Origin of the sequence: Enterococcus canis NBRC 100695, from assembly GCF_001544375.1 — a bacterium.
GTDB classification, from domain to species: domain Bacteria; phylum Bacillota; class Bacilli; order Lactobacillales; family Enterococcaceae; genus Enterococcus_H; species Enterococcus_H canis.
The window spans coordinates 1-115,343 of record NZ_BCQJ01000006.1 but is presented as its reverse complement, the minus strand read 5'-3'; the positions used below and the strand labels follow the sequence as shown (position 1 = coordinate 115,343).

At 42.2% G+C, this 115,343-nt stretch carries 113 protein-coding genes, 1 tRNA gene, 1 pseudogene and 1 riboswitch (1 of these 116 running past the window's edge); of the genes and pseudogenes, 91 read left to right on the top strand and 24 right to left on the bottom strand.

The annotated features are described in order from the left end of the window. The 14 genes from ECA01S_RS09825 to ECA01S_RS09760 form a co-directional block, all read left to right on the top strand. Window positions 1-853, top strand: partial view of a PRD domain-containing protein gene (locus ECA01S_RS09825; protein ID WP_067394707.1) — the 3' portion only. Its footprint begins 29 nt before the window's first position; 853 of the gene's 882 nt are visible here — the last part of the coding sequence; its start codon lies off the left edge, out of view; its stop codon occupies window positions 851-853. Then, entirely contained in the window at window positions 819-2,663 is a 1,845-nt protein-coding gene (locus ECA01S_RS09820) for a beta-glucoside-specific PTS transporter subunit IIABC (protein ID WP_067394704.1), read from the top strand. The genes ECA01S_RS09825 and ECA01S_RS09820 overlap by 35 nt, the downstream gene beginning before the upstream one ends. A gap of 13 nt (window positions 2,664-2,676) precedes the next feature. Then, window positions 2,677-4,110, top strand: coding sequence for a glycoside hydrolase family 1 protein (locus tag ECA01S_RS09815; protein WP_067394701.1), 1,434 nt, complete (start codon window positions 2,677-2,679; stop codon window positions 4,108-4,110). Window positions 4,111-4,121: 11 nt separating this feature from the next. Continuing rightward, window positions 4,122-4,829: a glucosamine-6-phosphate deaminase gene (locus ECA01S_RS09810; protein WP_067394698.1), complete on the top strand. Its 708-nt coding sequence runs from the start codon at window positions 4,122-4,124 to the stop codon at window positions 4,827-4,829. 115 nt (window positions 4,830-4,944) lie between these two features. Then, complete coding sequence (gene rlmN, locus ECA01S_RS09805) at window positions 4,945-6,015, top strand: dual-specificity RNA methyltransferase RlmN (RefSeq protein ID WP_071858955.1); 1,071 nt, start codon at window positions 4,945-4,947, stop codon at window positions 6,013-6,015. 129 nt (window positions 6,016-6,144) lie between these two features. Beyond that, window positions 6,145-6,672, top strand: coding sequence for a GNAT family N-acetyltransferase (locus ECA01S_RS09800; protein WP_067394694.1), 528 nt, complete (start codon window positions 6,145-6,147; stop codon window positions 6,670-6,672). Between the two features lie 47 nt (window positions 6,673-6,719). Continuing rightward, window positions 6,720-6,814: riboswitch (guanidine-I (ykkC/yxkD leader) on the top strand. Between the two features lie 43 nt (window positions 6,815-6,857). Beyond that, window positions 6,858-7,541, top strand: coding sequence for a GAP family protein (locus ECA01S_RS09795; RefSeq protein ID WP_067394691.1), 684 nt, complete (start codon window positions 6,858-6,860; stop codon window positions 7,539-7,541). 146 nt (window positions 7,542-7,687) lie between these two features. Then, on the top strand, window positions 7,688-8,623 hold the full coding sequence (locus tag ECA01S_RS09790; protein WP_143139591.1) for an ABC transporter permease: 936 nt from the start codon (window positions 7,688-7,690) through the stop codon (window positions 8,621-8,623). A 13-nt stretch (window positions 8,624-8,636) separates the two neighbouring features. Then, entirely contained in the window at window positions 8,637-9,560 is a 924-nt protein-coding gene (locus ECA01S_RS09785) for a carbohydrate ABC transporter permease (RefSeq protein WP_067394685.1), read from the top strand. Window positions 9,561-9,580: 20 nt separating this feature from the next. Beyond that, window positions 9,581-11,056, top strand: coding sequence for an ABC transporter substrate-binding protein (locus ECA01S_RS09780; RefSeq protein WP_067394683.1), 1,476 nt, complete (start codon window positions 9,581-9,583; stop codon window positions 11,054-11,056). A gap of 81 nt (window positions 11,057-11,137) precedes the next feature. Beyond that, a complete protein-coding gene (locus tag ECA01S_RS09775) occupies window positions 11,138-11,773 on the top strand; it encodes a YesL family protein (protein WP_067394680.1) in 636 nt (211 codons plus the stop codon). Further along, window positions 11,697-13,472, top strand: a complete 1,776-nt coding sequence (locus tag ECA01S_RS09770) for a sensor histidine kinase (RefSeq protein ID WP_305040956.1) — start codon at window positions 11,697-11,699, stop codon at window positions 13,470-13,472. Before ECA01S_RS09775 ends, ECA01S_RS09770 begins: the two co-directional genes overlap by 77 nt. Continuing rightward, window positions 13,465-14,937 carry a response regulator transcription factor gene (locus ECA01S_RS09765; protein WP_067394677.1) on the top strand — a complete coding sequence of 491 codons (1,473 nt, stop codon included), beginning with the start codon at window positions 13,465-13,467 and terminating at the stop codon, window positions 14,935-14,937. The genes ECA01S_RS09770 and ECA01S_RS09765 overlap by 8 nt, the downstream gene beginning before the upstream one ends. Before the next feature lie 316 nt (window positions 14,938-15,253). Next, window positions 15,254-18,079 carry an endo-beta-N-acetylglucosaminidase gene (locus tag ECA01S_RS09760; RefSeq protein ID WP_067394674.1) on the top strand — a complete coding sequence of 942 codons (2,826 nt, stop codon included), beginning with the start codon at window positions 15,254-15,256 and terminating at the stop codon, window positions 18,077-18,079. Window positions 18,080-18,221: 142 nt separating this feature from the next. On the opposite strand, the gene ECA01S_RS09755 is transcribed toward ECA01S_RS09760, so the two are convergent. Both ECA01S_RS09755 and ECA01S_RS09750 read right to left on the bottom strand, forming a co-directional pair. Further along, window positions 18,222-20,360, bottom strand: coding sequence for a GH92 family glycosyl hydrolase (locus ECA01S_RS09755; protein ID WP_067394672.1), 2,139 nt, complete (start codon window positions 20,358-20,360; stop codon window positions 18,222-18,224). Continuing rightward, window positions 20,360-21,394, bottom strand: coding sequence for a GntR family transcriptional regulator (locus ECA01S_RS09750; protein ID WP_067394670.1), 1,035 nt, complete (start codon window positions 21,392-21,394; stop codon window positions 20,360-20,362). The genes ECA01S_RS09755 and ECA01S_RS09750 overlap by 1 nt, the downstream gene beginning before the upstream one ends. A 164-nt stretch (window positions 21,395-21,558) precedes the next feature. Between ECA01S_RS09750 and ECA01S_RS09745 the strand changes: the two genes are divergently transcribed. From ECA01S_RS09745 to ECA01S_RS09735, 3 genes are read left to right on the top strand one after another with little or no spacing between them, the layout of a single operon-like run. Beyond that, complete coding sequence (locus tag ECA01S_RS09745) at window positions 21,559-22,848, top strand: glycoside hydrolase family 125 protein (protein WP_067394668.1); 1,290 nt, start codon at window positions 21,559-21,561, stop codon at window positions 22,846-22,848. A gap of 13 nt (window positions 22,849-22,861) precedes the next feature. Then, on the top strand, window positions 22,862-25,534 hold the full coding sequence (locus ECA01S_RS09740; RefSeq protein WP_067394667.1) for an alpha-mannosidase: 2,673 nt from the start codon (window positions 22,862-22,864) through the stop codon (window positions 25,532-25,534). 2 nt (window positions 25,535-25,536) lie between these two features. Beyond that, window positions 25,537-26,388: an ROK family protein gene (locus ECA01S_RS09735; protein WP_067394665.1), complete on the top strand. Its 852-nt coding sequence runs from the start codon at window positions 25,537-25,539 to the stop codon at window positions 26,386-26,388. Window positions 26,389-26,509: 121 nt separating this feature from the next. On the opposite strand, the gene ECA01S_RS09730 is transcribed toward ECA01S_RS09735, so the two are convergent. Beyond that, window positions 26,510-26,583: transfer RNA gene (locus ECA01S_RS09730), tRNA-Pro, on the bottom strand. A 136-nt stretch (window positions 26,584-26,719) separates the two neighbouring features. Next, window positions 26,720-27,547: an NUDIX domain-containing protein gene (locus ECA01S_RS09725; RefSeq protein WP_067394663.1), complete on the bottom strand. Its 828-nt coding sequence runs from the start codon at window positions 27,545-27,547 to the stop codon at window positions 26,720-26,722. A gap of 185 nt (window positions 27,548-27,732) precedes the next feature. Here ECA01S_RS09725 and ECA01S_RS09720 point away from each other — a divergent pair, with 185 nt between their 5' ends. The 3 genes from ECA01S_RS09720 (at window position 27,733) to ECA01S_RS09710 (ending at window position 30,408) form a co-directional block, all read left to right on the top strand. Next, entirely contained in the window at window positions 27,733-27,981 is a 249-nt protein-coding gene (locus ECA01S_RS09720; RefSeq protein ID WP_067394660.1) for a GlsB/YeaQ/YmgE family stress response membrane protein, read from the top strand. Window positions 27,982-28,110: 129 nt separating this feature from the next. Then, the gene (locus ECA01S_RS09715) at window positions 28,111-28,386 is read left to right on the top strand and encodes a hypothetical protein (protein ID WP_067394657.1); all 276 of its coding nucleotides are present in this window, start codon (window positions 28,111-28,113) and stop codon (window positions 28,384-28,386) included. Further along, window positions 28,387-30,408, top strand: coding sequence for a cation:proton antiporter (locus ECA01S_RS09710; protein WP_067394654.1), 2,022 nt, complete (start codon window positions 28,387-28,389; stop codon window positions 30,406-30,408). Between the two features lie 62 nt (window positions 30,409-30,470). Here ECA01S_RS09710 and ECA01S_RS09705 read toward each other — a convergent pair whose 3' ends face one another. From ECA01S_RS09705 to ECA01S_RS09690, 4 genes are all read right to left on the bottom strand, one after another. Continuing rightward, a complete protein-coding gene (locus ECA01S_RS09705) occupies window positions 30,471-31,175 on the bottom strand; it encodes a TIGR00266 family protein (RefSeq protein WP_067394651.1) in 705 nt (234 codons plus the stop codon). 71 nt (window positions 31,176-31,246) lie between these two features. Further along, a complete protein-coding gene (locus ECA01S_RS09700) occupies window positions 31,247-31,519 on the bottom strand; it encodes a hypothetical protein (protein ID WP_067394648.1) in 273 nt (90 codons plus the stop codon). Window positions 31,520-31,542: 23 nt separating this feature from the next. After that, window positions 31,543-33,291 carry an ABC transporter ATP-binding protein gene (locus ECA01S_RS09695; protein WP_067394645.1) on the bottom strand — a complete coding sequence of 583 codons (1,749 nt, stop codon included), beginning with the start codon at window positions 33,289-33,291 and terminating at the stop codon, window positions 31,543-31,545. Beyond that, a complete protein-coding gene (locus ECA01S_RS09690) occupies window positions 33,275-35,026 on the bottom strand; it encodes an ABC transporter ATP-binding protein (protein ID WP_067394642.1) in 1,752 nt (583 codons plus the stop codon). Before ECA01S_RS09690 ends, ECA01S_RS09695 begins: the two co-directional genes overlap by 17 nt. A 477-nt stretch (window positions 35,027-35,503) precedes the next feature. Between ECA01S_RS09690 and ECA01S_RS14725 the strand changes: the two genes are divergently transcribed. The 3 genes from ECA01S_RS14725 to ECA01S_RS09680 are packed head-to-tail and all read left to right on the top strand — an operon-like array spanning window position 35,504 to window position 36,494. Then, complete coding sequence (locus tag ECA01S_RS14725; protein WP_281176659.1) at window positions 35,504-35,635, top strand: hypothetical protein; 132 nt, start codon at window positions 35,504-35,506, stop codon at window positions 35,633-35,635. A 2-nt stretch (window positions 35,636-35,637) separates the two neighbouring features. Continuing rightward, on the top strand, window positions 35,638-35,817 hold the full coding sequence (locus ECA01S_RS09685; RefSeq protein ID WP_067394639.1) for a hypothetical protein: 180 nt from the start codon (window positions 35,638-35,640) through the stop codon (window positions 35,815-35,817). A gap of 23 nt (window positions 35,818-35,840) precedes the next feature. Further along, window positions 35,841-36,494, top strand: a complete 654-nt coding sequence (locus ECA01S_RS09680) for an HAD family hydrolase (RefSeq protein WP_067394637.1) — start codon at window positions 35,841-35,843, stop codon at window positions 36,492-36,494. Window positions 36,495-36,798: 304 nt separating this feature from the next. On the opposite strand, the gene ECA01S_RS09670 is transcribed toward ECA01S_RS09680, so the two are convergent. Together ECA01S_RS09670 and ECA01S_RS09665 are read right to left on the bottom strand one after the other, a co-directional pair. After that, window positions 36,799-37,635 (bottom strand): Cof-type HAD-IIB family hydrolase, encoded by an 837-nt coding sequence (locus ECA01S_RS09670; RefSeq protein WP_067394632.1) that lies wholly within the window; start codon window positions 37,633-37,635, stop codon window positions 36,799-36,801. 113 nt (window positions 37,636-37,748) lie between these two features. After that, window positions 37,749-38,597 (bottom strand): MurR/RpiR family transcriptional regulator, encoded by an 849-nt coding sequence (locus ECA01S_RS09665; RefSeq protein WP_067394629.1) that lies wholly within the window; start codon window positions 38,595-38,597, stop codon window positions 37,749-37,751. 127 nt (window positions 38,598-38,724) lie between these two features. Between ECA01S_RS09665 and ECA01S_RS09660 the strand changes: the two genes are divergently transcribed. From ECA01S_RS09660 to ECA01S_RS09630, 7 genes are all read left to right on the top strand, one after another. Continuing rightward, window positions 38,725-39,726 carry a YibE/F family protein gene (locus tag ECA01S_RS09660; RefSeq protein ID WP_067394625.1) on the top strand — a complete coding sequence of 334 codons (1,002 nt, stop codon included), beginning with the start codon at window positions 38,725-38,727 and terminating at the stop codon, window positions 39,724-39,726. Beyond that, window positions 39,723-40,463 (top strand): YibE/F family protein, encoded by a 741-nt coding sequence (locus ECA01S_RS09655; protein ID WP_067394621.1) that lies wholly within the window; start codon window positions 39,723-39,725, stop codon window positions 40,461-40,463. Before ECA01S_RS09660 ends, ECA01S_RS09655 begins: the two co-directional genes overlap by 4 nt. A 122-nt stretch (window positions 40,464-40,585) precedes the next feature. Then, entirely contained in the window at window positions 40,586-41,314 is a 729-nt protein-coding gene (locus ECA01S_RS09650) for a metal ABC transporter ATP-binding protein (protein ID WP_082703288.1), read from the top strand. After that, window positions 41,311-42,162, top strand: a complete 852-nt coding sequence (locus ECA01S_RS09645) for a metal ABC transporter permease (protein WP_067394618.1) — start codon at window positions 41,311-41,313, stop codon at window positions 42,160-42,162. The genes ECA01S_RS09650 and ECA01S_RS09645 overlap by 4 nt, the downstream gene beginning before the upstream one ends. Next, complete coding sequence (gene efaA / locus ECA01S_RS09640; RefSeq protein ID WP_067394614.1) at window positions 42,149-43,057, top strand: Mn/Fe ABC transporter substrate-binding lipoprotein EfaA; 909 nt, start codon at window positions 42,149-42,151, stop codon at window positions 43,055-43,057. Before ECA01S_RS09645 ends, efaA begins: the two co-directional genes overlap by 14 nt. 186 nt (window positions 43,058-43,243) lie before the next feature. Beyond that, the gene (gene licT, locus ECA01S_RS09635; RefSeq protein ID WP_067394611.1) at window positions 43,244-44,098 is read left to right on the top strand and encodes a BglG family transcription antiterminator LicT; all 855 of its coding nucleotides are present in this window, start codon (window positions 43,244-43,246) and stop codon (window positions 44,096-44,098) included. 119 nt (window positions 44,099-44,217) lie between these two features. Beyond that, a complete protein-coding gene (locus tag ECA01S_RS09630) occupies window positions 44,218-46,113 on the top strand; it encodes a beta-glucoside-specific PTS transporter subunit IIABC (RefSeq protein ID WP_067394608.1) in 1,896 nt (631 codons plus the stop codon). Window positions 46,114-46,251: 138 nt separating this feature from the next. Here the strand turns inward: ECA01S_RS09630 and ECA01S_RS09625 are convergent, their stop codons facing one another. Then, a complete protein-coding gene (locus tag ECA01S_RS09625) occupies window positions 46,252-47,163 on the bottom strand; it encodes a MurR/RpiR family transcriptional regulator (protein WP_067394606.1) in 912 nt (303 codons plus the stop codon). Window positions 47,164-47,386: 223 nt separating this feature from the next. Here ECA01S_RS09625 and ECA01S_RS09620 point away from each other — a divergent pair, with 223 nt between their 5' ends. From ECA01S_RS09620 to ECA01S_RS09605, 4 genes are all read left to right on the top strand, one after another. Next, window positions 47,387-48,781 (top strand): 6-phospho-beta-glucosidase, encoded by a 1,395-nt coding sequence (locus tag ECA01S_RS09620; protein ID WP_067394603.1) that lies wholly within the window; start codon window positions 47,387-47,389, stop codon window positions 48,779-48,781. Window positions 48,782-48,800: 19 nt separating this feature from the next. After that, window positions 48,801-50,228 carry a 6-phospho-beta-glucosidase gene (locus ECA01S_RS09615; protein ID WP_067394600.1) on the top strand — a complete coding sequence of 476 codons (1,428 nt, stop codon included), beginning with the start codon at window positions 48,801-48,803 and terminating at the stop codon, window positions 50,226-50,228. Window positions 50,229-50,586: 358 nt separating this feature from the next. Next, complete coding sequence (gene licT, locus ECA01S_RS09610; RefSeq protein WP_067394598.1) at window positions 50,587-51,423, top strand: BglG family transcription antiterminator LicT; 837 nt, start codon at window positions 50,587-50,589, stop codon at window positions 51,421-51,423. Window positions 51,424-51,540: 117 nt separating this feature from the next. Beyond that, the gene (locus ECA01S_RS09605) at window positions 51,541-53,400 is read left to right on the top strand and encodes a beta-glucoside-specific PTS transporter subunit IIABC (protein WP_067394595.1); all 1,860 of its coding nucleotides are present in this window, start codon (window positions 51,541-51,543) and stop codon (window positions 53,398-53,400) included. A gap of 15 nt (window positions 53,401-53,415) precedes the next feature. Here ECA01S_RS09605 and ECA01S_RS09600 read toward each other — a convergent pair whose 3' ends face one another. Further along, window positions 53,416-54,930: a helix-turn-helix domain-containing protein gene (locus tag ECA01S_RS09600; protein ID WP_067394592.1), complete on the bottom strand. Its 1,515-nt coding sequence runs from the start codon at window positions 54,928-54,930 to the stop codon at window positions 53,416-53,418. Between the two features lie 189 nt (window positions 54,931-55,119). Between ECA01S_RS09600 and ECA01S_RS09595 the strand changes: the two genes are divergently transcribed. After that, window positions 55,120-56,190, top strand: a complete 1,071-nt coding sequence (locus tag ECA01S_RS09595; protein ID WP_067394589.1) for an LPXTG cell wall anchor domain-containing protein — start codon at window positions 55,120-55,122, stop codon at window positions 56,188-56,190. Between the two features lie 114 nt (window positions 56,191-56,304). On the opposite strand, the gene ECA01S_RS09590 is transcribed toward ECA01S_RS09595, so the two are convergent. Continuing rightward, a complete protein-coding gene (locus ECA01S_RS09590) occupies window positions 56,305-56,538 on the bottom strand; it encodes a hypothetical protein (RefSeq protein ID WP_067394587.1) in 234 nt (77 codons plus the stop codon). 137 nt (window positions 56,539-56,675) lie between these two features. On the opposite strand from ECA01S_RS09590, the gene ECA01S_RS09585 reads away from it, so the two are divergent. Then, the gene (locus tag ECA01S_RS09585; RefSeq protein ID WP_067394584.1) at window positions 56,676-57,251 is read left to right on the top strand and encodes a DUF1836 domain-containing protein; all 576 of its coding nucleotides are present in this window, start codon (window positions 56,676-56,678) and stop codon (window positions 57,249-57,251) included. Further along, window positions 57,248-58,099 carry a DegV family protein gene (locus ECA01S_RS09580; RefSeq protein WP_067394581.1) on the top strand — a complete coding sequence of 284 codons (852 nt, stop codon included), beginning with the start codon at window positions 57,248-57,250 and terminating at the stop codon, window positions 58,097-58,099. Before ECA01S_RS09585 ends, ECA01S_RS09580 begins: the two co-directional genes overlap by 4 nt. A 164-nt stretch (window positions 58,100-58,263) precedes the next feature. Here the strand turns inward: ECA01S_RS09580 and ECA01S_RS09575 are convergent, their stop codons facing one another. Genes ECA01S_RS09575 through ECA01S_RS09560 form a run of 4 tightly spaced genes read right to left on the bottom strand, consistent with a single transcriptional unit; the run spans window position 58,264 to window position 61,973 of the window. Continuing rightward, entirely contained in the window at window positions 58,264-58,497 is a 234-nt protein-coding gene (locus ECA01S_RS09575; protein ID WP_067394579.1) for a hypothetical protein, read from the bottom strand. An 18-nt stretch (window positions 58,498-58,515) separates the two neighbouring features. Next, on the bottom strand, window positions 58,516-59,142 hold the full coding sequence (locus ECA01S_RS09570; RefSeq protein WP_067394576.1) for a hypothetical protein: 627 nt from the start codon (window positions 59,140-59,142) through the stop codon (window positions 58,516-58,518). A 31-nt stretch (window positions 59,143-59,173) separates the two neighbouring features. Then, entirely contained in the window at window positions 59,174-59,701 is a 528-nt protein-coding gene (locus tag ECA01S_RS09565) for a hypothetical protein (protein ID WP_067394573.1), read from the bottom strand. Continuing rightward, complete coding sequence (locus ECA01S_RS09560; RefSeq protein ID WP_067394570.1) at window positions 59,691-61,973, bottom strand: hypothetical protein; 2,283 nt, start codon at window positions 61,971-61,973, stop codon at window positions 59,691-59,693. Before ECA01S_RS09560 ends, ECA01S_RS09565 begins: the two co-directional genes overlap by 11 nt. Window positions 61,974-62,221: 248 nt before the next feature. Here ECA01S_RS09560 and yycF point away from each other — a divergent pair, with 248 nt between their 5' ends. Genes yycF through ECA01S_RS09540 form a run of 4 tightly spaced genes read left to right on the top strand, consistent with a single transcriptional unit; the run spans window position 62,222 to window position 66,921 of the window. Then, window positions 62,222-62,926, top strand: coding sequence for a response regulator YycF (gene yycF, locus ECA01S_RS09555; RefSeq protein ID WP_067394567.1), 705 nt, complete (start codon window positions 62,222-62,224; stop codon window positions 62,924-62,926). Window positions 62,927-62,932: 6 nt separating this feature from the next. Next, window positions 62,933-64,765: a cell wall metabolism sensor histidine kinase WalK gene (gene walK, locus ECA01S_RS09550; RefSeq protein ID WP_067394564.1), complete on the top strand. Its 1,833-nt coding sequence runs from the start codon at window positions 62,933-62,935 to the stop codon at window positions 64,763-64,765. Continuing rightward, window positions 64,762-66,066 (top strand): YycH family regulatory protein, encoded by a 1,305-nt coding sequence (locus tag ECA01S_RS09545; protein WP_067394561.1) that lies wholly within the window; start codon window positions 64,762-64,764, stop codon window positions 66,064-66,066. Before walK ends, ECA01S_RS09545 begins: the two co-directional genes overlap by 4 nt. Then, window positions 66,067-66,921 (top strand): two-component system regulatory protein YycI, encoded by an 855-nt coding sequence (locus ECA01S_RS09540; RefSeq protein ID WP_067394558.1) that lies wholly within the window; start codon window positions 66,067-66,069, stop codon window positions 66,919-66,921. A 74-nt stretch (window positions 66,922-66,995) separates the two neighbouring features. On the opposite strand, the gene ECA01S_RS14380 is transcribed toward ECA01S_RS09540, so the two are convergent. Continuing rightward, on the bottom strand, window positions 66,996-67,292 hold the full coding sequence (locus ECA01S_RS14380; RefSeq protein WP_071858958.1) for a hypothetical protein: 297 nt from the start codon (window positions 67,290-67,292) through the stop codon (window positions 66,996-66,998). A gap of 183 nt (window positions 67,293-67,475) precedes the next feature. On the opposite strand from ECA01S_RS14380, the gene arr reads away from it, so the two are divergent. The 24 genes and pseudogenes from arr to ECA01S_RS14190 all read left to right on the top strand — a co-directional run bounded on the left by arr (window position 67,476) and on the right by ECA01S_RS14190 (window position 87,673). Next, complete coding sequence (gene arr, locus ECA01S_RS09530) at window positions 67,476-67,886, top strand: NAD(+)--rifampin ADP-ribosyltransferase (protein WP_067394550.1); 411 nt, start codon at window positions 67,476-67,478, stop codon at window positions 67,884-67,886. Between the two features lie 57 nt (window positions 67,887-67,943). Beyond that, window positions 67,944-68,381 carry a universal stress protein gene (locus ECA01S_RS09525; RefSeq protein ID WP_067394548.1) on the top strand — a complete coding sequence of 146 codons (438 nt, stop codon included), beginning with the start codon at window positions 67,944-67,946 and terminating at the stop codon, window positions 68,379-68,381. A 47-nt stretch (window positions 68,382-68,428) separates the two neighbouring features. Next, window positions 68,429-68,593, top strand: a complete 165-nt coding sequence (locus tag ECA01S_RS14195) for a hypothetical protein (protein WP_169792775.1) — start codon at window positions 68,429-68,431, stop codon at window positions 68,591-68,593. A 573-nt stretch (window positions 68,594-69,166) separates the two neighbouring features. Beyond that, a complete protein-coding gene (locus tag ECA01S_RS09520; RefSeq protein WP_067394545.1) occupies window positions 69,167-69,748 on the top strand; it encodes a hypothetical protein in 582 nt (193 codons plus the stop codon). A gap of 31 nt (window positions 69,749-69,779) precedes the next feature. Further along, window positions 69,780-70,427, top strand: a complete 648-nt coding sequence (locus ECA01S_RS09515) for a class D sortase (protein WP_067394542.1) — start codon at window positions 69,780-69,782, stop codon at window positions 70,425-70,427. Window positions 70,428-70,436: 9 nt separating this feature from the next. Continuing rightward, window positions 70,437-71,294 carry a hypothetical protein gene (locus ECA01S_RS09510; RefSeq protein ID WP_067394539.1) on the top strand — a complete coding sequence of 286 codons (858 nt, stop codon included), beginning with the start codon at window positions 70,437-70,439 and terminating at the stop codon, window positions 71,292-71,294. Between the two features lie 21 nt (window positions 71,295-71,315). Beyond that, window positions 71,316-72,134 carry a YveK family protein gene (locus tag ECA01S_RS09505; protein WP_067394536.1) on the top strand — a complete coding sequence of 273 codons (819 nt, stop codon included), beginning with the start codon at window positions 71,316-71,318 and terminating at the stop codon, window positions 72,132-72,134. Between the two features lie 14 nt (window positions 72,135-72,148). Continuing rightward, complete coding sequence (locus ECA01S_RS09500; RefSeq protein WP_067394533.1) at window positions 72,149-72,835, top strand: CpsD/CapB family tyrosine-protein kinase; 687 nt, start codon at window positions 72,149-72,151, stop codon at window positions 72,833-72,835. Between the two features lie 15 nt (window positions 72,836-72,850). Beyond that, window positions 72,851-73,594, top strand: a complete 744-nt coding sequence (locus tag ECA01S_RS09495) for a tyrosine-protein phosphatase (protein WP_067394530.1) — start codon at window positions 72,851-72,853, stop codon at window positions 73,592-73,594. Between the two features lie 25 nt (window positions 73,595-73,619). Further along, window positions 73,620-74,321: a sugar transferase gene (locus tag ECA01S_RS09490; protein WP_067394527.1), complete on the top strand. Its 702-nt coding sequence runs from the start codon at window positions 73,620-73,622 to the stop codon at window positions 74,319-74,321. A gap of 10 nt (window positions 74,322-74,331) precedes the next feature. After that, on the top strand, window positions 74,332-75,528 hold the full coding sequence (locus ECA01S_RS09485; protein ID WP_067394525.1) for a glycosyltransferase family 4 protein: 1,197 nt from the start codon (window positions 74,332-74,334) through the stop codon (window positions 75,526-75,528). Between the two features lie 12 nt (window positions 75,529-75,540). Next, window positions 75,541-76,569 (top strand): polysaccharide biosynthesis protein, encoded by a 1,029-nt coding sequence (locus tag ECA01S_RS09480; protein ID WP_067394970.1) that lies wholly within the window; start codon window positions 75,541-75,543, stop codon window positions 76,567-76,569. Next, window positions 76,566-77,675, top strand: coding sequence for a capsular polysaccharide biosynthesis protein CapF (locus ECA01S_RS09475; RefSeq protein WP_067394523.1), 1,110 nt, complete (start codon window positions 76,566-76,568; stop codon window positions 77,673-77,675). Before ECA01S_RS09480 ends, ECA01S_RS09475 begins: the two co-directional genes overlap by 4 nt. A gap of 1 nt (window position 77,676) precedes the next feature. Continuing rightward, window positions 77,677-78,801 (top strand): non-hydrolyzing UDP-N-acetylglucosamine 2-epimerase, encoded by a 1,125-nt coding sequence (gene wecB, locus ECA01S_RS09470; protein WP_067394520.1) that lies wholly within the window; start codon window positions 77,677-77,679, stop codon window positions 78,799-78,801. Beyond that, entirely contained in the window at window positions 78,798-79,961 is a 1,164-nt protein-coding gene (locus ECA01S_RS09465) for a glycosyltransferase (protein WP_067394516.1), read from the top strand. The genes wecB and ECA01S_RS09465 overlap by 4 nt, the downstream gene beginning before the upstream one ends. 2 nt (window positions 79,962-79,963) lie before the next feature. After that, window positions 79,964-81,307: an O-antigen polymerase gene (locus ECA01S_RS09460; RefSeq protein WP_067394513.1), complete on the top strand. Its 1,344-nt coding sequence runs from the start codon at window positions 79,964-79,966 to the stop codon at window positions 81,305-81,307. Between the two features lie 30 nt (window positions 81,308-81,337). Then, window positions 81,338-82,732: a lipopolysaccharide biosynthesis protein gene (locus ECA01S_RS09455; protein WP_067394509.1), complete on the top strand. Its 1,395-nt coding sequence runs from the start codon at window positions 81,338-81,340 to the stop codon at window positions 82,730-82,732. 93 nt (window positions 82,733-82,825) lie between these two features. Further along, complete coding sequence (locus ECA01S_RS09450; protein ID WP_067394506.1) at window positions 82,826-83,662, top strand: LicD family protein; 837 nt, start codon at window positions 82,826-82,828, stop codon at window positions 83,660-83,662. Continuing rightward, window positions 83,659-84,084: an FAD synthase family protein gene (locus tag ECA01S_RS09445; RefSeq protein ID WP_067394503.1), complete on the top strand. Its 426-nt coding sequence runs from the start codon at window positions 83,659-83,661 to the stop codon at window positions 84,082-84,084. Before ECA01S_RS09450 ends, ECA01S_RS09445 begins: the two co-directional genes overlap by 4 nt. Continuing rightward, window positions 84,077-85,114 (top strand): asparagine synthase-related protein, encoded by a 1,038-nt coding sequence (locus tag ECA01S_RS09440; RefSeq protein ID WP_067394500.1) that lies wholly within the window; start codon window positions 84,077-84,079, stop codon window positions 85,112-85,114. The genes ECA01S_RS09445 and ECA01S_RS09440 overlap by 8 nt, the downstream gene beginning before the upstream one ends. A gap of 115 nt (window positions 85,115-85,229) precedes the next feature. Further along, window positions 85,230-86,102, top strand: a complete 873-nt coding sequence (gene galU, locus ECA01S_RS09435; protein ID WP_067394497.1) for a UTP--glucose-1-phosphate uridylyltransferase GalU — start codon at window positions 85,230-85,232, stop codon at window positions 86,100-86,102. A gap of 132 nt (window positions 86,103-86,234) precedes the next feature. After that, on the top strand, window positions 86,235-86,744 hold the full coding sequence (locus ECA01S_RS09430) for a VanZ family protein (protein ID WP_306304207.1): 510 nt from the start codon (window positions 86,235-86,237) through the stop codon (window positions 86,742-86,744). Window positions 86,745-86,905: 161 nt separating this feature from the next. Then, window positions 86,906-87,289 (top strand): annotated as a pseudogene (locus ECA01S_RS09425) (transketolase C-terminal domain-containing protein); the annotation flags it as partial. Window positions 87,290-87,517: 228 nt separating this feature from the next. Then, on the top strand, window positions 87,518-87,673 hold the full coding sequence (locus ECA01S_RS14190; protein ID WP_143139593.1) for a hypothetical protein: 156 nt from the start codon (window positions 87,518-87,520) through the stop codon (window positions 87,671-87,673). A 103-nt stretch (window positions 87,674-87,776) separates the two neighbouring features. Here ECA01S_RS14190 and ECA01S_RS09420 read toward each other — a convergent pair whose 3' ends face one another. Next, entirely contained in the window at window positions 87,777-88,025 is a 249-nt protein-coding gene (locus ECA01S_RS09420) for a hypothetical protein (protein ID WP_067394491.1), read from the bottom strand. An 88-nt stretch (window positions 88,026-88,113) separates the two neighbouring features. Continuing rightward, window positions 88,114-88,284 carry a hypothetical protein gene (locus ECA01S_RS14185; RefSeq protein ID WP_157490291.1) on the bottom strand — a complete coding sequence of 57 codons (171 nt, stop codon included), beginning with the start codon at window positions 88,282-88,284 and terminating at the stop codon, window positions 88,114-88,116. A gap of 262 nt (window positions 88,285-88,546) precedes the next feature. Here ECA01S_RS14185 and ECA01S_RS14180 point away from each other — a divergent pair, with 262 nt between their 5' ends. The 7 genes from ECA01S_RS14180 to ECA01S_RS09395 all read left to right on the top strand — a co-directional run bounded on the left by ECA01S_RS14180 (window position 88,547) and on the right by ECA01S_RS09395 (window position 93,707). Continuing rightward, window positions 88,547-88,714: a hypothetical protein gene (locus ECA01S_RS14180; RefSeq protein ID WP_169792777.1), complete on the top strand. Its 168-nt coding sequence runs from the start codon at window positions 88,547-88,549 to the stop codon at window positions 88,712-88,714. Between the two features lie 413 nt (window positions 88,715-89,127). Beyond that, window positions 89,128-89,283, top strand: coding sequence for a CAT RNA binding domain-containing protein (locus ECA01S_RS14375; protein WP_169792776.1), 156 nt, complete (start codon window positions 89,128-89,130; stop codon window positions 89,281-89,283). 80 nt (window positions 89,284-89,363) lie between these two features. Then, window positions 89,364-90,236, top strand: coding sequence for an EamA family transporter RarD (gene rarD, locus ECA01S_RS09415; RefSeq protein WP_245631214.1), 873 nt, complete (start codon window positions 89,364-89,366; stop codon window positions 90,234-90,236). After that, window positions 90,233-90,547 carry a PTS sugar transporter subunit IIA gene (locus tag ECA01S_RS09410; RefSeq protein WP_067394488.1) on the top strand — a complete coding sequence of 105 codons (315 nt, stop codon included), beginning with the start codon at window positions 90,233-90,235 and terminating at the stop codon, window positions 90,545-90,547. Before rarD ends, ECA01S_RS09410 begins: the two co-directional genes overlap by 4 nt. Next, a complete protein-coding gene (locus tag ECA01S_RS09405; RefSeq protein WP_067394485.1) occupies window positions 90,540-91,883 on the top strand; it encodes a PTS sugar transporter subunit IIC in 1,344 nt (447 codons plus the stop codon). The genes ECA01S_RS09410 and ECA01S_RS09405 overlap by 8 nt, the downstream gene beginning before the upstream one ends. A 13-nt stretch (window positions 91,884-91,896) precedes the next feature. Then, complete coding sequence (locus tag ECA01S_RS09400; RefSeq protein WP_067394482.1) at window positions 91,897-92,205, top strand: PTS sugar transporter subunit IIB; 309 nt, start codon at window positions 91,897-91,899, stop codon at window positions 92,203-92,205. After that, window positions 92,202-93,707 carry a M81 family metallopeptidase gene (locus ECA01S_RS09395; protein ID WP_071858960.1) on the top strand — a complete coding sequence of 502 codons (1,506 nt, stop codon included), beginning with the start codon at window positions 92,202-92,204 and terminating at the stop codon, window positions 93,705-93,707. Before ECA01S_RS09400 ends, ECA01S_RS09395 begins: the two co-directional genes overlap by 4 nt. Here ECA01S_RS09395 and ECA01S_RS09390 read toward each other — a convergent pair. Continuing rightward, window positions 93,639-94,229: a hypothetical protein gene (locus ECA01S_RS09390; protein WP_067394479.1), complete on the bottom strand. Its 591-nt coding sequence runs from the start codon at window positions 94,227-94,229 to the stop codon at window positions 93,639-93,641. The genes ECA01S_RS09395 and ECA01S_RS09390 overlap by 69 nt on opposite strands. Window positions 94,230-94,678: 449 nt before the next feature. On the opposite strand from ECA01S_RS09390, the gene ECA01S_RS09385 reads away from it, so the two are divergent. The 9 genes from ECA01S_RS09385 (at window position 94,679) to phnX (ending at window position 102,840) form a co-directional block, all read left to right on the top strand. Beyond that, window positions 94,679-95,077 carry a DUF805 domain-containing protein gene (locus ECA01S_RS09385; protein ID WP_067394476.1) on the top strand — a complete coding sequence of 133 codons (399 nt, stop codon included), beginning with the start codon at window positions 94,679-94,681 and terminating at the stop codon, window positions 95,075-95,077. Between the two features lie 198 nt (window positions 95,078-95,275). Then, a complete protein-coding gene (locus ECA01S_RS09380) occupies window positions 95,276-95,521 on the top strand; it encodes a GlsB/YeaQ/YmgE family stress response membrane protein (RefSeq protein ID WP_067394473.1) in 246 nt (81 codons plus the stop codon). A 30-nt stretch (window positions 95,522-95,551) separates the two neighbouring features. Next, a complete protein-coding gene (locus ECA01S_RS09375; RefSeq protein ID WP_067394470.1) occupies window positions 95,552-96,019 on the top strand; it encodes a TspO/MBR family protein in 468 nt (155 codons plus the stop codon). 848 nt (window positions 96,020-96,867) lie between these two features. Beyond that, on the top strand, window positions 96,868-97,260 hold the full coding sequence (locus ECA01S_RS09370) for a hypothetical protein (protein ID WP_067394467.1): 393 nt from the start codon (window positions 96,868-96,870) through the stop codon (window positions 97,258-97,260). Between the two features lie 211 nt (window positions 97,261-97,471). Further along, window positions 97,472-98,245 (top strand): ABC transporter ATP-binding protein, encoded by a 774-nt coding sequence (locus tag ECA01S_RS09365; protein WP_067394464.1) that lies wholly within the window; start codon window positions 97,472-97,474, stop codon window positions 98,243-98,245. Further along, window positions 98,242-99,906 carry an ABC transporter permease subunit gene (locus tag ECA01S_RS09360; protein WP_067394460.1) on the top strand — a complete coding sequence of 555 codons (1,665 nt, stop codon included), beginning with the start codon at window positions 98,242-98,244 and terminating at the stop codon, window positions 99,904-99,906. Before ECA01S_RS09365 ends, ECA01S_RS09360 begins: the two co-directional genes overlap by 4 nt. 60 nt (window positions 99,907-99,966) lie before the next feature. Then, window positions 99,967-100,953 (top strand): extracellular solute-binding protein, encoded by a 987-nt coding sequence (locus ECA01S_RS09355; RefSeq protein WP_067394457.1) that lies wholly within the window; start codon window positions 99,967-99,969, stop codon window positions 100,951-100,953. A gap of 1 nt (window position 100,954) precedes the next feature. After that, a complete protein-coding gene (gene phnW, locus ECA01S_RS09350; RefSeq protein WP_067394454.1) occupies window positions 100,955-102,058 on the top strand; it encodes a 2-aminoethylphosphonate--pyruvate transaminase in 1,104 nt (367 codons plus the stop codon). Next, entirely contained in the window at window positions 102,058-102,840 is a 783-nt protein-coding gene (gene phnX, locus ECA01S_RS09345) for a phosphonoacetaldehyde hydrolase (RefSeq protein ID WP_067394451.1), read from the top strand. Before phnW ends, phnX begins: the two co-directional genes overlap by 1 nt. A gap of 71 nt (window positions 102,841-102,911) precedes the next feature. Here the strand turns inward: phnX and ECA01S_RS09340 are convergent, their stop codons facing one another. Continuing rightward, complete coding sequence (locus ECA01S_RS09340; RefSeq protein WP_067394448.1) at window positions 102,912-103,370, bottom strand: hypothetical protein; 459 nt, start codon at window positions 103,368-103,370, stop codon at window positions 102,912-102,914. Window positions 103,371-103,440: 70 nt separating this feature from the next. Further along, window positions 103,441-104,250, bottom strand: coding sequence for a LysR substrate-binding domain-containing protein (locus ECA01S_RS09335; RefSeq protein ID WP_067394444.1), 810 nt, complete (start codon window positions 104,248-104,250; stop codon window positions 103,441-103,443). Window positions 104,251-104,354: 104 nt separating this feature from the next. Here ECA01S_RS09335 and ECA01S_RS09330 point away from each other — a divergent pair, with 104 nt between their 5' ends. Next, the gene (locus ECA01S_RS09330; RefSeq protein ID WP_067394441.1) at window positions 104,355-105,314 is read left to right on the top strand and encodes a TDT family transporter; all 960 of its coding nucleotides are present in this window, start codon (window positions 104,355-104,357) and stop codon (window positions 105,312-105,314) included. Between the two features lie 327 nt (window positions 105,315-105,641). Further along, complete coding sequence (locus ECA01S_RS09325; RefSeq protein WP_067394438.1) at window positions 105,642-106,286, top strand: DUF4767 domain-containing protein; 645 nt, start codon at window positions 105,642-105,644, stop codon at window positions 106,284-106,286. A 66-nt stretch (window positions 106,287-106,352) separates the two neighbouring features. On the opposite strand, the gene ECA01S_RS09320 is transcribed toward ECA01S_RS09325, so the two are convergent. Beyond that, complete coding sequence (locus ECA01S_RS09320; RefSeq protein ID WP_305040957.1) at window positions 106,353-107,006, bottom strand: SDR family oxidoreductase; 654 nt, start codon at window positions 107,004-107,006, stop codon at window positions 106,353-106,355. A 484-nt stretch (window positions 107,007-107,490) separates the two neighbouring features. On the opposite strand from ECA01S_RS09320, the gene ECA01S_RS09315 reads away from it, so the two are divergent. From ECA01S_RS09315 to ECA01S_RS14895, 8 genes are read left to right on the top strand one after another with little or no spacing between them, the layout of a single operon-like run. After that, on the top strand, window positions 107,491-108,321 hold the full coding sequence (locus ECA01S_RS09315) for a phosphate acyltransferase (protein WP_067394434.1): 831 nt from the start codon (window positions 107,491-107,493) through the stop codon (window positions 108,319-108,321). Continuing rightward, on the top strand, window positions 108,314-109,402 hold the full coding sequence (gene buk / locus ECA01S_RS09310) for a butyrate kinase (protein WP_067394432.1): 1,089 nt from the start codon (window positions 108,314-108,316) through the stop codon (window positions 109,400-109,402). Before ECA01S_RS09315 ends, buk begins: the two co-directional genes overlap by 8 nt. Continuing rightward, the gene (gene lpdA / locus ECA01S_RS09305; protein WP_067394431.1) at window positions 109,396-110,805 is read left to right on the top strand and encodes a dihydrolipoyl dehydrogenase; all 1,410 of its coding nucleotides are present in this window, start codon (window positions 109,396-109,398) and stop codon (window positions 110,803-110,805) included. Before buk ends, lpdA begins: the two co-directional genes overlap by 7 nt. A gap of 16 nt (window positions 110,806-110,821) precedes the next feature. Next, window positions 110,822-111,802: a thiamine pyrophosphate-dependent dehydrogenase E1 component subunit alpha gene (locus tag ECA01S_RS09300; protein ID WP_067394429.1), complete on the top strand. Its 981-nt coding sequence runs from the start codon at window positions 110,822-110,824 to the stop codon at window positions 111,800-111,802. 21 nt (window positions 111,803-111,823) lie between these two features. Further along, the gene (locus ECA01S_RS09295; protein WP_067394425.1) at window positions 111,824-112,810 is read left to right on the top strand and encodes an alpha-ketoacid dehydrogenase subunit beta; all 987 of its coding nucleotides are present in this window, start codon (window positions 111,824-111,826) and stop codon (window positions 112,808-112,810) included. An 11-nt stretch (window positions 112,811-112,821) separates the two neighbouring features. After that, window positions 112,822-114,135: a dihydrolipoamide acetyltransferase family protein gene (locus ECA01S_RS09290; RefSeq protein ID WP_067394423.1), complete on the top strand. Its 1,314-nt coding sequence runs from the start codon at window positions 112,822-112,824 to the stop codon at window positions 114,133-114,135. A 12-nt stretch (window positions 114,136-114,147) separates the two neighbouring features. Further along, complete coding sequence (locus ECA01S_RS09285; protein ID WP_428839248.1) at window positions 114,148-114,999, top strand: PTS sugar transporter subunit IIC; 852 nt, start codon at window positions 114,148-114,150, stop codon at window positions 114,997-114,999. Next, window positions 114,953-115,216 (top strand): PTS sugar transporter subunit IIC, encoded by a 264-nt coding sequence (locus tag ECA01S_RS14895; RefSeq protein ID WP_428839249.1) that lies wholly within the window; start codon window positions 114,953-114,955, stop codon window positions 115,214-115,216. The genes ECA01S_RS09285 and ECA01S_RS14895 overlap by 47 nt, the downstream gene beginning before the upstream one ends. Window positions 115,217-115,343: the final 127 nt, after the last annotated feature.

The window sequence follows — 115,343 nt, the reverse complement described above, 5'->3', positions numbered from 1 at the left end:
TGTTGCTTTGGTCAAAAAAGGCAAAGCAGAAGTGTTTGTCGTATCAAAAGGAATCGGCTTTCGCAAGAAAAAAGGGCAGCCCATAACCGATGTAGAAATCGAAAAAATGTACATTTTAGATTCCTATGATATGTTGGAACACTTTAGTTATCTGTTAGCACATTCAGATCCAAACGATATTTTATTAGTCAATCAGATTATTAGCTATGCCGAAACGAAACTGAATTTCAAAGCGAGTGATTATTTAAGTTTGACCCTATTGGACCACTTGGAATTTTTACTAAAGCGTATCGAGAAACAACAGTTTGTTAAAAGTCCACTAATTTGGGATATTAAGCGTTTTTACCCGGAACACTATGAAGTAGGGGTTGCGGCCTTAAAAATGATATGCGATCAACTACATTGTGTGATTCCAACAGATGAAGCAGTTTCTTTAACGCTGCATTTTATCAATATGGAGGAGCGCAATGGTGACCAAAAGGAATACTTAACCGAGATGCGAGCGATGAGTGATATTATTTCCATCATTCAGCTTCATTATCAGATGTTATTAGACGAAAAATCCACGAATTATATGCGATTTACGACACATTTACAATATTTCATCCGCCGCATTATTCAGGGGGAGACTTTTCCAGATGAAGAGGAATCCTTTGTTTTGTACCAACAAGTCAGTCAGCTGTATCCTCAATCATTTCAGGCGATTCAAAAAATTCGCGTATATGTGGAGCAGGAATTTCAAACGAAATTAACTATTAATGAAGAGACCTATTTGATGTTGCATATTAATCGTGTGACCGAAAGACAGGAGGAAAAAAATGAGTTACGAAAAATTAAACAAACAGATCATTGAATTAGTAGGTGGCCGTGATAATATCCAAGCGGTGGCACATTGTGTGACTCGTCTACGTTTAACTTTGAAAGATCGTGGTATAGCACAAACGAATGAAATCAAAAACATCGATGGTGTTATCGATGTCGTTTCTAATGAGGTAGCTTACCAAATTATCATTGGTACGCATGTAATGGATGTGTATAGTGAATTTATGAATATGTTGGAAATGAAGAATGAAGCAACTTCACAAAAACCGAAGAGTTTAAAAGAAGCAGCGGGTAACATCTTAGTCGTGATTTCTGAAACGATGACTTCTATTGTAGAAGTATTATTAGCAGCTGGGATTTTAGCTGGAATTTTGGCCATCTTTTCGTTGACAGGTCTCGTATCACCAGAGAGTCCAACCTATCAGATTTTTGATACTTTACGAGGAGCTGTGTTCCATTTCCTACCAGTTTTGATTGCGGCTTCAGCAGCGAAACGTTTGAAAGTTAATCAGTATATGGCCATCGTCTTAGCCGTAACCCTTCTTTCTGCCAATATTGACGGGGTGGAAGGTTTGTCGCTTTTCGGTTATCAGTTGCCTACGATTGGTTATGCGAATACCTTTATCCCGATTCTTCTGGGAGTTTGGTTCTTAGGTCTGGTCGTGAAATATTTAAGCAAGATTTTACCAAAAGGATTGCACTATTTCTTAGTACCGGCATTATCCTTAGTTATCACGTTACCAGTGATTCTAGTATTATTTGGACCAATTGGCACCTTGATTGGAGATGGGTTGAATGCTTTCTTTAACCTGTTAATGACGACTATTGGAAACTGGATTGTGGTGGCGTTATACGCAGCGACGCAGCCGTTGTTGATTGTTTTGGGTGCCGCAAACTTTACTTATCCAATCGTTTTGAATTTCTTAGGAACTTTAGGCTATGATCCAATCTTTAATGCTGCTGCAACTATTTCTGACGTGGCGGTTTGTGGTGCGATGGTTGGTTACTTCTTACGTGCCAGTAAAGGCAAAGAAAAGCAAACATTTGGCTCTGTCAGTTTCAGTGCTTTAATGGGGATTACTGAGCCAGCCGTATTTGGTGTTTTTGTGAAGTATCGTCGCCCTTTCCTAGCTGTTATGATTGGTGGCGGTATCGGCGGCACTATCGCTGGCTTAGCAGGCGTTAAAACGATGGGGATGGTTTGGGGGCTAGCTGCCTTACCAACGTATTTAGCTGGGGGTATCAATAACTTTGTTTGGATGTTAATTAGTGTCATCGTATCTTTTAGCGTAGCAACGGCGGCGGCATACGGCATTGGCATTCCAAGTGAAGCAAAAGAACCAGAAACACCACAAGATTTGGAACGAACTATCGTCAGTGAAGCTGGCTTGAAACAGGTAACCATTGGCAAAATCGTTGATGGCGAGGTTTTACCGCTACAACAAGTAAGTGATCAAGCATTCTCCTCGGGAGCGTTAGGGAAAGGCGTTGGAATCGTACCACATGGCGAAACAGCCACAGTATTTTCACCCGTTGCTGGGACGGTGACAGTAGTCTTTCCAACGAAGCACGCTTATGGCTTAAAGACGGCAGAAGGGATTGAGTTGTTGATTCATATTGGTGTGGATACGGTGAACTTAAATGGTGAACACTTTGAAAGCTTGGTAGAACAAGGGCAGAATGTCACAAGCGGAACACCACTGGCTTCTTATGAAGTAAGCAAAGTGCGGGCTGCTGGCTTTGATCCAACAATCATGGCAGTAGTGACGAATACCAATGATTATTTAGATGTTATTTCATTAAATAATGACTCGACTGATCTGTTATCAGTCCTATTATAAGGAGCGAAGACACATGGCAAATGAATTTTTCTGGGGCGGTAGTATCGCCGCTCACCAATGCGAAGGTGCTTATGATGTAGGTGGAAAAGGGTTAGGAATTATGGATTTGGTGACGAAAGGGAGTAAAGATACACCGCGAGAGATTACAAAGACTTTGGAAATCGACAAAGTGTATCCCTCTCACCAAGGAATTGATTTTTATCATCATTATAAGGAAGACATTGCCTTGTTTAAGGAAATGGGCTATACTGCGCTACGAATTTCGATTGATTGGTCGCGCATTTTTCCAAATGGTGATGATTTAAAACCTAATCAAGCTGGCTTGGCCTTTTATCATGAAGTGATTGATACACTGATTGCTTATGACATTGAGCCAATTGTCACCTTGTATCATTTTGAGTTGCCGGTGGCATTAGTAGAAAAATATGGGGCCTGGCTAAACCGCGAAGTCGTAGAGTTATACGTTCGTTATTGTGAGGCAGTCGTAAAGGAGTATCACGAAAAAGTTCGTTATTGGGTAACTTTTAATGAAATGAACCATTTAGATCCCCAATCAGAGCAGTCAGATATTTTCACATACATGATCGCAGGCCTGAAGTACAGCGAACTAGCTAATCAGCCTCGTGATTTGGCCATTATTGGCTATCATATGACGTTAGCAGGCGTTAAAGCGGCTAGAAAAATTCGAGAAATCAAGTCTGGATTGCAAGTCGGCTGTGTCTTTGGTCTAAATCCTATCTACCCACTGAATTGTGATCCACAAAATGCTTTACGGGCTTTCTTGGATAATGAACGGGATTATTACCAAATCGATGCCATGTGTCATGGTCGTTTCCCACGCTATATGCTACGGGAATATGAAGAAATGGGAATCGATTTACCGATTGCTGCCACTGATGCAGATGATTTTCGTTATGGGACTTTAGATTTTATCGGAATCAATTATTATTTTTCAAGTGTAGCAGCGCCCCAAGGTGAATCTGATAGTGAACAGGCAATGTTTGGTGGAATGCAGAATCCCTTTTTAGAACAGTCTAAGTGGGGCTGGGCTATTGATCCGGTGGGAATTCGTTATGTCATGAATTACGTGTACCGAAAATATCAGCTACCTGTAATGATCACGGAAAATGGACTAGGGGCTGTTGATGAAGTGGTATCTGGCGAAATTCACGATGATTATCGTATCGATTATTTAGCTAAGCACATTGAGCAAGTTCAATTAGCGATGACGGAAGATCATGTGGAATGTTTAGGCTATCTAACGTGGGGACCAATCGATTTAGTTAGCGCTAGTACTGGCGAGATGAGCAAACGTTATGGCTTTATCTACGTGGATTTGGATAATGATGGAAATGGTACGCTACAGCGGTTGCGTAAGGATTCGTTTACTTGGTTCCAAGAACAAATTCAAATTGCCACTTCTAAAGATTTAGTCGGTGCAAAATAAGGGAGATGTCTATGAAAAAGATTATTGTGAAGGACTACGAAACTTTAAGCGAAGTTGCTGCTAGTATTGTTATTGAAAAGTGGAGCCTAGATCGTCGGGTCAATTTATCTTTGACCGCCGGGAGTACGCCCAAAGGCATGTACCAAATTTTATTGGCGCGAAAAGAGCAAATGGTGCAGGATTGGTCCACCATTCATTATTACAATTTTGATGAGGTAGCATTGGCTAACGAACGGTATGGTCTGACAATGCAAGCTTTGCGGGAAGAATTTTATTTACCAGCTGCGATTTCTGAGGGGAATGTGCATGAATTGAATGCTGACAATTATCAGACGGCATCGGCAGAAATCCAGCAAGCAGGCGGCTTAGATTTAGTAGTGATGGGTTTAGGTGGCGATGGTCATTTCTGTGGAAATCTGCCAGAATATACAAAATTTGGTGCGGGGATCTATGAAGTGTCTATGACCCCTGAGACAGCCCTGTATCAAATGGTTGAAAAAATGGGAGTAACGCCCGGGGATAAATTAGTCACCTTTGGACCGCAAACTGTACTTTCCGCACAACAGTTGGTGCTGATGGTCAATGGTGAGGCTAAGGCAGAAATTTTGCGACAAGTTTTAGAAGAACCAGTGACGGAAGAGGTCCCCGCCTCAATCTTGCGTTTGCACAATAATTTAACGGTGATTGCAGACGAAGCAGCAGCTAGTCGTTTGAGCTAATCAACTAGAGGATACGGCATTTTGGCGTATCCTTTTTTACACATAACGATGGGTTATTGCATTCTCGCCGGGAATAAGCTATAGTATGTAGCGAATATCAGAGAGGAGCACCCCATTGAAAACAGCGATTTATGGTATGACCAAGACCCAATTGAGCGAATGGCTCGTAGCCCAAGGTGAAAAGAAATTCCGGGCGAATCAGATTTGGGAATGGCTTTATGAAAAACGGGTTGACCGTTTTAGTGAAATGACGAACTTGTCCAAACAAACTATTGCCCTTTTAGAAGAGCATTTTGAATTAGCACCATTAAAAGAAATTATCGTACAAGAAGCGAGCGACGGTACGGTAAAATATCTATTTGAACTCCCAGATAAAAATATGATTGAGACGGTTCTGATGCGTCAAGAATATGGCATGTCCGTCTGTGTTACCACTCAGGTGGGTTGTAATATCGGCTGTACGTTTTGTGCCAGTGGCTTGCTGACGAAAAATCGCGATTTAACTGCTGGTGAAATCGTGGCGCAAGTGATGCAGGTCCAAAAATATTTTGACGCGCGTGGGCTAGACGAACGGGTTAGTCACGTGGTTGTGATGGGGATTGGCGAACCTTTTGATAATTATGACAATGTCATGGACTTCCTATATATTATCAATGATGCCAAAGGGTTAGCGATTGGTGCGCGCCATATCACCGTTTCTACTAGTGGTTTAGCACCGCAAATCAAAGCCTTTGCGGACAACGGTCTGCAGGTAAACCTGGCGATTAGTTTGCACGCCCCTAATAATGAAGTGCGGACGTCAATGATGCGGATCAATCGTCGTTTCCCAATCGAAACATTGATGGAAGCCGTAGATGAATATCTTGAAAAAACCAACCGCCGCATTACCTTTGAATACATTATGCTTGCTGGGGTCAATGACCGTCGCCAGCATGCGCGTGAGTTGGCAGAATTGTTGAAGGATAAGAAAAAATTGGCTTATGTCAATTTGATTCCTTATAATCCCGTCAGCGAACATGATCAATATAGTCGTAGTGAAAAAGAAGATGTATTGGCTTTTTACGATGAATTGAAACGCAACGGTGTCAATTGTGTGATTCGGAAAGAACACGGTACCGATATTGACGCTGCTTGTGGTCAATTACGTAGTAAACAAATGAAAAAGAAAAAAGCTGTGCGAGCTTAATAGCAGCATTAGTAGAGGAGCGTCCGATTCTGGGACGCTCTTTTTGCTTATCCGTGGGTCGTGTGAACAGCTTTTTTTCCTACTTTAGGCTAAAATCGAGGTATTATCAGACGAAAGACGGGTGGCGCGATGTATATCACGGCGTTTGAAAGAGAAAATGTGCAATTTCAGCATGATTTGGCAGAGCTACTGGCTCAAACCTGGCCGCAAAGTTACGGCGAAGATAGCTTGGCAGAGGTGGCACGATTATTAGAACCTGAAAAAATCGCCATCGCCGCCATTGTTGACGAGGAATTAGTGGGCTTTGCTGGCGCGGCACCTATGTATGGCAAGACGGGCTGGGAGCTGCATCCTTTAGTCATTGTCAAACAGCACCAACGTAGCGGTGTTGGCTCACACCTTTTGCATTATTTGGAAAAGGAAGTCAAAAGTCAGGGAGGCATCACTCTTTATTTAGGCACGGATGATGAGCAGGATCAAACCTCCTTAAGCGGCAAGGATCTTTACCCGGATTTACTGACAGAGATTCGTAACATCCAAAACAAGGCGGATCACCCTTATACTTTCTATCAAAAGCAAGGCTACCAAATTGTGGGCGTTTTGCCGGATGTCAACGGCTGGGGCAAGCCGGATATTTGGATGGCGAAGCGGCTCTAATGCTTGACCCGGGAAAATAACTGTGCTATTTTAGAATGAATTCAATAAAAAAAGTTTTCTAGGGTTCCGCAGCTTGGCTGGTCTGGTCCGAGGGAAAACCCACAAGTAATTGTGCACACGGTAGGATAAAAGCCTAGGAGTTTTCGAACTCCTAGGCTTATTTTTTTTGTAAAGGGGAAATGAAAATGTTTAGTTTATTAGTACCAACCATTGTCACCAGCGCAGCCGACAGTTTGAATCCAGTAGCCATTGCGCAACAGTTTGCTTTGCAAGGATTGGTGAAGAAGCCACGGGATATTTGGTATTACATTTTGCCGATTGGCTTGACGAATTTTCTAGGGGGCGTGTTAGCCTATTTTGGTTTAGTTAATATCTTAGGGCGGTTGTTTCAACAGTTATCGCTTCAATATCATGGTGTGCTGTTGGGGGCAGAGGTTCTATTAGGTGGTATCTTTTTGTGGTTAGCGGTGCGTTCATTGCGGAAAAAGCCGGTGACAGTGCCTGCTGAAACCGCTGAGCAACCTAAAAAAATCAAACAGGTGACACCTAAGGCACTGGTTCTGTTAGGGGTAGCGGCAACGATTTCTGAATTAGTGACGGCAGTTCCTTATTTTGCCTTCTTAGCGTTAGTTTTTCAAACGTCATTAAGCACAGCGGAGCTACTAGTCTTGCTGGTAATTTATAATTTCATCTATATCGCACCCTTAATTGGCATGTATTTGGTCTATGTCAAAGCCCAAGCGCGCTTTGACCGCCTCTATCTAGTGATTCAAAGTAAAATCTTGCGGTTTAGCCGGGTGTTGACGCCGTTGATTTTCTTACTGTTAGCAATTGGTCTATGGGGTCATAGCTTGTGGCAAATATTGTAAATGAGGAGAGACTGGTTTTTCAGACGTTTGTTTTGAAAAGCCAGTCTCTTTTTTGAATACCTTTAATTTGTTGCACATTCTCTTTAATTTGTTCCTTAAATTTTGTTTATGAAATCGCTATTATGAAGGAGAAAGGAGATGGAGAAATGAAAAAGAAAGGGTTTTTACACAATGTGTGGCGTTATAAAGCACTTATTTTAATGGCTTTACCAGGATTTATCTGGTTTATCTTTTTCTTTTACATACCAGTATTAGCCAACGTCGTCGCATTTAAAGATTTCCACATTTCACCAAATGGTTTTATCGACAGCTTGCGAATCAGCCCATGGGTGGGCTTTGATAACTTTAAATTCTTGTTTGCTTCACAAGATGCCTGGCTGATCACGAAAAATACTTTGCTTTACAACATCGTCTTTTTAGCGTTTAACTTGTTCTTTGCAATTGCTTTTGCCATCATCATGAGTGAATTGCGAAACCGCAAACTAGTGAAGGTCTATAATACGATGTCACTACTACCGTATTTCCTATCGTGGATGGTCATCAACTATTTTGTTTACGCTTTCTTGAGTCCTGATAAAGGGATCATTAATCAATGGATCACAGGCAATGGCGGTACGGGGATCAACTGGTACGCCGATCCGCGCTGGTGGCCGGTTATCTTTGTTGTCTTGAATGTTTGGAAAGGTCTCGGCTACAACAGTATCATCTACTATGCGTCTGTTATGGGAATTGACCCAACATACTACGAGGCGGCGATGGTGGATGGCGCCAACAAATGGCAGCAGATCAAAAATGTTACGATTCCACAAATCTTACCAATGATGTCTGTCTTACTGATTCTAAACATCGGCGGTATCTTCCGCGCAGACTTTGGTTTGTTCTATATTATCCCGCGTAACTCCGGGGCTTTATATGAAGTAACCAGCGTATTAGACACCTACATCTATAATGGTTTGGTGGCGACTGGCGACATCGGCATGACAGCCGCTGCAGCACTGTACCAATCATTTGTAGGGGCTTGCCTACTCTTATTAGCGAACTTGGTTGTTCGTAAGATCGAACCAGATTCAGCATTATTCTAAGGAGGAAAGGAACATGGCAAAAAAGAAAGTTTCAACTGTAAAGATTCGTTCCTTTAATCCGACGGCGAATCTGATCTTCAATATTTTAATCGCGCTCTTTGCGATTTCCTGTGTGATTCCGTTTTTCTTCGTAATCATCATCTCGGTCACTAGTGAAGGTTCCCTAGCGGCTAATGGCTATCGTTTCTGGCCAGAAGAGTTTTCATTAGATGCTTACCGCTACATTTTCCAAGGAGCCATGAGTGGCCGGATTATCCATGCCTTGGGTGTCAGCGTCTTTATCACAGTGGTAGGGACCATCGTAAATGCTACAATGACCTCACTGTACGCGTATGTGATTTCTCGGTCGAATTTTCCTTTCCGGAAATTCTTCACCGTGTTTGCGTTGATTACCATGTTGTTCTCACCTGGGATGGTAGCAAACTACCTCGTTATGACCAACATGTTGCAGTTAAAAGATACCATCTGGGCATTGATTTTACCTTTAGCCTTAGGGCCCTTCAATATTTTAGTGATGCGAACTTTCTTTAAAAAGACGATCCCAGATAGTATTATCGAATCAGCCCGTATCGACGGTGCCAGCGAAATGAAAATCTTCATTGATATCGTGTTACCGCTGGCAGTACCCGGCATTGCGACCATTAGCTTGTTTGCAGCTTTAGGCTACTGGAACGACTGGTTCAATGCGTTACTTTACATTCAAAAGGACAGCTTGGTGCCTTTGCAGTACTTGTTGATGAAAATCCAGAATAATTTGGAATTCTTATCAAGAAGTACCGATATGGGTGCGGCAGCACAACAGAGTCTAGGTGCTCTACCAAGCGAATCCGCACGAATGGCAATTGTTGTCTTATCCACATTACCGATCGCTTTAACTTACCCCTTCTTCCAACGTTACTTCGTGGGTGGGTTAACAATCGGCGGTGTGAAAGAATAATCTATTAGGAGGAATAGGAAATGAAAAAATGGCAAAAAATGTTGGCGACTGCCGGCGCGGCTGCGTTGACGTTAGGGTTAGCGGCTTGTGGTGGTTCAGGCAGTGGTAACACCGATAGTACGGATTCAGCAGCAGATTCTGGTTCAACGACCCTATTGATGTATCGTGTAGGGGACAAACCGGATAATTACGATAAATTAATCGAAAACGCGAATAAAATTATCGAAAAAGAAATCGGCGCAACGTTGAAAATGGAATTTATCGGCTGGGGCGACTGGGATCAAAAGATGTCCACAATCGTTGCTTCTGGTGAAAGCTATGACATTTCTTTAGCAAATAACTTCGCAACAAATGCGCAAAAGGGTGCCTACGCTGATTTAACTGAATTAGCACCTAAATATGCAAAAGACGCTTACGAACAATTACCAGATAGCTATATCAAAGGAAATACCATCAACGGTAAATTGTATGGCTTCCCAGTTTTAGGGAACGTGTACGGTCAACAAGTCTTGACCTTCAACAAAGAATTTGTGGATAAATATAACATCGACATCAGCAAAGTGGGCGACAGCTATGAAAGTGCTACTGAAGTCTTGAAACAATTCCACGAAAAAGATGCTAATATTCCAGCTTTTGCAATCGGTCAATCTTTCTTCGCAACAGGCAACTATGATTTCCCAATCGGTAACCAATATCCATTTGCGGTACGTTTGGATGAAACAAATGCGCCAAAAATCATCAACCAATATGAAGACAAAGATATGATTGCAAGCTTGAAAGTCTTACATCAATGGTATAAAGATGGTTTGATTCCAACAGATGCAGCAACAAGTACGACACCATATGACTTAGACAAAAACACTTGGTTCATGCGTCAAGAAACACAAGGCCCTATGGATTATGGCGATACTATCTTGACACAAGCTGCTGGTAAACCACTAGAATCTCGTCCATTGACTGTGCCATTGAAAACAACAGCGCAAGCACAAATGGCTAACTATGTTATTTCAAACACTTCTAAGAACAAAGAAAAAGCTATGGAATTACTAGGCTTGTTAAACAGCAATCCTGAATTGTTAAATGGCTTAGTTTACGGTGTTGAAGGCGAACAATATGAAAAAGTCGGTGAAGACCGCGTGAAATTATTGGATGGCTACACACCAACAACACACTTAAGCGCTTGGAACACAGGGAATAACTTGATTATCTGGCCTGAAGAAACAGTAACAGACGATATGATCAAACAACGTGACGACAGTATTGCAAGTGCCAAAGAATCACCAATCTTAGGCTTTACCTTTGTCAATGATTCTGTTAAAACCGAATTGACCAATATCGCCAACGTTATGAACCGTTACGCAGCTAGCTTGAATACCGGAACGGTTGATCCTGACGAAACACTACCTAAATTAGTGGATGATTTGAAGACAGCTGGTTGGGAAAAAGTACAAGCTGAAATGCAAAAACAATTAGACGAATACAACGCAAGTAAATAAGCAAAAGGGGCAAAGGGGTGTACCGCTATGGCACACCCTGCCCTGTTTTTACATAGCACTACCAGAAAGGAAGGAAGACTCATGGAAAGTACCGGAATCCAACGGTTGTTTTACTTATCTTGGACCACAATCAAATTAAACCTCTTTTTTATCCTCTTTAGTTTGGCAGGTGGTATCCTGCTGGGCGTCGGTCCAGCTTGGCAGACCATGAGCGACCTTGTACAGGAATATGGGATGGATTATCAACAAGTGACTTTCCAAAAAGCTTGGCAATTATGGAAGGCTAATTTTAAAAAGAGTAATCTGCACTTTCTAACCTTTTTAGCGACCTTCAGCTTTGTCGCCTATAACTTAGTTTTAGCTACTCAAATGACCGGTTGGTTTTGGTTGTTTGTCGATCTTTTATTAGTTTTTGTCCTAATCCTCTTGCTGACCCTTTATTTCTATATGGTATTATATACAAGCACCTATGAGATCGCAGTGGGGGATTTGATCAAGCTGTCATTTGTCAGCATTTTTCTAAATTTTTGGGTATTTATCAAGATTCTTTTTGGCTTGATTAGTATCTTAATCCTCACTTGGCAATTTAAGGGCCTGTTTTTATTCGCCACTTTTGCCATGATTATGATGTGGGGTGCTTATGTCACGAGAAAAAATCGCAATTTCATTGATGGAAAGTTGGGACGTGATGAAGCGAATCTTCAAAAAGCTTTTTAAGAAAAATTATTTATTAACGCAATTAATGCAAACTTACAGCCTTCTGTTAGCAACGATTATCCTGCTGACAGTGGCTGCTTTGTGCGTTTATGTGACCCATAGCAGTCAGAACACGCTGGACTCTCAAAAAAACAGTGTGCTGTACCAATTGGATACCTATGTCAGCAACAAAAATGACGCCATCACCAATATGGTGGATGAGCTGGCTGGCTCACCTACCAAAATGGAGAATATGCGCAATTACATGAGTCTGCGGCCAGATCAGTACTTTGATTACATTTCCAATATTTGGTCAGAGTATCGCGCCGATATTAATTTCGCTTCCAGCTTGCGGACCTTGTTCAGTACATATCCTGATTTAGAAGCGGTGTATTTGAATTTAGAAGAATTCGATACCTATCTAAAGGCCGACCGTATTAATTTGAATGGCAAACAGCTGGCTAAGCCCTTTCCTGAGGTGAAAGGCTTTCATCTGATGCGGGTCATTTCCGATCAATACACAGGACAAACCTTAGGCGAACTGTATGCGGTCTTTTCAGAAGACGCGGCGTTAGGCAATCAACGGGCGGCTTTAGCAGAGAATGGCCTAAATGCCTTCATCTATGACAATGCAGGGAGTCGTATTTTTACGGCGAATCATCAAGTCACCACAGAGGAAGTACGCACCTTAGATGAACGTTTGCAGCATGATCAGAGTATTCAATTTTTGGATAAACGCTATGAAGTGCAGCAAATTGAAGCCAGCAGTCGGACACCAATCATCATTCTAGCTAGTCGCCAGGTTTTTTGGCGCAAGGTACTGTGGTATTATGCGATCATTCTAACGATTGGCTTGCTATTGATTGGCATTTTATTGGTGATATTGAACCGGACCTTTAAGCGCTATACTAAACAGGTAGACTTGATTGTGGAAGCGACTCAAGTTGTCGGCGATGGGAATCTGAAGGAACGGATTGATACGGAGCTGGTTCAAGCAGAACTACATGATATTGCGACGGCTATCAATTTCATGATCTCCAGCTTGGATCGTTACATCGAAGACATTTATACGCTAGAGATTAAGCAACGTGATGCCCATATGCGGGCGCTTCAATCTCAGATCAATCCTCATTTTCTATATAATACCTTGGAGTATATCCGGATGTATGCCTTGAGCCGTCAGCAAGATGAGTTAGCGGATGTCGTGTACGCCTTCTCGGCCTTATTGCGGAATAACATTGACCAATCGAAGACAACGACGCTAGAAAAAGAGATTTCCTTCTGTGAAAAGTATGTCTTTTTGTATCAAATGCGTTACCCAGATCAGTTTGCGTATAAACTGGATGTGGCACCAGCAATCAGTAAAACGGAGATTCCTAAATTTATCATCCAACCATTGATTGAAAATTATTTTGTTCATGGAATCGATTATAGCCGCCAAGATAATGCCATTAGTGTCAAAGCCTATCAAGAGAATGGCCAAATCGTCATTCAGGTGACCGATAATGGCAAAGGCATGTCACCTGACCGCTTGGCAGAAGTCCAAGCGAAACTGGAAGCGCCCGATGTGGAAATGGTGCAATCGATTGGTTTACGAAATGTTCACGAGCGGTTAAAGAGTTTTTATGGCGATAGTTACCAAATGCTGATTACGTCTACATTAGGAGCAGGTACGCAGATTACTCTGCGCTTTGATCCAAAGGAGGGGTTCGATGTATAGTGTGATGTTGGTAGATGATGAATATATGATTTTAGAGGGCTTGAAGCGCATCATTCCTTGGGAAGAATTGGGCTTTGAAATCATCAAAACAGCCCGTAGTGCCCGCGAAGCATTGGACTATTTAAAAGAGCATCCGATTGATCTATTAATGACGGATATTACCATGCCAGAAATGAGCGGGATCGAGCTGATTGCGACCGCCCAAGCAGAAGGTCGGCATTTTATGAGTTTGATTCTTTCGGGTTATCAGGAATTTGAATACGTCAAGCAAGGTATGGCCCTCCAAGTAAAGGACTATTTGGTTAAGCCAGTCGATAAGGAAGAACTGCTGAAAAACGTCCAACTGATCAAAACCGAACTGGACGCTGAAAAGAAAAATGCCACCCAAGCCCAACTGTATTTAGAAGCGGGCTTGATGCGTTGGCTACATGACGAATTAAATGAATTAGAGTATGAGGATCTAATCAATCAATTCAAAGGCATCCGTTCCGGGGCTTTTACCGCCGTTTTAATGGAAGGGACACCTAGCTCATTACTTGCAGTAAGTGAGTTATTTGCTCGGCAACCGCTCCAAATCAAAAGTCTGATGGATAGTCGGCAACTAACCATAATCTACCGAGGTAGTCGACAACAGTTATTCATTGAACTACACGAGGCAGAACGGATTCTAGCCGGTCAAGGTCGTATTTATGTGGGAGAAACGGTTGCTGAATGGGAAGATCTATATGAAAGCTATGAAAAAGTCCGCCAGCTAAAGGGTTTAGACACTTTCTACAAGGATTTATTGCCGGAGGACCGCCAAGATCAAAACAAAACCTCTTCTACAGAATTGAGCTTTTTATCCTTCAATAAAGCGCTGATGATTGGGGACAGTCAAACAATTTTACGAGAACTGACACAGATTTTTGACCAGCTAGTGCAGCAGCAAGCATCACCAGACTATGTTCGCTATATCGTCTTCTTGTTATTCGCCGATATTTACCGCCAATATCCTGAACTGATTGGCGACGACTACGATCAGCTAGTGGAGAACATCCGCCGAAGTAATCAATTAAGTTCGTTGGCGGAGTTATTGCAAGCTATTTTAGGTGGTTTGAAGAATAAACCTAAAAAGAAACGCTATTCTGACAGCGTCCAACAGGCTGTGGATATCATCGAGACCCGATATCCAGAAGAGCTTAATTTAAAATTAGTCGCAGATGAACTCCATTTGCATGTTGTGTACTTAGGGCAAGTCTTTAAAAAAGAAACCCAGAAGAGTTTTTCGCAATTTCTTAATCAAGTACGAACCAAGCAAGCTCAAAAATTGTTATTGTATACGGATCGAACCATCGCGGAAATCGCGGATGAAGTCGGCTTTAACAATACCAATTACTTTTCAAAAATGTTCAAAAAGCTCAATGGCATTACCCCTAAAGAGTTTCGCGAGCAATATGAAGCCGGCTACGCGCCTGTTGAGGGCTAGCGGGGAATTAGCGGGAACCGAGAAGGTGTAGTATGAATTGGCTGTTCCTGTAGATAAGTAAAATATCTGGCAAAGCAGTTTAGTGAGATACCCATGCTGCCTCATAGAATTTATTTACGTTGGGAGTAGCGAAACGACCTCCCCTTGTTAAGATAACATCTATAATTTATAAAGACTTTACAGCAGATTGCGCCACTTTGAGGGCGTAATCTGCTTTTTCTTTAGTTTGTTGCATAGGACCTTTAATTTGTTCGTTGGAAAACGCTTGCAACATCGGTAAGATTAAGCTGTTATCAAGACATGAGGGAGGAAGAAAATGAACAAAAAGCAAGTGTTAGCAGGGGTCGCGTTATGTGGGTCAATTTTGGTGATTGCAGGGTGTGCTACTAATGCAAGTTCAGCGGGGAATGAAAAAATAACATACTCCGAAACGGCAGAAAGCAAATTGAATCGTCCTATGGAAAATCAGCCACAATCATCGTACTGGTTTCCAGAGGATTTATTGAAGTGGGACTTCAATAAAGATCCAGATGCTAAGTACAATGTCAGCACCGTGCCATTGGCAGAACGGGTGGAGAAAAAATCATTGGCTAAAACCAATGAGACGCAAAATGCGGATATGAAGGTTGTGGCACTGTCTATTATGAATAGCAGTACAAGCGGCAATGCACCACGAGGGATCAATACGTTTGATGCCAATGTCTTTTCTTACTGGCAGTACATTGATCAATTGGTTTATTGGGGTGGCTCTTCTGGTGAGGGAATCATCGTACCGCCAAGTGCTGACGTGATTGATGCCGCCCATAAAAATGGGGTACCTGTTTTGGGCACGATTTTCTTCCCACAAACTGCTCATGGCGGCAAGATAGAATGGCTAGATGAATTCTTGAAAAAGGATGATCAAGGTAATTTCCCAATCGTGGCAAAACTGACTGAAGTGGCGAAGCACTATGGCTTTGATGGTTGGTTTATCAACCAAGAAACGGATACTGCAGTGACTAGTTTTGACGATGCGGCTGAAGGAAAAGAAGCGGACAAGCAAGCAGAGGGTGGCTTGACGAAGAAACATGCAGACTTGATGCAAGAATTGATCAAACAATTGAAAGCTGCCGATCAAGATTTAGATGTCATGTGGTATGATTCCATGACGGTTGACGGTGAGATGGACTGGCAAAATGCTCTGACCGATAAAAATAAAGCCTATCTAGTAGACGCGGATATGCAGCCGGTAGCAGATGATATGTTCTTGAACTTCTGGTGGAACACCGATCAATTAGCAGATAAAAACCTGTTGAAGGCTTCTAAAGAAACGGCTGAAAAAAATGATCTTAATCCTTATGATCTGTATGCAGGGATCGATGTGCAGGCCAATGGCTATGCGACGGCGGTCAAATGGGACCTCTTTACAGATAAAAACCATGTGCCGTACACTTCTTTAGGTCTTTATGTTCCAGACTGGACGTATTACTCAGCAAGTGGTCCTGATGATGCACAGACCCGCGAAAATACTTTCTGGGTTAACGCCATGAGTGATCCAACCCAAAGTAAACCAGTGGCAGAGGGGGCATGGCCCGGCATCTCTACGTATGCTTTGGAACAGACCGCTATTACTGAAATGCCTTTTGTGACCAACTTCAATCTAGGAAATGGCTACAATTACTTTATCGACGGTCAAAAAGTTTCTAGTATGGACTGGAACAACCGCAGTATGCAGGATGTTATGCCAACTTATCGCTGGATTATTGAAAATAAAGGTCAAAATGAGCTGAAAGCTAGCATTGATTATGCGGATGCTTGGAGTGGCGGGAATTCCCTGAAATTACGGGGCAACATGGAAAAAGGCCAAACGAGCCAGATCAAGTTGTATAAAACAGCGTTTGAATTGGCGAAAGATACCGTCTTTACGACAACCGCCAAAGCTTCTGACAAAACGGCGCTTGATTTAGTCTTGACGTTTGCGGATGGCAAAACCGAAACGGTTAAAGGTGAGGTAGGGACTGACTGGACTACGGTAACTTATGATGTCAGCAAATTTGCGGGGCAAGTTGTCGCCGAAATTTCCTATGACCTAACCAGTGAAGCCGCAAATGATGTCTATGAGCTACACTTCGGCCAAATCGCTGTAACACCTAAAGCTGAAAAAACAGAACTGAAGGTTGAGGGTGTAACAATTGAAGACTCCTTATTTGATGAAGAGGAGGGCAACTACGCAGGTGTACGTTTAAGCTGGGATACTGCAGGCGACGCTGCGAAATATTATGAAATTTACCGAATCAATGGTGATGATAGCCGTTCATTCTTAGGAGCGACACCGGCTACGAACCATTACCTTAATGCCTTAGAACGAAATGATGATACCAACAAAACGAATTTTGAGATCGTACCAGTCGATCTGTGGGGCGTTCGCGGTGCCGCATCGAAAGCAGTCACCTTGGAATGGCCAGACAATAGCGTGCCAAAAGCTAACTTCACGGCATCACGGACATTAGTGGCGCCGGGGGAAAAGATCACCTTTACAAATACCTCTTCAGCCAATACAGAAAGTGTCTCATGGGAATTTGAAGGGGCGGATGTTACAACGAGCACTGAAGATGCACCAGTGGTTAGCTACGCAAAAGAAGGTATCTATTCAGTCAAGATGACGGCTAAAAACGAATCCGGCGAAACACCAATCGAAATGAAGGGTCTAATTACCGTAACGAAAGATGCGCAAGGTGATTTGAGCTTATTGTCGAAAGATGCAACGGCAGAGGCTTCTTCCTTTGTGAATGATGGCGAAGCACCGCAATTTGCGCTAGACGGCAAATTGGATACAAAATGGTGTGCGACAGGTAATCCGCCTCATGAAATTACGGTGGATCTAGGGAAGGTTAAAACCGTCAGCGAAGTGCACATGGCTCATGCCGAAGCCGGTGGTGAAAGTCCTGATATGAATACGAAGGCTTATACAATCTTAGTCAGTGAAGATGGTAAAGAATTCACACAAGTGACACGGATCATTAATAATGCGGCTGCCGAAACCACTGATACGTTTGCGGCAATGCCAGTCCGCTATGTGAAAATCATAGTCGACAAACCAACACAAGGATCAGATACTGCTGTTCGTTTATATGAATTGGGTGTCTATGGTTTAGATAAGTAACAGGTGGGGCCTATGACCTTTGTCATGGGTCCTTTTTTCAAATAAGGAGTGAGCCTGCTCTGAAGCTTTTTGCAGTAGGGCAGACAAAAAAAGAGGTCCCGAGGAGCAGTTGGCTTCTGGGGCCTCTTTTATATGCTGGTAATTATTTTGATAGGGAGAAGGGAAGCTGTTCTTTGGTATAGGCTTTGTTGCGGGGAACGATGCCTAAGTGGTAATCAAGGCTGCCGCCCGTCATTAGATCCGCATGGGTGAAATAGAGTGCCTCATGTAGTGTGTCATTTCGCTGGATAGCATGGATAAATTGTTGTTGCGGTTGATTAGGACTAGCAGTGATGCTCAGGGTCTCACCATTGCTCAGGTGCAGCTTGGCGCTAGTAACCAGTGGCATCCCAATCACATATTCACCTGTTCCCGGTGTCACGGGGTAGAAACCAAGGCTATTGAAAATATACCAAGTAGCCATACTGCCATTATCTTCGTCACCGGGATAGCCGGTGGGAGAGGCATCAAAGGTTTGCAACATTAGCTGTTTCAGTAATGGTTGCGCCATCTCTGGTTTGCCAATATAAGAGAATAGGAAAGGATAGTGGAAGCTTGGTTGATTAGAGATAGCTAACTGGCCAAATTCTAGGGCAGCCATTTCGCTCATCTCGTGAATTTCAAAACCATATCCTTCTACAGAAAAGCTTGGAGCTTGGTTACATAGGTCAACGAGGGTCGCTTCAAAGGTCGTCGGTCCACCAGCGGTCTCGATTAGCCCTGCGAAATCTTGGAAGACGGCGAAACTAGATTGCCACGCACTGCCTTCAGCGTAGTCACGGCCCCAACGAATCGGACTGAAGTCGGCTCTAAAGTTCCCGTCGCGGTCTTTGGCACGCATCAGCCCTACTGTTGGATCAAAGAGATTGCGATAATTTTGCGCTTGCTGCCGGTAATAATCGGCTTCGTTGTCTCCCAGAACACTGGCTACTTGACTGATACAAAAGTCGCTGTAGGCATAATCTAAGGTGTGGTTGACAGATTCATGATAATCCAATGGCACATAACCATATTTCAAGTAGTCTAAAGTCCCTTGGCGCCCGTAATTGTTCTTTTCACTTTGGACGGTAGCCCCTTTTTTCATGGCTTCTAAAAATTCTGGCATTAAGTCTGTGCGAAGGCCCTTCACGGCTGCGTCTGCAATCACTGCGTCAATCAGCGTACCAGGCATCAAGCCGCGTTCGTCAGGAGAGAGCCATTTTGGTAAGAAGCCCGTTTCGCGGTAGCTATTTAAGAAACCTTCTAGCATTTCGGCATATTTATCTTGAGCAACCAAAGAGAAGAAAGGATAGACAGTTTTATACGTATCCCAAAAACCGTTATTGGTATATAAAACACCAGGTCGAACCGTGCGGCTAGTCGTATCGTAATGGATCTTGGCTCCTGAATTATCCAGCTCATAAAAGGTTTGCGGGAATAAAAAGGTGCGGTACAGATTATGATAGAAGGTTTTGGTCAACTCTGGGTCTTGATGAGTGACCTCTACCCGGTCAAAATAAGTTTGCCAAGCAGCCTGTGCCGCGGTTTCAAAGTCAGTCACAGATTGCTTTAATTCACGCGTCAATTGTAGCTGTGCCTGCTCTGCCGAAATGAAAGAAGTTCCCCAATGGATCACTTGCTGTTGCGTATCGCCAAAGGAAAGACGCAAAGAGCCATCGGTGCCGCTTTCATTTACAGATTTGCTGAGAGGCACGGCTAAATGTAGTGCAACATAAAAGGTAAAATCAGGATCTTCACTACCAGAAAAATTACATACAGCTAACTGCAGCGTCTGCTCATCAAGCTGTGTCACGCTAAAACGTCCTGGTAAAGTCAGTAAGAGTCCATTATCGGCCTGTTGATAGTCGATAGCCAAGACACCGCCATACATACTAGGAATCAGCGAGCTGGTGATTTGATAACGCAATTGGCGGATTGTTAATTTATGCGGTGCAAAGGTACTCTCTTCTGGTCTAAAGGAACTTTGGGCATGGAACAGACTGTTTTCTGACAAGATCCCGCTGACCGGTGTCAGCACTAACTGACTGAAATCCCCCATCCAAGGACTAGGCTGATGGGTAAAACGGAAACCTTGAAAAATCCGGTCTTCTGGGTGGAACCACCAGCTGCCTTTTTGATCGGTCGTTTGAGCGGCGTAAAAATTCATGCCAAAGGGGACGCCCGTGTAAGGGAGGCAGTTTCCGTGAGAAAAGCTATGTTGATTGGCGGTACCGTGACGTGTGTCGATTGCATCGATTTTCATTACATTAACTCCTTTGTGGATTGTCGAATAATTAAAGAGACAGGGAGGCTAGTGTCGGTAGGCTGTGTACCGGCTAACCACTGCAGCATCGCTTCGCCAGCTTGTTGGCCTAACTGATCAAAATTTTGGGCGATGGTGGTCAACGGCGGTTCAACAAAACGAGCCGCTTGGATATCATCAAAGCCAATGATGGAGATGTCGCCGGGAACTTGGAGACCGTGCTTTTTCAACAAACGGGCTGCCGCAATAGCGGTTAGGTCGTTCTCGCAGACTAGGGCCGTGATGCCGTGCTCTGCTAAATAAGCAGGTAGCTCCTCAGACACCGTCATGCCAGCTTCTAAACGGGAATGAAAGGCGAGACCAGCCTGATCCAATGCTTGTAAATAACCAAGGTAACGTTGTCTTACGGATTGCGGGCGATGGCCTAAATCACCAAAAAGATAAGCGATTTGTTGGTGATGCTGCTGGATTAACAGCTCCGTGGCCAGAAAGCCGCCTTCGCGGTTATCTGAACTAACCGTCGGGAAAGCAACATCATAAATCTTCTTATCTAAAAGAATCACAGGAAACTGTTTCAGCGACAGCTCCAATAAAAGATCTAAGTGGCTTTCCTCATCTGAGACGTAATAGATCATTCCGTCATATTCCGCCATCAATTCATCTGCCCGCTTTGTGGTGAGGCTTTCCGGGGTCGTCATCATCAACTCGAAACCTTGCTCCTGCATCACGGGGAGCAGACCCTTCGTGAAATCGCCTAATGAAAGATCATTCAAAAAAGGCAATAGAAATAAAATACGCTTGGAACGTGGTCCCACAGCAGTCTGTGCTTTGACAAAGCTTCCTTTACCACGTACTCGTTCAATCAAACCGGCCTGTTCCAGTTCGGTCAAGGCCCGCTTGGAGGTAATCCGACTGACTTGATAACGCTCAGACAATTCCTTCTCAGTGGGTAATTGGGCGCCAATCGGCAAGGTGCCATTCAAAATCTCTTCCTTTAAATTAGCTAAAATCACTTGATAAAGAGGTTGATTCATAGGAAAACTCCTTTCTGTTCATAAATGATATATCATATTAGTAGTTTAACATAGTTTATTTGAAAAAGTAATCGAAAAATTTTGTTTGAAAGCGTAGACAAACGACGCTGTTCTCGTTATAATGACGCTATATGATATATCATTTAAGAGAGGGGAACCAAAAAATGGTTTATAAGAATATACCAAGTTCAGTAGAAAAATTTATGCAGGAGATTACCGCAAAATGTGGCGAGGCACATCAAGGATGGGCTGAAAACTTTAATGCGGCCTTTGCCAATACGCTTTTGACGACAGTCAAGCGTCATGAAGATGGCACCACCTTTTTACTAACAGGTGATATCCCAGCAATGTGGCTGAGAGATTCAACCGCGCAAGTGCGTCCCTATATCGTAGTAGCTAAGCAAGATGAGGATTTAGCTGAAATGATTGCCGGCTTGGTTCGGAAACAATTCTTCTATATCAATTTAGATCCATACGCCAATGCTTTTAATGAAGCGGCTAATGGTGCGGGGCATCAAACCGACCACACGGTCATGAACGATTGGATTTGGGAACGAAAATATGAAATCGACTCACTTTGCTATCCAGTGCAATTAGCTTATCTACTATATAAAAATACTGGTAAGACTAGCCAATTTAATGAAGACTTTGTCACGGGGGTTCAAAAAATTCTTGAGGTCTTCCAAACCGAACAAGATCACCGCAACTCGCCGTATCAATTTGAACGGGATACTACACGACTTGAAGATACGTTGCCAAATGACGGAAAAGGCACGGCCATCGCGCCAACTGGTATGACCTGGTCTGGCTTTAGACCAAGTGATGATGCTTGTCGTTATGGTTACTTAGTCCCATCTAATATGTTTGCGGTCGTTGTTTTGGGTTACTTAGAGGAAATCTTCCAAGGACCTTTGACGGACGCGGCTATCGTGAAGGTGGCCGGCGAACTGAAAGCAGCGATCCAAGCTGGAATTGAAGCCCATGGTCGTACGGTGAACCAAGCGGGTGAAGATATTTATGCCTATGAGGTGGACGGACTGGGTAATGCGTCTATCATGGATGATAGCAATGTACCGAATTTGATTTCGGCTCCTTATTTAGGCTATGGCGACAATCAAGAGGCGCGCTACTTGCGGACGCGTCAGACCTTACTAAGTAAAGAAAACCCTTATTTCTATGAAGGCAGCTACGCCCGTGGTATCGGTTCTTCTCATACACCAGAAAATTATGTGTGGCCGATTGCGATGGCAATGGAAGGTATGACTACGCCAGATAAACAGGAAAAAGAACGCATTTTAGATCAGTTAGTTGCAACGGACGCCGGGACACACTTGATGCATGAAGGCTTCAATGTTGATGATCCAAGTCAATATACGCGAGAATGGTTCTCTTGGGCCAATATGATGTTTTGTGAATTAGTCATGGATTATTTTGATATCCGAGTTGAAAAATAAAGGAGCTGCCAAAATGAAAAAAGTTTATATCGTTTCCCACAGTCACTGGGATCGTGAATGGTACATGCCGTACGAACAGCACCACATGCGTTTAGTGGAATTAATGGATGATCTCTTGGATTTGTTTGAAACAGATCCGGCATTTGATAGCTTTCATTTAGACGGTCAAACGATTATTTTAGATGATTATTTACAAGTACGACCTGAGCGCAAAGCAGCTGTCCAAAAGGCGATTACGGCTGGAAAACTACGCATTGGTCCATTTTATATTCTGCAGGATGATTTTTTGATCAGTTCGGAATCTAATACGCGTAATATGCTAGTGGGCAAAGCGGAAACCGAGAAATGGGGGGCGCCTGTCAAATTAGGCTACTTCCCAGATACCTTTGGGAATATGGGGCAAACACCTCAGATGATGTTACAAGCTGGTTTGGATGCGGCGGCTTATGGTCGGGGCGTGAAACCAATTGGCTTTGATAACGAGGTGTTGGCAGATGATCAATACACTTCACAATATTCAGAAATGAATTGGCAAGGTCCGGATGGTAGTGAGATTTTTGGCTTGCTGTTTGCTAACTGGTATTCTAACGGGAACGAGATTCCTACCGACCGAAAAGCCGCGCAAGAATTTTGGACACAAAAATTAGCTGATGTGGAAAAATACGCCTCTACTTCTCATTACTTAATGATGAACGGTGTGGACCACCAACCAGTACAAAAAGATATCACAGAAGCCATTCGCGTAGCCAATGAACTATTCCCAGATTATGAATTCATTCACTCCAATTTCCCTGACTATCTTGCGGCCGTGCGTGCGGATCTACCGGAAGATTTAGGAACGGTGACAGGCGAGCTGACTTCTCAAGAGACGGACGGCTGGTTTACCTTAGCCAATACGGCCTCTGCCCGGGTCTATTTGAAGCAATGGAACACGAAAGCTTCTCGTCAATTAGAAAATATTGCAGAGCCATTAGCGGCCCTAGCGTCTGAGGTGACGGGAGCCTATCCTCACGATCAACTGACTTATGCGTGGAAGACCTTGATGCAAAACCATCCTCACGACAGTATTTGCGGTTGTTCCGTAGATGAAGTCCATCGGGAAATGATGCCGCGCTTTGAAAAAGCGTATGAAGTTGGCAAATATGTGGCAGATGAAGCCTTGGCACAAATCACAGCGGCGATGGATACGACTGCTTTCCCAACGGATAGTCAACCTTTTGTCGTTTTTAATACAGTGGGCACTGCTAAAGCCGGCATCGCGGAAGTCCTAGTTTCCTTAGAACGCAAGGAATTTAAAGAGGGTATACCTAGTAAGTTATACCAAGAGTTGGCGGAAAAACCTCAAGGTAGCTATCATGTCATCGATAAAGATGGTCAAGTGATTCCGGCAACCATCAGCTCAGAACAAGTTCGTTTCCACTATGATTTACCTAAAGAGGCCTTCCGAATTCCTTATATGGAGCGCTACGTCACCATCCGCTTAGAAGTAGCAGAATTAGCAGCTTTTGGTTGGGAAAGCTTTGCTTTAGTTGCTGGTGAAGCACCACAGCAAGCGGAATTGATCGTTTCAGCAGAGGGCCGCCAGTTGGAAAATGAACAGGTTAAAGTGATGATTACCGAAAACGGCAGTCTGGAATTAACCGATAAAAAGTTGGGTAAAACGTTGTCTGATCTCTTAGTTTTTGAAGATGTCGGCGATATCGCCAATGAGTATATCTTTAAACAGCCTGAAGGTGACCAAGCCATCTTATCCACGGCTTTTCCACATACTGTGGAAGTAATCCGTAATACGGCTAGCGAAGGGGAAGTGGTCTTGAGCCAAACCTTGATGTTGCCACGCTCAGCGGATGAATTGTTGGCACAGGAGCAACAAGCAGTAGTGGATTTCCGTTACCGCAAAGCGCAACGTTCAGCTGATTTAGTTCCTTACACAATCAAAACAGTGATTCGCTTAGATCGTTTTTCACCACAAGTTTCCTTTAAAACGACAGTGGATAATCAAATCAAAGACCATCGTCTGCGGGCCTTGTTCCCCACAACGTTAGCAGTAGCGACGCATGAAGCCGACAGTATTTATGAAGTTGTGACACGCCCTAATCAGCCGGCAGCTCATTGGGAAAACCCAACAAATCCGCAGCACCAGCATGCGTTTGTCAATCTGCATGATGAAAACTTTGGCGTTACTGTAAGCAATTTTGGCTTGAATGAATATGAGATTGTGGGTGAAACCATCGCTTTGACTTTATTAAGAGGCGTGGGGGAGTTAGGAGACTGGGGCTACTTCCCAACACCAGAAGCACAATGTTTAGGCGAACATACCTTTGAGTATGGCATCACCTTGCATGGCGCACCGGCAGAGCGCTACGAAACGTATAAACAAGCACAAGCGGCGCAAGTACCCTTTATGACGGCACCAATCGCCAACCACGCTGGTACCTTACCAAGCAGTGGGCAAATGGTCAACATTGATAGTCCGTTATTTGCAGTGACAGCTTACAAGCGCAGTGAAACAGGAGCGGGCTTTGTCTTGCGAGGCTATAATCTGACGGACCAAGAAACAGATTTTGCGGTCACTAAACCAGGTTATGAAGAAACCTTGCTGAATTTACTTGAGGAGGAACAAGGAGACGTGACGACGACCTTGCGACCTTATGAGATTAAAACGATTGGTCTGAAGGAGGCGTAAGCATGTACGGAGCAATTGAAGCGGGCGGCACGAAATTTGTTTGTGCTGTCGCAGACGATACCTTGAAAATCATTGACAGCGTCTCGATTCCCACCCGGACTCCGGCGGAAACCTTGGCAGATGTTTTTCAGTTCTTTGATCAATATGAATTGACGGCGATGGGGATTGGCTCTTTCGGTCCCATCGGCATCGATCCTAAAAAAGATTCTTATGGCTATGTCTTGGCAACCCCGAAGCCAGGCTGGTCTGAGTACGACTTCTTAGGAAATATGAAGGCCCACTATAATATCCCAATTGCATGGACAACAGATGTCAACGCAGCCGCTTATGGTGAATTAAAACAAGGGGCGGCCCAAGGCAAAGACAGTTGTATCTATCTGACTGTTGGCACGGGTATTGGGGGTGGCGTGGTGATTAACGGCGAAATCTTCTCTGGCATTTCCCATCCTGAAATGGGCCATATTCGCGTCAAACGGGCAACAGAGGATACCTATGTAGGGACTTGTCCTTACCATAAGGATTGCTTAGAAGGTTTGGCTGCCGGTCCATCTTTGGAGGCACGTACCGGCATTAAAGGACAGGAATTGCCTCAGGACCATCCAATCTGGGAGTTGCAAGCCTACTATATCGCGCAAGCTTTAATGAACTATACGCTGACTTTGGCGCCAGAGGTCATTGTGTTGGGGGGCGGGGTCATGAATCAAGACCATTTATTACACAAAATTCGTCAGCAATTTGTGGAACAAATGGCCGGCTACATGGAAACACCTGAAGCTAGTGAATATATCGTTCGCTGGGGTCTACCTAATAAAAGCGGTGTGATTGGCTGCTTGTTGTTAGCAAAAGAAGCATAAAAAAAGTGGCTCCAGTTGCTGGAGCCACTTTTGACGTTTTACGAAATAGTTTTATAAGATTAACTCTATTTGTTTGCCTATTGAAAAAAAGACAGACACCTTGACGGATATTTTTTTAAAATCGGGATGACAGGATTTGAACCTGCGACCTCTTACTCCCGAAGCAAGCGCTCTACCAAGCTGAGCCACATCCCGTTGACGATAAATAGCATATACCTTATCCATTTTTTTGGCAAAAATTTGCACTTTACTTCGCAAAAAAAAGTTCCAACCTTCGTTATAGGTCGGAACTTTTTAAGTTTTTTAGTGCGTGTGGCAGTGGGAGCTCTGGTTACATTTCTTCGCCCACGGATTCCTTCAAACGATAGATTTTAGAAGGCCGGCCAATTCCGACTGGTCGCTCGCCGATTTCTTCAAAGTATTGCAGCATCGCTTTTTTGAAATTAGAGTGGTCAATGGAACGATAATCCACACCAGAGAACTTGGCAAAGACTTTGCGGGCTTCAGTGATGGTAAAATCAGCTCCTAAAACTTGCAGGACTTTTGGCTCATGTTCCATTTTATTGGTAACCCGGTTGAAGGCTTTGACGATGATCTCGCTATGGTCAAAAGCCAAGGTATCAGGACCGGTTGATTCGCTAGTGTTGAGATTAAGTTGGATGGTGACCTCATCGTTGGTTAGCTTTAGTTGCTCACCATGACGCTCCATGTTGAACCAACGGACTTCTTTGGCGTCATCACCAGCCCGCAAGGATTCTTCACCAATAAAAGAGAGATAACTGACAGTTACCACCCAGCCGCGGGGATCGCGATTAGGGGTACTGAAGGTATGCAGCTGCTCAATATTGCGACTGGAGATGGTCACGCCCGTCTCCTCTTTGGTTTCACGGATTACGCTTAAGCCAGTGGATTCGTCTGAATGGACAAAACCGCCAGGTAAGGCCCATGAGTTACGGAAAGGGTGGGTCTTTCGTTTGATCAGCAGTGTTTTTAACTGGTCCTCTTCTTTGTTATAGCACATGATGACGATATCCACCGTTAATGAAGGTTTTTCATAGACCGGTAATTCCTGTTGGGCATACCACTCTAAAAACTCCTTTTCGGAGGCTTCGCGTTCATAGTAATGTTTTTCAGCCGTTTTTGAAGCAAATGATGGCATTTGATTCATCCTTTCTCGTTGCTTCATAATAATAATATAAGTAACTTTTACTATATTGTATCACGGTTCATCAGAAGTACAACCAAAATCCCTAGTAGAATCAGGATTGTTTTTGGTCAAAAAATCATATTATTTGTCAGTTTTTTTGTGAGGAGGTACCCTTATAAGTGAGAGGAGGAATGAAGATGCTTAGTTTTATTTGGTCACTGATTGTTGGGGGCGTTTTAGGAGCGATTGCGGGCGCCATTGTGGGACGAAATGTACCTGGCGGAATCGTCGGCAATATTATTGTTGGCTTTCTAGGTAGTTGGGTTGGAACAGCGCTTTTACCAACTATCGGACCCGTCATTGGTGGTTTTGCTATTATTAATTCACTGCTAGGCGCAGTAATCTGTATCGCGGTGTTCTCCTTCTTTGCTGGACGGGGTCGCTAGTTTTAAGACTGTAACGTACGGCGTTACAGTCTTTTTATCATAGAAAACAGCCCGCTAGTTCCGTTATTTGGGTTGCATAATCGCTAGGAAAGGTCTATCATCTGTGGAGATCATCATGGAGGAAGAAAAATGACTGACTTTGAAGAAAAATTAAAGGCGCTACGGGCACGCTATGATCAAATGGATCCAGAGACCCGGCGCCGCTTATTACAAAAGGTTCAACAAGATCGTTGGCTGAGTTTCCGCTCGGAACGTTTAAAACAAGAGCTGTTACGCTTAGAAGCGAAACGAGCTCAATTAAGCTTTGGGGCTGATGAAAAGCAAATGCGTCAGATTGAAGCACGTATTTTACAAAAAAAGGAACAGTTTTTCCAAATGCTGTCTCATATTGATCGGGGGGATTAGATGTCCATCGTCCTGCTGCTTATCTTATTTACCTTAGCGATTACTTTATCAAATGTGTTTAATCGCTTGATGCCAGCAATTCCTTTGCCACTGATTCAAATCCTTTTGGGGGTCTTGATGGGGCTCACCAGTATTGGGGCCCAGATTACCTTTGAACCAGAGATTTTTTTGGTCATGATTATTGCGCCGCTGCTGTTCCGTGAAGGGGAAAAAGCCGATGTTCGCTCGATTTTAAAGCACTTTTCCGTGATTTTATTTTTAGCCTTTATTGGTGTCTTCTTGACGCTATTTGCAGTGGGGAGTGTTTTGCGGTGGCTGCTACCGGGCTTACCGCTGGCAGCTTATTACGCTTTTGGTGCAGCCTTGGGACCCACCGACGCAGTTGCGGTGGGCTCCTTGTCTAGCCGGATTCGTTTACCTAAACACGTGACCCATATTTTAGAGGGAGAAGGGCTGTTAAATGATGCATCAGGTGTCACGGCCTTTCAATTTGCGCTAGCCGCCTTGACTACGGGCGCTTTCTCTTGGTCAAATGCAGCGGGCACACTGGTGATTTCCAGTATTGGTGGCGGCCTAGTGGGCTGGCTCTTGGTACTGGTGAAACGGAAGGTGGTCTCTTGGATTGAAAAAGCCTCAGCTCGAGATGTCACCGGCTATTTATTATTGGAACTATTGCTGCCCTTTATGGCGTATTTATTAGCAGAGCTGTTTCATGTCTCGGGGATCATCGCAGCTGTTCTAGCAGGCGTCATGCAGGCGGCGCAAATCAAGAAAACGACGCTTTTTGACGCCCAACTAGCGACTGTTTCCACGACGACGTGGGATACCGTGACCTTTACCTTGAATGCCCTGGTCTTTTTATTTTTAGGCATCGAAATCTCACAAGTTTTTCAACCAATTTGGGAAAGCACGGAATACTCCAATGGTTGGCTATTGCTGGTGATTTTGATTGTCACCGCCGTTTTATTTGCCGTCCGCTTCCTAGCGGTGATTTTGTATTATTTCTTTAAAAATCATCGCATTGGCAATTTACGTGAGATTTTACTGTTAACCTTCGGGGGTGTTAAAGGAACAGTCAGTTTGGCAACCGTCTTTATTCTGCCTTTGACTTTGCATGGAGAAACCTTTGTGGGTCGTTCCTTGCTGTTGTTTATTACCGCAGGCGTCATTTTAGGGACACTCCTCGTTGGGATCATTGTCTTGCCTTTACTAAGTGAAGCGGAAGAGCCGGAGCCTTTGCAGATAGAAGAAATTCATATTTTAGAGGAAGTGGCCGTCACCTTACAACGGGAGGCTGATGAAACGAATCGCCTTTCGGCAGAGTCGGTGGCTGAGAATTATCGTGACCGGATTCGAGAGGTCTATTCGGAGCGTTTAACCATCTCCGGCCGCAAAGAAGTCCAAGAATTGCAACTGTTGATGGTAGCCATTGAACGCGATGGTCTGGATAAAGCTTACGAAAGCGGGGCGATTTCTGACGTAGGCTATCAAATCTATCAACGAATCATCCAGCGGTTTGAACGGTCCATTACCAAGCAACTCTTATCCATCATCGGCTTTTGGATTGTCTTTGTGCGCCGGCTCTTAGGACTGGTGCTACATCCAAAGCGGATCTTTGAAAAGAAGCGGCCGCAAGTAGATAAGGATTCTACCTATCAAGAGATTGCCACCTTGTTTCATCGCAACACCCAAGTCGTTTTACAAAGTTATGAAAACTTACGGGATGTTTATGATCCCATGATCATCGATTTTCTACTGGAAGACCGGAAAGCGATGGATGAACAAATCAATAATGGCCTGTTTGTGCAAGCTCTGTTTGCCCAACAGGACCAAGATTACACGAAAGAAGTATTGCGAGGCTATTACTTGGAACGGAAGCTGATTGACGAATATGAAGTGGATGCGCGGATCACGCCGCTCCAAGCGAGTCGTTACCGCCAAAATGTCAATCTATTGGAGTCTTACTCCTTAAATACCGTCAATGATGTGCCGTTGGTTTCTCTACGGCGCTTGACGAAATAACGGCTTAAAAGTACCTAAAAAAACAGCGCAAGACCCTTAACGGCGGTCTTGCGCTGTTTGATTTAGTCGGAGCTGCTGCTCTTAGTGATAAAAGGGTCGATCACCCCAGCCAAGGCTTGTACATTCCGAGTCTGAATCCAAACTTTACCATTGCCTGAAAAACGGTTGACTAAACCTTCACCAGTTTTAAAGCCAAAGGTACCAGAGGCAACTTCGATATGATAATCCAAGGAAGTCGACCAAGCCACTACATGCTGGTTGTCAATCACCATTTCTTTGTCACCAACGGTTAATTCTAATAGATCGCCATAGCTATTGACTAAGAGGGTGCCGCTGCCGGTAGTTTGCATCACGAACAGTCCGCCGGTTCCGCCAAAGAAGGCGCCACTAAGTTTTTGGCGTTCCATATTGTAACGAACAGAAGGATCACAAGCGAGAAAAGCGCCTGTGTTGAGTCGCCATTGTTCCGCGCCTACATTTAATTCCTTGATGGCACCAGGCGTACTAGGAGCCAAAGCGATTTTTGCGGTATCTGTCAGGCCTTTTGCGGTGGAGATAAAGAAGCTTTCACCACTGCTCAAGGAACGCCCTAAGGCCCGTAAAGCACCGCCGATGCCGCTTTGACCATTGCTGTTCATGCGTCCTTCCAATTCGACTTCGCCATTATGATAGACCATAGCACCAGGTTCTAACTGGATCTCTTCCCCTTTTTGCAAAGCGACTTCCACTAGGGGAAAGACCGTGTTTTCAGTTAATGTATACTTCATGAATTGCGCCTCCTTATAGTTGTATCTTTATGATACCGAAAATGCTGAAAAAAAGCTGTTTTGACTCTCTGTCATAGCAACAAAAGCAGCAACAGGTTCAAGGGTGTCACCAAAATCAAAAACATATTTTCCCGCAAGTCGTGGTCTATTTTGCCTGCGGGAAATTTTTGTGTAGTGAGCCATTGAAAAAGAGGGGTCAAAAGTAACCCTAGTAATAAAAATAGGACAATTCCCACGACGGCAATATAGAGGTGCCGACCTAAAAAGAGAATGAATAACACAGTAAATAGAAATCCTTCCATAAAAATCAGGGGCTGGCGTAATTGGCGATAATACTCACGCAAAGGGAGGTCCTCCTTCTGAAAGTTTACAGTTGCTCGGACTGCATTTGATACATTTGATGATAGATTCCTTCCATTTGTAAAAGCGAGTGATGATTGCCGCGTTCCACGATGCGTCCTTGATCTAATACGAGAATTTGGTCGGCTTTTTGAATCGTGGAAAGGCGATGGGCAATCATAAAGGTGGTCCGACCTTCTTGCAAGACTTGCATGGCTTTTTGAATGATGGTTTCAGTTTCAGTATCAACATGACTCGTGGCTTCATCCAAAATCAAGATTTTAGGATTGAAGACCAACGCGCGGGCAAAGCTAATGAGCTGCCGTTCACCACTGGAAAATTCACGGCCTTTTTCTACCACCGGATGATGGATTCCTTTAGGATAACGGGTCAGTAGATAGCCCGCTCCCACTTGTTCCAAAGCCGTCACAATCATTTCTTCGGTGATTTGCGGATCGTTCATGCCGACATTACTGGCAATCGTACCAGTAAACAAATAAGGGTCCTGCATGACAATCGCCATTGATTTTCGTAGGCTGCGCCGATCAACGGCTTCAATCACCTGGTCATCAATGATGATTTGTCCTTCTTGTGGGTCATAGTAACGGAAGAGCAGATTCAAAATGCTGGATTTGCCAGAACCAGTATGCCCCACCAAGGCTAAGGTTTCGCCAGCGGGTACTTGAAAGTCAATGTCATGCAAAACTCGCTGCTCCGGTGTATAGCCGAAGGAAATATGCTGAAAGCGGACATTTCCGGCCGCCACGGTTAAAGGCGCACTTTGCTGTGATTCAATCGGTTCATCAGCAAAATCAAAGATTCGCTTACCCGCGGCTAAGGATTGCTGCACGTTGGTAATGGTTTGCACCAGACCGTCAATTGGGTCATAAAGCCGATTGATATAGTCGATAAAGGCATAAAGCAGTCCGGCAGAAATGGCCAGTCGTCCGTCTAAAAAGAACCATGATAAAGTCGTTAATAACAGTAGAATCGTCGAGTTTCGTAAGAGATTACCTAGGCCCCAAGCAATAGCGGAGTCTAATAGTAAATACTTCCGCCCCATCTTAAACCACTTTTTGACAGTCTCGCTGAATTCCTGCAGGAGCTGATCTTCCCGCTGAAAGGCTTGAATGATGGGCATTCCTTGAACAAACTCATTTAGTTGTCCACTGATTTGCGAAATATATTCCCGCATCGCTAAGTTATAGACAGAGGCATACTTGGTGTAAAAATGTTGCCACAGCCCTAAGATTGGAATCAGTAAAAGCATGACCAAGCCTAAGGTCGTGTTTAAGAAAAAGATGGCAATGAAGGCACCGACGATTTGAATCAGGTTGCTTAAGAGATTGCTGATAACACTCACATAAAAATTAGAGCGTAAGACTTCAGTGTCATTGGTGATCCGAGCGACAATCTTGCCAGAAGGCAGACTGTCAAAAAATGAGACAGGTAACATGTGCATATGCTGAAATAGTTGATCCCGCATCTTTTTCACGATGCTGTTGGACATCTTCCGCAGGTTCAATAGGCTGATATAGCGGAAGAGTGAGCCAATCAAGTTTAGTAAGAGGTAAAGGGCTAAGAGCTGGACTAGTAGCAGTGTATTCAGCTCGCCACTACTGACGGCCGGCGTCATGACTCGGTCAATCAGCTGTTTTGCCACCATGGGGGAGTATAGCTCAAACCCTGCGGCTAGAACGAGCAGAACGGCTCCTAGTAGAAAGATTTTTTTATAATAACGTAAATACGTTAATAAACGTTTAATCGTTGAGAACATCAAGGACATCCTCCTTTATCTGTTGATGATGGTATTGTTCTTGGTACCAGCCAGGGACTTGAATTAGCTCCTGATGAGTCCCCCGCTGGATCACCTGACCGTCTTCTAAAACGATGATTTGATCGGCCTCAGTGATGGCGGATAAGCGGTGGGTCACGATCAAGGCGGTGTGTTCGGTCAATTGCTTGAGGTTGGCGATGATTTCCTGCTCGGTTTTGGCGTCCACCGCCGACAGTGCATCGTCTAGCAGCAAGATCTCGCTATTACGCAGAAAAGCTCTGGCTAAGGAAAGACGCTGCTTTTGGCCACCAGAAAGAGAAACACCCTTTTCACCAACGAGGGTTTCCAAGCCAGCTGGCATGCGGCGTACGTCTTCCGCAAAACGAGCCATTTCCAAGCTTTGCCACAAGGCGTCATCCGTAGCCTTAGCATCCCCAAAAAGCAGATTCTCACGGATTGTCCGGGAAAATAGGGTATGCTCCTGCGGAACTTCGGCAAATTTTTGCCGAACTTGCGCTGTTTGATACTGAAGAAGTGACTGATCATTGATCAATGGTGCTTGTGCAGAATAAGGATAGCGATGGCCAAACTGCCGTAACAAGGTGGTTTTGCCACTACCGGTTTTCCCCACAACCCCCAACACTTCCCCTTTGTTTAAGGTGAGGTTGATGTTCTGTAAGGCTTCGCGCTCGGCCTGTGGATAGTGAAAAGAAAAGTCAGCAAATGTGACGGTCTCAATGCTTGTCAAAGGTAGCGTACCATCAGCCTCCAGGCTGTCGCCCGTTTGCAGGACTTCATTGATCCGGCGCCAAGAAGCAGCACCCTGCTGCATGACATTTACCAAATCACCCGCTGAAATCATTGGCCAGACCACCATCGTCAAGTAGACTTGGAAGGAGACCATGGCCCCAATCGTGATGCGTTGGGAAGCAACGAAAAAGGCACCTAAGCCAAAGCTTAGGACAAAACTGATGGCTAAAATCATGGTAATCAACGGCCCAAAACGGGAGTCGATTTCAGAAACCTGGTCATTTTTCCCCTTTGTTTCGGTGGTTTTTGCCTCAAATTGGCGCGTAGTCTCATCCTCCAAGCCAAAGGCCCGCACAACGCGAATCCCATCGACGATTTCCAGCACCTCGCTGTTCATTTCAGAGACCGCATTTTGCGCCTCGGTAAACGCTTTGTCCACCTGTGAGCCCCATTTGAAAATGTAGTAGGCTAAAATCGGCATGGGTAAAAGGGCTACTAAGGTCAACTGCCAAGAAACGGTCACCGCCATCATTAAGACGATAAAGCTTAGGTAAAGGCTGGTGTTGAGAAAGACCATCAGACCGTAGCCCACTGTCATGCCCATGACTTGAACATCATCACTGGAGCGGGTCATTAAATCCCCCGTCCGAAATCGCTGATAAAAGGGTGCCCCCATTTTGAGAAAATGGCTCATTAGTTGTTCCCGTAATTGTTTTTGCAAATCATAGGAACCGATGAATAAGAAAAAGGTCCAGATAAATTCCGTCAGGTAGCCTAGAATAATGGCACCGGCAAAAAGCAAGACATAGCGCGTCAAAATCGCCATGGAAAAATGATCTTGAATAATCGCATCCACAAATAAACGTAAAATATAGATGGGTGCTACATACATAGCACTGGAAATCACCATAAAGACAAAGACGGTGGTGTAGCGCAGCTTGTGTTCTTTAAAGTAGCTGGTCAATTGTTTTAAAATGTATTTCATGAATAAAAACTCCTCGCTGAATGAAAAATGTGCACAAAAAAACTCCGCCCTTTTCCAAGGACAGAGTTGTAGAGTCGAAAAATAGACCGCTTTAGACAATCTGCGCTAACTTGTTAACGAAAAAGGGATTTTAGATTTTTTTAGTTGTGTTGTAATAGCTGTGTTCATGGTAATCCCTCCTTCCGAATTTTGTGATTTACAGGGACAGTATACCGATAATCGTTGAAAAGAACAAGCGATAGATTAGAAAAAAATAAAAAAAGTTTTTTTGTTAACGGTTTATTTTTCATAAAAGGTTGTAGTTTTACGTATCTGAAAAATGAGTGAAAATGCCTTTTTTAAGCAGTTTATAGGACTTTTTGAATGAAGGATTTAAACAGAGAATATTCTGTAAAATTTTTTCGCGAAAAAGAAGATTAAAATTGTCTAATAGTGTATGATAGAAGCAGATTAAAACGAGGAAAGTTGGAATAAAAAGTGAAATTGAATGTAAAGGCCAAGCCGTTTTCTTATGAACTAGAAATTGAGGATAAAACAATCCAAAATATCATGATGATTGTTTGTGGGACGCTGGCGGTCCGGACTGCTTTGAAAAAGGTGGGACGCTGAAAATGGCAGAAATCATTTTGATTGGCTTGATTTTAATTGGATTAGGCTCAATCAGTTATGAAAGTAGACAAGAAGTACTTTCGCGGAGAGCCTATCGCTTAGGGATTCTCTTAAGTGTTTTATTTATTGGTGCCTGCAGTGTCAGTATCGCCTTTATTCATTATTGTGGTTGGGGCGGCTGAGGAGAGTTTGGAGGAAGTTTAGCATGATAGTGGTATTTGATTTCAATGGCACTCTTTACCAGGATACGCCATATCACGAACAAGCTTGGCGCGAATTTGCCAAGGATTTATTGGGACGGGAATTGACCGATGAAGAATTTCGGGAGATACATGGCCGGACCAATGCAGTGATTTTAGCACGGCTACTGAACCGCCCTCTAAGTAGTGAAGAGGCGGAAAGGCTGTCGGTGGAAAAGGAAAAAGTATATCAAAAAATTGTGGCACAAAAGGGCAAACCGCAGCTGACCAAAGGGGCCACGGCTTTTTTTGATTATTTAAAGGAGCAAGGAATTCCCTTTACAATTGCGACTGCCTCGGGCAAGTTCAATGTAGATTTCTACTTTGAACTTTTTGAGCTCGCTCGCTGGTTTGATTATGAGCAAGTAGTTTATGGTGATGGCACTTTACCAGGTAAGCCAGCGCCAGACCTCTTTTTAGAGGCAGCCCGTAGATTAGGGGGCAATCCTAATGAAATGGTGATTTTCGAGGATTCTCATTTAGGTCTGGAGGCTGCTAAAAACGCCAACCCAGCCAAAATTATTGCGATTGAAACGGCTGGCAACCGACGGGAATTAGCTGCTAGCGGACTGCCGGATTTAATCATAACTGACTTTACCGATCCAAGATTATTTAATTAAAAAGAAGAAGACCGTTCACTTGGGTTTCCTAGGGAAACTAGGTGAACGGTCTTTTTAGCGTAGCATTAAATAGAAAAACAATACTAAGAAAAAGAGAAACGGCAAGGGTGCTATTTTGCGAATCAATACATAGAGCCTTTTTCCTAGCTCTTTTTCTTTTTCGGGGTCCATCAACTGTAATGGGAAGGCCCAAAAACGTCCCCCCTGTGATTTTCAATAGAACGCTCATCAGTAGTAAAATACCAAAAAAGGTTAGGCTCGCTAAGGCGAGCGTTAAGGCAGGGGACATAAAAGGTCGTCCTTTCTAGTGAACCAGTTGTTGCAGATGGTGGGCAATGCCGTCCTCATTATTGGATAGGGTAATATGGTCGGCCATCGCTTTCAATTCAGGTACAGCATTTGCCATCGCCACGCCAGTTCCCGCATAGGCCAGCATGGTTCGATCATTATGACCATCGCCAAAGGCAATCACTTCTTCAGGCCGAATGCCTAAAGGAGTCAGCACCGTATCTAATGCTTTGGCTTTATCAATGCCTTGGGCGGTAAATTCATAGTAAAAAGGTGCGGTAAAAGCAGAATTGAGCTTGCCAACAAAAGGCGCCGCCATGGCCTCGGCGTGCTGCGCTAAGTAATCCGCATCACCGGCTGTTAAAATCTTGTGAAGTGGGAAATCGAGAAAATCGGCTAACTGATCGATTTCGCATAACTTATAGTTGCCGCCGCGGGCTTCATATTCAATAATATTGATACTTTTATCGTCATAGTGGACAAGATTGTCATAGACATTATGAACATAAAGATAGTCGTCCTTGTCAATCATGATTTTAAGATCAAAATTTTGCAGATGGGTCAGCACGGCTTTTCCTTCTGCTACCGAAAGGGTCTGGCTGAATAATTCTTCTTTGGTGGTACAATCGGTCACCTTGGCGCCATTATAAGAAACTAATAAACCATGGTGCTGCGGTAATTCCAGCTGGTCAGCGTAGCGCAACATCCCCGTAGTGGGGCGACCTGAGGCGAGAATTACTTTGACACCAATATCTTGGGCCGCTAAGAGGGCTTTGCGGGTTGCTAAACTAATTTCTTTGTCATCGTTAGTCAAGGTTCCATCAATATCTAAGACGATTGCTTTGATCATCATACTTCACTCCTTCCTTTTAAGTATACGAGGTGGACGCAGAAAAAAGGAGTCAGTCGTAGCACATTGAAAAAAATTTTTTAAAGCGCTGTCGCTGGGAGGCTTTTTTGAGAAAATTATTGCAACTGCTGATTGATTTTGCGGTAGTTGGTTAATTTGAACTGCCGATTTTTCTCGTAATCACGGGAAAAATAGAGAGCGTAAAGAGTATCAAAGAGCATCAAAAGGCTTTGACGGGTCGAAAAAGAAGACATTTTCTGATAGTGATCTTCAACGGAAGCCAAATAGAGTTGGTGCTGGGCTAAAGCCGATAAGGGATTCTCATGAATAGAAGTCAGCAACACATTAGGAACCTGATTTTCATGAAGGATTTCCATTACGGCACGAGTGGAAGCCCCCCGGCCCCCGAAGGAAACTACAATGGCGAAATGTCCGTTGTCACTATTGGCAGCAGATAAGCGCTGTTGATAATCTTCGGCAGGGACATTCACTAATACGCCTAATTCCTGCATCTGAAATTTAAAATTTTCGGCGAAAAAGAGATTGCCGGCTGCCGCGTAAACATCAATGACCTGTGCTTGCTGCATAAGCTGGCAAACGGTTTGCAGCGTCTCCTCATCAGCATACTGTAAGGTTTCCTCAATAGTCCGCTCGTAGATTCCTTGGAGATTGTGTAAGATTTCTTGTGGTCCATCGGCTGGCGAAATCGGAAAATCAATATCCGCTGGGCCTGTGACTGGACCTTGGAGAGAAGAGGCTAATTCTACTTTTAATTCACCTAAACCATTTAAGGAAAGCTTATTAATCAAACGATAAACAGTTGCCACTGAGACATAGGCGGCGGCTGCCAGCGTCTGTGGCTTTGCTTCCAATACTTCGTGGGGATGCTGTTGAATATAACGGACCAGCGTTTTTTCACTGGCCGTTAAATTTTCCAAAGTAGCCAAATGGCGTAAAAAATTCATGATAACCTCCGTAAATAAGGATTTATTTTATTTTCTCAACAAACGAGTGATTTGTCACCTGTCTTTTAGTGGAGGTGGACAAAGTGCCGGTTGGTTCGCTACACTGAAAAGGAAATGAGGGATCTCTTTGAAAAAAAATCTCGCGATAATTGGCTGTCTGGTCTTATTAGTGGCTGGTTTTCTTTGGCAGAAAAGTCAAAACACAGATACGGTAGCCGAAATCACCCAAGTGACACAAAAGGAGCATACGCAAGAGGTCATGACGAATCGTACCTCAGAACCAATCGTCATCGAGTGGGTGGCAGGTGAAGCAACTCAGCCACGGTTGCGCGTCGGTCAGCGAATTCTATTAAAACAAATCAAAACAGGCTGGCAATATCAAGGGGTGCAACGGGAAAAAACGATTTGGCTGGTGATTTTTCTGTTTGCGTTGCTGGTCCTCTTGTTAGGACGCCAAAAAGGAGCCTCCGCTTTGTTAAGTCTAGGCGGCAACTTACTAGTAACCTATGGTTTTGTAGTCAGTTATGACCAACTACGGACGGTGCCGCTATTGCCACTAACTTTTGGTGTATGTTGTCTCTATACTCTTTTGACCATGCTCCTTTTGAATGGGTGGAACCGAAAAACCTGGATTGCAGTGGTGGCAACGCTTAGCAGTACCTTTTTAGCCTTTGGTGTTACCTGGCTGATCATGACCTTGACGAATGATCAAGGACTGCGTTATGAAGAAATGCAATTTTTAACGCGGCCTTACCGCACGATTTTTTTGGCGAGTCTTTTGATTGGGACCTTAGGCGCGGCCATGGATGTCGCCATGACTGTCGTGGCGGCGATGTTTGAAGCAGCCAAGCAAGAACTTTCGGCAAAACAGATGCTCACCGTAGGGCGTAATGTGGGCAAAGATGTCATGGGAACCATGGCGAATGTACTGCTACTAGCGTATATCAGTAGTTCATTACCAATTTTACTGCTCTATTTGCGTAATGGCTGGCAATTCTTCACCACGATTCAGCTGCACCTTTCTTTAGAATTGACACGGGCGTTGGTCGGGGCTTTAGGAATCGTTTTGACAATTCCTGTTACGCTCCTATTAACGAGCTTTTTCTGGCGAAAGCGGGTGAAATTATGACAGTTTGGCTCTGGTTGTTTTTACTATTAGCCGTTTTGATGATCGCGATTGGCGGCAGTAACGGCAGTTATGCGTTTTTGTCGTTGACCTTGAATATTGGCTTATTCTTGATAGCGGTCCTTAGCATCAATTGGGGCTTGCCAATTTACTTGGTGACCTTTGCGGCTTGCCTTTTGATGGCGCTGGTCAATTTGTTTTTCACCAATGGGACTTCTACTAAGACTGTCTATGCTTTTTGGGCGACTTGCTTAACGATGCTGCTGTTATTAGGACTCGTGTGGCTCGTTCAAGGAGCGGACATCATGGGATTTGCCGAAGAAGAGCTGTTGGAATTAGAACAGATGAATTTGGCTGTCGGTCTCTCCTATCGTCAGTTAGGCGTGGCCGTACTTTTGATGGGAATGATGGGGGCTGTGACGGATGCCGCAATTTCTATCACTTCGTCTTTAGCGGAGATCAAAGAACAGAAGCATTTAGCCCCCAAAGAGCTTTTTGCGGCGGGGCTTAGGATTGGTCAAGATATTTTAGGTACTACTGTTAACACCTTGCTATTTGCCTTTTTGGGTAGTGGCCTTGCTTTATTTTTTTGGTTTTACGATTTAGACTATTCGCTGCAAGAATTATTCAATTCAAAAGTTTTTGCGGAAGAAATTTTATCTGCGCTGACGATTGCCAGTGCCTCGTTACTGGTAATCCCTATTGCAGTTGCCCTAATGGCATGGCGTGATCCTTCTTGATTGCAAAATCAAGAAGGATTTTTTTGTTGCCTTTTTTTAGATTTATCGTTACAATACAACCAAGTAATATTTTTAGGTTAGCCTAAAAATATAATAAAGGATAATTAAAAGAAGGGGTTTTTATGACGATTACGATACAACATCTCAGCGCTCATTATGGTCGGCGCTTAGCTTTAGATGATGTGACAACTACGGTTGCTGCTGGTAAAATTACCGGAATTATTGGACCAAATGGGGCAGGGAAATCAACCTTTTTAAAAGCCATGATGGGGCTGATACCCCACACGGGCGAAGTATTTGTGGGAGAGGCACCACTGGCACAGAGCCGGAAAGAAATTGCCTATGTGGAACAACGGAGTGCCTTAGACCTAAGCTTCCCCATCAACGTGTTTGAAACAGTTCTGTTGGGGACGTATCCACACTTGGGGCTGTTTAAACGTCCAGGCAAAAAGGAAAAACAGTTAGCCTTAGCAGCACTAGAAAAAGTGGGGATGACTGAATTTAAAACGCAACAAATCGGTGAATTATCAGGGGGGCAATTGCAACGAATTTTTATTGCCCGTGCCTTAGCTCAACAGGCGGATGTTATTTTGCTGGATGAGCCCTTTGTGGGCATCGATGCTGTTAGTGAAGCGGTCATCGTGACCTTACTACAAACATTACGCGACGAAGGCAAAACAATTTTGATCGTTCATCATGATTTGCACAAAGTGACTAGTTATTTTGATGAATTGTTGATATTAAATCGACGCTTGATTGCCGCTGGCCCAGTAGCGTCAGTCTTTATTGAAGAAAATATGCGGCAGGCTTATGGCGATGCTGGCATCTTTATTGCAGGAGGGGTCTCATGATCAGCAACTTTATTGACGGGTTGACCCGTTACCAGTTTTTACAAAATGCCTTGATCACAGCCGTCTTGGTAGGTTTGATTGCAGGTGTGATTGGCTCTTTCATTATTTTACGAGGTATGAGTTTGATGGGGGATGCGATTTCTCACGCTGTATTACCAGGGGTAGCCGTTTCTTATATGTTAGGCGGCAGCTATGTGATTGGTGCGTCTTTCTTTGGCATTTTAGCGGCAGCTTTGATTGGGTTTGTCAGTCGTCGCACCAAATTAAAAAATGATACGGCGATTGGCATCATCTTCAGTACCTTTTTCGCGCTAGGGATTATTTTGATTGGCTTTGCCCAAAGTGCCACCGATTTGTATCATATTCTTTTTGGAAATGTGCTAGCGGTGCGGGATAGTGATATGTTTCTGACGCTAGGTGTCGGCGTTGTAGTAATCGGTTTTGTAGCACTCTTCTATAAAGAGTTGGTGGTTTCTTCTTTCGATCCAGTGATGGCCCAAGCATATGGCTTAAAAGTAGGTTGGCTCCATTATGCTTTGATGTTTCTTTTGACGTTGGTGGCAGTATCCTCTTTACAAACCGTTGGGACGATTTTAGTCATTGCCATGTTGGTGACACCAGCGGCGACGGCCTTTCAGCTAACAGATCATCTACCCACTATGATTGGCTTAGCTTCACTTTTTGGCATGTTAAGTGCTGTGATTGGCTTATTCTTTAGCTACAGTTACAATTTGGCGTCAGGCGCGACAATCGTCTTGACCTGTGCCGCCTTTTTCATACTAGCTTTGCTATTTTCACCAAAAAAAGGAATTCTATTTCAAGGGAGGAAACAAGATGAAGGGATTTAAATGGCTCGTGGCACTAGCAGGTATTTTAGTGTTAAGTGCTTGTGGCAGTCAAGCGACAGAAAGTGAAAAGGTATCCGTAGTAGCCACGAACTCGATTATTGCCGATATGGTCAAGGAAGTCGGTGGAGAACATGTGGAAATCCACAGTATCGTGCCAGTAGGGGTGGACCCTCATGAATACGAACCGCTACCAGAAGATATGGCAAAGGCTACGGATGCCACGGTAGTTTTTTACAACGGCCTAAATTTAGAGACAGGGAATGGTTGGTTCCAAAAGCTAATGGAAACAGCTGACAAAAAAGAAAATGAAGGTTATTTTGCGGTTAGTAAAGGGGTTACCCCTCAATATCTAACTTCTGGTAATCAAGATCAAGAAGACCCGCATGCCTGGTTGGATATTCAAAATGGCATCAAGTATGTTGCGAATATTCAAGCGGTTTTAGCTGAAAAAGACCCTGAGCATGCCGCAGACTATGAAAAAAATGCGCAAGCATATACGGACAAATTAGCAGCTTTGGACCAAGAGGGAAAATCAGCTTTTCAAGATATTCCTGAGGCTAAACGGTTGCTGGTGACCAGTGAAGGAGCCTTCAAATATTTTGCGAAAGCCTATGATTTAAAGGCAGCCTATATCTGGGAAATCAATACCGAGAGTCAAGGTACACCCGAACAAATGACCGCCATTATCGACACAATCCACGCCTCAAAGGTCCCTGTTTTGTTTTTAGAAACAAGTGTGGATCCGCGAAGTATGGAGCGTTTGTCCAAAGAAACTGACAAACCAATCTATGAAAAAATCTATACCGATTCGGTGGCAAAGTCCGGTGATGAGGCGACTTATTATGGCATGATGAAATGGAATTTGACAAAAATCCACGAAGGTCTGGCACAATAGTTGCAAAGTTTATCAAAAAATGAAAAAAACGTGAGAGAAAGCGTTGACATTTGCAGAGGAACTTCGTATAGTAAGGGTAACCAAATAAACGGATAGTGATTGTTCTCGAGACAAGCTAAACCTAATGACCCCATGGCCGGAAACGACGTGGGGGAGTTAGGTTTTTTTCGTGGAAGGAGAAGCCTCATGCGGATCGCAAAGATTTTGAATAATAATGTTGTTGTAACGGAGATGGACGATTCTGAGCAAATCGTCATGGGTCGTGGGCTAGCTTTTGGTCGTAAGGTTGGAGAGGCCATCGATGAAAGCAAAGTCGATAAGATTTACCGACTGTCCAGTTCGGATGTTTCCGCAAAATTTCAACAACTTTTGGCTGATATTCCGCCAGAGTACTTAGTATTGTCAGATGAGATTATTGCTTATGCTAAAACGAAGTTAGGCAAAAAGCTTAGTGAAACCATCTACATCTCCTTAACCGATCACTTATTTACAGCCATTACACGGATGCAGGAAGGCGTTATTGTCAAGAACGTCTTACTATGGGATATCAAACGCTTCTTTAAAGATGAATTTTTCATTGGGACCAAAGCGGTGGAAAAAGTAGCGGCGGAAACCGGTATCCAGCTGCCCGAAGACGAGGCGGGCTTTATTGCACTCCACATCGTTAATGCAGAGATGGAGCAAAGCGAGAGCGTCAACAATATGTATGATGTGACTAAAATCATGCAGGAAATCAGTAATATCGTCAAATATCATTTTAAAATGAGCTTTGATGAGGATTCCGTTTATTATTATCGTTTTATCACACACCTGAAATTTTTTGCCCAACGGCTGGTCACTCACAAGGAATACCATGGCGAAGACGAGGAAGAATTGTTGGCGATGATTAAACTCAAATATGCCAATGCCTTCCAATGTGTGGAAAAGATCAGTACCTTTATCTATGAAAATTATCAATACCTCATCTCCAACGAGGAGAAGCTTTATTTGACGATTCACATAGCACGAATCGTTAGTCAAACAACCGAAACACAAGCTTAAGCTTGTTTGGAATCAACTAAAGGAGGAGCAGGACACGCCGAGGGACCGGCACAGGATAGTGACATTCAGTTGGCTAAACCTTCATCTACTATAAAAAATAGAAAATGGAGGAAAGAATCATGGGAAAGTATCACGAATTAGCACAAAATATCGTTAAAAATGTTGGGGGCGAAGACAATATCAACGGCTTGACCCACTGTATCACTCGGCTGCGATTCCGTTTGAAGGATGAAAGCCAAGCCAATGATGACGTTCTGAAGAATATGGACGGGGTCGTTACCGTCATGAAAAGTGGCGGACAATATCAAGTTGTCATCGGCAATCATGTGCCGAAAGTTTATGATGATGTTTTAGAAGTGGCGCATATTTCAGGCGAAGCGGAAGGCGGCGAAGAACCGCAGGGTGTCTTTAACAAACTGATTGATATCATTAGTGGTTGTTTCCAACCCTTCTTAGGACCTTTATGTGCGGCTGGGATGATCAAAGGGCTGAACGCGTTATTGCTGTTTTTAGGAGCCTATTCGCAAACGGATGGCGCTTATGTGTTATTGAATGCGATTGGGGATGCGATGTTCTACTTCTTACCAATCATCATTGGCTACACGTCTGCTAACAAGTTTAAAATGAACCGTTTTACTGGGATGATTATTGGAGCTGCTTTATGTTACCCAGCTATTCAACTGGCAACCTTTGGCGATGCACAGCCATTATACACATTATTTGAGGGCACGATGTTCGCTAGTCCAGTTCATATGACCTTCTTCGGTCTACCATTGATTGCCAACAACTATACCAGCAGTGTCATTCCTGTTATCTTAGTCGTTTGGTTTGCCAGCAAAGTAGAAAAAGTCAGCAATCGTGTGATTCCTGAAATTCTGCAAAGCTTCTTCGTACCTTTTGCCACTTTACTGATTGCATTACCACTAGGCTTTTTAGTTATCGGCCCAATCATCACCTTTGCAACGTCACTATTAGGGGCGGGCTTCTCGGCTATTTACACCTTCTCACCAGTTTTGATGGGGGTATTAGTTGGGTTCTTCTGGCAAGCCTTGGTTATCTTCGGTTTACACTGGAGCTTGATTCCATTAGCGATGATGAACTTAGGCATGTACGGTTTTGATACTATTTTAGCAGGATCATTTGGCGCAAGCTTTGCTCAAACTGCTGCTGTTGGTGCAATGTACTTCAAGCTGAAAGACCAAAAACTGAAAGAGCTTTGTTTACCAGCGGTTGTATCAGGCATCTGCGGCGTAACTGAACCGGCTATTTACGGGATTACCTTACCTAAGAAAAAACCATTTGTCTTCTCAATGATCGGCGGCGCTGTTGGCGGCGGGATTATGGGACTGATGAGTGCTAAAGCTTATACCATGGGAGGTTTAGGGATCTTCGGTGTCGTGAACTACATCAATAATGAAACCGGTGATGCCAGCTCAATGATCGCAGCCTTCTTATGTATTTTAGCGGCCAGCGTTGTGGGCTTTGTCCTGACCTTCTTCTTCTGGAAAGATGACACAGTGGAAGAAAGTGATTTAAATCGTGAAGAACAAAAAGTTTTGAACAAAGAAATCGTGTCAACCCCAATTGCTGGTACCGTGGCACCGTTAAGTACTGCTAAAGATGATGCCTTTGCTCAAGGAATTTTAGGAAAAGGTATCTTGATTCATCCGGAAGAAGGTAAGGTAGTAGCGCCATTTGATGGTACGGTCATGACCTTATTCCCAACCAAGCACGCCATTGGCTTAGTATCGGATAACGGTTTGGAACTCTTGATCCACATCGGCTTAGATACGGTACAACTGGAAGGGAAATTCTTCGAAAGCTTTGTCAAACAAGGCGACCATGTTACCCGCGGTCAAACTTTAGTGACCTTTGATATCGCGGCTATTGAAAAAGCAGGTTATAGCGTTGAAACGCCAGTTATCGTGACCAATGTGAACGACTACTTGGATATTGTCGAAGTACAAAACAAACAAGTCGCGGCCAATGATGACTTAATTACAGCATTGATTTAGTTAGAAATTAGAATTATTGAAGGCATCTAGAGCAGAAACTCTAGATGCCTTTTTTTATCAGCAGGAATGTTTATTTATTCCCTTTTTAATCCTCTTGAAAACAAAAAAACAGCAAGCCTAACTGACTTGCTGCGGCATTTAATTTGGGAGCCAATCAGGCTGAATGGTATCTAACAATGGTTCCCGCATAATATCAGAACTGGTGCGGCGGCGGTCGATAATTTGGCCGACTTCAATTAAGTGATCAAAGTTTTCGCCGTAATGCTCGCTAAAGACGGCACAGTAAAGAATATCCAATAAGTAGCAAATAGAGGTGTTGATGGTGAAATTGCCAATCTTGGAAAAGAGCCGCTCCCGCGTAGTGATGCGCAGTGTGCAGTCACTGATGGCCGCTAGGGAATTTTCGCCAATGCTGGTGATGGCGATCACAGGAATCCCGCGTTCTTTCAAAATCTTGGCGGTGCGTAAGATATGGGTATTTTCTCCCGTGTAGGAAATCAAGATACCACAGCTAGTTGGGGGACAATTATAGGCCTCGTAAAACCCTTCGCCTAAAACCGTACTGACGGAGACATTTTGTTGAATCCGATTCATTTTTAACGCGAAGTCTTGCGGAATCAAAGAATTGGCATTGCTGGCGAAGATTTTAACGAAGTCAGCCTTCAATAAATAATTTTTTGCCTGCTTTAAGTCATCGTATTTCAATAGCTCTAAAGTGTCGGCAATCGTCGTTTGTTCAAGGTTGGCAATTTTTTTGGCAATCGTAATCAAACCATCAGTAGGTTGGAAAGGAATATTAGGGTCAATTTCGGTAAAGTGGCTGTCAAGGTAGCTTGCTTCCTCTAAGTAAGCATTTTTAAGGTCGAGCCAGCCTTCAAAGCCCATTTTTTTGGCAACGCGAATCAAAGTAGAGGGGTGGACAAAGCATGCGTCAGCCAGTTCTTTAACGGTGGCATCAGCCAGTGTTTCCCGGTGTTCTTGGATATAGGTCACAACGTTTTGTTCCGCTGTGGAAAAATCGGTTTGTTGGAATTTTTCTGAGATGAGCATATGGGACTCCTTTTTACAAAAAAAGTTTAAGTTCTGTAAATAAAATGTAACCGGTAACGAGGCGATAGTCAAATAAATAACAGAAAACGTAAACGCTATTTACGCATAATTTACAAAATATCGGATATTTTGTAAATGTATGTGGAATGAAACGAAAATGTCTTGTTGAACGGTTTTACAAAATGGATAATAAACTTGTAAATAAAAACACGGAGGCGACAGCATGGCAAACGGAGTAAAAATCGCGACAATCGGAGGGGGCAGCAGCTACACGCCAGAATTAATGGAAGGTTTTATCAAACGTTTTGACCAACTACCGATTCGAGAAATCTGGTTAGTGGATATCGAAGCCGGTAAAGAAAAATTACAAATCGTAGGTGAAATGGCTCAACGGATGTGGGACGCTTCTCCTTATGATGTGAAGATCCATATGACTTTGGACCGCGAAGAAGCATTGAAGGACGCGGATTTCGTTACGACTCAATTTCGGGTGGGCTTATTAGATGCCCGGATCAAAGACGAACGCATCCCTGCATATTACGGTATGTTAGGCCAAGAAACCAATGGGGCGGGCGGTATGTTCAAAGCTTTCCGTACAATCCCGGTTATTTTAGACATCGTAGAAGATATGAAACGTCTATGTCCCGATGCGTGGCTAGTCAACTTTGCTAACCCAAGCGGCATGGTGACGGAGGCCGTTGTACGTTACGGCAAATGGGATAAAGTGATTGGTTTATGTAATGTGCCAGTTATGGCCATGATGACTGAGCCAGAAATGTTAGGCGTTGAAAAAGACGACTTAATCTACAAGTTTGCTGGTTTGAACCATTTCCACTGGCATAAAGTTGGTTACAAAGATGGCCGCGATGCCACAATGGACATCATTGATAAGCTATATGCCGAAGACAATGGCTTGCCGAAAAATATTTTCGATGTTCCATTCTTCCGCGAACAATTGGAACAAATGAAAATGATTCCTTGCGGCTATCACCGCTATTACTACCGCGAAGAAGAAATGCTGGAACATGCCTTAGAAGAATATAAAACAGTGGGAACTCGCGCCCAACAAGTAAAACAAACAGAACATGAATTGTTTGAATTGTATAAGGATCCAAATCTAGACCACAAACCAGAACAATTGCAAAAACGCGGTGGGGCTTACTATTCAGATGCAGCCTGTGAAACGATTGCCTCAATCTACGGCAATAAAGAAACCCAAATCGTCGTTTCTACGAAAAATAATGGAGCTGTCCCTGATCTGCCAGCAGATTGCGTAGTCGAAGTAACGGCTTATGTGGGGGCACAAGGGGCGCGTTCAGTCGCCTTTGGTGAACTGGCACCTGCTGAAAAAGGCTGGTTACAGGTCATGAAAAATATGGAATTAGTGACAATTGAAGCAGCTGTGACCGGTGATTACGGAACTGCCTTGCAAGCCTTCACGATTAACCCGCTAGTCCGCTCCGGTGCGACTGCAAAACGAGTGATGGATGAATTATTCATCGCCCACAAAGAATTTTTACCGCAATTCAAAGAGGCTATTGCCCGTCTAGAAGCAGAAGGCGTTACCGTTCAAGACGAAGTTGCAGCCAGCTTAGATGCCCACTTAACATACGCGTAAATTTTAGGAGGAAAACAACATGGGATTTAGAAAAGACTTTTTATGGGGCGGAGCCACTGCTGCCAATCAATGTGAAGGAGGCTACAACTTGGATGGCCGCGGCTTAGCCAACGTTGACGTTGTGCCGATTGGCCAAGATCGTTTTCCAATTATCACAGGAAAAATGAAAGCCTTCGATTTTGATGACGAGCATTTCTATCCAGCGAAAGAAGCAATTGATATGTATCACCATTTTAAAGAAGACATCGCTTTATTTGCAGAAATGGGCTTTAAAACCTACCGGATGTCGATTGCTTGGAGCCGTATCTTCCCGCAAGGTGACGAAAAAGAGCCGAATGAAGCAGGCTTGAAATTTTATGAAGATGTTTTCAAAGAATGCCGTAAATACAACATTGAACCATTAGTAACCATCACTCACTTTGACTGCCCAATGCACTTGATCAAAGAATATGGTGCTTGGCGTAGCCGTGAATTAGTCGGCTTTTACGAAAACTTATGTCGGGTAATCTTCAACCGCTACAAAGGCTTAGTAAAATACTGGTTGACTTTCAACGAAATCAACATGATTTTACACGCACCATTTATGGGGGCTGGCTTGTACTTTGAAGAAGGCGACAACGTCGAACAAGTCAAATATCAAGCGGCTCACCATGAATTATTGGCTAGTGCGATTGCAACTAAAATTGCCCATGAAGTCGACCCAGAAAACCAAGTGGGCTGTATGTTAGCGGCTGGTAACTACTACCCTTATACACCAAATCCAAAAGACGTTTGGGCAGGCATGCAAGCCGACCGTGACAACTATTTCTTCATCGATGTTCAGTCACGTGGGGAATACCCAGCTTATGCTCTGAAAGAATTAGAACGCCAAGGCATTGAAATCAAGATGGAAGAAGGCGACAAAGAGTTATTGAAGGAACATACCGTTGACTTCATTTCCTTCTCTTACTATTCTTCTCGCGTCATGTCTACTGATCCAGAAGTGAATGACAAAACAGCCGGCAACATCTTTGCTTCATTGAAAAATCCTTATTTGGAAGCTAGTGAATGGGGCTGGCAGATTGACCCATTAGGTCTTAGAATCACGATGAACGCTTTGTATGATCGCTACCAAAAACCATTATTTATCGTGGAAAATGGCTTAGGTGCCGTCGATACACCAGATGAAAATGGCTATGTAGAAGATGATTACCGAATCGAATACCTGCGGGAACACGTAGCAGCTATGAAAGACGCAGTAGAACAGGACGGCGTTGATCTATTAGGCTATACTACATGGGGCTGTATCGACTTAGTTTCAGCTGGCACAGGCGAAATGAAAAAACGCTATGGTTTCATCTATGTTGACCGCGATAACGACGGCAACGGCACGCTAAAACGCAGCAAGAAGAAATCATTTGATTGGTACAAACAAGTCATCGCATCAAACGGAGAAAACTTGGACTAGGGTTAAGACTTTCTTTAGACTTTTTTGCAAAATCCCCTTAGAAGGATCATAAAAAAGTCACAAATGGTGGGTATTATATAAGCATACCAACAAAACAACCCTAACAAACACTTTTTCATTTTTTACTCCTTGCCCGCCGGCCACCCACCGGCGGGTCTCTTTTTGCCTAAAAATAAAATAAGAAAACGAATTTTCTCACCGAATCAGACACAGACTAACAATACAGTCGTTATACAGATGTTATGTATTTGTAAACGTTGACAGTCCTTTTAGAGCATGATAGGATGAATTTGAGGGTTGTTATCGTCTATGCGAGCAATACCATTAAAACTTGCAAGTTATAGAATAAGGGTAAAATATGACTATCGAAAAAATCATCAATAACAATATCGTCCTTTCCATTAATGACCGTGACCAAGAAGTTATCGTCATGGGAAAAGGTCTGGGCTTTGGTAAAAAAGCTGGCGATAGCATTGATGAGTCTTTGATCGAAAATAGCTATTTGAATGCGAAAGAATGGAATTTCAACAAGCTGCATCAGTTATTGTCGACGATTCCTATCGAACACATCCAAGCTGCTAATGAGATCATCAGCTTCGCCAAGGTTTCTCTGGGGAAAAAACTCAGTGAGAATCTCTTCCTAACATTGACGGACCATATTCATTACGCCATCGAACGGTTTGAATCCGGTCTTGAAATCAAAAATGCGTTATTGTGGGAGATTAAACGTTTCTATAATCATGAATTTTTGATTGGAAAAGAGGCGCTAGCCATCATTCGGCAACGGTTAGGTGTCGACCTATCAGAGGATGAAGCAGGCTTTATTGCCCTGCATATCGTCAATGCCGAGCTAGACATGGAACAGATCAGTCAAGTCTCTGACATGACCAAGATCATCCAACAGATCCTGACGATCATTAAATACAATTTCAAAAAAGATCTCGATGAATACTCATTGAATTATGAGCGCTTCGTGACCCATCTAAAATTTTTCGTTCAGCGCTTGTACAGCGATGTCAAGCTGGATGATGGGGAGAATGCGCGCTTTATCTTCATGCTGAAGGAAAAATACACGGAAGAGTATGCGTGTGCCATGAAGATTAATGACTATATCCAACGGGAATTCGGGCGTCCTTTAGAAGAGGATGAACTGATCTACTTAACCATTCATATTAAACGTATCACTTCAGACTAGGATTGTTACTGGTAAAGCAGGCTATACCTAAATGAAGGTCTCTATAGGGAGATCTTTGTTTAGGTATTTTTTTGTCCCCAACCGGCAGTCCGACCAACCATTAAAGGAGGAAATATCATGAATTATCAAGAATTGAGCCAACAGATTTTAGCGCTGATCGGCGGGAAAGAAAATGTTCAAAATGTGACCCACTGTGCGACGCGTTTGCGTTTTAACTTAGTGGAGGAGAGCGTGGCAGACGTCGAAGGTTTGAAAGAAACAAAAGGCGTGATGGGGGTTGTCAGTAAAGGCGGGCAGTTTCAGATTATTATTGGCAGCGATGTCGGCAATGTTTTTAAAGAAATCGCCAAAGAGGTCGATGTGAAGATGGACGCTCAAGAAAAAGACGACCGTAAGCCATTAGCGAAGGTGATTGATACAATCACGGGGATTTTCACTCCGATTTTACCTGCCATTACCGCGGCCGGGATGTTAAAAGCGGTTTTATCGGTCCTAGTAGTGTTCCAAGTATTGACGGTAGAAAGCCAAAGTTACCAAATTCTGAACTTTATGGCAGATGCGGCCTTCTATTTCTTGCCTATTTTATTGGCGGCTTCTTCAGCACAAAAATTTAAAACGAATATGTACTTAGCCATGATGTTAGGCGGCATTTTGCTACATCCAAACTTTGTTGCGATGGTGAATGAAGTGAAGGAAACGGGCGCTGGTTTGCACCTCTTCCAGTTGCCCATTATGCCAGTAAGCTATTCTTCCTCGGTTATTCCTATCATTTTAGCTGTTTGGTGTATGAGCTTTGTCGAGCCGATTGCCGATAAAGTGTCACCGAAAGCGATTAAGTTTTTCAGTAAGCCGTTGATCGTGATTGCGGTTGTGGGTACCCTAAGTCTGGTAGTTTTAGGCCCCTTAGGCTACTTGGTCAGTGATGCGATTTCAAATGGAATCAGCACCTTAGAATCTGTTAGCCCTTGGATCGTGCCGCTGTTGATTGGTGCTTTCACGCCGTTATTCGTGGCGACAGGGACGCATTATGGCTTGGTGCCAATTGGCATCAACAACCGTATGACAATTGGTTATGACTCGGTGATTTATCCAGGAATGTTAGCTTCTAACGTTTCTCAAGGCGCAGCGGCGATTGGCGTCGGCTTGAAAACAAAAGATGCGACGATCAAACAATTAGCCTTTTCGGCCGGCTTAACGGGACTTTTCGGGATTACTGAACCAGCTTTGTATGGGGTCAACTTACGTTTCAAAACACCTCTTTACGCAGCCATGATTGGGGGCGGTGTTGGCGGTCTCTTTATGGGCATGATGCGCGTCAAAAACTTTACTGGTGGTTCGCCAGGTTTACTGACGTTGCCAAGTTACATTGGGGACAATAGCTTGAGTCATTTTTACATGGCATGTATCGGCGCCGCTATCGCTATTGCGGTGACTTTTATCGCTACCTTGGTTCTCTATAAAGATGCCGCAACTGTGGCGGCAGCACCCGTTGAAGAAACGAATGAAGGAACAAAAGAAACGGACGGCACCTTAGTTTTATCCCCGCTAAAGGGTCAAGTCCAAACGTTACGTTCTATTGAAGATGGTATGTTTTCAGAAGAAATCTTAGGTCAAGGGGTGGCTATCCAGCCGCAAGAAGGCAAAGTCGTGGCACCCTTTGATGGCACCGTGACCGCGATTTTTGATTCTAAACATGCGATTGGCATTACCAGTGACGCTGGGGTTGAGCTGCTGATTCATGTAGGCATTGACACTGTGCAGTTGAATGGGGAAGGCTATGAGTACGCCGTAGCGAAAGACCAGCGCATCACGTCTGGGCAAGATTTATTGCACTTTGACCTAGAGGGCATTCAAGCGAAGGGCTACCAAACGATTACCCCAGTCGTCGTTACCAATACGAATGAAATGGGCGATATCCTATCTACCCATGAGGGACCCATCCATTTTAGCGAAGAGATTATTAAAGTGATTAAATAGCAAAAAAGCAGTTGTCTAATCGGCAGCTGCTTTTTTAGGTGGTAGCTTGACTTGATTACGTAACTGAAATAAGATTTGCGCCAATTGGGCCACTAAGTCATTCAAGCCTGCTGGAGTTAAGGCGTCGCCCACTAAATCAATCGTCTCGGTTGTGGCGGCAACCTGTTGTAAGGGACAATCAGTAATGACCACGTCACAGTCATCAAAGTGAGCTTTCTGAAAGTGAATATGCTCATTGGCAAAAAGTTGACTGAGTTTTCCCAATAGATCTTCTCCAACATAATAGTCTTTTGTATAGTTGATACCAATTTGAATGGCCCGTTTAGCGTGATAGCGATCATAAAGGGAAAAGAGATCCTCTAACAGCCAGTGAGTTGTCTCGGTGGCGAAAAAAGATTGGAACGATGGCTGATCCTGCTGGAACTGTTGGCAAAAAGCGTTAATTTTCTCTAAAAGAGGAGGAAAATCCGGATCGCTTTTCGATAAGGTAAAAGAAGGCAGAATCGTATTAGGTTGCGCTTTGTATAGATATTCGCTGTAAAGGCGATGACGGACCATATTCAAAATCGCGGTGACGCGTTCTTCCTCCTGCCATACAAGCTCAAAAGTCTCAGCGAAAGTTTCGACTAAGCTTTTTGAGAATTGGAATAGCGGTATTCGACGTGCCTCTAAAAAAGCGAATTGCTGAAGATTATCCTCGTTGTTTTCCACCTTGGCCAATGAAAGGCGCACCAAGATGTTTAAGAGAATCCGTTGTTCCCGGCTAGCTGCAAAAGTTGGGTTGAGGACATCCAATTCAGGTGCCAAAAATAACCGGCAATGAGGATGTTCCGCCAGCTCTGCTTGAATAAGCGGTAATGATTTGTAAGGATAATTCCGTTGAAACAAATCGAGTAAAACCGCCAATTTATCTAATTGACCATTGTCAGTCAATAGAGAAGGCTTGAAGGCTTGTCTCAGCAGCCGCGAAGAATCACTCGTCGTCAGCTGAGTATTCGTATAAATCGTCCAGTAAATATTCAAGAGACAATAATGTAACTGGATTTCAGAGCCGGTAATCTTTTTTTGCCCATTACTAGTAAAGGAAACACTGATCCCAAAGAGGGCTAAAAACTGATTGATCAGCTTAAGCCGAGCATAGAGATAGGAACTACTAAAGTTTAAGGCTTGACTCAATTTGGTCATGGAAGTCGTTTCTTTTTTCAGCAAGGTTGCCAAAATTAAGTAATGAACAGAACGTGCGCAGTAGCCCGCCATCATTTTTGTGTAGCAAGCCAGAGGATCTTCGGCAATCTCTAGTTTGACTAATGGGTAAGACAATGATAATTGACTGGTAAAACCGTTCTCCGTTAACTCGGCAGCAATTTCCTTCAAATAATTACTGGTAGTCGCATCAGTCAAGGCAATATCACTGGCTAGTTGGGGGATACTTAGATAGTGGGAACTTTGTAGCAACACTTCTAATAGCTGCAATTTGATGCGATCACGTTTTTCCAATAAATAAGTTTGAATCGCCTCTTGCGTTTGCATCAAAGAACTCCCCCCTAAAAACCGTTTTTGTTTGATTCAATTATAGGAGTCTTGTAAGAAACCGTAAAGCAAGAGCCACGTATATTTGTCAAATTATGGTAAAAAGTCTTTTTTTTCTGGAAAACACCATAATATAAGAAGTGTTATTGTCTGTATCCTTCTAGTAATAGCAAAAAGGAGGAAATCAACATGAAACAATGGACAAGATGGTGGATTGGAATATTGCTAGTTGGTAGCCTATTGGGCTTTGTAGGAAGTCGCCCAGTGTTGGCAGCGGAGGGAAAGTGGGCGAATGTTAACCGCATCACATTTTTAGGAGAACATAAGAGCTTTAATTCTGGCGTGACCGCTTTGCCAGTTGGGGTGCCCGTCACAGTAGCTGCTGAGCTGACGTATTCTGGTGATTGGGAAGCCATCAAACAGTCCGTCGTTACATTTGAGAATGTAGGTGCTGGCCTTACGATTGGTTATGACCAGCAGTTATTCTTCGATCCGACTGAAAAGAAAGCTTCGCTGCAATTTACGGTGACCTTGACGGAGCCGTTGCCCATAGGCGTCAACCGCCAATTTACGATTAAAGTAAGCGATGGGGTGAATGATCGCTACGTTTTGACGCCTTATAGCCAACGACAAACGATTATTCAAGCGCCGACTAGACCAGTGGAGCCAGAGGAACCGGTAGTACCGCCGACATCGTCTGAACCGGAACCAGAAATACCGCCACGGGGAACAGATGATGAGTGGATCGAGGAACCAGAAGAGCCGGAAGAGTCTGAGGAGTCATCTGAACCTGAAGAACCGATAAAACCAGTAGAACCGGAATCCGAGGAGCCAGCAGTTCCGGGGACGACTGAAACCGAAACTACAACGGATGTAACGGAAACACCTGAAGAACCGGATTCTCAAACTCCTACAACTGATGAGACGGAACCAACTGACAGTACCACGACCGAATCGTCTGAAACACCTCAGGATTCAGATGTGCCCACGTCTAGTGAAGATTCAAGTACTAGTCAGACGTCAGAAACAGATACAACAGTAGCAGGGGACAGTTCTACCCCAAGCACTTCGACAACCGACCGCACGAAAGATAGCGGTAATCCCACGGAACATACGACTGCGACCCACAGCGCGAATAAAATGAAAGCAGACAAGCGCTCGTTGCCAGCAACTGGTGAAAAGCTTAGTCGCGGCGTCTCCATACTAGGAGGAGTATTGTTCCTAGTTGGTGGTACAATCCTGTGGTGGCGCGGTCGCTAAAATAAACGCAACAAAAAAGCCGTGCGGCTATTGTAACGACTCTCAAAGGCTAACTTTTGAGAGTCGTTACACATTCGCATGGCTTTCATTTTTGATTAGGTGTTCACAATGCTTTTAGGCAACGATGGTGAACCAGTTTTTACCGGTTTCATCGTGGCGTTCCCAGCGAACGTTGCTGAAGTTGCCAGTATCCACTGATTCGCGGAATAATTTTGCCACTTCTGGATGTTCATCAGCTGGCAGGTCACGGAATGTTTGTAAATCCTCTAACTTAAAGGGATTTGGCAAATCCTTTTCCACGGTGTTAATTTCTTCAAACATTTTCGCTACAACATCTTTTGCTTCCATTTTTCCAACCTCCTCAATTTGTGTACTCTTTTATTTTATAGCGCTTCCTGAAAAAGCGCAAAGAATCCGCTAAAAATTGAACTAGTTTTTGTAACTAGATTGAACAATCAATAAAAACATGATAACCTGTAATAGAAATTTATAAAGGAGGTCCACCTGTGGAAGCTGAAAAAGCACTTGCAGAATGGGGCGAACAATTAACGGACTTTCATTTGCCTCGTTGGGAGGAGTTGCCGGATCTTGATCTGTATATGGATCAAGTAATCACACTCATGGAACGGCACTTGACGCCCATTATTATGACCGAAAAACACACAATCTTGACGTCATCTATGGTCAACAACTATGTAAAGCTAGGCTTGATTCCACCGCCAGTCAAGAAACGTTACAATCGCCGGCACTTAGCCTTTTTGATCGCCATTACTATCTTAAAACAAGTCTTGACGATTCCCGAAATCAAAGAAGGTATCTTATTTCAAGCCAAATTGATTGGAACACGGGAAGCATATGATGTGTTTTGCCAAGAACAAGAACACGCTATTCAATTTGCCGCCTTGTTGGCACAAGGCAAAGCAGCTAGTCCCTTTAATGAAGAAGCGATTCCCTTTGGCTTTTTGGCCGCCAAGACGGCAACCTTATCATTTGCCATGAAGCTATTGTCTGAAAAGACCGTGACTCTAGAACAGAATTATTTCAAGGAGGAAGCAGAATGAACGCGCAAAAAATCGCTATCTTAGTCGACTCTGGTACCGATGTTCCCCAGGAGCTGGTTGCTGAATACGGCATGTACATGATTCCGCTAAAAATCATCTATAAAGACCATGTCTATACCGATAAGGTTGATATCACACCAGAGGAAGTGTATGAACGGCTGCCTCAAGAAATTCCTAGCACCTCACTGCCAGACGGTGAAACAATCACGAAGATTTTTGAGCAAATCAAAGCAGATGGCTATGAAAAAGTCTTGGCTGTCACAATTTCCAGTGGCTTAAGTGGCACCTTTAATGTCGTACGCTTATTAGGTGAACAATTCGAGAGCTTAGAAACCTATACACTGGACACTAAAAATATCGGTATTGGCAGTGGCTTGCAGGCGATTTACGCTGCGCAACTACTAGAAAAAGGCGCTAGCTGGGATAAACTGATTGCGACCCTGACAGAACGTGTTGGCGATAGCAAGGTCTTCTTCAGTGTACCAACTTTAGAATATTTACAAAAAGGCGGGCGCATTGGTTTAGTAGCCTCGTTACTAGGCAACGCCCTGAAATTGAATCCCATCATTTCTTGTAACACAGAAGGCATTTATCATACCGTTGCCAAAGCCCGCGGCCGTAAGAAAAGCTTAGATAAAATGGTTCAACTAGTGGCCGAATTTATCGGCGACAGCCAAGATTTCGTATTAGCCGTGGCACATGGTCACGCGGAAGCGGAAGCAAAGGAAATAGCGGAACAATTAAAAAAACAATACCCAGGACGTAAAATCTACTTTGGTCCCATCAGCCCTGCACTAGTGGTACACACAGGTCCCGGACTGATTGGTATTGGGATTGAAAAGTTTTAACTAGCCACTACATGTAAGTCAATCAATTAAGTCACTGTTGATTTTCATGAAAGTATAAAAACAAAGTATAGAAAAAAGCCGTTGTCCTGAGACAACGGCTTTTTGATTGGAGTAACGCTTGTCGATACGATAACGAATCAGTCTTTCATATACTCACAGAGACTCTACGTGACCGTACCTTTCCCCGTCATTTTTTTCAGTAAAAACAGGATCAATACGATCAAACAGAGGATGAATCCTAAACTAACCAGTTGCTGGGAGGCAAACTCATTCGTCTTAGGATAACTCCCCGTGGTGACCTCGGATACTAAAACAGATTCCTTTGGATCGTCTTGTTGGACCGGTTCAGCAGGCTGAGGCACACCAAGCCATCCCTGAACGTCGATTTGATTATCCATAGGCTATCTCCAGTCAAGTTAGTTCCAAGAAACAGCGTCAAATTTGAGGGTCATGGTGTAAGTTGGTTGGACTTGGGTAGCAGCAGTTGCAGTACCAGTATAAGTGAAGGTCGTTTTGTTGGTTGTAGGATTTTCCACTGGTGTATCAGCAGCGAGACTTTGACCTTTACTATTTGGAAGTTCTACAATTTGAGCAGGTGTTGAAAAATCTTTTACTACCCCTTGATTAACGACAAGTGTCTCAGTTCCGTTTAATGTAACATTTAAATCAAAATCGAGACTTGTCAGACCAAGAGAACTGTTTCCAGCACCATCTACGAAATTAGAAATAGAAACTTTTACCGGACGTCCAGAATTATTCACGATATCATAAGTGGGTGATTTAATGTCTGAATCCGCAGCAGTATTATAAAAAATCGTTTTTGTTGGTACCGTTACGTTGATCCAATTGGGGTCCCCTTCAGGAATAGTAGCACCCGGGTCTGTATTGTCGGCTCCCAGTGTTCCATTTACTTCAACATTAGCTGAGTCTACACCACTATAATCCTCTTGTAAGTCAGCTTCCGTCCCGTCTTGTGCAAATGCTGGCATTGCCAATCCTAATACACAACTACTTAGCATCAGTCCTGCAATTAATTTTTTCATATTTTTCTCCTCTTTTCTTTTTATTTTTATATTAGTTCACCATTAAGGTTACTCCCGATGCGACTTGACCCTGTTTTTCCTTTGTTTCAGGGTCATACAAACTAAAGGTAGCGGTGGCTTTATGCACCCCTTTTGCCAATTTTTTCTCTAATTGGACTTGCTTGATTTCCTCGCCTGGCTGAATTGCACCAGATGTATAAATCAAATCTTTATTATCATCTAAACGGACTTCCACATTAACTGGATAGGCGTTATGAGGAGGATTCTGGATAAATAAGTCGCCGACAGCGGTTTGTCCGTTGACGGTTGCCTCTGAAGCAATGACCATGTTGAAGTTGCTGGCGTCCACCGCAGCTTGAGCGTATTTTGCCATTTCTTCATCCGTGATTTTCTGCGCATCCTTACCATCAGGAAGAAAGTCGCCACTAACGATAGAAACAGGGACCTCATCCTTATGAGTGAAATAGCGATAGGCGATAGTGCCGCCGACAGCTAAAAGTAATAGCAGTAAAACCCATAAGATACGCTTTTTTGATTTATTTGCTTGTTCAGTTTGCATTTTCCGTTTCCTCCTGTGCAATGATAGTAAAAGTAAAATTGTAGGCGACATTTTTGACTTCTGATACTGGCCCAGAATAATTTCCGGTGAGATAAACTTCAGCTTGATTCTTATCTGTCTCCCAGAATGGTTCCAGTAACATGACTTTGCTATCTTCGGGAATTGGCCCCTCAGTGAGTGGCCCCCAAACTAACGGATTATTTGTTTCATCTGTATAATTTGTCGCTAGGTTTAGCAATAATTTGTAAGTATCTGTTGGAGACAAGGTGGTTGCTAGAGAAACATCTGAATCTGACTCAGCCGTAGGAGCAACTTCCGTCAAATCTACTTCAATTGGAATGTTACTATTATTAATAAACTCGTATTCGTCTACGTTTTCAGCTTTCCCAAATTCAGTGGTAGGACTTTTGAATATCATATTTACAGGGATATTTGTGTTGATTACTTTTGTAAGATTCACAGTTGTTTCTACCCAAAGGCTGCTGGAAGAGATACCGCCAATGGCATTACCTGTTACTTTGGCATACAAGTGATAAATCCCACCTTCTATATTATTGAAAGTAGCGTTTGTCTCAGGTGTGTTTTCATCAGGATTTACACTAATTTTATTTATAGAGGCGTCTTCTAATTGAAATTTTTCGTCTATAGCTGATTGAGAAATACTGTCGGTAATTGGATTTGATACATCATAAAGCTGATTTTTAGTTAGCATATAATCGACCGAAGAGAGGGTGCGGTCGTTTGGCGTATAATCAGTTATATCTACATCGATTTTGCTTTCACTATTAGAAGTGGAAGGTTCTCCTTCAACACCGGAAAGAAAGAGGTCTTGTTCATAAATGATACTCCGTGCATTAGCAGGGGAAGTATTAGATATTTCAGCGGACGTAAGTATGTTACCTTGGAAAACATTAGTAGTATTAGCTGAATCTAAATAGTTGACTGAGTATGAAGTCCCTAAGTCTTGGTCAGTCCGATAGAAGGTAGCTTTCCCACTTGCAACGACATTTCTGTTATCTGTTTGTTGAATTAAAATATAATCTGGTTGATCACAATTAAAATCAGTCATTGATTTCAAATCAATAGCGGTTGATGAAGATACTAACTCTGTACGGGAGTTCTTACTAAGATTAAAGGTGATTTTATTATTGTTAACATTAATATAGTTAGAACTTCCACCACCGTCACCTTTATATTTTTCATACCTAAAAAAGCCATTTTCTTCCACATTCAATACGCAAGGATTACCAGACCAAAAAAGCCCATTTTTGCTAGATCTTGTTTTTAAAGAGGCATTCTTTTCAATAGTTACAACCATTTGATTTTTATTAGAATCGTCAAATCGTCCATAAAAAAGAACATCACCTAATGACGTATCATTATCAACGAAAGTTTTTGAACCTGAGGAAAAATCAACAATGTTAAACCCTTCTACAAATTCCCCACCGTATGTGCCAGAGTGACTTACAAAGGAGTTGTCTCCTTTGTAAGTTAAGGAAATTCCTCCCGTATCAGCATAAAAAGGTTGAGCTCCGTTAGTTAATTCATATTGAATATTTTCAACTGTTAAAGAAGACCCAGCAGTATTCATCCGCATGATTCCCCAATAATTCCCATTGGGATATTCTTCGTTGCCGTAATTTATATTTTTGAGGGTGATATTAACTGCGCCAGTAGCTTCAAAGTGTCTAGAAGTATATCCAGAACTCGTAGTATATAAGATTGAATAATGATTATCAGGATCAGCGGGATCCTTTTCGAGGTCTTTAATGCCATTAATAACGGTGCTTTTTGATAATGTAGTTGTTTTATTTGTGTATTCGATATCTGCTGTCAGTTGGATATAATATAGACTTTGACTGTCATCAGTTTTTTTATTAATTGTGTCAATTGCGCTTTGAAGCTCTGCAAATGTCGCAACCAAATAAGGATTTCCTTCACTTCCATCTTGAGTAGCAAGGTCGAGAGATGTGGTCGCGACTAATGACTGCATTTTTGGTTTTTCAACAGTACTTTCACTACTCTCGCCCCCAGCACTCTGACCACTGCCACTTCCTCCAGTAATATTTTCACTACTACTTACTTGCGTACTTTCACTGGTGGAAGATTCCGCAAGGCTTTCTTCAATTAAACTTGTATCTAACAAGCTATCTGTCGTAATCGTTGTCGTTTCAGTAGTACTGGCCTCCGTAGTAGCCAAGGAACTGCTAGTTGTGGTGGTGATATTTCCTAGTAAAGAGAGCAGTAATAATGGGAAAAATACCTTTTTCATTAAGTCACCAACTTCCGTTAAATGTAATCTGTTTTTTTATGGTTATTTTTTAATTAGAATATACTCATCTACATTTAATCATTCTATCTTATTTCTTTATAAAAATAAAACATTTTGATTAAAAACGAGTATTTTTTTATCACGAAACGTATACGAAATTTCCACCATTTTTGTTTTGCTGAAAGTATCTGCAAAATAAGGTATAATAGACCACAGTAAGACTAAGACAGAAATATGAGGTGTACTAAGTGAAAAAAATACTCGTAGTAGATGATGAAAAGCCGATTTCTGATATTGTCAAATTCAATCTCACGAAAGAGGGATATGAAGTGCATACCGCCTATGATGGTGAAGAAGCGCTGGAAATGGTCAAAGAAGTGGAACCAGATTTGATTTTACTGGATTTGATGTTACCGAAATTAGATGGGCTGGAAGTGGCTCGTGAAGTTCGTAAAAATTATGATATGCCGATTATTATGGTGACGGCAAAGGATTCTGAAATCGATAAGGTTTTAGGTTTAGAACTAGGCGCGGATGATTATGTGACGAAGCCTTTCTCTAACCGTGAATTAGTGGCACGGGTCAAAGCGAACTTGCGCCGCGGAGGTAATACACCTAAGGAACAGGAAGAGGATAACCCAAGTGAATTGGTGATTGGTGAATTGACGATTCATCCTGATTCTTATATGGTGTCAAAACGGGAGCAAAAGATTGAATTGACGCACCGTGAATTTGAATTGTTGTATTATTTGGCGAAACACTTAGGTCAAGTTATGACCCGGGAACATTTATTGCAAACGGTGTGGGGCTATGATTACTTTGGCGATGTTCGGACAGTAGACGTGACGGTGCGCCGTTTACGTGAAAAGATCGAAGACAATCCAAGCCATCCTAATTATCTAGTAACACGTCGTGGTGTTGGCTACTATTTGCGCAACCCAGAACAGGAGTAAGCTTACATGAAGAAGAAAATCCATTTTTTTCAATCAGTCAATTTTAAGATTGCCATTGCGTTTATCTTATTGTTGATGATCTCGATTGAAATCATTGGCGCTTACTTCATTCGTGACCTTGAAAAAACCACCATCACTTCTTTTCGTGAAAGTACCAGTGCTCAAGTCGCCTCAATGACGACGACAGTTGCGGGAACATTGAACGAAACGGATGCGGATCGGGCGGAAATCGACAATCGACTACAAAAGGTGTTGAATGACATGTCCACAGGGGAGATGTTGGAGGCGCGTGTAGTAGATGACCGGGGGATTGTTCGCGCCACTAGTGACTTGAATCTGCAAGGCGCTGTGGGAAAAAAGAACGATTACCCTGAACTGAACGATTTTACGTCCCGTTCGATGGACGGCATTGACGACAATGGCCGCCGTGTGTACATCAATATCCAAGCCATCCAATCCCCGACTGGCGATTCTGTCATCGGGGCTCTTTACGTTAAGAGCGACTTGGAGAAAAAATACACAGAAATCAGTGATATTGCCATTATCTTCTTTACCGGCTCGCTGATTGCGGCAGTGGTCTCCGTAATTGTGGCTTTGATTATTGCCCGAACGATTACGCAGCCTATTGAAGAAATGCGGGAGCAGGCCTTGCGGATTTCGCGGGGAGATTACACGGGGAAGGTCAAAGTTCATGGACGAGATGAATTAGGTCAGCTAGCTGAGACCTTTAACACCTTAGCGGAACGAATCGAAGAAGCGCAGGATAGTATGGAGGCCGAACGAAATCGGCTGGATAGTGTCCTAGCCCATATGACGGACGGGGTTATTGCCACGGATCGTCGTGGAAAAGTGATTACTATTAATGAAATGGCGCTGTCGCTTTTAAGTGTCTCTATTGATCAAGCAATCGGCAGCTCGATTTTGGAGCTGTTGGATATCGAAGAGGATTACACGTTGCGCCGTTTACTAGAAGAAAGCAATGAAATCTTGATTGACCGTTCTTCTTCGCAAGAGGAACGAGACCAAATGATTATTCGCGTTGACTTTGCCATGATTCGTCGTGAATCGGGCTTTATCAGTGGGTTAGTTGCGGTAATGCATGACGTAACGGAGCAAGAGAAAAATGAACGGGATCGTCGCGAATTCGTATCGAACGTTTCGCATGAATTACGGACACCGCTGACGAGTATGCGCAGCTACATTGAAGCCTTGTCAGAAGGGGCGTGGCAGGATCCAGAGATTGCGCCGAATTTCTTGAATGTGACCTTAGAAGAAACGGACCGCATGATTCGCATGATCAATGATCTGCTAAATCTATCCCGGATGGATGCCGGCAATACTAATTTGCAGATGGAGTATGTCAACTTCAATGAGCTAGTCAACTTTGTGTTGGATCGTTTTGATATGATGATTCAAAATGAGAATCGCAATTACACCATTCGCCGTGAATTTACCAAACGCGACCTATGGGTAGAAATCGACACGGATAAAATCATCCAAGTGTTAGATAATATCATGAACAATGCGTTGAAATATTCACCAGACGGGGGCGAAATTACCTGCCGCCTATTGGAAACCCATAATAATGTGGTTTTCAGTATTAGCGACCAGGGTCTAGGGATTCCGAAGAAGGATTTGAACAAAGTCTTTGAACGATTCTACCGCGTCGATAAAGCGCGGGCTAGAGCTCAAGGGGGGACTGGTCTAGGTTTGGCTATCTCGAAAGAAGTCGTGCGGGCCCATGGCGGTTCAATCTGGGCTGAAAGTGAAGAGGGGACCGGCTCTACATTCTTTGTCTCCTTACCATATGAACCATATGAGGAGGACTGGTGGGAATGAAAATTACCGAACGCGTGATTCGTTTTGCGCTGATTGCCATGATTGCGCTCAGCGTCTACCTCTCCTTCAATATTTGGCTAAGTCCGACTATGAAGCGCAACAATGTTCAGACGAGTGAAGAGTTGGCGCAAACAAGTAATACTAATAAAAAAGCTGCCACAGACACCTTTGCCCCTCTTAGGCTGATTCGTCACGCAGAAGGCAAAATCCAGTTGACGACAGGGGAAAATTTGATTAGCTATGTTCAAAATGAGCTGATTCACAGTAAATTTGGGGCATTATCGCAAACGGTGTCTGAGGACAATGCGGCATATGCTAAAGCGCTGGAAAGCGACGACGCGATTGAACTGCGCTATGTTGGACCAATGCTACTGACAGAGTACTTGCGCATCTACGGGCTAGATATGGATTTGGACCAAGTGCAAGACAGCGACAGCGTCTACTTTTCGCGAATCATGGTGTTGCTGGATAAAGGCAAAATCCGCTTTTTCAACAATAATCGGCGCAATGTCTATGAAGCCAGTATCAATGTTGACAAAGGTAAAATTCAACAATTGTTTCAGGAAAATGAAGCGAAATATCTGACTGTCAAGGAAGGCTTTCCTGTGATGGAATGGCAGTATTATTTGACGGAACCAATCAAAATGAAAAAATACAGCTATATTTTAGCTTCGCAGTCCTTTACGCGTTTCCGTGACTCCTTTTTCAAGGATCCGACTGATTTGCATATGAACGAAGACAGCCGGGATTTGATTTATTCCAGTGATACGGAAAATATGGTCATCTCTGAAGCCGACAGTATCGTGGCTTTCCAAGGGGTCTTTCATAATGATAGTGAGCCTGATATTTATGCCGACAGTTTCCAATTTGTCAGTCCTTTAGGAACGACATACAGCAGTCTGCGCTATTTTGACCGGACTAAGGATCGCATTGATTACCGGACATTGATTGAGGGCTTTCCAGTATTTGGACCCCAGGAAAAGGGGCAAATCTCGATTACCTTCAGCGATAATGGCAGTGAGCGGCGAGTCGGAATTCGAACGAGTCTTGATACCATTCAAGTCCCTATTCCAGCTGACGAAGAAGTTACGATTGAAAGCTCCGATAAAGTATTGCAGACGTTGATTGATCACGGAGCGGATTCCAGCAAGTTTGAAAACATGTTGATTGGTTACACGTGGCAAAGTATCGACAAGGTGAAGCAAGTGGTGGACTTTTTACCCGAATGGTACGTCAAATATGCTGATGAATGGCTCTCCGCCAAAGACTTGCAGCAACGCTTGGATACGGAGGTGGAGTAAGTGGATTTTAAACGAATCGAGCAGATTTTCTTACTAGCATTTTTAGGCTTGAACATGTTCCTATTCTCCATCTACCACGACGGTCTGGCTAGCGAAAGCAGTGTCGGTAACTTGAACCAGACGGAAGGTATTGAAAAACGTCTGGAGAATGACAATATCAAATATGGCGACAGCCTTTCCACGAAAATTTATGAAGGTTATTATCTAAGTGGCGAGGAAACCAATCTCCAACAAGCAGTTGAGCAAGAGCGCAAAGATAGTGGCAATAAAAACTTTCTTAAAGAAAATACTACCTATAAAGCCGGCGTCCTCACCAATTTTCCCAAAGAAAATTATTTTCTGAAGGAAGAAGAGATGCGCGAAGGCGTCAATACTTTTTTGACCTCCAATGCGCTGCTTTATGGGAAAGAGTACAGCTATCTCGGACATTTTTCTTCTTTAGATGGCGAGTATCCTGAGGTGGTCGCGACGCAAAGTTTTGAGGAGATTCCTTTCAATGATGAAACAGCGCGCCTGACGCTGACGCTGGAACCCGCGGATAACCTGTGGAAAATCACCAAATACACCCAGACCCATATTGGGCACATTGAGCGTTTACGGGAAAAACAAGAATTGTACACGGAACGCGATGCGATTCGAACCTTGTACGTGAATAATCGTATTCCCGCAGACTCTGAAATCAAATGGACTCAGCTTGCTTATGCACGGATCTATAAGGTGCGGGAAAAAAATGTCTATGTGCCGGTTTGGTTTGTAGCAATTGCCAGCAATGGTAACAATTCGCAAATCGAGCATGTCAATGCTATCAACAATACCATCATAACGAACAATACAGTGCAACGTGTTGATGATTAGTGAAATCAACCTAGGATCTTAACGGATCTCTAGGTTGATTTTTTTGTGGAAACAAACGACGTACTTTTTTCGTATTATAGGTAGAGAGGGAGGGATTGGGATGCGTTGTTCATCATTGAAGCCGCGACAATTTGCAGAAAATAGTGATCGTTTTTTAGAAAAGCATATTCGCCAGCATTATCTAGAGGAACCGGATGCCTGCCTGTTGCTGCGAGAAGTCGCTTTTGTCGTGGTTTTGCGGCGTTTAGCAAGCCGTGATGTAACGCCTTGCCAAGAGTTGATTCGTTCCTTATTTCAAAAGCCCTATGAAGCACCACTTCTCGGTTGGTTAAGCCGTTTATATAAACTTTTTCGTCACTATTTCTCATCATTAGAATTTCGGCAGATTTTACGCCGCCTTTTTCCGTTTGCACCTGTTGTGGGAAGTAAGCTTTTTAAGGTGTGTGAAAAGGTACGGATTTCTTTAGTCTGCTTAACTCAACTTTCACGGAAAACTTCTCAGTACCTCTTTGTCCGAGCCTCGTGGTATAGTGACCATGAAAGGGGCGAATGCAATGTCAGACGTATTAGATCCAGGACCATTTTTCCACGGTACCAAGGCAGAATTGCCATTAGGCGGATTGCTTGAACCACGCCGAGAGTCCAATTATGAGGCAGGCCGCATCTCTAACTACATTTATTTTTCAGCGACCTTAGATGCTGCCAAGTGGGGTGCTGAGCTCAGTCGCGGGTCAGATGCTGAACATATCTATTTGGTGGAACCAACTGGAGATTTTGAAAATGATCCGAATTTGACAGACAAACGGTTTCCTGGTAATCCTACGCGGTCTCACCGCTCAAAGGAACCGTTGAAAGTTGTCGCAGAATTAGGCAGTTGGGAACGCCATCCAGACGAAGCAATTCAGAAAATGTTAACAGGCCTAGCGCAGCTGACCGCAGAAGGAAAAAATGAGATTATCGACTAGCATTCCGCTACGAGTTCTTCCAGGTAGATGGTATAATTAAGGTAGGAGGTGAGCACCATGAAAAAATTCCAACGAATCTTAGTCGCAGTAGATGGGTCCGAGACCAGTGAACGGGCGTTTAAAGAAGCCGTCTCATTGGCCGACGGTGATACTACCTTACACGTGCTCTATGTCATTGAAAGTACCGGCAACTATTTTGGTGAAATTGCGCTAAATACCCCGCAAATGTACGATGAGGTCATTGAGAAACAGGAACGCAAGATGGAAGACCGCCAGGCCAAAGCATTGGCACAAGGCGTCGGCGAAGTCGTGACCCATGTGGAATACGGCTCACCGAAAGAAATCATCACCAGCTATTCCAAAGGCGCAGAACCAGTGGATCTGATCGTGATTGGTCGGACGGGTCTCAACGCACTGGAAAAACTATTAGTCGGATCGACCACCAACTATGTCATTAACCATGCCAACTGCAATGTTTATGTCGTCAATATCTAGTTCCCCTTGACGGATGTTAGCTACAAAAGGCGCATCATGCAGAGGATGTGAGTGAGATGAATCAATATGATTTATGGAAATGGGCGGCGGGCAAGCGCACGGCGAAAGCAACTACCTACAGCTGGAAAAACTGGTTGTATGTTTTAGGCATGCTAGGTGCTTTTGTCGGAATCATGCTGCTGTACTATCTTATTGCTATTCTGTGGCAATAACCGCTAGACGAGAAGATAACGAAACTGTTATCTCCTCGTCTTTTTTTGCGGATAATTATACGGCAACTCTCCGGCTTGGGTGCATTTTTAAGTAAACGCTTTCCATTAGTTTAATAGAGAAAAGAAAATTTTGAGAAATGGATTTAAATTTACAATGTTATATTTTTTAAAAGTAAAAAGAGATAGAGAAAAATAAAAATTACATGACAGACCTCGAAAACGACAAATAATGTCGGCTTAAAATTCCAAAATACCAGTGAATCGAAAAAAAATTCTAAAATAATAGTAAAATATTCGATTTCATTCGACAAATAGCAGACGATTTTTACTAGTTGATGAGAAGTATTCCATCTTTTGCACATAGTTGGTTCATAAATTGCGTGTTATATTACGGAATCTGAATTGTTCCTTCCTCCAAATTGTAGTATAGTTTATCATGTTAGGTATGTTTTTTTACACAAATCTTCACAGAAAAAACACAACTGTTATGTGAAACGCGAACATTACCTGACCTAAATTATGTGGTTATAGGGTTTTTCCCTTTTCCAAATCTATAAGAAGGAGGTCCAATGAATGAAGAAACTTGTTAGCTTTGTGGTATCGCTTCTAGCGGTTTTCATGTTAGCAACGCCAGCTTTCGCTGATGGTGCTATTACTGCCGAAGAACAACAAATCATGGATGCTTTAAACACACCTGTGACTGTTGGCGGCAAAGAGTTTAACTTAACAGCTAAGTATACAACTCAAGCAGAAAACTATCTGAAGCAAAACGACTTGACTACTGCGCAAGTAAACACAGTAGTCAGCAACATCCAAGCAGTGCAAAAATTACTTTCTTCTGTTGATGTCGACACAACAAATGTCACAACTTTAGAAGACTTAGTTAAAGCATTGCCTCGCGATGTGATCCTACAAATCCAAAGTCACGTAACAGCGGCAGCGGATGCGTTAGGTCTAGTTGTGCTTAGCTGGAATGGTGGCGACATCCAATTAGGAAAACAAAATGCGGATGGCTCTACTTCACCAGTCTTCAGCACAGGCAGCACGATCAAAAACACAGGAATGAACTATGTGACAAGTTTGGTCGCTGTTGGGGCTCTACTAGTGATCGCAGCAGGCGCGTTTGTAGTAGGTAAAAAAGCACGTCTTGCGTAACAAGCGAAAACTACTGAAAAGAATAGGAGTAATGTTTATTACTCCTATCCTCTTTTTAGTGGTGGGTTATTCACTAATGTACGTGGTCGGCAGACCTGTTATCCAGTTCGCATCTTCTTCATTGAAACTGTTTCTCTTGGCGGACGTACCAACGTTTGAGAGACAACAAGACGCCTTCGCTGCTGTAAATGATGAAGAGATCAAAAAAGATGCTGACGATGAGATTCCTTCTAGCCAGATTGAATATCCTAAAGGTGGATATCAATACGGCGAAGTGATTGCAGAGTCATTGGACTTGGATATGCCGTTGTACTACGGTGATACCGATGAGATTTTACGTCAAGGAGCGGGCCAATATATGGGTTCCGTGTATCCTGGAGAAGTGGGCACTAGCTTGATCGGCGCTCATAACGGCTACGGATTTGGCAAATTCATAGGGATCGAAAAGGGTGATATCGTCAAGGTGAAAACGACGTACGCCAACTATGAATACAAGGTAACAAAGATGGATATTCGTCATAAAGACGATCCTGAAATTGAGGCAGCACTGGAACAACGTGATACACCAAAAATTATTTTTTACACCTGTTACCCCGTTGATAGTATCGGGATGACAGATGAGCGGGTTTTCGTTTTTTGTGACTTAGTCAAAGGGCCTGTCATCAATCCAGCAAAGTAGGAGGGAATCATGCGAAAACGTTCAACGATGCAAACTGTCTCGCGATGGATTCTAGCTTTCATCTGTTCCCTCGTACTGTTTGCGCTATTAGCACTTGGCGTCCTGAAGATGACCTTGTTTAATCAAGAGTTCATGATTCGGGCAACAAAGGAAAGTCAGTATGCCGCGACCATTACCACCGAGATTAATACTCGAATAGCCGACCTAGGGCGAGGCAGTAATTTCTCAGAAGATATCTTTGAAGAGGTTGTACCGCAAAGCCTCGTTCAAGAGAACATTGATAGCTACATTCGAGGAATCTACACGGATGTACCTTTTTCCGTAGACGGTAAAGAACAAATTGAAAAAAACTTAGATGAAAAGATACAAGCATATGCAGATGAAAAGGGCTATGACCTCACTGAGGAAAATACCAAACAAGCCGTTCAAACCTTTAAGGATGCGGCTGTCTCAAGCTTTGATCAATTCATTGAAATTCCGTACATCTTGACTTACGGAAGAAAAGTGATGGCCTATTCAAATACCTTGACGCTGTTTATGATTTTATGTGGCGCCCTGTTTTTGATTCTATTTATTGGGGTCATCTATTTAACCAGTCGCTGGCGGCATCAGATTTTCCGCTACATTGCCTATACACTAGGCGGCAGTGGCTTGATGCTCTTAACGCTACCAGCCATTATTTATTTTTCTAGAACGATTGATCGACTGGGGATTACCTCACAGTCGATGTACCGATTTTTGATTACTTATCTAAATGATTTTGTTTTAACCTTTATCAAATGGGGCGGAGTAGTCATAATGATAGCCATTATTTGTTGGTTTATCAGTGAAGGGATGCGGAAGAAAGTCGCCCGCAGCAAAAACTAAAAAAAGAGAGTAGAGACGTAAATGGAAGAAACCATCAGTTTAGGCGAAATTTTCGGGATTTTGAAGAAACGCCTGGTATTGATTATTTTTAGCTTTTTAATCGGCTTAGCTGTTGCCGCAGGGGTCACATTTTTCTTAATTACCCCGAAGTATAGCTCGTCAGCTGAATTAATCGTGCAATCCAAAAATGATAGCTCAAATGCCAATCTACAAGCAGACGTGAATGCGAATGTCCTTTTAATCAACACGTATAAAGATATGATTATGGGCGATGTCGTACTAAACGACGTGCAGGATCAACTAGCCAAAGAGATGGACTATGATCTATCCAAAGCAGAGTTGAAAGAAATCGTCAGGGTGGTCCAATCACAAAATTCACAAATGTTCCAAATTAAAGCCACGTCAGATAATCCTGATAAGGCCTCCGATATCGCCAATGTAACAGCAGATATCTTTAAAGAAAAGGCCACGGACGTATTAGATGTCAATAAAGTAACGATTACTTCCCAAGCACAAGTGAACCCAAGTCCCGTTTCACCAAACAATAAATTGAATGTTGCCATTGGGGCTGTTCTTGGTTTGATGATTGGGATTGGACTAGCCTTTTTACTTGAATTATTGGATAAAACCGTCAAAGATGAACGGATTATCACAGAAGAATTAGAGTTGCCAATTATGGGGGTAATCAGTGAAATCAGCTCTAAAGAACTAAGTAAAGGGTTGAAACTAGACCTTGCGCCTAAGATTGACGTACCACAAGCAACACAAACGACGCAACCGACCGTAACAGAAGAGTCTGATGAAGAGATGCCTAGCCGTCGTTCACGGACACGCGTCTAAAGGAGGAAACGCTCATGTCTAAAAAGAAATCAAAAGTAGAACCCGTTTCCCTCGTGGCAATCGCGGATCAAAATTCTACTATTACGGAACAATATCGCACAATTCGCTCCAATATTCAGTTCACGTCTGTGGATAAAGAATTACAAACGATGGTCGTGACCTCATCAGGACCAAGTGAAGGAAAGTCTACCACTTCTGCCAATTTGGCGGTCGTATTTGCCAATAGTGGCAAGCGGGTTTTACTGGTAGATGCCGATTTGCGGAAACCGACCGTTGCCTTGACCTTCCAGATCCCGAATGCTCGTGGTTTGAGCAATCTTTTAGGAGACCGTACAGCAGATAGTAAGGACTATGCCCAAACAACAATAGTAGAAAATTTATGGGTGATGCCAAGTGGTCCAAAACCGCCAAATCCTTCAGAAATGCTAGGTTCTAAACGCATGGAAGAAGTCATTGCAGAGCTGAGTCAAGAATTTGATTTGATTATCTTTGATATGCCACCTGTTGCGACAGTAACCGATGCGCAGATCTTAGCTGCCAAAACAGACGGAACGTTACTTGTTGTGCGGGAACGTCAAACAAAGAAACAAAATCTTGTAAAAGCATATGATTTACTAAAAATTGCTAAAGCAAATATCTTAGGCGTCGTTTATAATGCCGCTAAAAAAGGCGACGACAGCAGCTATTACTATTACGGATAAGGGAGGTTGTTGATTATGATGGATTTACATTGCCATATTTTGCCAGGTATCGATGACGGTGCCCAAAATCTAAAAGAATCGCTAGAGATGGCAAAAAAAGCGGTAGATCAAGGCATTACACATATCCTGTGTACCCCACATCATAATCAACGCTACCAAAATCCACGAGATGAGATTTTGCAACGTGTTCCGCAGTTGCAAAGAGAATTTGACCAGCGTGGGATTCCCCTGACCTTATTTGAAGGTCAAGAAGTCAGAATCCACCGCAACCTGATTGAAGAAATCAAGCAAAACCGAATTCTGTTTACAGATGTGGAAGATACGTACCTCCTCACGGAATTCCCTACAAGGGAAATTCCTGATTATGCCGAGGAACTACTCTACGAATTACGAACTATGGGAAAAGTCCCTATCATCGTTCATCCAGAACGTAACTTTGGCTTCCAAGACGAGCCCAATCGCCTATTAGGCTTTCTAAATATGGGCTGCTTAGCGCAATTAACTGCACCAAGTATCGTTGGCGTCTTTGGAAAAACCGTTCAAAAACTAAGCAAAGAATTCGTCCAGCACGGACTTGTGCAGATGGTCGCTTCAGATGCACATTCTCGAAAAACGAGGGATTTTTATCTGAAAGAGGCCTACGCAACAATTGAAAAAGATTTTGGAAAAACTGTCATTGAGAAAATGGATCAAACCTGTAAAGATGTAATCAATGGCGATCCCGTTGTGTTAAAGGGGTATACAGCGATAGGGTCGTAAAGATGAAAAAAGTGGGGGATACAATATGGAAAAGCAAGAGGTTGATATTTTAGACAAATTACCAAAAGCTTCCGTTCGATCAGAAGAAGTCTGGTTAGATAAAAGCTCTGTTCAAAATAGAATTTTTTATTTAAGCATGAAACGTTTGATTGATATTGTGGGTAGCGCAGTCGGGTTAGTTTTGGCTAGTCCATTACTCATCTATGTTGCTTACCGAATTCGTCAAGAAGAGCCAGGAAGTCCTGTGTTTTTCAGTCAAGACCGGGTTGGGACGAACGGGAAGACCTTCAAAATGTATAAGTTCCGTTCTATGTGTGTAGATGCGGAAGAAAAAATTGCGGAATTACTGGATCAAAATGAAATTGAGGGCGCGATGTTCAAAATGAAGGACGATCCTCGCGTGACAAAAATTGGGAAAACCATTCGGGCTAAAAGCATCGATGAAATTCCACAACTTTGGAATGTTCTTAAAGGGGATATGAGTCTAATCGGTCCACGCCCACCTTTGGTACGTGAGGTAGCTGAATATACTCGCTATGACCTTCAACGCCTTTACGTAAAACCAGGTTGTTCAGGACTTTGGCAAGTTAGCGGCCGGAACGATGTCGGGTTCCATGACATGGTCGATTTGGATTTGGAGTACATAAAAAGTCAAAGTTTACTTTGTGATATAAAGTTAATATTTAGAACTATTAAGATTATTTTGAAGCCAAATGGGGCTTATTAGGGAGTAATAGATGAAGATTTTGATTGTTTGTCAACATTACTTTCCAGAGCAGTTTAGAATCAATGATATTGCTGAGGAAATGGTCCGCCAGGGACATGAAATCACTGTTTTGACAGGAAAGCCTAATTATCCAGAAGGGAAAATAAAAAAGGGATATTTGATAGGAAGGAAAGTCGAAACAATTAATGGTGTTAAAGTAATACGATGCCCAATAATTCCAAGAAGAAAGAGCAAAATGTTTATGTTGCTCAATTATATATCATATGTCGTAACTGCCAGTATAAAAAGTTGCTTCTTGGAATCTGATTTTGATGTAGTTTATGTATATCAATTAAATCCTGTTACAATGGCAATTCCAGCATTGTTCATAAAAAAATTTAAAAAAATAAATGTACATTTATATTGTTTGGATATATGGCCAGAAGCGGTATCTTCTAGAGGCATGGATGAAGATTCTTTATTTTTTAAGACTGCCTACTGGTTAAGTAAAAAAGTTTACGGTGGAGTCAACAGTATCTCTGTGACCTCACAATTATTTATAGACTATTTTAAAGAGTATTATCCTAATCTATCGGTACCGTCTTATATTCCTCAACATGCTGAAGATATATTTTCTATAGAAGAAGTTACAAAGCATGAAGTATTTACTTTTTGTTTTGCTGGAAATATCGGTAATTTACAAAGTGTAGAAACTATTATAAAGGCTGCTTATTTTTTAAAGAATAAGATTGAGGATGATTTTTTAGTCTTAATTGTTGGAGATGGTGTTGCTAAAGAAAATTGCGAACAACTAGCCAATAAATTAGGCATAGCTGATCGTGTCACATTCGTAGGTAATAAACCACTAACGCAAATGCCTGAATATTATAGAGCTGCTGATGCAATGCTCTTAACTTTAATCAATAATGAAAAAATTGCCTATACGTTACCTGGTAAAACACAATCATACATGGCAATGGGGAAACCGATTGTTGCTGCGATAAGTGGTGAAGCTAAAATTGTTATTGAAGAATCTGATTGTGGATGGGTTTCGCCACCAGAGGATAGCGAATTACTTTCTCTTAATATGCTGAAGTGCATGTCTTCTAATCAAGAACTTTTAAATAGTAAAGGTAAAAATGGTTATAAGTACTATTTGAATCACTTTACAAAAGAAAAATTTATGGATAAAACATTGAGCGAGTTAAAAAAATTGAAAAGAGTGTGAGTATAATTGGATATGAAAGATTTTAGCGGTAAAACTTTATTAATCACTGGAGGAACAGGTTCATTCGGGAATGCTGTTATGAAAGAATTTTTGAAGTCTGATATAAAAGAAATTAGGATTTTTTCTAGAGATGAAAAGAAACAAGATGATATGCGCAAGAAGTATCATAATGAAAAATTGAAATTTTATATTGGTGATGTTAGAGATTCAACCAGTGTGAAAAATGCGATGTATGGTGTGGACTATCTATTCCATGCAGCTGCCCTAAAACAAGTTCCATCATGTGAATTTTTTCCTATTGAAGCAGTTAAAACGAATGTTTTAGGAACAGATAATGTATTGAGTGCTGCTGTAGAATGTAACGTTAAAAAAGTCATCTGTCTCTCTACAGATAAAGCGGCGTATCCAATCAATGCCATGGGAATTTCAAAGGCAATGATGGAAAAAGTTTTTGTGGCAAAAGCAAAAAGTGTTGCAGAAAGTGGCACAGTAATTTGTGGTACCAGATACGGTAATGTAATGGCTTCTCGGGGATCAGTTATTCCATTGTTCATAGAACAAATAAAAGCGGGAAAGCCGTTGACTATTACAGATCCAGATATGACAAGATTCTTAATGAGCTTAGAAGAAGCTGTCAAATTAGTCGTTTTTGCCTTTAAGAATGCAGAAGCCGGAGACAGAATGGTTCAAAAATCTCCTGCATCTACAATACGAGATTTAGCAGAAGCTATTAAACAACTTTTCGAAGTCGATAATGAAATAGCGATAATAGGTACACGTCATGGGGAAAAGAAATATGAAACGCTTCTGACAAAAGAAGAATATCTAGTTGCAGAGGATTTAGGAAACTACTTTAGAGTGCCAGCAGATAATAGAGATTTAAATTATGATAAGTATTTTGTGGAAGGAGACAAGAAACTTTCACAGGAAAATGAATACAATTCTGATAATACGGAACGCTTAACAATCCCTCAAATTAAGGAAAAGTTACTTGAATTAGAGTATGTTAGAGAAGAACTGAAAGCGTGGAAAGCTAAATGAATATTTTAGTAACAGGAGCAAAAGGGTTTGTGGGTCGAAATTTGATTGCTCAATTGAGAAATGAAGGCTATCTAAATATTTTTTCATATGATTTAGATACCCCAGAATATTTATTAGAAGAATATTGCTATAAGGCTGATTTCGTTTTCCATTTGGCTGGTGTTAATCGTCCTAAAGAAGAGACAGAATTTATGGAAGGAAATTTCGGCTTTACTTCTAAGCTACTCAATTTGTTGAAAGAGTATAATAACACTTGTCCTGTAATGATTTCCTCGTCTATTCAAGCAGCTCTTGATAACCCGTATGGATTGAGTAAAAAAGCTGGAGAAGATTTACTATTTGATTATCAAAAAGAAACTGGTGCGCATGTATATGTGTATCGATTTGCAAATCTGTACGGTAAATGGTCAAAACCTAACTACAATACAGTTGTTGCCACTTTTTGCTATAAAATTGCTCGTGGTGAAGAAGTTCAGGTGAATGACGCTAATGCAAAAATTTCACTTTGTTACATTGACGATGTTGTTTCAGAACTTTTGAATTGTTTAAAAGGCTATCCAACAAAGGCCGAACAATTCTGTATAGTTAAGGAAATTGATGAAATATCAATTGGTGAATTAAAACGAATGATTGAATCTTTTAAAGAAAGCCGTCATACGCTCTCTTTACCAGATTTTGATTATAGGATTGAAAAAAATCTATATAGCACTTATTTGAGTTTTTTACCAGAAGATGAGTTTTCGTATCCCTTAAACATGAATATAGATGAGCGCGGCTCTTTCACTGAATTTCTTAGGACATCTGATCGTGGACAAGTATCGATTAATATTTCAAAACCAGGTATTACAAAAGGAAATCACTGGCACCATACTAAAAATGAAAAATTTTTAGTAGTTAGTGGAACTGGAGTAATTCGTTTTCGAAATATTGATTCTAAAGAAGTCATTGAATACTTTGTGTCAGGTGAAAAACTAGAAGTAGTTGATATTCCTGTTGGTTATACACATAATATTGAAAATCTTGGCACTACCGATATGGTGACCGTCATGTGGGTTAATGAACCATTCGATTCAGCTCATCCAGATACTTATTACGTGGAGGTTTAATATGAAGAAACTTAAAGTTATGACTGTTGTCGGTACACGGCCAGAAATTATCCGCTTAGCAGCAGTAATTAATCGATTAGAAGAATCTGAAGCTATTGAGCATGTGCTAGTGCATACAGGACAAAACTATGACTATGAACTGAACGAAGTTTTTTTTGAAGATTTCAAATTGAGAAAGCCTGATTATTTCTTAAATGCTGCTGTTGGAACAGCTATTGAAACTGTTGGAAATATTCTAATTAAAATTGATCCTATTTTAGAAGAGGTAAACCCAGATGCCTTTTTAGTATTAGGTGATACTAATAGTTGTCTATGTGCGATTGCTGCCAAGCGTCGACACATTCCTATTTTTCATATGGAAGCGGGAAATCGCTGCTTTGATCAACGGGTCCCAGAAGAAACAAATCGTAAAATTGTGGACCATACTGCTGACATTAATTTAACTTACAGTGATATTGCACGGGAATATTTATTAAGAGAAGGGTTACCTGCAGACCGTATCATTAAAACAGGTAGTCCTATGTTTGAAGTATTGAACTCTCGTAAGGAAGATATTGAAAACTCGGATATTTTGACAAAATTAAATCTACAAAAAGATGAATACTTTGTTGTATCAGCGCATCGTGAAGAAAATATTAATTCTGAAAAGAATTTCATGGGATTAATAGGCAGTCTCAATACAATTGCTGAACGCTATGGTTTACCAATTATCATCAGCACACATCCACGTACTATGAAGATGATTGAAGCTAAAGGTATTAAATTTAATGAACTTGTTCAAACGATGAAACCTATGGGATTTAATGACTACAATAAATTACAATTAAATGCAAAAGCAGTGCTTAGTGATAGTGGTACTATTAGTGAAGAGTCTTCTATTTTAGGCTTCAAAGCTTTAAATATACGACAAGCACATGAGCGACCTGAAGCAATGGAAGAAGCTAGTGTGATGATGGTGGGATTAGATAAAAAAAGAATTTTGCAAGGATTGAAAGTCTTAGAGACACAGAAAAAAGATACGTTGCGTCACGTGGCAGATTATTCAATGCCTAATGTTTCTGAAAAAGTATTGCGAATTATTTTGAGTTATACGGATTATGTGAATCGTGTGGTGTGGAGTAAATGAAAGTATTACTTGTAAATTCCTTTTGTGGATTTGGTAGTACAGGAAGAATCTGTACTGATTTATATGAAATATCATCACAACGTGGACACGAAACAATAATTGCTTATGGGAGAGAACCATTTAATAATGATAGTAGGATTAATATATATAAAATAGGCAATAAATTATCAGTATATAATCATGTTTTTCAAACTAGATTATTTGATAGACATGGATTTGCTTCTAAAATCTCGACACTTCTTTTTCTTAATTTTGTAAGGAAATATCAACCAGATGTAATCCATTTACATAATTTGCATGGTTATTACATTAACTATCCAATATTGTTCAAATTTTTATCCAAAGAATATAAAGGGAAAATAGTTTGGACATTACATGATGAGTGGATTCTATCAATGCACGGAGCTTATATTGATAATGTTGAAGCTGATAAGAGAAGTAGAGTGCTGTTGAAAGAATATCCCAAAGCATATTTTAGATTGTGGAACAATTTGAAACAGAAAAAGAAATTTTTCACTTCTACCAATCAGCTGACGCTTGTGAGCCCTTCAAAATGGCTTAGTAATATTTTAGAAACCAGCTACTTAGATGGCTACGATATTAGAACTATAAATAATGGAATAGATTTGAAAAAATTTTTTCCTGATTTTAAGAATGAACTTAAAAGTAATAAATTAATATTGCTTTTTGTTGCCAGTATTTGGGAGGAACGTAAGGGATATGAAGAAATAAGGAAATTAATTAGTATTTTAGGTAATGAAAAATACGAATTTGTTATAATCGGCGAATTAGAAAAGCAAATTAAAAAAATTAGAAATGCTGTGCATATTTCGAGAACATCCGATATTTCAGAATTACGAGAGTGGTATTCTAAAGCCTATTGTTTTATCAATTTAACATTGGCAGACAATTTTCCTACAACTAATATAGAAGCATTGGCTTGTGGCACTCCAGTGATAACATATGACTCTGGTGGGAGTGGAGAAGCTATAGAGGAAAGTGTAGGATGTGTTATTAAAAGAGGAGATTTGAATAGTGTAGTTAAAGCCCTCGATGAGAAGATACCTCTAATTTCACGAGAACAGTGTGTAGCTATTGCCCATAATTATGATAAATGGGATAGTTTTAAGAAATATATTGACATTTATGAAGAGGGGTAATAATGAGTTTTAAATTAGGAATATTTTTAGGTGTGTTATATTGGATAGGCTCTTCAATTTGGATTATAACATCAAACATTGATACGGTTATAATCAGTAGCTTTTTTCTTGCGAACTCACTAATAGTTTTATTATATTTATTCAGTACTTCAAGAAAAAATAATTATTTTAATTTATCTATAGTAATTTTTTTCATAATTTTTTTCATAATTGCTCCTATAAATCAACTGAGAGAATCATTTTTTCCAAATACGATGGTTGCTAGTCAAGAAATAGTTGTTAGAGGATTACTTATCACCTCTATGTTTCTATTTGTTTATATGATTTCATCGTTAATAATGCAAAGAAAATCAGGAAAGAAAATAGCATATACTGACTTTAGTAACGAAACAATCAACAACTATATCTATATTATAATGCTTTCTATTTTTTTGATTTTTTTTATAACAAATTTCTCGGAAATTATTCTGAAAATGACAGATAAATTTGCATATTCAAAATTGAATTTAGATTCTACGAAAGAATTGATAATATACAAATGCATATTCTTTTTCCCTCTTTTTCCAATCATAAATATCCTATCAACAAGAAAAAGACTAACGAAGAAGGAAAAATTGTTTCTAACATTTTGTATAATTTTACTAATTTTGGTGAAAAACCCTCTTATTGAGAAAAGAAATGCGATAGGTCCATTATATCTATCTATACTGCTATTTTTTTATCGTAGTAAGAACTTGAATAATATATATACTTTATTATTACTGGCTTCTCTAACTATCTTTTTCCCATTGATACAAATTTTTACTAATGCTGGTGGATTGAATAATTTAGGCGAAGTTGATATTCTTGGACAACTTAATCGAGGCTATATTAGCTTGGATTATGATGCCTTTTCTAATTTATTAGCAGATATACAGTATGTTGATACTTATGGGGTACTGAATTTTGCAAACCTTATTGGAGCAATTTTATTTTTTATTCCTAGAAGTTTGTGGATGACTAAACCACTAAGTTCTGGGCAGATGATAGGAAACTACTTAGAAACCTATCATGCAATGTGGTTTAATAATCTATCTAATCCTTTTGTAGGGGAAGGATACTTAGCTTACGGATTTCTTGGAGTGATTCTATTTGCAATAGTATTGTCAATATTTGGAAGGAAAGTCATAGAACTCTTAAATCGAGATGGTGTAGATAATTTTGTCGGGATTTTCATTTCTGTTTTTCTAATTTTCTTTTTACGAGGAGATTTAATGAACGGTATTGCTTATTTGATGGGGTTCGTTATGGCCATTTATTTTATTCCTAAATTTCTGTATAAAGTAATTGGGTACTTTCATGGCTAGTCTTTCTAAAAATAAGATTTGGAGCTTAATATGAATGATTTAAAAAGAGTATTACGTGGAACTGGTGTGTATTTGATTGGTACTATTTTTACCAAAATGATTCAGTTTTTTTTGCTACCAATATATACTGAAAGTTTATCACCATTAGAGTATGGTACTTATGATTTGGAGTTAGCATACGCTACCATTTTATGGTCATCAATTTATTTAGATATTTATGGAGGAATTCTACGATTTATATTTGAATATAAAGATAACAAAGAAAAACCAGTATACAATGGCTTATTAATATTTTTATCTTCTACTGTCTTGTATGGAGTATTTATTTTAATTGCCAACTTAATTTTTGGTAATATATTTCAATATCCAATATGGATATTTCTTGTGGGCTTTACGACAGTACTACAACAAGTTGTTGGCTATGTTTCAAGGGGATATGGAGATAATCGGACATTCATAATTGGAGGTATTTTAGGTAGCATATTTACGTTTACTACTGCATTTTTATTTTTGAAAATATTCTCGATGCAATACTATGCAATATATCTTTCCACTATAATAGGTATGGTTGTGAATGCAGTTTATGTAGGATACAAAATTCATTTTTTCAAATTTATAAAAATGAGATACTACGATTATAAAGTGTTATATGAAATGTTGAAATATTCTATTCCATTAAGTGTAAATAGCGTGTCGTATTGGTTGCTAACGGGAGCAAATCGAATTATTATAGCGAATTTTCTTTCAGTATCTGAAAACGGCCTATATGCTATTGTCGGAAAATTTGGAGCAATCATTTCTTTATTTACTCAAGCTTTTCAAATGGCGTGGCAAGAACTCAGCTTTTCTAAGGCGGGTACTAATAATGAAGATCTGGGATGCTTTTATACAAAAGCGCTAAATAAATTCTTAATTGTAATACTAGGTGGTGCTACTATAACGATTCCTTTCATAAAGTTTATTTTTCCAATATTTATTGATTCGAAATATAGTGAGGCAATTTATCTAGTTCCATTTACAATATTGGCAGCTGTTTTTACTGCGTATTCCTCATTTTTATCAAGTATAATAGGTACTCTAAAGAAAACAAAAATAATATTTACCACTACTTTATCAGGTGCTGTAGTAAATATTGTCTTTTTACTATTAACAATAAACTTTCTGGGCATTCAATCTGCAACTATTTCCCTCACTTTAGGATATTTTGTAATGTTCATAAGAAGACTGCAATTAGTTAATAAGACGCTCCAAGTAAATGTATATTGGAAAGATTTCATTATTTCTTGTGCAGTATATTTTGTTACATCTAGCGTCTTTACATACTATGGTAACCTAATCAATGTAGGAATGCTGTTTATTGTAATTATTTTCTATTTGATTTATTTTAAAGAAGATATTTTAAAAATTAAAAACTCTTTATTCTAAAGGAACGTTAATGAAAAGCAATTATTTTGTGATTTCGTATATGCTACTTATTTTTCACTAGCACGGTTATTATCGAAAGGAGATAATTTAGAATTGAAAATAGAGCTTCTACAAAATGAAATAAACAGTATTTTTAAAGAAGTAAGAAAAATTTGTGAGAGGCATAACTTAAATTATTTCGCAATAGGGGGTACTTGTTTAGGTGCAGTTAGGCACGCTGGTTTTATTCCTTGGGATGATGATTTAGACATAGCGTTGCCAAGAGACGATTATGAAAAATTGAAGTACTACTTGAAGCTAGAATTACCTTTTCCATTTGAATTAAGAGATGAGAAAAGTATTTATTATAATGAAGTTGTACATTCAAAAGTACACAAAACTACAACAACTTTTATACAAGAAAATTTAAAAGAGTACCCAGAGAGAGATTCAGGGATTTTTATTGATATCATGCCATTAGATGGTATTCCTGAGAAGAATTTAAGTAAGAAGCTATTCTATTTACGTTTGAAGGTACTATTACTTCTGAATAGAACTCAAAAATTTGGTTACTTTTCTGATAATTCAAAAAAAAGTAAATTTTTTGCAAAAATTACTTGGCCTGCTAAATTATTTCCTAAGGATTTTTTTCTAAATTTATATCTTAGATTAGTTAAGAAATATTCATTTGAAAATGCAAGTAGTTCTGCTTTCTTATGGTCATTTGCAATGGATAGGATAACTTTTAAGACGGAGGATTTTAGAGGATATGTAGAAACTGATTTTGAAGATGGAACTATAAGGGTTCCTAAGGGATTTGATACATATTTAAGAAATCAGTACGGAAATTATATGGAACTTCCAAGTGAAGAGAATAGGGTTCCGTCTCATAAAGCAGAGAAAATAGATATTCACAATTCTTATAAATATTACAGGGAGAACTTATCATGATAATTGGATATACTTCGGGAGTCTATGACTTATTTCATATAGGTCATCTAAACCTTTTAAAAAATGCTAAGGGTATGTGTGACAAGCTGGTTGTCGGAGTGACAGTCGATGAGTTAGTAACTTATAAAGGAAAAAGAGCTATCATTCCTTTCGAAGATCGAGCAGAAATAGTTAGAAACATAAAGTGGGTCGATGCTGTTGTACCACAATATGATATGGATAAAGTCAAAATGTGTAAAAAGCTCCATGCAGATGTTCTTTTTGTTGGTGATGACTGGTATGATACAGACAAATGGAGAGCGTTTGAAGAAGAACTAAGCCAGATAAATGTTGACATAGTTTATTTTCCATATACAAAGGGAGTTTCATCAACTAAAATAACACAAGCATTGAAGCTTGCTAGGGAGAATCAGGATGATTGATAAAAAGTATTGTATGAATTCATACCTAACATATAGATATATAGTAGATGAAAATAAATCTTTCTCTGATGAGATTATTCCTCACTACTATAATAGTAGCAGTAAACGAATTGAAGTTTTAGATAGCGGGGATACATTAGAAAATATAAAGCGAACGATAAATGATACTTTTAGTAGCAAAGATTCTACAGCACTAATGCTTAGTGGAGGCATTGATTCAGCAATTTTAGCCAGATTGGTACCCAAGGGAACTAAAGCTTTTACTTTCCAACCGGATTTACAGGAAAGTGTATCTGAGGTAGAAATTGCTAGAGAAGTGGCTAAAATGAATGAATTAGATCATGAAGTTATTAAAATATCTTGGGATGATTATGATTCCAGTATAGATAGTTTAATGACTCAAAAAGGTGCACCAATTCATTCTATTGAGCCTCAGATTTATAAAGCTGCTTCTGTCGCGAAAAATATGGGCTATGAGAAACTGCTTTTTGGAGAGGCTGCAGATGCAGTATTTGGTGGGTTGAGTGGCTTGTTATCTAAAGACTATACTGTTGAAGAATTTTATAAAAGATATAGTTTTGTAGACTCTGAGTTAGTTCTAAAGGACTTTCAAAAAATAATTAGCCCTATAAAAGCATATGAAACTAATGGTGAAGTTGATGTTCATGGATTTTTAAACGAAGTTTTCTTTAAGGAGAGTAACTCCTCATATGAAAATGCTTGTAATCTTGCAGGTATAGAATTTATTTCTCCTTTTAATAAACTAATCATGAAGAAACCACTAGATTTAGAGAGAGTTAGAAATGGAGAAAATAAATATATATTACGGGAAATATACAATGATTTGTATCCTGGTGTAACTCCTAGACCTAAATTACCTATGCCCCGTCCGGTTAATGAGTTTTTCAAAAATTGGGGTGGACCAACAAGAGATGAGTTTAGAAGTGACATTGAAATTACAAACTTTACTGGGGATCAAAAATGGATGATTTATTGTTTAGAAAGATTCTTAAATCTATTTAATCTTTAAATTTCTAGCCCTGAAAGTATATACTAAATGATAAATATATAGTACTCGGAAGATCTTATTTATGACTATCTTCATTAAAGAAGTTAGATTTTTAATGAGAGAGCGGAGAAGATAAATGAAAAAAGTGCGTAAAGCAATCATTCCTGCTGCGGGATTAGGGACTCGTTTTTTACCTGCGACTAAGGCAGTTGCAAAAGAAATGTTACCAATTGTGGATAAACCTACGATTCAATTTATCGTGGAAGAAGCCATTGCATCTGGGATTGAGGATATTTTAGTGATTACAGGCAAGGCAAAACGCCCGATTGAAGATCACTTTGATGCGAATATTGAGTTGGAACAAAATCTTTCAGCTAAAGGGAAAGATGACTTACTGAAGTTGGTTGAAGAAACAACAGACATCAACTTGCATTTCATCAGACAGAAACGTCCTCGTGGCTTGGGCGATGCGGTGTTACAGGCAAAAGCTTTTGTAGGTGATGAGCCGTTTGTTGTAATGTTGGGCGATGATATTATGCAAGATAAAGTACCATTGACTAAACAGTTGATTGACAACTATGCGGAGACTCAGGCGGCTACGTTAGCGGTGATGAAAGTTCCTCATGAAGAAACTTCAAAATATGGGATTATTGCACCAGATGGACAAGTGTCAAAAGGTCTTTATAGTGTGCGTAACTTTGTGGAAAAGCCGTCACCAAAGAATGCACCGAGCGATTTGGCGATTATTGGTCGCTACTTGTTAACCCCACAAATTTTTGATATTTTAATGAATCAAGCACCTGGTGCAGGGAATGAGATTCAATTAACGGATGCCATTGATACCTTGAATAAAACGCAACGTGTTTTTGCTCACGAATTTATGGGCAAGCGCTATGACGTTGGGGATAAGTTAGGCATGGTGGAAGCAAATATTGAATTTGGCTTGAAACATCCTGAAATCAAAGATGCCTTGAAAGTTTATATCAAAGATTTAGCAGCTACGTTATAATAGAATAAATTCGATAGCGTCCGAAGTTGGGCGCTATTTTTTATAGGATGTGATAACATGCGTTGGTTAAAATGGTTACTCTCTTTTTTCATAGCAATAATGGTGAGTGTGTGTAGTGTTCACTTTCTAACTATGCCGACTTTATTACGATACCCACGGATTGAAAAAGTCATGGATCGCTTCGCTTTTACTGAAGTGATATTGATGTTATTTGTTTTTTTAGCTACGTGGTTATTCTATCTTCAATGGGAACGGCAAAAATTTTCGGTTATCTACAGCTATTTAGTTTATAGTGTATATTTATTTCTGTTGTTTGTCGTGTTATTTACCAAAGCGAAAAAGTATCATGCTGTGAGCTGGAATCCTATTGATTTCTTACAGTTAGAACGAGTTCACCTATCTGAAGCGTTTCTAAATGTGGTCTATTTTATTCCATTAGGGATTTTGTATGGGATGAAAGCACGAGTGAAAGAATTTTTTGTGATTGCACTCCTCACCATTATTGGAATTGAAACTATCCAATATGTTTTTTACTTAGGGACCTTTGCATTGAGTGATATTTTTCTGAACCTTCTAGGTTGTTGGATTGGGTTTCAAATATGGCCGCTTATTAAGCAACGTATGGCGGATGTGGATAACTAAAATAAATTATTTTGTCATTTCAAAATGTACCCACAAACTGCTGTGAATTTTGTGGGTAATTATTGAGATTTCAATACTCATAATAAGGCAATCTAACAGAATATTTTATTAAAACCAGTTTATCCACATTTGATGACACAATAAGATTGGAAGACACTACCCTAGTACGTGAAGGACAAGACTATTTAATTGTAGCAGCAGGTCAATTGGTTTCTGAAGCTCTTGAGATTGCAGAACAATTAGCTGAAAGAAATATTTCGGCAGATGTCGTTGACATGTTCACCATCAAGCCGTTGGATGAAGAGTTACTATTAGAACGTCTAGTGGGTAAGAAAGGCGTCATTACTATAGAAAACCACTCTATCATCGGTGGATTAGGTAGTGCAGTTGCCGAAGTTTTAGCAGATAACGGGTTAGCAGTTCCGTTGAAACGGATTGGTGTTGAAAATCGTTTTGGACAAGTAGGAACACCAGAATTCTTACAAGAAGAATTTGGTCTTACAACAAAAACGATGCTAGAACGTTTAGAAGACTTTTTGAACTAGAGTTATGAATAAAACACAGCTCTCACACGTATAACGTGAAAGCTGTGTTTTTTGTTATTCTTCGTTGTAAATACGAAGATGTAAACAATTTGCTCTTAATGGTAAGCGTTTTCTTGGAACGGTGAAATATGCTATAATTAGAGTAACAAATCATGATTGTTCTGTGAGTCGTTAGGCTTTGTTCACTGAGGTTGTAGGGAAAGGTCACTATAAGGGTGGTGATTTCAAATGCCAAATTTTGATTTATGGAAGTGGGCCGCTGGCAAGAGAACCGGGAAAGAAGCTACTTACAGCAAGAAAAATTGGTTGTATGTGTTACTGATGCTAGGAACGTTTGTAGGTATCATGCTCCTTTATTACGTGATATCGGTAGTTTGGAATTAGACGTTAAGTGGACAGACTCTAGTTTGTTCACTTTTTTTGTTGTAAGAAGAGGCGGAATTACCTTAGTTTTAGAACGTGAGTTTTCCACAGGTTTTGGCGACTACTACCGCTGCCAATTTTTCATTAGAAAGTGAATCAGCGAATAGAGGAAGTAAATGATTGCTACGACAATTATAAATTTGAAGAAATTCAGCATAAACACCAAATTGAAGGCATATTTCATCCACAGTCCCCACAAAATCGCAGCAAGGATGACTTTTCCAGTTGTGGATAACTTTCTTACTAGAAGCCAGTACAGAAAATCTTCATTGGGTTGTTTACTATTTTGGTATGCCTCTCGCCACTTTTTCATCTGCAAAACTCCTTTTATTGAATGATAGCATACCCGTTAATAAGAGAAAACAGGCGGAGTTTCGGTCATGTATTGAATCCTTGGTAAATTACCGTTTCGCTAGTAGTTTCCGATATAAAATCCAGTTTAATAGTGTACTTAGAAACAATAAAATCCCAGGAAGCCACATTAGGGTGCCCTCTGATTGCCACTTCCATAGATAGATAATCACCAATGACACTAAAAGTAAACTGAAAAAAATATCAACCATTTTTTTCATATGAATCTCCTCCTTATCGCTGTGTGATGCTTTCCGTTTCTTCTTGCCCAATCATACCATTAGCATAGCATACTGGCAATTAAATAGACGGTAGATTCACTATTTAAGAGTATTTTGCGAAAGAATGAAGCCCCTTTCATCAAGGCGAGAGGGGCTTTCATTTATGTAAGTTAATTCTAGCGATTTTCGATGTCTAAAAGGGGCGTTTGGGTGTATAACAGAGATAGGATAAAGAGCAGGGAGGAGAAAGATATTGATGAAAATGGCAATCGTGTTAGCAGGCGATGTAGGGGCATACTTTTTTTATGGGATATTCGCGGAAAATATAGGACAACTTTTTCGAAACAAAAAAATATCGGGCATGACTATAAGGAATCAATTCCGCTTTCTCTGGCTTGAAGCAAAACATAGCTTTAGACATAAAGGATAGATTACGGACCAAGAAGAGGTGGAATGGCTCTTTTTTTGGATACTGAACATCTTAATATTGTTATTTTTCGTTATTTCAAAAAACTTGCGCGTGTTCGCTTGATTTATTGAATCGTTTTCATTACACTTGTTTTGAATAGAAAGAAAAAAGGCACTCCGCACTTTAGTTGCAGCTAAAGTACAGAGCCTTGATTAGTCAGCTAGAACTGGCCCATCAAGTTGCCATAGTCAATGCTGTGCATCGACGTTATTATTGTACCGAATTCAAGGGGGAATTACTACCTTTTTCTCAGGAACAATTCTAGCGAAGAAGCCTGCTTATTTCGCTATGTCAAGGTATTGGGCAAAAGTCCGATACCTTTTTTGTTTGGTTCAAAAAGCGAGCTTTCTATTCAAAATAAGGAGGGCGAATCCATGAAAATCATCAAAGTACTTTGTAGTAACGCAGTAATGGTTGTTGCGGGAGAAAAAGAACTCATCTTGGTGGGGCGTGGGATTGGTTTTGGCCGAAAGAAAGGAGAGTGGGTAAATCACGAAGGGGTGGAAAAAGTATTTCAAAAACAAGAATGAAGAGAGAGTGACTGTTCGGCAGGCTTGATCCTATCCATTAATTGGAGGGGGCAAGCCTGTTTTTGTTAGGAGGTGAATAGTTGAGAAAAGGATTGATGTATGGCGTCGTGACCTATACGATTTGGGGCTTTTTGCCACTTTTTTGGCGCTATTTGGATGGGATTAATACGTGGGAGTTGTTAGGGTACCGGATTTTGTGGGCATTTTTTGTGATGACGGTACTTTGTATGTGCTACTTTCCCTGGGCTTTTTTGAAGGAACAGCTGTATCAGATTTTTCAGCAACCTTCGCTGCAACGAAATTTGTTGAAAGCGGCTGGTGCTATTGGCTTAAACTGGGCGGCGTTTATCTTTTGTGTGAGTCATGGCCAGACGGCGGAAGCTAGTTTTGCTTATTTTTTATCACCAATGTTTACGGTATTTTTTGGCTATTTCCGTTTTCATGAAGTCTTGAATCGGGGACAATGGGTGGCTATTTTACTCTTGTGTGGCGGGATTATAACGAAGTGTCTGTTAGGAGCCAGACTTGCGCTGATTCCCTTAGTGATGTCTCTAGCCGTTGCGTATTATGGTGCGTTAGAGAAAGAGGGGCAGATTCATCCTTTCATTCGGATGTGGGTTGAGACGTTTCTATTATTGCCTATTGTGTTGCTATTAATGATAGGTGGAATGCCTCTGTTACAACCAAAGTGGACGATTAATGTTGGTTTGTTGATGAGTGGGGTGGTAACAGCACTTCCATTGGTGCTTTTTATGGAAGCTAGTGTGCGATTGCCACAAACGGTTTTAGCAATTTTACAGTATTTGAATCCGCTGTTGATGTTAGGTGTTTCGATTTTTTTCTTTCACGAACCGTGGCAAGCAGCGGAAGGTTGGGCGTATATATGGATTTTTGCGGGTAGCACAGTATTTGCGGCAAGTATGGTGAGACTAGGATGGAGGAAAACGGAATGACAAAAGATGAAGTACAAATGATGGGATTTCAAATTATCGGAGTGGCAGGTGATGCATTTGATTATTTCTTCGAAGGTGCTCGGCTGTATTTGACAGACGAAAAGGAGGCAGCTGAGGAGTCTATTAAGGCAGGGCAGGCACTGTTGGCGCAGGTGCATACACTGCAAACGAAATTGATTCAGGCGGAGGCGAATGAAGAAGAGGTTCCTTATTCCGTGATTATGTCCCATGCCCAAGACCATTTGACGATTGCCATTTCATGGGGACGCTACTGTGAGTTGTTATTACAGGGAGGGAATGTCCATGCGTAAAGCGTTAGAAAAAATGTCTCACGGTTTAGAAAAAACACTTTCGCCAGTAGCAGGAAAACTTGCCAGTAACCGCTATTTGGTGGTGATTGCTACATCGTTTATGACGATTTTACCATTAATCCTAATTGGTTCTTTTGCGCTGATTCTCTCGCAGCCGATTGTGGACTATCATGTCTTAAATCCGCAAGACTTTTTCTATCCATTTATGAAAAAATGGGCAGAGCTTGCCGAAGTGTACGGTCCCCATCTGAATTTTCTCTTTGGCATTACGTTAGGGAGCCAGGGGATTTATTTGAGTTTAGCAATTGCCTACAATACTGCTATTAAGCAGCGAATGAATGTCTTTATGACTATGTTAGTTGCTTTTGTTTCGTTCCTTTTAGTCAATAGCCAGTATGTTGACTGGCATTGGGATACGACCTATTTTGGTGGGACGGGTTTATTTTCCGCAATTCTTACGACCTTCATTTCGGTAGAGTTTTATCATTTTTTGGTTCGGAAAAAAGTAGGGTCGATTGATTTTCCCGACACGGTGCCAGCTTCTTTAAAAGAATCGATTAGCGCATTAGTTCCTCTTGCTTGTGTTTTTCTTTTCATGGGGAGTATTCGTCTTGTACTAGCAGAAGTCTTCGCCACCTCTTTTCCACAGCTGATGATGATGATCGGACAACCGTTAAATATCGCTGTGGATACCGTTTTTGGTGTGTCGCTGGCATCAGTCATTTCGCAAATCGGTTGGTGGTTCGGCATTCACAGTAGTGCCATCTTATCGGTTGTCATGCCTTCCTTTGATGCGAATACGTTGGAAAACGCAGCGGCTTTTGCGGTGGGAACACCTCTTAGTGAGTTGCCTCGAATTGTCACGTCATCTTTCTATTTTAATTTTGTTGCTATCGGCGGTGGTGGAGCTACGTTAGGCTTGGTGCTGTTGATGATGAGAAGTAAGTCGATACAGATACGGACTGTGGCAAAACTTGCGATTGTGCCAGGAATTTTTGGCATTAACGAACCTATTCTATTTGGCTTGCCAATAGTCCTGAATCCTATTTTTCTTTTGCCATTTTTAGGTGCGCAAGTGGTGAATATCTTTCTTTGTTACGGTGCGATGAGTGTTGGACTGGTGCACCGGACTGTGATGAATGTCAGTTCAACGGTACCAGTTGGTTTGGGGCAAGTGCTATCGAGTTTAGACCCACGCGCACTAGGGTTGACGATTGTCTGTATTATTGCCAATATGGCGGTTTATTATCCGTTTTATCGCATGTTTGAAAAAGAAAAACTAGCCGAAGAACAACAAGAAGTGCACACGTTAGACGAAGCGATTGAAGTGTTATAAGGAGGAAAAAGAAATGAAAGCATTGTTAGTTTGCCAAGCAGGGATGAGTACAGCGATTTTATGTAAAAAGTTAGCAAAAGAAGCGCAGAAAAAAGCAGCCAATTTGGATATCGAAGCAGTAGGATTAGAGTCAGCTGGCAAAGTTTCATTAGGAAAAGATTTAGTCTTATTGGCTCCTCAAATCAAGTATGCGGCGCAAGCGATTCGTCAAGAAGTGCCGGCCGAAATCCCTATTATGATTTTATCTTCACAAGATTTTGGCTTAATGAATGCTGAAACGATCTATCGTAAGATGAATCAAGTCGTGGAGGCGAAACGATGAAAGTGCTGGCAGGTTTTTTCAATTCAGAAAGTAATGAGCATACCAATGAAACGATGAAAAAAGAAAACTTCCTGTTCTATAAGGGAACTGAGGCTTTGGAGCGAATCGGGGTGACGCCCATTTTTGCCCGTCATAAGATTGAGTTAATCCCCACACTTTATGCCAATGGTCATCCTGGCGGTTTGATTGAAAAAGCAACCTTTGACGAAATCTTAGCCACAATTTTGGCAGATATTCGCGCTCATTTATCTGAGCTTGATGGTATTTTCCTCTATTTACATGGTGCAAGTAAAGTACGTGAGTTGCCAGAGTTTTCAGGAGAGCATGTCATTTTGCGTGAGATTCGGCAGTTAGTGGGAGAAAGGATGCCAATTGCGGTCGTAATGGATCCTCATGGCAATGTAACTTCGGAATTTACACAGTCGCTTCAATATGTCTGCTGTTACCGTCATTCGCCTCATATCGATATTCAAGAAACCTTTGAAAAGGCAGCAGAGGATTTTTGTCAGATGTTAGAAGTAAACGAACGACATCCTCATCCTGTTTGTATAAAGTTACCGCTAATGGTAGGTGGTGAACGTTCCGTTTCGTTTGATGAACCTGTTGCAACCATTAACCACAAATTAGACGCCTTAGAACAAGATACGCGCATACGGTGTGCATCTTTTCATGTAGGTTATGTGCGGCACGACAGTGATAAGTTAGGGTGCGCCGTATCTGTTGTTCCCATGACAGTAGCTGACCTCCCTTTTGCTGAAAGGAAAGCAAAAGAATTAGCAGATTATATCTTGCGCGCTCGCTATCAATTCCATTATCACGGCCAATATGGCGATGTCGCGACAGCTCTAAGACTGGCACGCGATACACAAAAGTTCCCTTCATTTTTGACCGATTCGGGTGATAACTGTGGCGCCGGTAGTGATGGCTCTAGCACACAACTCTTACAAGCCTTTTTACAAGATCCGATTTTAGCAAACCAAAAGACACTGTTTGCTGGTATTATTGTCCCAGAGGCAGTGACGCAATTAGAAGCTTGTACAGTTGGCGAGACGGTCACACTGCTAGTGGGAACCGGTGCTACACGCTCTCCTATCTTAACCCTAACAGGTAAAAAAGTTTCGGAAGGGATTGTCAGTGATGACTTCGTCGATAATCCTCATCAAGGAAAAGTCATCGGATTTCAACCATTAGACACAGCAATCACCATTCTTTTTGAACGGGAAGCCGTCAGCTTTACAGAGTTGAAGCAGTTCGATTATGCCAATTGCCCGATAGCTGACTTTGACATCTTCGTCGTTAAACAAGGCTATATTTCGCCAGAATTTGCAGCATACGGAGAAGCGATGATGGTATTAACCGATGGCCCCACCCAGCAAGCAACCGAAAAACTCGTATTTCACGAAATAAAGCGCCCGATGTTTCCTTATGATCCACTAGATGTACCATGGGAAGGTTATGAAAAGGGAAGTTTTCCGATGATTTGTGAAGTAGGGGCGAGTTAAAAAATAGGAAAGAAGGGGGCGTGACAGAAGTCTTGTCACATCCCCCTTTTCTGAATAAACGGTATTAAAGAAGCAGCTTCTTCGAAAATAAGCCGAAATTTCGCAAAAATTTGAAAGACAGGTTTTATTCAGTGGAATCGTTGTCGAATCGACGAGTTGAAGACTAGTTGTTTTTGAACTTGGTCGTTCATTTGCCGCTTTTCGGGTCAATTGAATAAAGATTTCCATTAGCACTTCCTGGCTGATTTCAGCTGTCTTGCGAGAGAGCGAGCTATAACATAGCGAGTCAATGCCGATTTCTTCACAAAGTCGGCGATCTATAAAGGCACTATCCATTTTGCGAAAGCCTGGCAGTTCTTCATACACAGCGTGTAATAGAATTTTGATTGCGGTAGTGAAATCCAGTTTTTTACTGTAAGCATCAAATTGAGAAATCCAATTTTGGGTTTCAGCAGATAATTCTTCAAAATTAACTGCAGAAAACCATTTCTGAAAAGATGTTTTTGCGTTATACTTATCCATGCTTGAGTCCTTTTTATTGGTCTTGGATAAGTCATCCAAGAGTAGTATAAAGGACTTTTTTGTTGTTGAATAGCGGTAAATCAAGGATTATGAAGTGACTGGAATCTTTGCAACACTAGTGTTTCCATACGATTTTAGAACTTGAAAAAATTGTTCTTGGCGGAGGAGTTAGTAATCAAAGTCAAATTGTAACTGGGGTAAAAGAAAAATTTCATGAGATTTATCATGCCATTTCTAGTGTTCAACAAACATTTTCGATTCCTAAAATTGAGTCTGCTTTGTTTACTCCAAAAGCAAATTTAATCGGGTGTACTCTTGTCTCAAAAGAGTGAAAAATAGAGGCTCATTCAGATACGCCTGAGTGGTAGAAAAGAATAAGATAAAAGAATAAGATAAGTTTTTTGACACTTCCGCCACATTTTGGGATAGTTAAATTGGAGGTGTTTCTTATGATTCAAGCATATAAAGAGTATTGGCAGAATATGACGACTATGAATGCGTCAGCACGGCGGGGGCAGTATTGGTGGCCTCAGTTGATTAATTATTTTGTAGTAGCTATTTATTCATTTGCGGTGGGAATCCAACGTTATGTGGAATTTACGCCAGATGATACCACGATTATTAAGGAATGGAATACGGTCACGGTTATCTTTGTGCTGCTGAATTTATTGATTTGGTTGGCGAATTTTACGGTGCGGGCGAGACGACTTCATGACCGCAACCATAGTAACTGGTGGATTTTATTCTATTTATTGCCACTAGTGGGGAATCTGATTATTTTCATCACATTGATCTTGCCAAGTAAGTCACAGACTAGATGGCCAGTTAATCAGTCAGAGCTATCTTAACAATGTAGTATAAATGTAGACGAAAAGTCATGAGTCACTTTCTTTGGAAAGGATCATGACTTTTTTCATTTTTATGAGATTTCGTGAAGAAAAAAGATAAATGAAGTCGTTTGATTTCCCAAAAGGGTGGGATGTCGGTATGCTTGTAATAGGAAAACGTAATATATTTTAATTCTTAAAAGAAGGGAGGAAACGAAAATGGGTTTGATTTGGTCATTGATTGTAGGTGGCGTTATTGGTGCCATTGCGGGTGCTATTACTAGTAAGGGTGCTTCTATGGGGATTATTGCGAACATCGTTGCTGGTCTAGTTGGTTCAGCTATTGGGCAATCGCTTTTAGGGCACTGGGGTCCGTCTTTAGCGGGCATGGCGATTTTTCCGTCTATTATCGGCGCAGTCATCTTGGTAGCAGTCGTATCGTTCTTTTTTGGACGTAAAGCATAGAGCTCGTTGGCAATAGCAAAGGAGGTTTGCATGAAATTTTTGATTTGGCTGGCATGTGTTCTCGGAGTGGAAGCCACTGGCATGGTATCGAGCTATTTTGCTGGTGATATTGCCGCGAAATACGAAGTCTTGAACAAACCATTTTTGGCACCTCCGGGAAGCATTGTTGGCGTTATTTGGATTATTTTGTATGCGTGTATTGGGACAGCGCTATACTTTATTTTGACTTCTAAAGATGCGTCGACTAGCATGAAACAAACTGCTTTAGTTTGGTTCGTGATTCAGCAAGTATTGAATTTTATCTGGAGTATTGTCTTCTTTGGGGCCGACCATTTTTGGCTGGCAACCTGGATTAGCGCACTGTTAGTTGTTGCGATCGTTCTTTGTATCGTGAAATTTGCTAGGATCAGTATGATAGCTGTGTACTTATTCGTTCCTTATCTGGTGTGGTGTTTGTATGCCACGTATCTGTCATTTGGTCTGGCATTAAAAAATTAAGCTGTTGAAAGACGCTTACTTTTCTTTAAAAATAAATAGCGAAATCAGCAAAAAACAGTCATAAAAAGTTCACAGGGTCACGGTATTCTAACAGTACCCAATAAGTTACCCAACAAACTTTTTTCATTTTCATTTTTACTCCTTGCCCACCGGTCCCCGCCGGTGGGTTATTTTGTCTTTTTAGTACCTCGGACTTACGGCGGGATAAGGCGAACGATAAAAGAAAGCGTGCATCTCATGAAGGGATGCACGCTGTTTGTTAGGAAATATCATAAAGGCAATCATAAACGATTTAGCACGTTGAAATTAATTTAAATAGGTACAAAAGCAAGGGTTCTTCTGTAAAATGCCTTGTTTTTTACCTGTAATAAGACTAGAATAAGAAAAATTACATTCAAGACAAGACGAAAAATTCTTAATTAAGACAAGCTAATGAATTTTTGAGCTATGAGTAAAATATTTCATAAAAGACTATTACATGGTTAGAAGAGATGCTATTTATGTGATTGTGTACGCTGAATCATTTTGATCCACTTCAACAATAGGCTAACTATCGGGATACGTAAAACCATTAAGATGAATGCAAGGAAAAGTAACTGAGTTTCGTGGTGAGGAAAGTAAGGAGATAATAAGGCTGCTCCTATAAGAATGGTGACGAAAAAAGAACTAGTTAGTATGTTTTGTAGTGTTAATTTACGGTTCACTTGTAGCCCCCTTTCCCATTAGTATATAAAGCGTTTTTTACATAAACAAGGGAAGAAATCAAAAAGAATAAAAGTCTTAGCTGGCGTCATTTTTTGCGCTGATTTAGAAATAATCCATAAGATTACTGAATTGGAGATGAAGGAATGATCAAGGGCTTTTGGAAGATTCAAGTGTCATTTGGCGTATGGGTGCTGCTTTATATTGGGGCGCTGTATGCGGCTACCGGCGTTGGAATGGGCTTCAAGTTGGATGATAATCAGTTACTGGGTTATGTACTATGTCTGATTTCAGTTGTTTTGTTGATTGCTTCCTGCTTCTGGCGCCAAGCTTCGCAACAAGTATTATTTGCTGGCTTACTGACAGGGTTGAGTCTGCTTTTGTTGGCATCGATAGTGTTCAACTGGGTCAGCTTCAATGAGGCCTTTTGGTATTTTATTCTATTTACTTTCGTGGTTCCATGGGTGGTGGTTGGCTACGGATTGGGCTTTATTGTTCGTTCCAAAAAGCAATTGCAGAAGGACAAATTCAAAATATAACTGGATAAATTAGGAAAAGTGAGACTTGCTTACAGGCGCAGGTCTCACTTTTTTATTTTCAATCATAAAAAAACGGTCTTTACATAATAGATACATGCTTTACGGATCTTTTACGTAAAGCTGTCACAGGATTAACATTGCCCGATTATACTGGGGCTTGTAAAGGAAATGCTGCAGTTACGGAAGAGACCCAGAAAAGAGAGGGAATACTATGCTAGAGATTCAACAGCTTCATAAAAACTTTGGTAATCAGACGATTTTGACGGATATTAATCTTACGATTATGCCAGGAGAGATCGTGTCAATATTGGGACGTTCAGGTTCGGGGAAAACGACGTTACTGAATCTAATTCTAGGATTGGAGCAGCCGAGCGCGGGACGTTTGGTCTATAAGGGCCGGGATATGACGAATGTCCCAATGGAAAAGCGGGGCTTTAATATTGTATTTCAGGATTATGGGCTGTTTCCTCATTTGTCGGCTAAGGAGAATCTACTGTATGGCTTGAAGCGCAAGCCGGGATTGGCTAGCCCAGAAGAGGTAACAGAATTGATTCAATTGCTGGATTTAGAGCAGCACTTAGACAAGCCCATCAGTGCTTTGTCTGGTGGTCAAAAACAACGGGTGGCGTTGGGCCGAACATTGGTGATGAAGCCCGAAATTTTGTTACTGGATGAACCGTTGAGCGCGCTGGATGGAGTGATTAAGGAGTCTATCAAAAACAAGATCCAACTGATTGCCAAGACCTTGAACCTGACCACGATTATTGTCACGCACGATCCAGAAGAAGCCTTGACGTTATCCGATAAGGTGATGGTGCTGGAAAATGGTCGGGTGGCGACCTTTGCTTCGCCGGCTGAGATTATGGCGGAGGCGGGTAGTCCCTTTATTCAAGACTTTGTGGTGGCGCAATTGGAAACAAAATACCGAAACATTCAAAATATATTTGCCTTATTTCAACAGCCTAGTCAAGTGGTACAGCTATGAAGCGAATCCAATGTGCGACGATGGTGCAGTGGCTTTTGCTAGGGGGCATTGCGGTCTTCTTTGTTTTACCAATTTTCGTGCTATTGTTGACAGGTTTCTCGAATGGACAGCCTTTAGGAGCAGCACTGGAAAGCTTATGGGCCAGTGATTGGCTGACGGGATTTGGCAATAGCGTGGCTCATGCGGGAGCTGCGGCCGCCTTGGCTGTGATGGTGGCTTGGCTATTGGCATATGGCATGCACTTTTCAAGGCTGCCACAAGCTTTTAGGCGATTGCATGATGTCTTGTTTCGCTTACCGATGCTACTACCCACGATTACGTATGGCTTTGTCTTACTATATTGTTTCGGCAAGCAAGGACTTTGGACGCGGCTACTGGGCTTTGAGCTGTTTCCATTATATGGCTCCGGTGGCGTGATTTTAGGCTACTTTATCTACACGTTACCGACAGCGTATCTTTTGCTGTATAACGGCATGGATTATTTGGATCAGCAGTATCTAGTGGTCTCCCGGCTATTGGGGGATACCCCTTTCAGTAGTGTCTGGCAAAACGTGTTACGACCGATGCGAAAATTACTGGGCATCAGCTTTTGTCAGACGTTCTTTATGGCCTTTACGGATTTCGGGATTCCTACTGCAGTTGGCGGACGCAAAGTATTTATTACGACGTTATTATATGAGGGTTTTACAGGTTCGATCCCCGATTTTCAAAAAGGGTCATTGGTGGCCTTGTCGATGCTACTGCCGTCGTTATTCAGCGTCTTGTTGATTCATCAGCTGCAGAAGTTACAGCAATCCTTTAAGCAGCGACGGAAAGTTCCGGTAGTGGTTAATCGGCTCCGCGACCTGCTTTTAGGAAGCTTGTTCTTACTTATAGGGGGCGGTTTGGTGGGGCTGTTTGCGGTGATGTTCATCATTCCCTTTGTCAGTGCTTGGCCGTATGAACTGAACGTGACTACGAAAGCCCTGACCGCCTTTTTCAACGATGATCTGTTAAGTAATACGTTGCAAAATTCCCTAATAGTCAGCTTATTGTCTGCCCTTTGTGGCATGATTTTAGCTTATGTAGCTGGCGTGGTCACGTCATTTGGACCGCAGAATAGTCTGGCGGCGCGTGGAATTGAGCTGTTTGCCACCTTAACGAACAGCTTCCCTGGTATGGTGCTGGGCATTATGTATTTGCTAGCCTTTAGCGGAACGCCCCTCCATAACTCCTTAACGATTTTGGTGATTGCGAATATCGTGCATTTTTTCGCGACACCTTATCAGATGGCCAAGGAGAGCTTTCAAAAAATGGATCACAGCTGGGAAAAAACCTCTCAGATTATGGGGGATCGGTGGATCGATTTGGTGTGGCGCATTTTGATTCCCAATTCTCGCAGCACGATTTTGGAAATGCTGAGTTATTATTTTACCAATAGTATGGTGACCATCAGCGGCTTAATTTTCCTCGTTTCTGCCAGAACCAGCGTCATGACCACTAAAATCAAAGAGCTACAACATTTTGGTCGATTTGTGGATATCTTCATCTTATCCCTGCTGATTTTAGCCATCAATGGGGCGACATTACTCTTCGTTAAGCTGCTGCAAAGATATTGGTTAGGCCCAGTCAAAGAGAAGAGATTTTTACCGTTACGTTATTTACGGGGCAGCATTCGGTAAGTCAAGTTTACCGAAACAGGAAATGCGCACCCTCGTTAGTATGATAAAAGGAGCGAATCAATGAAAAAAATCGTGAAATTTATGTTAGTAGGTACATTAGGGTTGGGCTTATTAGGCCTAGCAGGTTGTAAAGGTGCTGGGGCCGCTGCTGAGAATAAGGCCGTCATCTATACGAACGCGGATGAAGAACCAGTGAAGGCTATGGAAAAAGCCTTAGATGACAATGGCTTTAAGGACAAGTATGTCCTGCAGAGTTTAGGCACCTCTGAGTTGGGTGGTAAATTATTAGCGGAAGGTAAAAATCTCGAGGCTGATTTAGTCACAATGAGTACCTTCTATCTGGATGCGGCGGAGGAAAAGAATCATTTTCTAGAAAAGCTAGCGGTAAACGTTCAACCGTTAGCCGAAACAACTGGCTATACTTTGCCACTGACGGTGCAGGAAGGCGTGATTTTCTACAATACGAAGGCCTTGCAGGAAGCGGGACTCACCCCGCCAACGAGTCTCAAGGACTTAGCTAACCCGGCCTACGCTGGTCAATTATCAATTTCTGATATTAAACAGTCCTCTACGGCGTGGCTCCTTTTCCAAGGCTTGATTGATACTTATGGAGAGAAGGAAGCACAGCAGATTTTAGCAAAAATCTATGAGAATGCTGGCGATCATGTGGAAGCTTCTGGTTCGGCTCCGCTGAAAAAGGTCAAAGTAGGCGAAGTCGCTTTAGGTTTTGGTTTGCGCCACCAAGCGGTTGCCGCGAAAAAGGCTGGTGATCCTATTGAATATGTGGAGCCTGCGGAAGGCACTTATCATTTGACTGAATCACTGGGCATTCTTAATAAAGGTCAAAGCAAAGAAAAAATGACCGATCTGCAAAAAATGGCGGAAATTATTTTGACAGTTGGCCGCAAAGAGATTATTCAATACTACCCAAGTGCGCTTTATGAGGGCGAGAGCACGGCTGGCTTGGAAACCGCTAAGAGTCAAAAGGCTTTTGGTGAAAAATTGACACCCGCATTATTAGCAGAACATCAAGGATTGGTGAAATGATATGACTTATAAACTATTAACACCGGGGCCTTTGACCACCACGAAAACCGTAAAAGAAGCGATGCTGGTGGATCATTGTACATGGGATGATGACTACAAAATTATCACGCAGCATATTCGTAAACAACTGCTGGATTTGGCAGAGGTTTCCCCAGAAGACTATACCGCTATTTTATTGCAAGGCTCCGGTAGCTTTGCAGTAGAAGCTGTTTTAAGTTCGGTAATTGGTACCCTAGACAAAATCTTGATTTGCGGAAACGGCGCATATGGCGCACGGATGCGCCAAATAGCCCAGCGCTATGACTTGAATCATGTGTACTATGAAGTGGCAGAAACAAAGATGCCGGATCCTGATACCATTAAGGACATTTTAGCCCATGATCCCGCCATTAATTTTGTAGCGATGGTTCATTCGGAAACCACTTCAGGCATCCTCAATGATATTGCCAGTGTGGCAAAAGTAGTCAAAGGGCATCACGCGACATTTATTGTGGATGCCATGTCGAGCTTTGGCGGAATCGAGATTCCAGTGGCAACTTTAGGAATTGATTTCCTCATTTCTAGTGCCAATAAATGTATCCAAGGAGTACCCGGTTTTGGCTTTGTCATTTGCTGCCGAGATCAGTTAGCCGCCAGTCGCGGCAAAGCTCGCACCTTGAGCTTAGATCTCTACGACCAGCATCAAGCTATGGATGTGGATGGGAAGTGGCGGTTTACCTCGCCTACCCATACAGTCTTAGCTTTTGCGCAAGCCTTAAAAGAGTTGGCAGAAGAAGGTGGAATTCCGGCCCGTTTTGCCCGCTATGCGGAAAATAATCAGCTATTACGAAGGGGCATGGCAGAATTAGGCTTTCAACCACTGATTGCAGAAGCCGATCAAGGTCCGTTTATTACGACCTTTTATTACCCCTTTTCGGAATTTTCTTTTGCCGATTTTTATGACTATTTGAAAGCAAATGGCTATGCAATTTATCCTGGCAAAATTAGTGAGATTGATTGTTTCCGCATTGGGAACATTGGTGAGATTTATCCCGCTGATATGCAGGCCGTCATTCAGCTAGCGGCGGATTATGTCAGCAACAAAGCAGCAAAGGAGGTAGTCTAATGATTCGTGGTGTCATTTTTGATTGGGCCGGCACGACGGTGGATGATGGCTGTCTAGCACCAGTGGCCGCTTTTCAAACCGCCTTTCAACAAGCGGGTATCCAATTGACAGAAACGGAAATTCGCAAACCAATGGGACTACTGAAAATCGACCATATCAAAACGTTACTAGCCTTGCCACGGGTAGAAAAGCAGTGGCAAGATCGTTACGGTACAGTTCCTACAGAGTTGGCGGCCCAAAAAATTTATCAGGATTTTGAAGAAGCCCTGTTCGCAACCTTATCCACCTACACGGCCCCCAAAGAAGGATTGTTGAGAACCGTTCATTGGTTACGTAAGCATCATATTAAGATTGGCAGTACCACAGGTTATACCCGTGAGATGATGGCAGTTGTGGCGGCGGGCGCTCATGAAGCGGGCTATCAGCCGGATTTTCTAGTGACACCTGATGATGTAGCAGGTGTAGGACGTCCGGCCCCAGATATGATTTTTCAGAATCTAGCTTTGATGGGCATCACGGAAGGTGCCCGCGTGATTAAGGTAGGGGATACCAGCTCTGACATTAAAGAAGGAAAAAATGCTGGTGTCATTTCAGTAGGTGTCATTGAAGGCAGCTCGGCTTCTCAAGTCACCACCCCCGCATTTCGAGCATTACCCTTGGAGCAGCGGGAAGCTTTACGAGAAGCAGTCGCCCAAACGTATTATGCAGACGGCGCGGATTACGTCATCGACCGTCTTGCCGACCTGCCATTTTTAGTGAAAGCACTGAATGATGGCGCCTAAAAGCAAAAGTTTTCAACAAGTAATGTGCATAAGAAAAGTGGCCTGGGGTTTTCCACACCCAAGCCACTTTTTCATGCGCTAATTTCGTCAATACTTTTTGTGATGATCCAGTCATCCATATTTTTAGCCCGTTCATAGGTAAACGGTTCGATGGCTTCAAGGTGTTGGATTTCATAAACAGCTAAAAATTTTTTTCCAGCCCAACGAGTATATTGCTTTTTCGAGAGATTCAGCTGGTTTTGATAGCTATCCACAAAGGCTGTGGATTCTTCGGGGGTCATTTTTTCGGTTTCCACTACTTTCGTGATGATTCCGCGATGCGTCACTGTCAGTTTTCCACCTTTTTCCACAAAATACACTAGATCGTCCACCTTGGCGCGTCCACCTAAGGGGGATTTTCGACCCGCCGCGCCGCGAATCACCATGCTTTTTTCCCCAGCCAATAGTTTTGGCAACTCTTTTCCTTCTTTATCCAGATAAACCAGATGCTCCGCACGGCCTTCTTTGGCCTGATACCATTCTCCTACCATAATCAAACTCCTTTTCATTGATAGCTTAAGTGTAGCATAACAAGGAAAAGCTGTCTGATAACAAGCTACCTTAGAATGTTGGCACAGTGCTGTGGATAAAGGCGGCAATCTTCAAAATCAAGGGTTTTTCTTCACGGTAAACCAAGTAAAGTGGGCGTGTTTTTGGTGGCTCAAAGGTGCGATAAGGAACGCCTGCAGGTAATGATAGCTTGGATAGAATAGTTTGGCCTACGCCATTTTGCAACAGAGCGACGGCGACTTCATTGTTGTTAACAGGTAAAAATGCCGGAGTCAAATTTTGCTGGGTCAGGTAGTCATCGTTATATGCGCGCAAGCCTGAATCAGCTTCCCGTAAAAGCCAAGGTGCGTCGGGCTTTCCAGCTAAAATTAGTTCATCTTCCAGCAATAGTTCACGCCGCAAGTCAGCTACGGGTTGTGGTTTTTCAATCAGTCCGAGATCTGCTTGGTGCTGGTGCAGCTGTTGCACGACTTCGTGGGAATTGCGCATGTCGATCCGAAAGTCTACTGTGGGAAACGCAGCTAGTAAATGTGGCATGAGGCGTGGTAATAAATGGGTAGCGCAAGTATTTGAGGCCGCAATTTGACAGCTTTCCCGAAAGGTTTCTTTGTCCACAATCCGTTGACGGGTGTCCGCCCATTCCTCTAGAAGAACCAAGCAGCGGGGGTAGAGGAAGTCAGCCTCTTTAGTAGGGCTGATCTCTAATTTACCTTTGCGGATAAAAAGCGGCGTTTGTAGTTCTGATTCCAATTTTTTAATTTGAGCGGAGATAGTAGGTTGTGATAAAAACAGTTTTTCTGCGGTTTGCGTGAAGTTGCGCGTCTCATAGACAGTAATAAAGGTTCGTAGTAATGAAAACATTCAAGCAATCCTTATTTGTTTTAGTAATAATTAGCATAGAAAAGATTGATTTCCGTAATGATATCACTCTTAGTATACTAAAGCTTGAAAGGAGGTCAAGTTGAATGAAACGTTTATTACGGGCACTGCCCATCCCCATTTGCGGCTTGATCTTAGGAACGGCCTCATTGGGAAATTTGTTGAAAAGTGTCGGCTGGTCAGCTTTAGGAAATCTACTGGGACTGATTGCTAGTGGCTTAATGATACTGGTATTGTTAAAGCTGTTATTATTATTTCACGAAACGCGGGCACATTTGTCAGATCCCATCATTGCTTCAGTAGCGCCAACTTTCACAATGGGATTGATGGTGATCTGTACATATCTAGTCCAGTTCCCAGGACTAGCTGGAATGGTTCGCCTGTTATGGTTAGGAACGTTATTTCTGCATTTCGGTCTGATGCTACTATTTACTTACCGCTTTGTTATTAAAAAAGAGGTGCTGATTGAGCATATTTACCCTAGTTGGTTTATCGTATACGTAGGAATTGGGGTGATTTCGGTCACTTCTGGCAACTTTTATCCTGCGCTAGGTCAAATCATCTTTTGGGTCGCGCTGGGATTTTATCTATTCTTGCTGCCGTTCGTATTGCACCGCGTCTTCAATTATCGACAAATGGCGGAGGCTACTTTACCCTTGATTACGATTATTGCGGCCCCCGGCTCACTTTGCCTTACAGGTTATCTCAAGGTTTATTCACATCCGCAAATGACATTGGTAGTAAGTCTTCTGCTACTGTCGCAGTTGCTCTATGTAGTAGTTTTGAAAATGATTATTCCTTTAAGACGACTACCTTTTTATCCAAGTTATGCGGCGTTTACTTTTCCGCTAGTGATCTCCGCTACTGCTCTGTCAGAGGCGACTTCGATTTTGCCTATCACTTCTAGTTGGAGATTTGCGTTACAAGGCATTTGTTGGCTAGAAATAGGGATTGCATCCTTCGTAGTTGCGTATGTCGCCTACCATTATGGCCGTTTTTTAGTGACTGCTACTAAGACCGCTGAATATATAGAAGAGTTAAGTTGAATCACTAACGTAAAAACAAGTATCTGGAGTCTAGGTACTTGTTTTTTATTTATTTAGATAGCTTTGCAACAATAAAGCGAGGGAAGAGGTGAGTAGGCTCTGTGGAAAAAGCAATTAGTTAAACGAGCACAAAAAGAAGTGCAAGAATCCTTTGCGATGGTGAGCAAAAATTTGGTAACGATAAACAGTCATTCTATCTCGGACCTCAACTAGTTGAGATCAAAGCAAATCAGCTTGTTAAGCTGTTATTTTTAAAGCTTTCTTAACTTGTTATTCCTGTTATTTAGGACTATCATCAAGGTATAAACGTGATTGGAGATTGTACATATGAAAAAAGTGGTTTTATTGGCATCATTTGCAGCGTCTATTTTATTATTTGCGGCATGTGGAAGCGACACAACCAATAGCTCAAGTGCCTCATCTACCTCGTCAAGCGCTGTTGCATCAAGCACAACGACAGAAACTAGCGCCGCAACGGCAAGTACCGATTCTTCGGAAGTGGCGAGCAGTCATTCTTCTGAAGCGATGACGGCTGACACTTCAAGCACTAGTGAAACGAACTTGTGGACTTCTGAAAAAGCAGCCACATTGACTGACTTTATGAAGAATTGGGGCAATACGATGGGGCAGGAGTATCACGCCTACGAGCCTGGTCATAATGTGGACTTTTATGGGGTAGCAGTACCGGATAAGGTGTTAGACAAGTCGATGCAAATGGTTGTGGATAAACAGGAGATTCCGATTCAATGGTCCACTACTGGGATGGGAGCTGGCTATCAGTTGGTAGCAGTATATTCCGATGCTAAGACTGGCTCTTTTGGGGCTATGCACTTATACTTCTTTGTTTTAGTAGACGGACAACCAAAAGTCTACTTAACGGAACAAAACCAAGGGAACGAACAAAATTACCTGTACTTCCATGAAACCGATAATCAAGATTTGAAGGATGGCTTTGAAAATCTATTTAAATAGCGAACTAAAAACGCACAAGAATCATCTAATAAAAGGTGATTCTTGTGCGTTTTTGCGTATTGGACACTAATACCAGGCTGGTTTATCCCCAGCAGTTCCGGGTTTGTCCACGCCCAGGGAAGCATGAAGCGCTGTTTCTGGCGTGATTATTAGTTGAGTGACTAAAGCGGCGATGCTTTTACGAGAAACCTCGGTTCCTTTGAAAGCTTCTCCTTTTTGTGTCAATTCAAAATCAACCTCGTCTTTATTAGTGAGCCAAGCGGGACGGATGATGGTGTAGTCAAGGTTTGATGTCTCAATGATTCTAGCTGCGGCTGCATAGTCTTCCAAATAACCGCCATCTAGCATGTCATGGTTCCATTGACCAAAAGTACCAGGGACTTCATCATAGATACCTAATGTCGAGATCCAGATTAGTCGCTTTACTTGCTGGCTTTTCATAGCGGTCACGATATTTTGGGCTTGTTGGACGATATTTTTTCCGGCCAAGTTAGCATAGACGATGTCTTGACCGCTTAGTGCCCGTTCTAAATCAGTTAGATTGCTAGTATCGCCTTCTAATAAGGTTTCTTTAGCGGTATCGGTCACTGTTAAACGGTTAGCATGACGAAGAAACAGGGTTTGATGGACAGACTCTTTCAGCAGCATGGCTGTTACTAGACGTGCAATTTGTCCGTGAGCGCCTAAAATCACAACTTGTTTCATTTTGCTCCCTCCAATAATAGAAGCCTACGCTTCTCTTGCTTTGATGATAGAACTTCTTTCATTTTCTAGCAAAAATTAGTGCTTGCGGTAGTAAGAAATTTTGACATAAAACCTGATATGTCAAAAAAACTTAGTTATAAATAGTGCTGTAAGAGAGTTTAGTATCTAGTATCTTTACTACAATAGTGAGGCGTATCTCACGCTACCCCCATCAATTCCCCCTTTTCTAAATTTTCGCTTTTTCACAAAAAATATAAAAATAAGAACAAACTTGCGTTATTTTAATCATAATACTATTTTTCTAATTTTCTCTGCTAGTTGAAAAACTGGAAAACCATAGGCACGACAAGGGTTTTCGCCTGCTCTTTTTTTAGGATAACAGCTCATACCCAACAAACTTTGTGAAAAGTCTCCTTATTAAATAAGTATTGTGGGTTAGGTGAAGAGTTGAGAAAGCGCTTTACTTTTCGTATGATGATTGTGAGGAGAGGTGAGACAGATGACTACAATAGCGATTCCGGGGGGAGCGAACCCGGAGATTCGTGAAGCCATCACGAAAGCTAAACAAAAATTTGGTTCAAAAATCGATTTCACAATCTATGATGTAGAAGATAACGGCGCAGGTGATTATCACTTTGTTGCTTGTTCACCAGAGACCGTCATCAGCACGGCGGTCAAAAGTGTTGCGACAGGGGAAGCACAAATCCTGATGAAAGGGATTGTTCAGACGCATGACTTATTAAAGGAAGTCTTGAAGAAAGAATATGATCTGCGGCAACAAAAATTGCTTTCCCATGTGGCCATGATTCACTTGCCGCAAATGGATCGCCCGATTTTATTGACTGACTCAGGGATGAATATCGCACCAGATGTCGAGCAGCTGGTTCAAATTGCAGACAATGCGATTACCACGGCTCAAAAAATTGGCATTGAGGAGCCTAAGGTCGCCTTACTCAGCTCGGCGGAGATTTTCAATCCGAAAATGCCTTCTTCGGTTTTAGCGAAAGAAGTGACTGAGCAAATGCAAGACCGCAGGGCAACTGTTTATGGTCCGTTATCCTTGGACTTGGCGTTGTCAAAGGAAGCGGTGGCCCACAAGCACTTTACGGGACCAATTGCGGGTGACGCAGATGTGTTAGTGGTTCCAACGATTGATACTGGTAATGTGCTGTACAAGTCACTATTGCTGTTTGGACAGGCTGTGATGGGGGGCACGATTGTGGGCACCAAGGTTCCTATCGTATTGACTTCCCGGAGTGATTCAGCCGAAAGCAAGCTTTTATCTTTGGAATTTGCCATGAAGCAATTGGGAGGTGAGGAGCATGAGTGATGTCTTAGTAATCAATCCTGGCTCGACAACAACCAAGGTGGCGATTTACGCCGATGATGCGCTACTCGCGGAAGAAACGATTGATCATTCTGTGGATGAATTAGCGAAATTTTCTGGGATCATTCCTCAAAAAGAGTTTCGCAAAAAAGCGATTGAAAGCTTTATTTTAACAAGTGGCTATCACGGTAAGTTTGATGCAATCGTGGGACGCGGTGGATTATTGAAGCCAATTCCCGGCGGCACCTTTGAAGTCGATGAGGCCATGCTGCGAGATTTGACGGAGGAGCGCTACAATACCCACGCCTCTAATCTGGGAGCTATTTTAGCCAATGAATTTGCGGAAGACTATCAGGTACAAGCTTATATTGTTGACCCTGTGGTGGTGGATGAGTTGCAGCCTGTCGCCCGAATCTCTGGCTTGAAGGGGATTGAACGGCGGAGTGTCGGCCATGTGTTAAATCAAAAAGCGACGGCGCGTTTTGTCTTGAATCAAAATCAAAAGGACTACCAAAATAGTAATGTCATTGTGGCTCATTTGGGCGGCGGCATCAGTATCGGCGCCCATCGGCAAGGGAAAATCATTGATATGGTGAATGGCTTAGATGGTGAAGGACCTTATACACCGGAGCGCACCGGCGGCTTACCATTAGTCGACTTTGCCGAAAAAATCGTTACGGAACAGCTGACAATGCCACAAATCAAGAAAATTTTGGCCGGGCAAGGCGGTTTGAATTCTTATCTCCATGAGATTGACCTTCGTAAAATCGAAACCGAGATGCTTTCAGGAGACCAAGAGGCGGCCTATTATTGGGAAGGCATGTGCTATCAGATTCAGAAGGCGATTGGCGAAATGGCGGCGGTCTTGGAAGGGCGCATTGATTTCATTATTCTAACCGGCGGCATGGCCCATTCTGAACGCTTAACCAAGCGGATTGCTAGTCATGTTTCTTGGATCGCACCAGTCGAAATTGTACCGGGTGCGATGGAGATGCAAGCCTTATTTGAAGGAGTCAAACGGGTTCTAACCGGCGAAGAAGCGGCGCAACGATATGAAACAGAAGAGGTGAGCAAAGTATGGTAATGGAAGCAGATCTATTAGTACTTGGCGCAGGGACCGGCGGCTATGCGGCCGCGATTCATGCGGCGCAGTTAGGGAAAAAGGTCATTTTAGTTGAAAAGGAAAAGATAGGTGGCACTTGCCTGCATCGCGGTTGTATTCCCACAAAAGCTTTGCTAAGGAGCGCAGAGTTATATGAAGAATATCAAAATAGTGCAGACTTTGGCATTATGCGCACCGGCGAATTGTCTGTTGATTTCTTGAAAATGCAGGAGCGGAAGCAAAAAGTCGTGGATCAGTTGTATCAAGGAATCCAAGGCTTAATGAAGAAAAATAAAATCACGGTGCTCCACGGCGAAGGGGCAGTTTTAGGACCCTCTATCTTCTCACCGGTATCGGGGGCAGTGGCGGTGACCTTCAATGATGAAGCCGAAGAAGACATTATTATCGTACCGAAAAAATTGATTATTGCTACTGGTTCCTCACCGAAAAGCTTACCAGCACTGCCAATTGACGAAACGCATATCTTGTCATCGAACGGGATGCTGGCCTTAGAGGAATTGCCCAAGAAGGTGGCGATTGTCGGCGGTGGTGTGATTGGTGTGGAATGGGCCTCTTTACTGCAACGTCTGGGTACTGAAGTGACCATCATTGAATTTTTGGACCGGCTAGTTATCAACGAAAGTCCAAGTATCTCACGGGAACTGCAGAAACAATTGCAACAGATTGGTGTGAAGCTCTTATTAGATAGTAAAGTTGAAAAAGCCGAGGTTGTGGGTAACGAAGTGGCGGTAACTGTTGGGGAAGAGATCTTGCATTTTGATAAAGTGATGGTAGCAGTGGGACGTAAAGCCAATGTCGAAGGGCTAGGACTCCAAAATACTTCAGTGAAATACAATCAAAAAGGGATTGAAGTCAACGAATTTTACCAAACGACAGAAGGCCATATCTACGCGATTGGCGATTGTATCGACACCTTACAATTGGCCCATGTGGCTATGAAGGAAGGCGAGATTGCAGTGGATCATATGTTTGATGAAGAGCCTATGCCGCTAGATTATCATCAAGTACCACGCTGTACCTATACAAGTCCTGAAATTGCTAGTGTTGGTTATACCAGTCAAAATGTACCGGAGGGTACCAAAGTCAAAACAGGTCGTTTCAATTTCCAAGGCAACGGGAAAGCCTTGATCTTTGGGCAAGCAGCCGGCTTTGTGGAAGTCTTGCGGGATGAAGACACGGATGATCTTTTAGGGGTCTCCATTATTGGTCCCCATGCCACCGATTTGATTTCCGAAGCCAGCACGGCGATGTTTATGGACGCCGCAGTTGATGAAATCGGCGAAGCTGTCCATCCACACCCAACGTTGTCAGAAGCCATTCAAGAAGCAGCATTAGATACTTTTGGAAGAGCAATTCATAAATAGAAAGTGAGTGAAGATCATGGAATTGAAGAAAACAGGTTTAAGCGCTGAAGAAATTGTAAACGCGTACAAAATGGTGTTGTTAGGCAGACGGCTAGATGAGCGGTTATGGCAATTGACGCGAATCGGGAAAACATCCTTCAACATTTCTGGTCAAGGGGCTGAAGTTGGTCAAGTCGCGATGGCGATGGCTTTTGACCGGGAAAAGGATTATTTCTTACCTTATTATCGTGATATGTCAGCGGTTATGGCTTGGGGGACCACCACTAAAGAAATCTTGATGGGTTCCTTCGGGAAAGCCGACGATCCAGCTTCTCATGGTCGCCAAATGCCGAACCACTATGGTGATAAAAAGAATCGGGTGGTTTCCCATTCTTCTACGGTAAGTACCCAATTTCCAGTGGCGACTGGGGTGGCTTATGGGGCCCTTTTAGGGGATGAAGATTACGTAACCCTAGTGACCACCGGGGAAGGTTCTGCCAACCAAGGTGAAGTCCATGAAGCCATGAACTTTGCTGGCGTTAAAAAGCTGCCAATGGTTTTTGCCATTGAAAATAATGGATATGCCATTTCAGTAGGCCAAAACGAACAATATTCGGTAGAAAAAATGGCTGACCGTGGCGCGGCCTATGGTATGCCAGGCATTCGCGTTGATGGCAATGACTTTGCCGCAACGTATCTGGCGTTTAAGAAAGCGGCTGACCGTGCTCGTAAATTAGAAGGACCAAGCTTGATCGAAGTAATGGTGGAACGTTTAACTTCTCACTCTTCCGATGACGACCAATCGGTTTATCGTTCTAAAGAAGAACTGGAAGAAATGAAGAAGCATGATCCATTAACCACGTTCCAAAAACAATTGATTAAGGAAGGCTACATGACGCAAGCCGATATGGACGCTTTAGAAAAAGAAATGAAAGACATGATCAATCAAGCGACGGACGAAGCCGAAGCAATGCCAGACCCTACACCGGAATCAATTAACGACAATGTGTGGGCATAAAAACGAGAGAGGATGAATACCATGACGGAAATGACATACTTAGAAGCGATCAATCGAGGAATCGCAGAAGAAATGGCGCGTGACGAAAAAGTCGTGATTTTCGGGGAAGATGTTGGCGGCGATAAAGGCGGCGTGTTCGGCGTTACTAAAGGATTAGCGGCTGAATTTGGCGACAAACGGGTCTTTAACACACCTTTAACAGAAGGCGAAATTGGTGGTTTAGCGGTGGGCTTAGGGATTGTCGGCTACCGCGCGATTGGCGAGTTCCAGTTTGCCGACTACATTTTGCCAGCAGTCAATCAAATTATTTCAGAAGCTTCACGGATGCGCTACCGGACCAACGGTGATTGGATTGCACCAATCGTTTACCGGACACCTTATGGCGGCGGCGTGCGAGGCGGTTTCTATCACTCACAATCCACTGAAAAAATCTTAGTTGGTCAACCAGGTTTACGGGTAGTGACGCCTTCCAACCCTTATGATGCTAAAGGCATGATCAAGGCGGCGATTCGCAGTGATGATCCGGTGCTCTTCTATGAACATAAACGCTTGTATCGACTATTGAAAGCCGATGTTCCAGAAGATGATTATGTGGTGCCATTGGATAAAGCCAACGTGGTGCGCGAAGGAGACGACATTACCGTAATTGGTTATGGGATGGTGCTCCACCATGCGCTGAAGGCGGCGGAAACCTTGAGTAAGGAAGGTATTGAGGCTGAAGTTGTAGATGTGCGTTCCTTATATCCATTAGACAAAGAAACGTTAGTAGCAGCTGCTAAGAAGACCGGGAAAGTGCTATTAGTCAGCGAAGACAATAAAGAAGGTGCCGTTATTAGTGACATCGCGGCCATCATCGCCGAAGACGCACTCTTTGATCTCGATGCGCCAATTCAACGTTTGGCTGGTCCAGATACACCAAGTATGCCGTATGCGTTGAATCTAGAACGAGAATTCTTAGTGAATGAAGACAAAGTGTTAGCGGCAATGCGTCAATTGGCAGAATTTTAGGAGGGATTTTCATGAGTATCGAAAAGATCCAAATGCCCGGTCTCGGGGAAAGTGTTCACGAAGCAACGATTACACTGTGGTTAGTAAAACCCGGCGATGAAATCAAAAAATACGACCCCATTGCAGAGGTCGTTTCGGATAAAGTCACGTCAGAAATTCCGTCTAATTTTGACGGTGTCGTGAAAGAATTATTAGTGGAAGCAGATCAAGAAGTACCGATTGGCACGGATATTTTAAGTATCGAAGTTGCAGGTGGCACCAGTGAGCCGACACCAGAAGTGAAAGCCGCACCCGCTGAACCTAGTGTGGCGGCTAGCGAAGCACCGAAAGCAGCCGCGCCTGTTGCTAGTAAGGAAAAAACCAGTGGTGCTCGTTATTCACCTGTCGTGATGCGCTTAGCCCAAGAAAAAGGGATTGATTTGGCGCAAGTAACCGGCACCGGTCATGATGGCCGGATTACTAAAAAGGATCTACTGAATTTTGATCCAGCAGCTGCACCAACTAAAGCACCGGTTGAAACGGCAACTGTTAGTGCAACCGCTACGACACCAGCACCAACCGCTACGGCGTCTACGCAAGCAGCACCTACACAAGCAGCGCGACCAGCGCCAGTACCAACGACAGATCGTGATGAAGTTGTACCAGCCGATGGTGTCCGCAAAGCGATTGCCAAGAAGATGGTTCAAAGTGTTACTGAGATTCCTCATGCTTGGCTGATGGTGGAAGCCGATGTCAGCAATTTAGTAACGTTACGCAATGAAGCGAAAGACAACTTCAAGAAAACGGAAGGCGTACCGCTATCCTTCTTCCCATTCTTTATTAAAGCAGTGGTTCAAGCCTTGAAGAACAATCCTAAGCTCAATACTTCCTGGGATAACGGCAACATTATTTACCATAAGGATATCAACATTTCGATTGCGGTAGCCGGCGAAGAAAATCTCTTTGTACCGGTAATCAAGAACGCGGACCAATTGTCTGTCACCGGGATTGCCAAGGAAGCGAAACGCTTAGCGGACGCTGTCCACCAAGGCAGCTTATCCAATAGCGAAATGCAAGGTGGCACCTTTACGGTTAATAACACCGGGACCTTTGGCTCAGTACAGTCCATGGGAATCATCAATTATCCACAAGCCGCTATCCTGCAAGTCGAAGGCATCACCAAGCGTGTCGTACCAACAAAAGACGGCGGCTTTAAGACGGCCGATATGGTCAACTTATGTCTTTCAATCGACCACCGCATCTTAGATGGTCTACAAGCTGGTCGTTTCCTAAATGATATCAAAGAAAATCTAGCCAAATTTGATAGCGTATCACAACTATACTAGGAGGGGATGAAAATGGCACAAGCTGCTGCCGTTGCCTCCGATCGCTTAACCGCCAAAGACTATTTAAATAAAGTCTTGGCGGGGACCGCGACAGGGGTCGTTGTTGCACTGATCGCTAATGCGATCTTGTCTGAGATCTTTAAATTTTTAACCACGTATAATGAAATTTTTCAAAGTATGTTGGATGTTGTTGTTGTCATGCAATTTATCGCCCCAGTCATTATTGGGGTTCTGGTGGGCATGCAATTTGCGTTAAATCCCATGCAGTGTACCTTGATTGGGGCAGCGGCCTTCCTGGGCTCTGGCGCCTATGTCGTCCAAGACGGCGTCGTTTCCATGGTGGGGATTGGAGACTTAATCAACATTATGTTGATTTGTGCTTTGGCCGCCTTTGTGACGCGACTGATTGGGAACAAGCTGGGTTCCTTGACGATTTTACTGCTGCCAATCATTGTCGGGGCGGGGGTCGGCTTTGTCGGCTTGCTAGCACTCCCTTACGTGCGCTTGATTACGGTGGGTATCGGCAATATGATCAACAGCTTTACCAACCTACAACCATTTGTGATGTCGATTCTGATTTGTATCTCTTTTGCCATTCTGATTATTTCACCAATCTCTACGGTGGCCATTGGGATTGCCATTGGGGTTGCTGGACTAGGTGCCGGCGCTGCGGCAGTGGGGGTAACAGCCTGTACCGCGATTTTGGTTATCGGCTCTATGAAGGTCAATGAAAAAGGGGTCACCTTAGCGATTTTACTTGGGGCTATGAAGATGATGATTCCTAATTTGATCAAGTATTCCAATTTTAGCTGTACCAGTGATTCTAAATGCCATTATTTCAGGTCTGGGAGTCTACTTCTTTAACATTTTAGGAACGCCTGCCTCAGCTGGTTTTGGGATCGTTGGCTTGGTAGGTCCGATCTCGGCCTTCAATAATGCTACCGGTGGTACCGGCTTGGCGATTGTCGGCGTACTGATGGCCTTCTTCGTTATCCCATTTGTGGCCGGGTTCTTCATTGATCTCCTATGCCGCAAGGTCCTGCATCTGTATGACAATGAAATCTTTAAATTTATCCAATAACACGTCAAGGTGAGCTTTCAAGGGTAATCGGGTTGGTCTTGACTAAAAAAATCCCGCTGCATGTTAAGCAGCGGGATTTTTTGCTTCATCAGCTATCAGTTTTGGAAGCCAGATATTTTTCTTTTTT

Bases quoted from the DNA above. Each gene is read 5' to 3' on its own strand.
- ECA01S_RS09460 (WP_067394513.1), top strand. From the start codon at position 79,964: ATGAGTTTTAAATTAGGAATATTTTTAGGTGTGTTATATTGGATAGGC.
- ECA01S_RS09775 (WP_067394680.1), top strand. From the start codon at position 11,138: ATGGAAAGTACCGGAATCCAACGGTTGTTTTACTTATCTTGGACCACA.
- ECA01S_RS09705 (WP_067394651.1), bottom strand. From the start codon at position 31,175: ATGAAGTATACATTAACTGAAAACACGGTCTTTCCCCTAGTGGAAGTC.
- ECA01S_RS09690 (WP_067394642.1), bottom strand. From the start codon at position 35,026: ATGAAATACATTTTAAAACAATTGACCAGCTACTTTAAAGAACACAAG.
- ECA01S_RS09420 (WP_067394491.1), bottom strand. From the start codon at position 88,025: ATGAAAAAGTGGCGAGAGGCATACCAAAATAGTAAACAACCCAATGAA.
- ECA01S_RS09390 (WP_067394479.1), bottom strand. From the start codon at position 94,229: ATGGATAAGTATAACGCAAAAACATCTTTTCAGAAATGGTTTTCTGCA.
- ECA01S_RS09680 (WP_067394637.1), top strand. From the start codon at position 35,841: ATGATAGTGGTATTTGATTTCAATGGCACTCTTTACCAGGATACGCCA.
- ECA01S_RS09620 (WP_067394603.1), top strand. From the start codon at position 47,387: ATGGCAAACGGAGTAAAAATCGCGACAATCGGAGGGGGCAGCAGCTAC.
- ECA01S_RS09400 (WP_067394482.1), top strand. From the start codon at position 91,897: ATGAAAGCATTGTTAGTTTGCCAAGCAGGGATGAGTACAGCGATTTTA.
- ECA01S_RS09515 (WP_067394542.1), top strand. From the start codon at position 69,780: ATGTTTATTACTCCTATCCTCTTTTTAGTGGTGGGTTATTCACTAATG.
- ECA01S_RS09735 (WP_067394665.1), top strand. From the start codon at position 25,537: ATGTACGGAGCAATTGAAGCGGGCGGCACGAAATTTGTTTGTGCTGTC.
- ECA01S_RS09645 (WP_067394618.1), top strand. From the start codon at position 41,311: ATGATCAGCAACTTTATTGACGGGTTGACCCGTTACCAGTTTTTACAA.
- lpdA (WP_067394431.1), top strand. From the start codon at position 109,396: ATGGTAATGGAAGCAGATCTATTAGTACTTGGCGCAGGGACCGGCGGC.
- ECA01S_RS09750 (WP_067394670.1), bottom strand. From the start codon at position 21,394: ATGAATCAACCTCTTTATCAAGTGATTTTAGCTAATTTAAAGGAAGAG.
- ECA01S_RS09715 (WP_067394657.1), top strand. From the start codon at position 28,111: ATGACTGACTTTGAAGAAAAATTAAAGGCGCTACGGGCACGCTATGAT.
- ECA01S_RS09815 (WP_067394701.1), top strand. From the start codon at position 2,677: ATGGCAAATGAATTTTTCTGGGGCGGTAGTATCGCCGCTCACCAATGC.
- ECA01S_RS09285 (WP_428839248.1), top strand. From the start codon at position 114,148: ATGGCACAAGCTGCTGCCGTTGCCTCCGATCGCTTAACCGCCAAAGAC.
- licT (WP_067394598.1), top strand. From the start codon at position 50,587: ATGACTATCGAAAAAATCATCAATAACAATATCGTCCTTTCCATTAAT.
- ECA01S_RS09340 (WP_067394448.1), bottom strand. From the start codon at position 103,370: ATGGTAGGAGAATGGTATCAGGCCAAAGAAGGCCGTGCGGAGCATCTG.
- buk (WP_067394432.1), top strand. From the start codon at position 108,314: ATGAGTGATGTCTTAGTAATCAATCCTGGCTCGACAACAACCAAGGTG.
- ECA01S_RS09290 (WP_067394423.1), top strand. From the start codon at position 112,822: ATGAGTATCGAAAAGATCCAAATGCCCGGTCTCGGGGAAAGTGTTCAC.
- ECA01S_RS09405 (WP_067394485.1), top strand. From the start codon at position 90,540: ATGCGTAAAGCGTTAGAAAAAATGTCTCACGGTTTAGAAAAAACACTT.
- ECA01S_RS09795 (WP_067394691.1), top strand. From the start codon at position 6,858: ATGTTTAGTTTATTAGTACCAACCATTGTCACCAGCGCAGCCGACAGT.
- walK (WP_067394564.1), top strand. From the start codon at position 62,933: ATGAAGAAGAAAATCCATTTTTTTCAATCAGTCAATTTTAAGATTGCC.
- licT (WP_067394611.1), top strand. From the start codon at position 43,244: ATGCGGATCGCAAAGATTTTGAATAATAATGTTGTTGTAACGGAGATG.
- ECA01S_RS09565 (WP_067394573.1), bottom strand. From the start codon at position 59,701: ATGCAAACTGAACAAGCAAATAAATCAAAAAAGCGTATCTTATGGGTT.
- ECA01S_RS09695 (WP_067394645.1), bottom strand. From the start codon at position 33,291: ATGTTCTCAACGATTAAACGTTTATTAACGTATTTACGTTATTATAAA.
- phnW (WP_067394454.1), top strand. From the start codon at position 100,955: ATGACTTATAAACTATTAACACCGGGGCCTTTGACCACCACGAAAACC.
- ECA01S_RS09580 (WP_067394581.1), top strand. From the start codon at position 57,248: ATGAACGCGCAAAAAATCGCTATCTTAGTCGACTCTGGTACCGATGTT.
- ECA01S_RS09560 (WP_067394570.1), bottom strand. From the start codon at position 61,973: ATGAAAAAGGTATTTTTCCCATTATTACTGCTCTCTTTACTAGGAAAT.
- wecB (WP_067394520.1), top strand. From the start codon at position 77,677: ATGAAGAAACTTAAAGTTATGACTGTTGTCGGTACACGGCCAGAAATT.
- ECA01S_RS09600 (WP_067394592.1), bottom strand. From the start codon at position 54,930: ATGCAAACGCAAGAGGCGATTCAAACTTATTTATTGGAAAAACGTGAT.
- ECA01S_RS09760 (WP_067394674.1), top strand. From the start codon at position 15,254: ATGAACAAAAAGCAAGTGTTAGCAGGGGTCGCGTTATGTGGGTCAATT.
- ECA01S_RS09485 (WP_067394525.1), top strand. From the start codon at position 74,332: ATGAAGATTTTGATTGTTTGTCAACATTACTTTCCAGAGCAGTTTAGA.
- ECA01S_RS09375 (WP_067394470.1), top strand. From the start codon at position 95,552: ATGAAATTTTTGATTTGGCTGGCATGTGTTCTCGGAGTGGAAGCCACT.
- ECA01S_RS09790 (WP_143139591.1), top strand. From the start codon at position 7,688: ATGAAAAAGAAAGGGTTTTTACACAATGTGTGGCGTTATAAAGCACTT.
- ECA01S_RS09490 (WP_067394527.1), top strand. From the start codon at position 73,620: ATGGAAAAGCAAGAGGTTGATATTTTAGACAAATTACCAAAAGCTTCC.
- ECA01S_RS09625 (WP_067394606.1), bottom strand. From the start codon at position 47,163: ATGCTCATCTCAGAAAAATTCCAACAAACCGATTTTTCCACAGCGGAA.
- arr (WP_067394550.1), top strand. From the start codon at position 67,476: ATGTCAGACGTATTAGATCCAGGACCATTTTTCCACGGTACCAAGGCA.
- ECA01S_RS09355 (WP_067394457.1), top strand. From the start codon at position 99,967: ATGAAAAAAATCGTGAAATTTATGTTAGTAGGTACATTAGGGTTGGGC.
- ECA01S_RS09335 (WP_067394444.1), bottom strand. From the start codon at position 104,250: ATGTTTTCATTACTACGAACCTTTATTACTGTCTATGAGACGCGCAAC.
- ECA01S_RS09430 (WP_306304207.1), top strand. From the start codon at position 86,235: ATGCCGACTTTATTACGATACCCACGGATTGAAAAAGTCATGGATCGC.
- ECA01S_RS09380 (WP_067394473.1), top strand. From the start codon at position 95,276: ATGGGTTTGATTTGGTCATTGATTGTAGGTGGCGTTATTGGTGCCATT.
- ECA01S_RS09655 (WP_067394621.1), top strand. From the start codon at position 39,723: ATGACAGTTTGGCTCTGGTTGTTTTTACTATTAGCCGTTTTGATGATC.
- ECA01S_RS09765 (WP_067394677.1), top strand. From the start codon at position 13,465: ATGTATAGTGTGATGTTGGTAGATGATGAATATATGATTTTAGAGGGC.
- ECA01S_RS09505 (WP_067394536.1), top strand. From the start codon at position 71,316: ATGGAAGAAACCATCAGTTTAGGCGAAATTTTCGGGATTTTGAAGAAA.
- ECA01S_RS09495 (WP_067394530.1), top strand. From the start codon at position 72,851: ATGATGGATTTACATTGCCATATTTTGCCAGGTATCGATGACGGTGCC.
- ECA01S_RS09615 (WP_067394600.1), top strand. From the start codon at position 48,801: ATGGGATTTAGAAAAGACTTTTTATGGGGCGGAGCCACTGCTGCCAAT.
- efaA (WP_067394614.1), top strand. From the start codon at position 42,149: ATGAAGGGATTTAAATGGCTCGTGGCACTAGCAGGTATTTTAGTGTTA.
- ECA01S_RS09330 (WP_067394441.1), top strand. From the start codon at position 104,355: ATGAAACGTTTATTACGGGCACTGCCCATCCCCATTTGCGGCTTGATC.
- ECA01S_RS14190 (WP_143139593.1), top strand. From the start codon at position 87,518: ATGCCAAATTTTGATTTATGGAAGTGGGCCGCTGGCAAGAGAACCGGG.
- ECA01S_RS09810 (WP_067394698.1), top strand. From the start codon at position 4,122: ATGAAAAAGATTATTGTGAAGGACTACGAAACTTTAAGCGAAGTTGCT.
- ECA01S_RS09440 (WP_067394500.1), top strand. From the start codon at position 84,077: ATGATTGATAAAAAGTATTGTATGAATTCATACCTAACATATAGATAT.
- ECA01S_RS09520 (WP_067394545.1), top strand. From the start codon at position 69,167: ATGAAGAAACTTGTTAGCTTTGTGGTATCGCTTCTAGCGGTTTTCATG.
- ECA01S_RS09605 (WP_067394595.1), top strand. From the start codon at position 51,541: ATGAATTATCAAGAATTGAGCCAACAGATTTTAGCGCTGATCGGCGGG.
- ECA01S_RS09295 (WP_067394425.1), top strand. From the start codon at position 111,824: ATGACGGAAATGACATACTTAGAAGCGATCAATCGAGGAATCGCAGAA.
- ECA01S_RS09590 (WP_067394587.1), bottom strand. From the start codon at position 56,538: ATGGAAGCAAAAGATGTTGTAGCGAAAATGTTTGAAGAAATTAACACC.
- phnX (WP_067394451.1), top strand. From the start codon at position 102,058: ATGATTCGTGGTGTCATTTTTGATTGGGCCGGCACGACGGTGGATGAT.
- ECA01S_RS09300 (WP_067394429.1), top strand. From the start codon at position 110,822: ATGGAATTGAAGAAAACAGGTTTAAGCGCTGAAGAAATTGTAAACGCG.
- ECA01S_RS09745 (WP_067394668.1), top strand. From the start codon at position 21,559: ATGGTTTATAAGAATATACCAAGTTCAGTAGAAAAATTTATGCAGGAG.
- ECA01S_RS09595 (WP_067394589.1), top strand. From the start codon at position 55,120: ATGAAACAATGGACAAGATGGTGGATTGGAATATTGCTAGTTGGTAGC.
- ECA01S_RS09325 (WP_067394438.1), top strand. From the start codon at position 105,642: ATGAAAAAAGTGGTTTTATTGGCATCATTTGCAGCGTCTATTTTATTA.
- ECA01S_RS09410 (WP_067394488.1), top strand. From the start codon at position 90,233: ATGACAAAAGATGAAGTACAAATGATGGGATTTCAAATTATCGGAGTG.
- ECA01S_RS09475 (WP_067394523.1), top strand. From the start codon at position 76,566: ATGAATATTTTAGTAACAGGAGCAAAAGGGTTTGTGGGTCGAAATTTG.
- ECA01S_RS09650 (WP_082703288.1), top strand. From the start codon at position 40,586: ATGACGATTACGATACAACATCTCAGCGCTCATTATGGTCGGCGCTTA.
- ECA01S_RS09385 (WP_067394476.1), top strand. From the start codon at position 94,679: ATGATTCAAGCATATAAAGAGTATTGGCAGAATATGACGACTATGAAT.
- ECA01S_RS09365 (WP_067394464.1), top strand. From the start codon at position 97,472: ATGCTAGAGATTCAACAGCTTCATAAAAACTTTGGTAATCAGACGATT.
- ECA01S_RS09770 (WP_305040956.1), top strand. From the start codon at position 11,697: ATGTCACGAGAAAAAATCGCAATTTCATTGATGGAAAGTTGGGACGTG.
- ECA01S_RS09500 (WP_067394533.1), top strand. From the start codon at position 72,149: ATGTCTAAAAAGAAATCAAAAGTAGAACCCGTTTCCCTCGTGGCAATC.
- ECA01S_RS09360 (WP_067394460.1), top strand. From the start codon at position 98,242: ATGAAGCGAATCCAATGTGCGACGATGGTGCAGTGGCTTTTGCTAGGG.
- ECA01S_RS14375 (WP_169792776.1), top strand. From the start codon at position 89,128: ATGAAAATCATCAAAGTACTTTGTAGTAACGCAGTAATGGTTGTTGCG.
- ECA01S_RS09800 (WP_067394694.1), top strand. From the start codon at position 6,145: ATGTATATCACGGCGTTTGAAAGAGAAAATGTGCAATTTCAGCATGAT.
- ECA01S_RS09315 (WP_067394434.1), top strand. From the start codon at position 107,491: ATGACTACAATAGCGATTCCGGGGGGAGCGAACCCGGAGATTCGTGAA.
- ECA01S_RS09820 (WP_067394704.1), top strand. From the start codon at position 819: ATGAGTTACGAAAAATTAAACAAACAGATCATTGAATTAGTAGGTGGC.
- ECA01S_RS09665 (WP_067394629.1), bottom strand. From the start codon at position 38,597: ATGAATTTTTTACGCCATTTGGCTACTTTGGAAAATTTAACGGCCAGT.
- ECA01S_RS09455 (WP_067394509.1), top strand. From the start codon at position 81,338: ATGAATGATTTAAAAAGAGTATTACGTGGAACTGGTGTGTATTTGATT.
- ECA01S_RS09720 (WP_067394660.1), top strand. From the start codon at position 27,733: ATGCTTAGTTTTATTTGGTCACTGATTGTTGGGGGCGTTTTAGGAGCG.
- ECA01S_RS09630 (WP_067394608.1), top strand. From the start codon at position 44,218: ATGGGAAAGTATCACGAATTAGCACAAAATATCGTTAAAAATGTTGGG.
- ECA01S_RS09685 (WP_067394639.1), top strand. From the start codon at position 35,638: ATGGCAGAAATCATTTTGATTGGCTTGATTTTAATTGGATTAGGCTCA.
- ECA01S_RS09785 (WP_067394685.1), top strand. From the start codon at position 8,637: ATGGCAAAAAAGAAAGTTTCAACTGTAAAGATTCGTTCCTTTAATCCG.
- ECA01S_RS09480 (WP_067394970.1), top strand. From the start codon at position 75,541: ATGAAAGATTTTAGCGGTAAAACTTTATTAATCACTGGAGGAACAGGT.
- ECA01S_RS14380 (WP_071858958.1), bottom strand. From the start codon at position 67,292: ATGATGAGAAATAGTGACGAAAAAGTTTATATAAACGGCTTAACCAAC.
- ECA01S_RS09370 (WP_067394467.1), top strand. From the start codon at position 96,868: ATGATCAAGGGCTTTTGGAAGATTCAAGTGTCATTTGGCGTATGGGTG.
- ECA01S_RS09575 (WP_067394579.1), bottom strand. From the start codon at position 58,497: ATGGATAATCAAATCGACGTTCAGGGATGGCTTGGTGTGCCTCAGCCT.
- ECA01S_RS09740 (WP_067394667.1), top strand. From the start codon at position 22,862: ATGAAAAAAGTTTATATCGTTTCCCACAGTCACTGGGATCGTGAATGG.
- ECA01S_RS09755 (WP_067394672.1), bottom strand. From the start codon at position 20,360: ATGAAAATCGATGCAATCGACACACGTCACGGTACCGCCAATCAACAT.
- ECA01S_RS09445 (WP_067394503.1), top strand. From the start codon at position 83,659: ATGATAATTGGATATACTTCGGGAGTCTATGACTTATTTCATATAGGT.
- ECA01S_RS09780 (WP_067394683.1), top strand. From the start codon at position 9,581: ATGAAAAAATGGCAAAAAATGTTGGCGACTGCCGGCGCGGCTGCGTTG.
- ECA01S_RS09710 (WP_067394654.1), top strand. From the start codon at position 28,387: ATGTCCATCGTCCTGCTGCTTATCTTATTTACCTTAGCGATTACTTTA.
- ECA01S_RS09545 (WP_067394561.1), top strand. From the start codon at position 64,762: ATGAAAATTACCGAACGCGTGATTCGTTTTGCGCTGATTGCCATGATT.
- ECA01S_RS09725 (WP_067394663.1), bottom strand. From the start codon at position 27,547: ATGCCATCATTTGCTTCAAAAACGGCTGAAAAACATTACTATGAACGC.
- ECA01S_RS09395 (WP_071858960.1), top strand. From the start codon at position 92,202: ATGAAAGTGCTGGCAGGTTTTTTCAATTCAGAAAGTAATGAGCATACC.
- ECA01S_RS14180 (WP_169792777.1), top strand. From the start codon at position 88,547: ATGGCAATCGTGTTAGCAGGCGATGTAGGGGCATACTTTTTTTATGGG.
- ECA01S_RS14185 (WP_157490291.1), bottom strand. From the start codon at position 88,284: ATGAAAAAAATGGTTGATATTTTTTTCAGTTTACTTTTAGTGTCATTG.
- ECA01S_RS09525 (WP_067394548.1), top strand. From the start codon at position 67,944: ATGAAAAAATTCCAACGAATCTTAGTCGCAGTAGATGGGTCCGAGACC.
- galU (WP_067394497.1), top strand. From the start codon at position 85,230: ATGAAAAAAGTGCGTAAAGCAATCATTCCTGCTGCGGGATTAGGGACT.
- ECA01S_RS09570 (WP_067394576.1), bottom strand. From the start codon at position 59,142: ATGAAAAAATTAATTGCAGGACTGATGCTAAGTAGTTGTGTATTAGGA.
- ECA01S_RS09465 (WP_067394516.1), top strand. From the start codon at position 78,798: ATGAAAGTATTACTTGTAAATTCCTTTTGTGGATTTGGTAGTACAGGA.
- ECA01S_RS09670 (WP_067394632.1), bottom strand. From the start codon at position 37,635: ATGATGATCAAAGCAATCGTCTTAGATATTGATGGAACCTTGACTAAC.
- ECA01S_RS09510 (WP_067394539.1), top strand. From the start codon at position 70,437: ATGCGAAAACGTTCAACGATGCAAACTGTCTCGCGATGGATTCTAGCT.